This window comes from Priestia sp. JV24 (assembly GCF_025910025.1).
GTDB lineage: Bacteria > Bacillota > Bacilli > Bacillales > Bacillaceae_H > Priestia > Priestia megaterium.
Window position 1 is genome coordinate 57,672 of sequence record NZ_JAPCIN010000023.1, and the last position, 115,343, is coordinate 173,014.

General features: G+C 39.4%; 115 protein-coding genes and 1 pseudogene (2 of these 116 cut by a window edge). 1 reads left to right on the forward strand and 115 read right to left on the reverse strand.

Annotated features, from left to right (window positions below):
- From OK414_RS21550 to OK414_RS22100, 111 genes and pseudogenes are all read right to left on the reverse strand, one after another.
- A protein-coding gene (locus OK414_RS21550; RefSeq protein ID WP_034649269.1) for a competence/damage-inducible protein A crosses the window boundary here: on the reverse strand, positions 1–416 show its 5' portion. Its footprint begins 826 nt before the window's first position; 416 of the gene's 1,242 nt are visible here — the first part of the coding sequence; its start codon is at positions 414–416; its stop codon lies off the left edge, out of view.
- A 16-nt stretch (positions 417–432) separates the two neighbouring features.
- A complete protein-coding gene (gene pgsA, locus OK414_RS21555) occupies positions 433–1,017 on the reverse strand; it encodes a CDP-diacylglycerol--glycerol-3-phosphate 3-phosphatidyltransferase (RefSeq protein ID WP_034649266.1) in 585 nt (194 codons plus the stop codon).
- A gap of 144 nt (positions 1,018–1,161) precedes the next feature.
- Entirely contained in the window at positions 1,162–2,145 is a 984-nt protein-coding gene (locus tag OK414_RS21560) for a helix-turn-helix domain-containing protein (RefSeq protein ID WP_228459493.1), read from the reverse strand.
- A 12-nt stretch (positions 2,146–2,157) separates the two neighbouring features.
- Positions 2,158–2,949 (reverse strand): DUF3388 domain-containing protein, encoded by a 792-nt coding sequence (locus tag OK414_RS21565; protein ID WP_034649265.1) that lies wholly within the window; start codon positions 2,947–2,949, stop codon positions 2,158–2,160.
- Between the two features lie 213 nt (positions 2,950–3,162).
- Positions 3,163–3,423: a DUF3243 domain-containing protein gene (locus OK414_RS21570; RefSeq protein ID WP_013058809.1), complete on the reverse strand. Its 261-nt coding sequence runs from the start codon at positions 3,421–3,423 to the stop codon at positions 3,163–3,165.
- A gap of 65 nt (positions 3,424–3,488) precedes the next feature.
- On the reverse strand, positions 3,489–4,214 hold the full coding sequence (ymfI, locus tag OK414_RS21575) for an elongation factor P 5-aminopentanone reductase (RefSeq protein ID WP_013084748.1): 726 nt from the start codon (positions 4,212–4,214) through the stop codon (positions 3,489–3,491).
- 63 nt (positions 4,215–4,277) lie between these two features.
- On the reverse strand, positions 4,278–5,561 hold the full coding sequence (gene yfmH, locus OK414_RS21580; protein WP_025750276.1) for an EF-P 5-aminopentanol modification-associated protein YfmH: 1,284 nt from the start codon (positions 5,559–5,561) through the stop codon (positions 4,278–4,280).
- Positions 5,548–6,843, reverse strand: a complete 1,296-nt coding sequence (yfmF, locus tag OK414_RS21585) for an EF-P 5-aminopentanol modification-associated protein YfmF (RefSeq protein WP_013058812.1) — start codon at positions 6,841–6,843, stop codon at positions 5,548–5,550. Before yfmF ends, yfmH begins: the two co-directional genes overlap by 14 nt.
- A gap of 258 nt (positions 6,844–7,101) precedes the next feature.
- Entirely contained in the window at positions 7,102–8,061 is a 960-nt protein-coding gene (locus tag OK414_RS21590) for an ABC transporter permease (RefSeq protein ID WP_013084750.1), read from the reverse strand.
- Positions 8,058–9,119: an ABC transporter permease gene (locus OK414_RS21595; RefSeq protein WP_016765365.1), complete on the reverse strand. Its 1,062-nt coding sequence runs from the start codon at positions 9,117–9,119 to the stop codon at positions 8,058–8,060. The genes OK414_RS21590 and OK414_RS21595 overlap by 4 nt, the downstream gene beginning before the upstream one ends.
- Positions 9,116–10,645 carry an ABC transporter ATP-binding protein gene (locus tag OK414_RS21600; protein WP_034649261.1) on the reverse strand — a complete coding sequence of 510 codons (1,530 nt, stop codon included), beginning with the start codon at positions 10,643–10,645 and terminating at the stop codon, positions 9,116–9,118. Before OK414_RS21600 ends, OK414_RS21595 begins: the two co-directional genes overlap by 4 nt.
- A gap of 119 nt (positions 10,646–10,764) precedes the next feature.
- A complete protein-coding gene (locus OK414_RS21605) occupies positions 10,765–11,853 on the reverse strand; it encodes a BMP family lipoprotein (RefSeq protein ID WP_013058816.1) in 1,089 nt (362 codons plus the stop codon).
- 133 nt (positions 11,854–11,986) lie between these two features.
- Positions 11,987–12,712 carry a GntR family transcriptional regulator gene (locus OK414_RS21610; RefSeq protein WP_013084753.1) on the reverse strand — a complete coding sequence of 242 codons (726 nt, stop codon included), beginning with the start codon at positions 12,710–12,712 and terminating at the stop codon, positions 11,987–11,989.
- Positions 12,713–13,069: 357 nt separating this feature from the next.
- Complete coding sequence (locus tag OK414_RS21615) at positions 13,070–15,427, reverse strand: FtsK/SpoIIIE family DNA translocase (protein ID WP_034649255.1); 2,358 nt, start codon at positions 15,425–15,427, stop codon at positions 13,070–13,072.
- 138 nt (positions 15,428–15,565) lie between these two features.
- Positions 15,566–15,775: a YlzJ-like family protein gene (locus tag OK414_RS21620; protein WP_013058819.1), complete on the reverse strand. Its 210-nt coding sequence runs from the start codon at positions 15,773–15,775 to the stop codon at positions 15,566–15,568.
- Positions 15,772–16,524: a ClpP family protease gene (locus OK414_RS21625; protein WP_013058820.1), complete on the reverse strand. Its 753-nt coding sequence runs from the start codon at positions 16,522–16,524 to the stop codon at positions 15,772–15,774. The genes OK414_RS21620 and OK414_RS21625 overlap by 4 nt, the downstream gene beginning before the upstream one ends.
- Before the next feature lie 105 nt (positions 16,525–16,629).
- Entirely contained in the window at positions 16,630–18,297 is a 1,668-nt protein-coding gene (locus OK414_RS21630) for a ribonuclease J (protein ID WP_016765368.1), read from the reverse strand.
- Between the two features lie 193 nt (positions 18,298–18,490).
- Positions 18,491–19,363: a 4-hydroxy-tetrahydrodipicolinate synthase gene (dapA, locus tag OK414_RS21635; RefSeq protein ID WP_013084756.1), complete on the reverse strand. Its 873-nt coding sequence runs from the start codon at positions 19,361–19,363 to the stop codon at positions 18,491–18,493.
- Positions 19,364–19,438: 75 nt separating this feature from the next.
- Complete coding sequence (dapG, locus tag OK414_RS21640; protein ID WP_034649249.1) at positions 19,439–20,671, reverse strand: aspartate kinase; 1,233 nt, start codon at positions 20,669–20,671, stop codon at positions 19,439–19,441.
- Between the two features lie 39 nt (positions 20,672–20,710).
- Positions 20,711–21,754: an aspartate-semialdehyde dehydrogenase gene (gene asd, locus OK414_RS21645; RefSeq protein ID WP_016765370.1), complete on the reverse strand. Its 1,044-nt coding sequence runs from the start codon at positions 21,752–21,754 to the stop codon at positions 20,711–20,713.
- A 191-nt stretch (positions 21,755–21,945) separates the two neighbouring features.
- Positions 21,946–22,551 carry a dipicolinate synthase subunit B gene (locus OK414_RS21650; RefSeq protein ID WP_034649246.1) on the reverse strand — a complete coding sequence of 202 codons (606 nt, stop codon included), beginning with the start codon at positions 22,549–22,551 and terminating at the stop codon, positions 21,946–21,948.
- Complete coding sequence (gene dpaA, locus OK414_RS21655; RefSeq protein WP_013058826.1) at positions 22,551–23,450, reverse strand: dipicolinic acid synthetase subunit A; 900 nt, start codon at positions 23,448–23,450, stop codon at positions 22,551–22,553. The genes OK414_RS21650 and dpaA overlap by 1 nt, the downstream gene beginning before the upstream one ends.
- 188 nt (positions 23,451–23,638) lie before the next feature.
- Positions 23,639–23,905 carry a YlmC/YmxH family sporulation protein gene (locus tag OK414_RS21660; protein ID WP_016765372.1) on the reverse strand — a complete coding sequence of 89 codons (267 nt, stop codon included), beginning with the start codon at positions 23,903–23,905 and terminating at the stop codon, positions 23,639–23,641.
- A 98-nt stretch (positions 23,906–24,003) separates the two neighbouring features.
- On the reverse strand, positions 24,004–25,248 hold the full coding sequence (locus tag OK414_RS21665) for a M16 family metallopeptidase (RefSeq protein ID WP_028411394.1): 1,245 nt from the start codon (positions 25,246–25,248) through the stop codon (positions 24,004–24,006).
- Between the two features lie 28 nt (positions 25,249–25,276).
- A complete protein-coding gene (locus OK414_RS21670; RefSeq protein ID WP_016765374.1) occupies positions 25,277–26,257 on the reverse strand; it encodes a polysaccharide deacetylase family protein in 981 nt (326 codons plus the stop codon).
- Positions 26,258–26,399: 142 nt separating this feature from the next.
- Positions 26,400–28,526 carry a polyribonucleotide nucleotidyltransferase gene (gene pnp, locus OK414_RS21675; protein WP_263045043.1) on the reverse strand — a complete coding sequence of 709 codons (2,127 nt, stop codon included), beginning with the start codon at positions 28,524–28,526 and terminating at the stop codon, positions 26,400–26,402.
- 168 nt (positions 28,527–28,694) lie between these two features.
- Positions 28,695–28,964, reverse strand: coding sequence for a 30S ribosomal protein S15 (rpsO, locus tag OK414_RS21680; protein WP_013058831.1), 270 nt, complete (start codon positions 28,962–28,964; stop codon positions 28,695–28,697).
- Positions 28,965–29,113: 149 nt separating this feature from the next.
- The gene (gene ribF, locus OK414_RS21685) at positions 29,114–30,070 is read right to left on the reverse strand and encodes a bifunctional riboflavin kinase/FAD synthetase (RefSeq protein ID WP_263045044.1); all 957 of its coding nucleotides are present in this window, start codon (positions 30,068–30,070) and stop codon (positions 29,114–29,116) included.
- 28 nt (positions 30,071–30,098) lie between these two features.
- Positions 30,099–31,016 (reverse strand): tRNA pseudouridine(55) synthase TruB, encoded by a 918-nt coding sequence (gene truB / locus OK414_RS21690; RefSeq protein ID WP_013084763.1) that lies wholly within the window; start codon positions 31,014–31,016, stop codon positions 30,099–30,101.
- Between the two features lie 92 nt (positions 31,017–31,108).
- Positions 31,109–31,474, reverse strand: coding sequence for a 30S ribosome-binding factor RbfA (rbfA, locus tag OK414_RS21695; protein ID WP_013058834.1), 366 nt, complete (start codon positions 31,472–31,474; stop codon positions 31,109–31,111).
- Between the two features lie 14 nt (positions 31,475–31,488).
- Positions 31,489–31,767, reverse strand: coding sequence for a DUF503 domain-containing protein (locus OK414_RS21700; protein ID WP_016765375.1), 279 nt, complete (start codon positions 31,765–31,767; stop codon positions 31,489–31,491).
- A pseudogene (infB, locus tag OK414_RS21705) lies at positions 31,764–33,632 on the reverse strand (translation initiation factor IF-2); the annotation flags it as partial. The gene OK414_RS21700 and the pseudogene infB, both read right to left, overlap by 4 nt.
- 22 nt (positions 33,633–33,654) lie before the next feature.
- Positions 33,655–33,954 (reverse strand): YlxQ family RNA-binding protein, encoded by a 300-nt coding sequence (locus tag OK414_RS21710; RefSeq protein WP_013058837.1) that lies wholly within the window; start codon positions 33,952–33,954, stop codon positions 33,655–33,657.
- Positions 33,954–34,235 carry an RNase P modulator RnpM gene (gene rnpM / locus OK414_RS21715; protein ID WP_013058838.1) on the reverse strand — a complete coding sequence of 94 codons (282 nt, stop codon included), beginning with the start codon at positions 34,233–34,235 and terminating at the stop codon, positions 33,954–33,956. Before rnpM ends, OK414_RS21710 begins: the two co-directional genes overlap by 1 nt.
- Positions 34,236–34,248: 13 nt before the next feature.
- Positions 34,249–35,361: a transcription termination factor NusA gene (gene nusA, locus OK414_RS21720; protein WP_013058839.1), complete on the reverse strand. Its 1,113-nt coding sequence runs from the start codon at positions 35,359–35,361 to the stop codon at positions 34,249–34,251.
- A gap of 37 nt (positions 35,362–35,398) precedes the next feature.
- Positions 35,399–35,869, reverse strand: a complete 471-nt coding sequence (gene rimP, locus OK414_RS21725) for a ribosome maturation factor RimP (protein ID WP_013084764.1) — start codon at positions 35,867–35,869, stop codon at positions 35,399–35,401.
- Between the two features lie 364 nt (positions 35,870–36,233).
- Positions 36,234–40,544 (reverse strand): PolC-type DNA polymerase III, encoded by a 4,311-nt coding sequence (locus tag OK414_RS21730; RefSeq protein ID WP_263045045.1) that lies wholly within the window; start codon positions 40,542–40,544, stop codon positions 36,234–36,236.
- Between the two features lie 118 nt (positions 40,545–40,662).
- The gene (locus tag OK414_RS21735; RefSeq protein WP_034649235.1) at positions 40,663–42,360 is read right to left on the reverse strand and encodes a proline--tRNA ligase; all 1,698 of its coding nucleotides are present in this window, start codon (positions 42,358–42,360) and stop codon (positions 40,663–40,665) included.
- Between the two features lie 105 nt (positions 42,361–42,465).
- Positions 42,466–43,725 carry an RIP metalloprotease RseP gene (rseP, locus tag OK414_RS21740; protein WP_034649233.1) on the reverse strand — a complete coding sequence of 420 codons (1,260 nt, stop codon included), beginning with the start codon at positions 43,723–43,725 and terminating at the stop codon, positions 42,466–42,468.
- Positions 43,726–43,803: 78 nt separating this feature from the next.
- Positions 43,804–44,952 (reverse strand): 1-deoxy-D-xylulose-5-phosphate reductoisomerase, encoded by a 1,149-nt coding sequence (dxr, locus tag OK414_RS21745; protein ID WP_013058844.1) that lies wholly within the window; start codon positions 44,950–44,952, stop codon positions 43,804–43,806.
- Between the two features lie 35 nt (positions 44,953–44,987).
- On the reverse strand, positions 44,988–45,779 hold the full coding sequence (locus tag OK414_RS21750) for a phosphatidate cytidylyltransferase (RefSeq protein ID WP_034649227.1): 792 nt from the start codon (positions 45,777–45,779) through the stop codon (positions 44,988–44,990).
- Between the two features lie 18 nt (positions 45,780–45,797).
- The gene (locus OK414_RS21755; protein ID WP_013084770.1) at positions 45,798–46,580 is read right to left on the reverse strand and encodes an isoprenyl transferase; all 783 of its coding nucleotides are present in this window, start codon (positions 46,578–46,580) and stop codon (positions 45,798–45,800) included.
- 134 nt (positions 46,581–46,714) lie between these two features.
- Complete coding sequence (frr, locus tag OK414_RS21760; RefSeq protein ID WP_013058847.1) at positions 46,715–47,272, reverse strand: ribosome recycling factor; 558 nt, start codon at positions 47,270–47,272, stop codon at positions 46,715–46,717.
- Positions 47,273–47,274: 2 nt separating this feature from the next.
- On the reverse strand, positions 47,275–47,997 hold the full coding sequence (gene pyrH, locus OK414_RS21765) for a UMP kinase (protein WP_013058848.1): 723 nt from the start codon (positions 47,995–47,997) through the stop codon (positions 47,275–47,277).
- 76 nt (positions 47,998–48,073) lie between these two features.
- The gene (gene tsf / locus OK414_RS21770; RefSeq protein WP_013058849.1) at positions 48,074–48,955 is read right to left on the reverse strand and encodes a translation elongation factor Ts; all 882 of its coding nucleotides are present in this window, start codon (positions 48,953–48,955) and stop codon (positions 48,074–48,076) included.
- Positions 48,956–49,062: 107 nt separating this feature from the next.
- Positions 49,063–49,782, reverse strand: a complete 720-nt coding sequence (rpsB, locus tag OK414_RS21775) for a 30S ribosomal protein S2 (protein ID WP_013058850.1) — start codon at positions 49,780–49,782, stop codon at positions 49,063–49,065.
- Positions 49,783–49,940: 158 nt separating this feature from the next.
- Positions 49,941–50,468, reverse strand: a complete 528-nt coding sequence (locus OK414_RS21780) for a hypothetical protein (RefSeq protein ID WP_263045046.1) — start codon at positions 50,466–50,468, stop codon at positions 49,941–49,943.
- A 15-nt stretch (positions 50,469–50,483) separates the two neighbouring features.
- The gene (locus OK414_RS21785; protein WP_013084772.1) at positions 50,484–51,245 is read right to left on the reverse strand and encodes a FliA/WhiG family RNA polymerase sigma factor; all 762 of its coding nucleotides are present in this window, start codon (positions 51,243–51,245) and stop codon (positions 50,484–50,486) included.
- Positions 51,246–51,294: 49 nt separating this feature from the next.
- Positions 51,295–51,789, reverse strand: coding sequence for a chemotaxis protein CheD (locus OK414_RS21790; protein ID WP_095378722.1), 495 nt, complete (start codon positions 51,787–51,789; stop codon positions 51,295–51,297).
- A 50-nt stretch (positions 51,790–51,839) separates the two neighbouring features.
- Complete coding sequence (locus OK414_RS21795; protein WP_014458457.1) at positions 51,840–52,268, reverse strand: chemotaxis protein CheW; 429 nt, start codon at positions 52,266–52,268, stop codon at positions 51,840–51,842.
- A 30-nt stretch (positions 52,269–52,298) separates the two neighbouring features.
- Positions 52,299–54,278: a chemotaxis protein CheA gene (locus tag OK414_RS21800; RefSeq protein ID WP_263045047.1), complete on the reverse strand. Its 1,980-nt coding sequence runs from the start codon at positions 54,276–54,278 to the stop codon at positions 52,299–52,301.
- A gap of 14 nt (positions 54,279–54,292) precedes the next feature.
- A complete protein-coding gene (locus OK414_RS21805; protein ID WP_263045048.1) occupies positions 54,293–55,336 on the reverse strand; it encodes a protein-glutamate methylesterase/protein-glutamine glutaminase in 1,044 nt (347 codons plus the stop codon).
- A gap of 9 nt (positions 55,337–55,345) precedes the next feature.
- Complete coding sequence (locus tag OK414_RS21810) at positions 55,346–56,215, reverse strand: MinD/ParA family protein (RefSeq protein WP_263045049.1); 870 nt, start codon at positions 56,213–56,215, stop codon at positions 55,346–55,348.
- Positions 56,208–57,305: a GTP-binding protein gene (locus OK414_RS21815; protein WP_237892903.1), complete on the reverse strand. Its 1,098-nt coding sequence runs from the start codon at positions 57,303–57,305 to the stop codon at positions 56,208–56,210. The genes OK414_RS21810 and OK414_RS21815 overlap by 8 nt, the downstream gene beginning before the upstream one ends.
- Positions 57,305–59,341 carry a flagellar biosynthesis protein FlhA gene (gene flhA, locus OK414_RS21820; RefSeq protein ID WP_034649213.1) on the reverse strand — a complete coding sequence of 679 codons (2,037 nt, stop codon included), beginning with the start codon at positions 59,339–59,341 and terminating at the stop codon, positions 57,305–57,307. The genes OK414_RS21815 and flhA overlap by 1 nt, the downstream gene beginning before the upstream one ends.
- A 30-nt stretch (positions 59,342–59,371) precedes the next feature.
- The gene (flhB, locus tag OK414_RS21825; RefSeq protein WP_095378729.1) at positions 59,372–60,454 is read right to left on the reverse strand and encodes a flagellar biosynthesis protein FlhB; all 1,083 of its coding nucleotides are present in this window, start codon (positions 60,452–60,454) and stop codon (positions 59,372–59,374) included.
- Between the two features lie 2 nt (positions 60,455–60,456).
- On the reverse strand, positions 60,457–61,233 hold the full coding sequence (gene fliR / locus OK414_RS21830; RefSeq protein WP_016765389.1) for a flagellar biosynthetic protein FliR: 777 nt from the start codon (positions 61,231–61,233) through the stop codon (positions 60,457–60,459).
- Between the two features lie 2 nt (positions 61,234–61,235).
- The gene (gene fliQ, locus OK414_RS21835) at positions 61,236–61,505 is read right to left on the reverse strand and encodes a flagellar biosynthesis protein FliQ (protein ID WP_016765390.1); all 270 of its coding nucleotides are present in this window, start codon (positions 61,503–61,505) and stop codon (positions 61,236–61,238) included.
- Positions 61,506–61,515: 10 nt separating this feature from the next.
- Complete coding sequence (fliP, locus tag OK414_RS21840; RefSeq protein WP_013084783.1) at positions 61,516–62,184, reverse strand: flagellar type III secretion system pore protein FliP; 669 nt, start codon at positions 62,182–62,184, stop codon at positions 61,516–61,518.
- The gene (locus tag OK414_RS21845; protein WP_263045050.1) at positions 62,177–62,818 is read right to left on the reverse strand and encodes a flagellar biosynthetic protein FliO; all 642 of its coding nucleotides are present in this window, start codon (positions 62,816–62,818) and stop codon (positions 62,177–62,179) included. The genes fliP and OK414_RS21845 overlap by 8 nt, the downstream gene beginning before the upstream one ends.
- A gap of 63 nt (positions 62,819–62,881) precedes the next feature.
- Positions 62,882–63,244, reverse strand: a complete 363-nt coding sequence (locus OK414_RS21850; RefSeq protein ID WP_016765392.1) for a response regulator — start codon at positions 63,242–63,244, stop codon at positions 62,882–62,884.
- Between the two features lie 21 nt (positions 63,245–63,265).
- A complete protein-coding gene (gene fliY / locus OK414_RS21855) occupies positions 63,266–64,396 on the reverse strand; it encodes a flagellar motor switch phosphatase FliY (protein WP_253948207.1) in 1,131 nt (376 codons plus the stop codon).
- Entirely contained in the window at positions 64,386–65,387 is a 1,002-nt protein-coding gene (gene fliM, locus OK414_RS21860; protein WP_034649206.1) for a flagellar motor switch protein FliM, read from the reverse strand. The genes fliY and fliM overlap by 11 nt, the downstream gene beginning before the upstream one ends.
- A 20-nt stretch (positions 65,388–65,407) precedes the next feature.
- Positions 65,408–65,839, reverse strand: a complete 432-nt coding sequence (gene fliL, locus OK414_RS21865) for a flagellar basal body-associated protein FliL (protein ID WP_025750316.1) — start codon at positions 65,837–65,839, stop codon at positions 65,408–65,410.
- Between the two features lie 3 nt (positions 65,840–65,842).
- Complete coding sequence (locus OK414_RS21870; protein ID WP_013084788.1) at positions 65,843–66,052, reverse strand: flagellar FlbD family protein; 210 nt, start codon at positions 66,050–66,052, stop codon at positions 65,843–65,845.
- Positions 66,053–66,087: 35 nt separating this feature from the next.
- Entirely contained in the window at positions 66,088–66,912 is an 825-nt protein-coding gene (gene flgG / locus OK414_RS21875) for a flagellar basal body rod protein FlgG (protein ID WP_095378732.1), read from the reverse strand.
- 25 nt (positions 66,913–66,937) lie between these two features.
- The gene (flgD, locus tag OK414_RS21880) at positions 66,938–67,366 is read right to left on the reverse strand and encodes a flagellar hook assembly protein FlgD (RefSeq protein WP_013084790.1); all 429 of its coding nucleotides are present in this window, start codon (positions 67,364–67,366) and stop codon (positions 66,938–66,940) included.
- A gap of 9 nt (positions 67,367–67,375) precedes the next feature.
- A complete protein-coding gene (locus OK414_RS21885) occupies positions 67,376–69,991 on the reverse strand; it encodes a flagellar hook-length control protein FliK (RefSeq protein ID WP_263045051.1) in 2,616 nt (871 codons plus the stop codon).
- A 17-nt stretch (positions 69,992–70,008) separates the two neighbouring features.
- Positions 70,009–70,626 (reverse strand): MotE family protein, encoded by a 618-nt coding sequence (locus tag OK414_RS21890; protein ID WP_016765400.1) that lies wholly within the window; start codon positions 70,624–70,626, stop codon positions 70,009–70,011.
- 9 nt (positions 70,627–70,635) lie between these two features.
- Positions 70,636–71,079 carry a flagellar export protein FliJ gene (gene fliJ / locus OK414_RS21895; protein ID WP_263045052.1) on the reverse strand — a complete coding sequence of 148 codons (444 nt, stop codon included), beginning with the start codon at positions 71,077–71,079 and terminating at the stop codon, positions 70,636–70,638.
- A gap of 2 nt (positions 71,080–71,081) precedes the next feature.
- Positions 71,082–72,395 (reverse strand): flagellar protein export ATPase FliI, encoded by a 1,314-nt coding sequence (fliI, locus tag OK414_RS21900; protein WP_095378737.1) that lies wholly within the window; start codon positions 72,393–72,395, stop codon positions 71,082–71,084.
- Complete coding sequence (gene fliH, locus OK414_RS21905) at positions 72,370–73,158, reverse strand: flagellar assembly protein FliH (protein ID WP_047930784.1); 789 nt, start codon at positions 73,156–73,158, stop codon at positions 72,370–72,372. Before fliH ends, fliI begins: the two co-directional genes overlap by 26 nt.
- Entirely contained in the window at positions 73,151–74,170 is a 1,020-nt protein-coding gene (fliG, locus tag OK414_RS21910; RefSeq protein WP_025750326.1) for a flagellar motor switch protein FliG, read from the reverse strand. The genes fliH and fliG overlap by 8 nt, the downstream gene beginning before the upstream one ends.
- Positions 74,171–74,181: 11 nt before the next feature.
- Positions 74,182–75,774 (reverse strand): flagellar basal-body MS-ring/collar protein FliF, encoded by a 1,593-nt coding sequence (gene fliF / locus OK414_RS21915; RefSeq protein WP_263045053.1) that lies wholly within the window; start codon positions 75,772–75,774, stop codon positions 74,182–74,184.
- Positions 75,775–75,823: 49 nt separating this feature from the next.
- Complete coding sequence (fliE, locus tag OK414_RS21920) at positions 75,824–76,114, reverse strand: flagellar hook-basal body complex protein FliE (protein WP_016765405.1); 291 nt, start codon at positions 76,112–76,114, stop codon at positions 75,824–75,826.
- A gap of 12 nt (positions 76,115–76,126) precedes the next feature.
- Positions 76,127–76,576, reverse strand: a complete 450-nt coding sequence (gene flgC, locus OK414_RS21925) for a flagellar basal body rod protein FlgC (RefSeq protein WP_014458431.1) — start codon at positions 76,574–76,576, stop codon at positions 76,127–76,129.
- Between the two features lie 2 nt (positions 76,577–76,578).
- Positions 76,579–76,968 carry a flagellar basal body rod protein FlgB gene (flgB, locus tag OK414_RS21930; protein ID WP_016765406.1) on the reverse strand — a complete coding sequence of 130 codons (390 nt, stop codon included), beginning with the start codon at positions 76,966–76,968 and terminating at the stop codon, positions 76,579–76,581.
- A gap of 441 nt (positions 76,969–77,409) precedes the next feature.
- The gene (gene codY / locus OK414_RS21935) at positions 77,410–78,189 is read right to left on the reverse strand and encodes a GTP-sensing pleiotropic transcriptional regulator CodY (protein ID WP_013058882.1); all 780 of its coding nucleotides are present in this window, start codon (positions 78,187–78,189) and stop codon (positions 77,410–77,412) included.
- 28 nt (positions 78,190–78,217) lie between these two features.
- A complete protein-coding gene (hslU, locus tag OK414_RS21940) occupies positions 78,218–79,618 on the reverse strand; it encodes an HslU--HslV peptidase ATPase subunit (protein ID WP_013084801.1) in 1,401 nt (466 codons plus the stop codon).
- A gap of 16 nt (positions 79,619–79,634) precedes the next feature.
- Positions 79,635–80,177: an ATP-dependent protease subunit HslV gene (hslV, locus tag OK414_RS21945; RefSeq protein ID WP_013058884.1), complete on the reverse strand. Its 543-nt coding sequence runs from the start codon at positions 80,175–80,177 to the stop codon at positions 79,635–79,637.
- Positions 80,178–80,191: 14 nt separating this feature from the next.
- On the reverse strand, positions 80,192–81,094 hold the full coding sequence (xerC, locus tag OK414_RS21950; protein WP_014458427.1) for a tyrosine recombinase XerC: 903 nt from the start codon (positions 81,092–81,094) through the stop codon (positions 80,192–80,194).
- 65 nt (positions 81,095–81,159) lie between these two features.
- Positions 81,160–82,464, reverse strand: coding sequence for an FADH(2)-oxidizing methylenetetrahydrofolate--tRNA-(uracil(54)-C(5))-methyltransferase TrmFO (trmFO, locus tag OK414_RS21955; RefSeq protein WP_034649198.1), 1,305 nt, complete (start codon positions 82,462–82,464; stop codon positions 81,160–81,162).
- A gap of 205 nt (positions 82,465–82,669) precedes the next feature.
- A complete protein-coding gene (topA, locus tag OK414_RS21960; RefSeq protein WP_016765407.1) occupies positions 82,670–84,745 on the reverse strand; it encodes a type I DNA topoisomerase in 2,076 nt (691 codons plus the stop codon).
- Positions 84,746–84,899: 154 nt separating this feature from the next.
- Positions 84,900–85,781, reverse strand: a complete 882-nt coding sequence (dprA, locus tag OK414_RS21965) for a DNA-processing protein DprA (protein ID WP_263045054.1) — start codon at positions 85,779–85,781, stop codon at positions 84,900–84,902.
- Between the two features lie 63 nt (positions 85,782–85,844).
- The gene (gene sucD / locus OK414_RS21970; protein WP_016765409.1) at positions 85,845–86,747 is read right to left on the reverse strand and encodes a succinate--CoA ligase subunit alpha; all 903 of its coding nucleotides are present in this window, start codon (positions 86,745–86,747) and stop codon (positions 85,845–85,847) included.
- Between the two features lie 18 nt (positions 86,748–86,765).
- A complete protein-coding gene (gene sucC, locus OK414_RS21975; protein WP_205661909.1) occupies positions 86,766–87,926 on the reverse strand; it encodes an ADP-forming succinate--CoA ligase subunit beta in 1,161 nt (386 codons plus the stop codon).
- Between the two features lie 369 nt (positions 87,927–88,295).
- Entirely contained in the window at positions 88,296–89,063 is a 768-nt protein-coding gene (locus OK414_RS21980) for a ribonuclease HII (protein WP_263045055.1), read from the reverse strand.
- A 107-nt stretch (positions 89,064–89,170) separates the two neighbouring features.
- Entirely contained in the window at positions 89,171–90,037 is an 867-nt protein-coding gene (gene ylqF / locus OK414_RS21985; RefSeq protein ID WP_263045056.1) for a ribosome biogenesis GTPase YlqF, read from the reverse strand.
- A gap of 21 nt (positions 90,038–90,058) precedes the next feature.
- Positions 90,059–90,610: a signal peptidase I gene (gene lepB, locus OK414_RS21990; protein WP_013058893.1), complete on the reverse strand. Its 552-nt coding sequence runs from the start codon at positions 90,608–90,610 to the stop codon at positions 90,059–90,061.
- A gap of 180 nt (positions 90,611–90,790) precedes the next feature.
- On the reverse strand, positions 90,791–91,135 hold the full coding sequence (gene rplS / locus OK414_RS21995) for a 50S ribosomal protein L19 (protein ID WP_013084808.1): 345 nt from the start codon (positions 91,133–91,135) through the stop codon (positions 90,791–90,793).
- Positions 91,136–91,296: 161 nt separating this feature from the next.
- Positions 91,297–92,037 carry a tRNA (guanosine(37)-N1)-methyltransferase TrmD gene (gene trmD, locus OK414_RS22000; protein ID WP_034649194.1) on the reverse strand — a complete coding sequence of 247 codons (741 nt, stop codon included), beginning with the start codon at positions 92,035–92,037 and terminating at the stop codon, positions 91,297–91,299.
- Positions 92,037–92,549, reverse strand: coding sequence for a ribosome maturation factor RimM (rimM, locus tag OK414_RS22005; RefSeq protein WP_263045057.1), 513 nt, complete (start codon positions 92,547–92,549; stop codon positions 92,037–92,039). Before rimM ends, trmD begins: the two co-directional genes overlap by 1 nt.
- A 12-nt stretch (positions 92,550–92,561) precedes the next feature.
- A complete protein-coding gene (locus OK414_RS22010; protein WP_013058897.1) occupies positions 92,562–92,945 on the reverse strand; it encodes a YlqD family protein in 384 nt (127 codons plus the stop codon).
- Between the two features lie 151 nt (positions 92,946–93,096).
- Positions 93,097–93,327: a KH domain-containing protein gene (locus tag OK414_RS22015; RefSeq protein WP_013058898.1), complete on the reverse strand. Its 231-nt coding sequence runs from the start codon at positions 93,325–93,327 to the stop codon at positions 93,097–93,099.
- Positions 93,328–93,338: 11 nt separating this feature from the next.
- Entirely contained in the window at positions 93,339–93,611 is a 273-nt protein-coding gene (rpsP, locus tag OK414_RS22020) for a 30S ribosomal protein S16 (RefSeq protein ID WP_013058899.1), read from the reverse strand.
- A 136-nt stretch (positions 93,612–93,747) separates the two neighbouring features.
- On the reverse strand, positions 93,748–95,091 hold the full coding sequence (gene ffh / locus OK414_RS22025; RefSeq protein WP_034649192.1) for a signal recognition particle protein: 1,344 nt from the start codon (positions 95,089–95,091) through the stop codon (positions 93,748–93,750).
- 12 nt (positions 95,092–95,103) lie between these two features.
- Positions 95,104–95,436, reverse strand: a complete 333-nt coding sequence (locus tag OK414_RS22030) for a putative DNA-binding protein (RefSeq protein WP_025750337.1) — start codon at positions 95,434–95,436, stop codon at positions 95,104–95,106.
- Between the two features lie 273 nt (positions 95,437–95,709).
- On the reverse strand, positions 95,710–96,708 hold the full coding sequence (ftsY, locus tag OK414_RS22035) for a signal recognition particle-docking protein FtsY (RefSeq protein WP_013058902.1): 999 nt from the start codon (positions 96,706–96,708) through the stop codon (positions 95,710–95,712).
- 25 nt (positions 96,709–96,733) lie between these two features.
- Positions 96,734–100,294: a chromosome segregation protein SMC gene (gene smc, locus OK414_RS22040; protein ID WP_034649190.1), complete on the reverse strand. Its 3,561-nt coding sequence runs from the start codon at positions 100,292–100,294 to the stop codon at positions 96,734–96,736.
- Between the two features lie 77 nt (positions 100,295–100,371).
- A complete protein-coding gene (rnc, locus tag OK414_RS22045; RefSeq protein ID WP_013058904.1) occupies positions 100,372–101,118 on the reverse strand; it encodes a ribonuclease III in 747 nt (248 codons plus the stop codon).
- 180 nt (positions 101,119–101,298) lie between these two features.
- Complete coding sequence (gene acpP, locus OK414_RS22050) at positions 101,299–101,532, reverse strand: acyl carrier protein (RefSeq protein WP_013058905.1); 234 nt, start codon at positions 101,530–101,532, stop codon at positions 101,299–101,301.
- Between the two features lie 138 nt (positions 101,533–101,670).
- On the reverse strand, positions 101,671–102,411 hold the full coding sequence (gene fabG, locus OK414_RS22055) for a 3-oxoacyl-[acyl-carrier-protein] reductase (protein WP_013058906.1): 741 nt from the start codon (positions 102,409–102,411) through the stop codon (positions 101,671–101,673).
- A 1-nt stretch (position 102,412) separates the two neighbouring features.
- A complete protein-coding gene (gene fabD / locus OK414_RS22060) occupies positions 102,413–103,357 on the reverse strand; it encodes an ACP S-malonyltransferase (protein ID WP_034649189.1) in 945 nt (314 codons plus the stop codon).
- Between the two features lie 3 nt (positions 103,358–103,360).
- Entirely contained in the window at positions 103,361–104,365 is a 1,005-nt protein-coding gene (gene plsX / locus OK414_RS22065; protein WP_016765417.1) for a phosphate acyltransferase PlsX, read from the reverse strand.
- A gap of 20 nt (positions 104,366–104,385) precedes the next feature.
- Positions 104,386–104,949 (reverse strand): transcription factor FapR, encoded by a 564-nt coding sequence (gene fapR, locus OK414_RS22070; RefSeq protein ID WP_013084815.1) that lies wholly within the window; start codon positions 104,947–104,949, stop codon positions 104,386–104,388.
- Positions 104,950–105,450: 501 nt separating this feature from the next.
- On the reverse strand, positions 105,451–107,499 hold the full coding sequence (recG, locus tag OK414_RS22075) for an ATP-dependent DNA helicase RecG (RefSeq protein ID WP_263045058.1): 2,049 nt from the start codon (positions 107,497–107,499) through the stop codon (positions 105,451–105,453).
- Positions 107,492–108,379: an L-serine ammonia-lyase, iron-sulfur-dependent, subunit alpha gene (sdaAA, locus tag OK414_RS22080; protein WP_075419498.1), complete on the reverse strand. Its 888-nt coding sequence runs from the start codon at positions 108,377–108,379 to the stop codon at positions 107,492–107,494. Before sdaAA ends, recG begins: the two co-directional genes overlap by 8 nt.
- Before the next feature lie 100 nt (positions 108,380–108,479).
- Positions 108,480–109,142 (reverse strand): L-serine ammonia-lyase, iron-sulfur-dependent subunit beta, encoded by a 663-nt coding sequence (sdaAB, locus tag OK414_RS22085; RefSeq protein WP_013058911.1) that lies wholly within the window; start codon positions 109,140–109,142, stop codon positions 108,480–108,482.
- Between the two features lie 212 nt (positions 109,143–109,354).
- Positions 109,355–110,383, reverse strand: coding sequence for a PTS sugar transporter subunit IIC (locus tag OK414_RS22090; protein WP_016765419.1), 1,029 nt, complete (start codon positions 110,381–110,383; stop codon positions 109,355–109,357).
- 196 nt (positions 110,384–110,579) lie between these two features.
- Positions 110,580–112,247, reverse strand: coding sequence for a DAK2 domain-containing protein (locus OK414_RS22095; RefSeq protein WP_263045059.1), 1,668 nt, complete (start codon positions 112,245–112,247; stop codon positions 110,580–110,582).
- A gap of 16 nt (positions 112,248–112,263) precedes the next feature.
- Positions 112,264–112,626: an Asp23/Gls24 family envelope stress response protein gene (locus tag OK414_RS22100; RefSeq protein ID WP_013058913.1), complete on the reverse strand. Its 363-nt coding sequence runs from the start codon at positions 112,624–112,626 to the stop codon at positions 112,264–112,266.
- 314 nt (positions 112,627–112,940) lie between these two features.
- On the opposite strand from OK414_RS22100, the gene rpmB reads away from it, so the two are divergent.
- The gene (gene rpmB, locus OK414_RS22105) at positions 112,941–113,129 is read left to right on the forward strand and encodes a 50S ribosomal protein L28 (RefSeq protein ID WP_013058914.1); all 189 of its coding nucleotides are present in this window, start codon (positions 112,941–112,943) and stop codon (positions 113,127–113,129) included.
- A 57-nt stretch (positions 113,130–113,186) separates the two neighbouring features.
- On the opposite strand, the gene spoVM is transcribed toward rpmB, so the two are convergent.
- The 4 genes from spoVM to rsgA form a co-directional block, all read right to left on the reverse strand.
- Positions 113,187–113,267 carry a stage V sporulation protein SpoVM gene (spoVM, locus tag OK414_RS22110; protein ID WP_016765421.1) on the reverse strand — a complete coding sequence of 27 codons (81 nt, stop codon included), beginning with the start codon at positions 113,265–113,267 and terminating at the stop codon, positions 113,187–113,189.
- Between the two features lie 79 nt (positions 113,268–113,346).
- Positions 113,347–113,994, reverse strand: coding sequence for a thiamine diphosphokinase (locus OK414_RS22115; RefSeq protein WP_016765422.1), 648 nt, complete (start codon positions 113,992–113,994; stop codon positions 113,347–113,349).
- A gap of 116 nt (positions 113,995–114,110) precedes the next feature.
- The gene (gene rpe, locus OK414_RS22120) at positions 114,111–114,767 is read right to left on the reverse strand and encodes a ribulose-phosphate 3-epimerase (RefSeq protein WP_013084822.1); all 657 of its coding nucleotides are present in this window, start codon (positions 114,765–114,767) and stop codon (positions 114,111–114,113) included.
- Positions 114,768–114,769: 2 nt separating this feature from the next.
- Positions 114,770–115,343: the 3' portion of a ribosome small subunit-dependent GTPase A gene (gene rsgA, locus OK414_RS22125; RefSeq protein WP_013084823.1), read on the reverse strand. 308 nt of this gene lie beyond the right edge of the window; only the last 574 of its 882 coding nucleotides appear in the window; the start codon falls outside the window, past its right edge; it ends in the stop codon at positions 114,770–114,772.

Sequence of the window (115,343 nt, forward strand, 5' to 3'; positions counted from 1 at the left end):
CCCATACCTGGAGCCATTCCGTAATCGTTAGGGAGCACTGCCGAACCTTCTAGCACAATTGCCTGTTTTTTATTGTTAGGTGTCATGATACGATTTGACTGTTTGAAATAGGCTTCAATGCTTTCAAGTGCTTCTGCATTTGTTGTCAGCTCTACTCCTAGCACACTCGCAATTGTTTCTTTTGTTAAGTCATCTTTTGTAGGACCAAGCCCGCCTGTGAAAATAATTAACTCTGCACGCGTTTGAGCTGTAGCAATCACTTCTTTTAAGCGCTGTGCATTATCTCCTACTACCGTATGATAGTAAACATTAATTCCAAGTTCGGCTAATTTTTTCGATAAATACTGAGCGTTTGTATTGGCAATTTGTCCAAGCAGCAGCTCAGAGCCGACTCCAATAATTTCAGCGTTCATCATATCATCTCCATCTTACTTATTTTGAATTAACAAAAGCCTGTTTGTTTTTAGCAAAGTAGTCCCAGCCTGAAATAACCGTAAAAATCACTGAGATCCAAAGCATTACGCTAGCAAATGGAATGGAAACCCATTCAAAAGGCAAGTTATACAACAGAATAGCTGAAATAGCTAAAATTTGAGTCCATGTTTTAATTTTACCTAACATATTTGCTGCTACAACTTCCCCTTCCCCTGCTAGTACAAGTCTTAAACCTGTGATAGCAAATTCACGGCTAATAATGATGATAGCAGCCCATCCTGCACCTGCAATTAAATCTAAGTCAACAATAGCTACAAGCGCAGCTGAAACCAATAGCTTGTCTGCTAGTGGATCTAAAAATTTGCCCAAGTTCGTGACTAAATCGTACTTTCGAGCATAGTATCCGTCTATCCAGTCTGTTGTAGATGCAATAATAAATAATGCTGCCCCTAATAGATGAGCGATCGGAATCTCTTTTCCTGCCGCCTCTACTGTGCCAAATGGTAGCGGCACCAACATAAAAATGAGGAATACGGGAATTAGAAAAATCCGCGAAATGGTAATCTTGTTTGGTAAATTCACTTCTTCTGCCTCCAATTACTGTTACAAACTGAAAGCGTGCAAACGAAGTTGTTTGCACGGCTTTAGTTTTATTATAGCGTGAATGAGTGATTAATTCACATATTATCTTTATTTACACCCTGATCACTTTTTAAAACAGGGTGTTTACTGTGCTTCTGCCGGCTGATATTGAATCGTTACAACTTGTCGAACTTGCTTGGATGAATCAAACGGCAAGTCAACCGCTTTTCCATTTACTTTTAACTCTACCCCAGGTGAATAACCGATGTTGACACGAGCTTCAGTTTCTTTCGTCAAATCAAATTCTTTTGTTTCACCTTTTTTTAGAATGGAGCTAAAGAAAGCATTTCCTTTTCCATTTTTTACATCTAACCAAGTATCTGCTTGAGTGGATGTTACTTCTAGATTAAATGCATCTGTACCGGAAAGAGCATACGTAGCACTTCTGCCTGTTTTTTGAACTTCCTTGTATTCTTGTTTACCGCTGTCTTTCTTTTCTTTTTCAGCTTTTTCTTTCTCAGCTTTTTCTTTTGCGGCTTTTTCTTTTTCAGCTTTTTCTTTTTCTTGTTCTTTCTTATCAGCAGCACTTTGTTCATCTTCTGAGTTGCTATTGTCATTTTTTGCAGTAGTTTCATTCGTTTCTTCCTGCGTATTAGACTGCTGAACTTCGCTGTTTGGAGCTTCTTGATTAGCCTGCTCCTTGTTTTTATCCGAGACGATATTTTGAGCGATTACCCAAATAATAATCCCAACAACTACAACTCCCGCCACCACTAGAACAGTTGGAAGGTAGTCATATGCTTTTGAAACTCCTTTTGTATGCTGAGGAATTTCTTTGCGGCTGCGAACGCGCGAAAGCTGCTGCGGCATGTCTTCTGTTTGAGTTGAAGGAATGTCCGATTTGTATTCTTCAAAAATAGCATCTGTGTCCAACCCAATTGCTTCGCAGTATTGCTTAATAAACGCTCGTACGTAAAATTTCCCGGGCATAACCTCATAATTGCCTTCTTCAATGCCAAGTAAATAGCGTTTTTGAATTTTCGTTAGTTTTTGTAAATCCTCTAACGACAATCCTTTGCTTTCTCGTTCTTGTCTTAACCTTTGTCCTAACTCTGTCAATGCTAACACCTACCAATTATGCTAAAAATCAAACATCGATAATCCACCGTCTTGAAACATTTGAGGACCTTCCATTATTTCATATGTAATTTTCTCATTGGGGTCGTTTCTTATTTCAATAATGTAGGCAAAATCATCTAACGAATACTCGGTATTTTGTACAAATACATCCGGATGCTCCACAATTTTTGTCGCGGGTACATTCATTATTTCTCGTACAAGCTGCCAGTGCTTTTCATTCGCTCGTTTTGTCGATACAATCCCGTCAATAATAAAAATATTATCGGCGTTGTATTCGTCAGCAATAAGCTGACTGCGAATCGTTTGTTTTAAGAGTGTAGAAGACACAAAAAGCCACCTTTTGTTCGCACATACGCTAGCTGCTACAATGGATTCGGTTTTGCCTACTCGCGGCATACCTCGAATGCCGATAAGCTTATGACCGTCTTGTTTAAACAGTTCCGCCATAAAATCTACGAGCAAACCTAATTCATCTCTTACGAAACGGAACGTCTTTTTATCATCTGCGTCCCGCTGAATATAGCGACCGTGACGCACTGCTAACTTATCACGCAATTTAGGCGGTCTCATTTTTGTCACAATGATATTATCCATTGTTTTCAAAATAGATTCAAGCCTGTCTATTTGCTCATGTGAATCACAGCGCAGCAATAATCCACGGCGAATATCATCCACTCCATTAATTGTGACAATATTAATTGACAACATTCCAAGAAGCGATGAAATATCACCTAAAAGACCCGGACGATTTTTTTGTATTTGATATTCTAAATACCACTCAATTTTCTCCATCAAACCCCTCCCATTTCTTGGCTGGCCTTCGAGAGGTGCCCCCTTTTTTTCACCTAGTTTAACTATAAATGATTTCCATTATATTATAAACCCTAAAGACAAGTAGTTCTACATTTGTTATGTATGTAAGCGCTTATTTATTTGTACTATTTATTTCTAAGAAAAAAGGAGCTCTCACACACGGTGAATTAGCTCCTTTTTAGAAACGATAACTTATTTTACTGATCCGTTATTTTGAACTAATTTCACCATGCTGCTCGCAATCGCATGCTGCTCTTCTTTAGAAGCAACGCTCCAAAGGTCTGCTAAAATTCGCTCTTGATCATTTTTTGCATCAACTTGGTTTGCTAAATATCCACCAATTTGATAAGCAAGATCATGAATAACTTCTTCTTGCATTCCTTCGTTTTGCGCATGATGTAAACGGTCGCCTAAAAAATCTTTCCAGCTATCCCAGTTTTCTAATACTGACATGAGTAGCCCTCCTTAAGGTTTATTCATATCATAGTTTGTACCTTGTTTTTGATTTTATGCACACTTTATATGTACCAGCCGCCATTAACCGATAATATTTGTCCCGTTATGTAGGAAGCTCGTGAAGATATTAAATATGAAACCGCCTCTGCCACTTCTTTTGGATATCCTATTCTTCCTAAAGGGATCTCTTCAGCCAGCTCTTTGACCTCTTCTTTTGAATAGCTGGCCATCATATCCGTTTCAATCGCTCCGGGCGCAACTCCATTTACTCGAACCCCACTTAGTGCAACCTCTTTTGCCAAAGCTTTTACAAATGTATTTTGTGCACCTTTCACCATTGAATAAAGGACTTCAAATGAAGCTCCTGTAAGTCCCCAAATGGAAGAAATCATGATGATTTGTCCGCTTTTAGCACTAATCATTTTAGGTAATAAAGCTTTGGTAATAACAAAGGGAGCCGTGATGTGAAGATAGATCATTTCTTCAGTTTCTTTTGCCGGAGTATCTGTCATTAACCCGCTAACGCTTCGTCCGCTGTTATGAATAATAACTTCTACCGGAACAATAATTTCCTCTAAAAACTTCTCCACTCCCTCTTTACATGATAAATCCGCTTGTACCGTAAACACCGTTTTTACCTTTTCAGCAAGCTCATGTGCAAGCGCCTCTATTCTGTCTCTTCGTTGATGGTAATGCAAAATAAGCGAATATCCATCCTCAGCCAATTGCTTAGCAATCGCTGTGCCAATTCCTCCGCTTGCACCTGTCACAAGGGCAAATTTCTCCATAACCTTCTCTCCTTTACATGCAAAAAAGCTGATGAACATCAGCTTTTTTGGCAACAATCATCTTTATTTAGGTACTACTTCACAAACCGTAAAGTTCTTTTCATCAATAATCTCGTTTAGCACATCTTTTATTTCGTTCACCTTCAGTTTTTCCAGCGTTTCAACAATATCAAATAAATTCATATCATTAAATGCATAGCGTGTAAACTGATTAGCGATAAACTCAGGTGAGTTTAATGAACGTAAAAATCCGCCGATTTTCTTTTTACGGATACGCTCAAGCTCCTCTTCTGTTAGTGATTTTGTTTTCATTTCAAGTAAAATTTGTTTAACTCGATCATACAGCTGCTCCGGTTGGTCCGTATCTCCTCCGATAAGAGCAAAACCAAATCCTCTTTCCTCCGTATAATCATAAGCAAATGTTTCATCAATGAGCCCGTCTGCATATAACTCCTCATAGTACGAAGAGCTTTTTCCAAATGCGTAATCTAAAATAATATTCATTGCTAACTCATATTTAAGCATTTCTCCACCTGAACGCTGCGGATTTTTCGCTTTTAGACCCACCATACATTTAGAAGACTGCACCGGCATTTTTAGTACTTGTTTTTCTTGATCCACCGTTTCAGGCTCTTCGTCAAAATGACGCTGTATGTCAGAGATTTCTTTATAATCTTTTTTCTGCTGATTATCTCGAACTTGCTTCATTACTTTTTCCGCATCAACAGGACCTACAATGAACAACAGCATGTTGCTTGGATGGTAGAACGTTTCATAGCATGTATACAGCAAATCTTTATTAATATGTGAAATCGATTCGATCGTGCCGGCAATATCAATTTTAACAGGGTGGTTTTTGTACATATTTTGAATGGTGCCAAAATACAAGCGCCAGTCCGGATTGTCGTCATACATTGTAATTTCTTGACCGATAATGCCTTTTTCTTTTTCGACCGTTTTTTCTGAGAAGTACGGCTCTTGTACAAAGTCCACTAATGTTTCAAGGTTTTCTTCAAAATTTGACGTACAGCTGAATAAGTAAGCTGTGCGGGTAAAAGAAGTAAATGCATTGGCCGAAGCGCCTTGTTTACTAAACTGCTGAAAGACATCCCCGTCTTCTTTTTCAAATAATTTATGCTCTAAAAAGTGTGCGATTCCGTCCGGAACTTTTGTCATTTCATTTTCATTTAGTGGTACGAATTGATTGTCAATCGATCCGTAGTTCGTTGTAAAGGTAGCAAACGTTTTGTTAAACTCCGGCTTTGGCAAAATATATACCTGCAGCCCGTTATCCATTTTTTCATGATACAGCTGTTCCTGAAGCTGCGAAAATTCAATTTTCTCCATTTTCTTCACCGCCCGTTCCTGTTAAGAAATAAATTGTATCCATTTCAATTTTCTCAGCCACTTTAATAATTTCCTGCTTAGATACCGCATCAATATGCTTTAAGTATTCGTCAATTGAAATGTCTTTGCCTGTTAATTCATTATGATACATAACCTCTACTAGTCCTCGTGGAGTATCCACCGTTTCAAGCAGCTGATTGTGAATGACGGCTTTTGTTTGAGCGATTTCGCCGTCTGTGAACGACCCTTGCTTCATCTCCTGCATTTGTTCTTTAATAATGGTCACGGCTTGGTCGTAATTTTTAGCATCAATACCCGACATGACCATCAGTAATCCCTTATGACTTTCTACCCTTGAAGCGGCATAATAGGCTAAGCTTGCTTTTTCACGCACATTGATAAATAGCTTAGAATGTGAGAAACCTCCGAATATACCGTTAAATACTTGCAGAGCAAAATACTGTCTATCTCCGTATACAACATTTGTGCGGTAGCCAATATTTAATTTCCCTTGTTTTACTTCTTGTTTTTCCACTACTTCATTTACTTTTGAGATATCTTTAGACGTAATAGAATCTTCAATGTCTTTTTGCTCGCGCTTTGGTAACGTAAATGTTTCTTTTACTGTTTGTAAAACCTCTTCGACTTGCAAATCTCCAATAGCATAAAGGTGAATGGCATCTTCTTTTAACACCTGCTGATAATAGGCGTACAAACTTTCACCTGTAATTTCTTCCACGTCGTCAATTTGACCGTTTACATGTAAAGAGTAAGGTTCTTCTTTACACATTTCTTCGACTAGTCTTAAATTAGCATAGCGCATTTTATCATCAAATACGGCTTGAATTCTCTGACGAAGCGAACGCTTTTCTTTTGTCATAATATCCTTTAAAAAAGAGTCCCCTTCAACTGCTGGCTTTAATAAAATATCGCCAAGAAGCGCTAACGCTTTTTGCAAAAGCGGAGTTGAATCTTTCAAATATTTTTCATTCGCTATATCAATGCGAATCGTAATATCGTGGTTATCACCTTTTTTTGTTAAGTCTACTTGTAAAGTAGCACCATAAAGCTCATCTAAATATGTACGAAGCTTTGTCGTAGACGGCAGCGACTCGGTAGCGCTTTGAAGCACATAAGGTAAAAGGGCACGCATTGTCACCGTTTTCTTATCTAAAGGGGCATTTAGTTTTAAAATGAACGTGTTTGTTTTGTACTTAGCTGTTTGAATGGTATGAACAGTCAATCCTTCTAGTTCATGTTTTTGTTCAGTCAATAATTTCATATATAAACCTCCTTTTAAATTTTGATGTATTAACTAGACAATACTTCTATTTTGAATCTTTAACGCTAATTTTAGTCTTATAACCACTATATCGAATTCAAGGAAACATTTTCAAGTAACTTGCCGCGCGCTTCCTCATTTCTTTTCATATTCTTTCTCTCAATGAAAAAAAGGCGGAGAAAAGAATATGATTCCTTTGTCTCCACCTTCTATATTTATCCAACTTTAGTCATTGTTAGACCTCGTATAGAGGATTTATTAGCGGCGGCCTTTTTCATAAGGAACGCCCAGCGCTTTAGGAGCCTCAGCACGTCCTACAAAACCAGTGAGTGCTAAGATTGTTAATACGTACGGTGCAATGGTTAAAAGGACGGATGGGATATCTTGAATAACCGGAATCTGAGCTCCCGTGATACTCAAAGACTGTGCTAATCCGAAAAACATGGCTGCACCTAAAGCACCAATAGGATGCCATTTTCCAAAAATCATAGCTGCAATAGCAAGGAACCCTTGTCCAGCAATCGTTCCCGCTGCAAAGTTTGTAGCGATAGACGTAGCATACACCGCTCCGCCGATTCCAGCGAACATGCCGGAAATCATAACGCCAACGTAACGCATTCTTACAACTTTGATCCCCATCGTGTCTGCTGCCATTGGGTGTTCACCAACTGAACGAAGACGAAGACCAAACGGCGTTTTATAAATGATGTACCATACAGCAAAAGCTAGCGCAATTGCAATGTAAGACGTAATAGGAACATTCGAAAACAGAATTTTGCCGATTACTGGAATGTCTGATAGACCTGGAATACTTACTTTATCGATACGGAATTGGATAAAATCTGTTTGTCCTTTCCCAAAAATCTTTTTGATTAAAAAGATTGAAAGACCCGCAGCTAGAAAATTCAGCGCTACACCACTTACAGTTTGATCTGCTTTTAATGTAATACTTGCAACAGCATGAATCAGCGAAAACACAGCGCAAACAACAGCCGCAATTACTATCGCTACCCACGGGGCCCAAGCACCTAATGAATCCTGAAGTAAAAGGGTTGAAACAATACCTGTGAACGCGCCAAACATCATCAGCCCTTCTAATCCGATGTTCACGACCCCGGAACGTTCACTAAATATCCCTCCAAGCGCGGTAAAGATAAGCGGTGCAGCTGAATAAAGCGCCGCTGGAATAATAATGGCTAACACCTCTAAGAAGTTCATTTTGCTCCCCCCTTGCCTGCACGGCCAAGCACCCAGCGAATTAAATAACTAGATGCAACAAAAAAGATAATAAGCGCAATGACAATTTGAATTAATTCAGACGGTACCCCTGTCATAAAGTTCATTTGAGGAGCCGCCGTTTGCAATCCTCCGAAAAAGAATGAAGCTAATAAAATTCCAATTGCGCTGTTAGCTCCTAAAAGGGCTACGGCGATACCGTCAAACCCCGTACCCGTAAACGCAGTGAATGTGCCCATATACTGAAATGTTCCAAGCCCTTCCATTGCCCCGGCAAGCCCGGCAAAAGCGCCTGAAATCGCCATGGATAATACAATGTTTCGGCCTACATTCATTCCTGCATACTGTGAAGCATGTTGATTAAAACCAACAGCTCTTAGCTCGAAGCCCTTAGCTGTTTTATTCAAAATAAACCACATTACGACGGCTGCAGCGATGGTAACAAGAATGCCGTAATGAAGGCGGGAGTTATTGGTTAACTGTGCTAAAAAGCTTGATGCTAAAGATGCCGATTCTTTAATATCATACGATTTTTCATTACCCGCATATAAATACGTACGGATTAAGCTGCTCGTTGTATAAAGGGCAATATAGTTCATCATTATGGAAACAATTACTTCATGAACATGAAATTTTGCTTTTAAAAATCCTGGAATAAACGCCCAAACTGCTCCAGCTGCAGCTGCTGCTAATACAGCTAAAGGAATATGAATGACCGCTGGTAAATCAAACGCATACCCAACCCATACTGAAGCCAACCAGCCAACTAAAAGCTGTCCTTCTACTCCAATGTTAAAGAGACCAGTTTTATAAGCAAACGCAACCGCGATACCAGCCAGAGCAAGAGGAGTCATGGCACGAATCGTTTCTCCAATGGCTTTTGGCGTTCCAAACATCCCGTCAAAAAGAGATTGATAGCCAAGCATTGGATCATAGCCGCCTAGTAACATAATAACCGCTCCGGCAATGAGTCCTAATATGGCCGATACAACAGGGATCAAAATCATCATTACACGTTCATTTTTCACAAGTTTATTCATGCTGTTCCACCCGCTTTCTCACGCGTACCGCCTGCCATTAATAAGCCTAACTCTTGTTCATTCGTTTCTTTTGGATCTACAATGTCGACTATTTTCCCTTCATAAATAACCGCAATGCGATCGCTTAAATTTATTACTTCATCGAGTTCTAGTGAAACGAGCAGCACTGCTCGTCCTTTATCTCGTTCTTCAATCAGCTTTTTATGAATAAATTCAATGGCTCCTACGTCCAGCCCCCTCGTTGGCTGAGCCGCAATTAATAGTTCCGGACTGCGGTCTACTTCACGGGCAATAATGGCTTTTTGCTGATTTCCGCCCGATAGCGATCGCGCTTGTGTAAATTCACTAGGCGTTCGCACATCATATTCTGCAATTAGTTCTTTTGCCTTTTTATACATCTCTTTATAATTTAAAATACCTGATTTAGACATCGGCTTTTGATAATACGTTTGAAGACCAATATTTTCACCTATTGTATAATCTAATACCAGTCCGTGCTTATGACGATCCTGCGGAATATGTCCTATTCCTGACTCCGTAATTTTACGAGTGGATAACGTAGACAATTCTTGATTTTTTAATGTGATCGAGCCCGACTTTATTTTTCTCAGACCCGTAATTGCCTCAATCAGCTCTGTTTGACCATTACCATCTACACCCGCGATGCCTACAATTTCGCCTGCCCGAACGCTTAGATCAAGTGAACTTACAGCCTCTACTCCTCGGCTGTCTTCTACTACTAATTCTTTTATTGTTAACACAGCTTCTTTTGGAGTCGCTGTTTTCTTTTCAGTTTTAAAATGCACTTCTCTTCCTACCATTAAAGCAGCAAGTTCATCAGGGTTGGTCTCTTGCACATTTACCGTGCCAACCCCGACGCCTTTTCGGATAATTGTACAGCGGTCACACACTGACATAATTTCTTTTAATTTATGCGTAATTAAAATAATCGACTTTCCTTCTTGAATTAACTTTTTCATAATTTGAATTAATTCCGTAATTTCCTGAGGTGTTAAGGCGGCAGTAGGTTCATCAAAAATAAGAATGTCAGCTCCTCTGTAAAGCGTCTTTAAAATTTCCACTCGCTGCTGCATGCCAACTGAGATATCTTGAATCTTCGCATATGGATCTACCGATAATCCATATTGATTTGAAAGCTCTTGAATATCTTGAGCTGCTTTTTTAATATTAATTTTTCCCGTTCGCGTCGGTTCGTTTCCAAGAATAATATTTTCTGTTACTGTAAAGTTTTGAACGAGCATAAAATGCTGATGAACCATCCCAATTCCTAAGTCATTCGCTACGTTAGGGTCTGTGATGTTGACTTCTTGGCCGTTTACACGAATCTGCCCTTTTTCAGGCTGATAAAGCCCAAATAAAACGTTCATCAGCGTTGACTTACCCGCACCATTTTCTCCTAACAAAGCATGAATTTCTCCCTTTTTCACTTGGAGTGTAATATTGTCATTAGCGACAATACCGGGAAACTCTTTGCGAATATCTAGCATTTCAATAACATATTCCACTGCTTTCACTCCCTATTCCTGCCTTCTACAGGATTCTGTCTTCCGTTTTTTGGCTATGAAAAAGGCTAGTTTTCACTAGCCTTTTATACTCATATAATCATTGCTTAACAGACGTCAGCTTATTTTTTAAGCGTTTTTTCAAACTCTTTAAATTCTTTATCCGTTTGAGGCACTGTAATGTCACCGTCTAGAATTTTTTGCTTATACTCATCAACTGCTTTTAGCGCATCTTTGCTTACATTATCTTGTGATGGAGCAATTCCTACTCCGTCTTCTTTTAAGCCAAACACAACTTCTTTACCACCTGGGAATTTGTCGTCCATTGCTTTTTTAGCAACATCTTCTACAGCCAAGTCAACGCGTTTAACCATCGAAGTTAAAGTTACGTTTTCAGGCATACCTTCTTCATGCTGATCGCGGTCAACTCCAATTACCCAAACTTTTTTGTCTTTCCCGCCTTTTGAACGGTTTTTAGCTTCTGTAAATACGCCGTTTCCAGTACCGCCAGCCGCTTGATAAATAATATCAGCGCCTTTACTGTAAATCGTAGAAGCAATAGCCGAACCTTTTTCTGGAGAGTTAAAACTTTCTGCGTATTGAGAGATAACTTCAGCATCTGGGTTTACAGATTTAACACCTGCTTTAAATCCGTTTTCAAACTTCTTGATTAATGGAGATTCAACGCCTCCGATAAAGCCGATTTTGTTCGTTTTTGTTTGTTTAGCTGCCACTACCCCTACTAAGAAGGAGCCTTGCTCTTCTTTAAATAGAATGCTTGCCACGTTATCTAAGTTCTCTGACTTTAGCGTATCGTCTACTAATGCAAAGTTAGCATCAGGGTACTGCTTTGCTGCTTTTTTAATATCTTCTTTTAATAAAAAGCCAATTCCATACGTCAAGTTATAGCCACTCTCAGCAAATTTAGAAAGATTGCTCTCGTATTCAGATGCTTTCGTAGACTGCAAATATTTATATCCAGTCCCTTCATCAAGGCCGTTATCTTTCCCGAACTTTGTCAGACCTTCCCAAGCAGATTGGTTAAACGATTTATCATCTACCCCGCCCGTATCTGTTACCATTCCCACTTTAAAATCTGCCGCTTTTTTATCTCCGCCGCTCTTGCCTGCGTCGTCTGAGCCACACGCGCTTAAAAGTGTTCCTGCCGCTAATACTAGTGATAATGCAAGTCCCGTTTTACGTTTTAACATGTTTTAACCCCCTGAATAGTTTTAAAAGTATAAAGCCAATTTTCTATTTCGTCCTTGTGACCTACATTTGACACCTCCTTAAAAGGACAATGTTAAACAGTTGTAAATTTTCTGACATTTAAACACAAAAAAACTAGACGCGTTTACGCAGTACTTGGAAACTGAATTGATCTGCTTTAAAATAATTGATGGAATATAAAATGGGTTCATCATGCTGGTCATAATGCATTTGTTTCAGTACAAGCAAAGCGGTTTCTGGTTCGCATTGTAAAATAGGAGAAACTTTTTCATGATAGCCTAGAGGCTCAATGTTTGCCACGGCGTATGAAATGTGTTTTCCTGCTTGTTTTTCAAGAATTTCTAGCAATGACTCTTGTCTATATTCAAAATTTTCAGGCAATATTTTTTGAGGAACCTTGTCCATGCAATATACCACCGGCTCTCCGTTTGCCGTTCTCACCCGTTCAACAAATAAAATCTGTTCATCTTCCCCGCAAGCAAAACGTGTTAAATCATTTTCAGACAACTCTTGTATTTGAGAAGATAAGAAGATTGTTCCAGCCTTCATACCGGCTTGTTCAATCATATGTGTTATACTATTTAATTGCTCAATCCCTGACAAAAAAGTAGGCTTCGTGTTGACAAATGTTCCCACGCCGTGTCTGCGAACAATAATATTCTCTTCTTCTAATATGCGAAGTGCCTCACGTAGCGTTGCGCGGCTAACCCCTAGCTGCTTTGATAAATCAAACTCTGAAGGGAGTCTTTCCTTTTCTTTAAAAATTCCTTTTTCTATATTTTGTTTAATTTTATCAATCACTTGTAGATACAAGTGCCGATTATCCGCACGTATAGACATCACTCTTCCTCCATATTAAAAAGTCATCAGACCTCTGATGTTCGACTACTTAATCGAAAATAATATATCATTTTTCGACAGATAAATAAATAGGTTATATTAATTTTTTATTAAAATTTTTATTATTTTTTTAAAAAAATGAATTTTTGTTATTCTTTAATGTCAGCATAACTAACAACCTGCTTTTCTTCTAATATTAGATAAAAACCAAACATTTTAGTCATTAAATTTTTTAACATTCGTTTTTATTTCATTTATTTAGCATGACATATTTTTGTATGATACTATTCTTCCTCTCTTTCGTTTCATAAAAAAGATGACTTGCACATATGCAAGTCATCTTTTTTATGAAACTTATTAAGATCCAACATCCTCATTTTGCTGAGAAATCAGGACGGAACGCGGCTTACTTCCTTCATAAGGTCCCACCACTCCACGCTCTTCCATTGCATCGATCAAGCGTGCAGCCCGGTTATAGCCAATTCGAAAGCGTCGCTGCAGCATAGAAACAGAAGCTGTTTGCATTTCTGCTACAAGCTGTACCGCTTCGTCATATAGCTCATCTGCAAAATCATCAACTTGTTCAGGAGCATCGGTTGGAATCATTTCTTCTTGATACTGCGCTTTTTGCTGTGCAATTACAAAATCAACAATCTCTTCTACTTCTTCATCTGATAAAAAGGCACCTTGCACACGCACAGGTTTTGAAGCTCCAACAGGCATGAACAGCATATCTCCTCTTCCTAGAAGCTTCTCAGCTCCTCCCATATCTAAGATTGTACGAGAGTCAGTTTGTGAAGATACACTAAAAGCAATTCGGGAAGGAATATTTGCTTTAATAACCCCAGTAATAACATCTACTGATGGTCGCTGCGTAGCAATAATCAAATGAATGCCGGCAGCACGAGCCATTTGAGCAAGACGTGTGATCGAATCTTCGACGTCAGACGAAGCAACCATCATCAAGTCAGCCAACTCATCGACAATCACCACAATATAAGGAAGAGTCGGCTGTTTTGCATCGGCGTCTCCATCATCATTCATACGTTTTACTAAATCGTTATATCCTTCAATGTTTCTCGTTCCGCTGTGTGAAAACAGCTCATAACGTCGCTCCATTTCATTTACAACTTTCTTTAAGGCTTGAGAAGCTTTTTTCGGATCCGTTACAACAGGAGCCAATAAATGCGGAATACCATTGTACATATTGAGCTCAACCATTTTAGGGTCAATCATCATTAATTTTACTTCATGAGGCTTTGTCCTCATTAAAATACTAATAATAATACCGTTGATACACACACTTTTTCCGCTTCCTGTTGCCCCTGCTACAAGCATATGAGGCATTTTATTAAGCTCTGCTAGCACAGCTTCGCCTGAAATATCTCTTCCTAAACCAACTAATAGCTTTTTATCAGGTCGGTTATTTTCAGTTGCTTCAAGTACTTCTCTAAGTGAAACCATCGCTACTTCTTCGTTCGGTACTTCAATTCCTACCGCTGATTTCCCGGGAATTGGAGCTTCAATCCGAATATCTTTGGCAGCTAATGCAAGTGCTAGATCATCACTTAAATTGACAATCTTACTTACTTTTACTCCTACATCAGGATATACTTCATATTTTGTAACAGCTGGTCCAAGGTGAACTTTTGCCACTTTTGCTTTTACGCCGAAACTTTGAAACGTTTTTTCAAGTTTTTCGGCATTTTTATAAATGTTTTTATGCTCTTTTGCCTGGTTGCTTTTCTTTGGCATCGTCAATAGCTTGATAGGAGGAAGCTCATACTCTTTATTTTCCGTTTCAGTAAATGTAATCATAGGAGCTTTTTCTTCTTCCTGTTCCTTTTGCGGCCTTGGCTGTTGCGGTGCAGTAGCTACAGGCTTCGATTCCATAACCGGCGGCACCGGAGCTATAGGAGCAGCAGGAGGTTGACTAGACTCTTCCTCTCCGTAGTCAAAGTGTTCAATAATTGGAGGCGAAGGTGCTTCTACTTCTATTTCCATGCTTTCTTCAGGTTCTTGAACAGCTTTTTCTTGGCGTCTCTTTTTTGTTGTTTTAGGGGCTTTTTTCTTTTTATGTTTCCACGTCTGAATATCTTGCCAGCCTTCTTTTAACTCCGTTGTTAAAAAATTCACTAGAGGTGACAGAAGTTTTAATACCGTTTCGTGAAGCGAACGTCCGGTAATAAGCAGTACCCCAATCACAATAAGCAAGGCAGCGATAAGTTCTGTTCCTAAGCTATCAAATAGATAGTAGAACATGGCAAACATAATAGCTCCTATCATCCCTCCGCCTAAATCGCTGTGATTTGATTGACCCGTTGCTTCGAGCATATACAAATCCCATGTGTTCATAATGACAGACGGATCTGTAAACGTTCCGTTTTTTGATAAATTTTCAAATAACGTAACATGACTAAACAGTAAAATAGATAAAATAATGAGATATGTACCGATAAGCTGCCGCGTCACTAAAGGAGGCATTTCCCTTTTCCAAATAATATAAACAGATAGAATAGCCATTCCGATTAAACACAGCATATACCATTCGCCAATAAATAAGCGGACCACTAGTACAAGGGCCTGTCCTACAGCACCAAGTCCTGCCATGGCAATTAACGTTAATGCTAATAAAAATAAGCCAATAAGCTCAAAGCGCAATATACGTTTCCATTCATCCTTTTTTATTTGACCTCTTCGTTTTTTCTTTGCCATTTTTCCACTCCAATCAACGTCCAACACTCTATGTTGATTTTGTTTCTTTTATCAGTTGAATAAAAAAGCAGCCAATACAGCGGCTGCCTTCTTCGTCATATTCATTATACCATATTCACCATAATTATACTGAAATCCTTACGACAAAATTTGACCAGGATAATAATTTTCATTCAAATAATCTTGAGGATTCGTGCTTAAAATCCTCACAATTTGCTGTTGCTTTTGTTCATTTTCTTCAACAATAACCGGAATTCCATTATGGTTAATAAGCTTTGGCTGAGATTGTTCTTGATGATAAGACTGCTGAAAGATCAGTTCTTGCGGCATCATTGTATACAAAATCATTGCAGCAGCTGCTCCTCATTCTGACGTCCTTGCTCAATCAGTTCATTCAATTTTTTGATCGCTTGAGCAACTCCGCCTACTTCGTTAATTAACCCGTATGAAACAGCATCTCCGCCAACTACATTTGTCCCGATATCGCGCGTTAGGTTCCCTTTTGAAAACATAAGTTCTTTAAACTTTTCTTCTGAAATATGAGAATGTTCTCTCACAAAGTTAATCACGCGCTCTTGCATTTTATCTAAGTATTCAAATGTTTGCGGTACACCAATAACAAGACCCGTTAAGCGAATAGGATGAATGGTCATGGTCGCTGTACCGGCAATATACGAATAATCAGTTGAAACCGCAATTGGAACACCGATTGAATGTCCGCCTCCTAACACAATCGACACAGAAGGCTTGGATAACGAAGCGATCATTTCAGCAATTGCAAGCCCCGCTTCTACATCTCCACCTACAGTATTCAAGATAATAAGCAATCCTTCAATTTTTGGATTTTGTTCGATCGCCACAATTTGCGGGATGACATGCTCATATTTTGTCGTTTTGTTTTGAGGAGGCAGCTGCATGTGCCCTTCGATTTGTCCTACAATCGTTAAACAGTGAATATTAGAATCTTGGGGAAGCTGAGCCACGTTGGTCTGTCCTAGTTGTTGAATTTTATCTAATATTCCGCCCTTGCTTTCTTCATTTTTATTAGGCTGCTGAGGCGCTTCATCAGAATGTAATCTTTCGTTATTTTCAAACATATTCTAGCTCCTTTCACTTATTGATAGTAGTAGTATGAACTTCTCATAGTTATTACATCCGCATCAGCTGCAAATAAAAAGCCTTCCCACCGGGAAGGCTTCACATTAGATTTCCATGATAATCGGTAAAATCATCGGTTTACGACGGGTTTTTTCATATAAAAATTGATTTAAACTTTCTCTCATTTTTAATTTTAATGAAGACCACTCGATCACTTTGTCTTCCATACACTTTTCTAAAATTTGCTGAACAATCTTCGTTGCTTCTTCTAAAAGCTTTTCTGATTCTCTTACATAGACGAATCCGCGCGAGATGATTTCAGGCCCCGCTACTACCGTTTTTTGGCGTTTATTAATCGTAACTACTACCGTTAAGATTCCATCCTGTGACAGCAGCCTGCGGTCTCTCAGAACGATATTTCCAATATCACCGACGCCTAGTCCATCAATGAGCGTATTTCCTGCTTGAATAGAACCGCTAGGGTACATACGAGCATCTTTAAACTCAACTCGCTCACCTTTTTCAAGCAAACAAATATGATCTTCTGATATTCCTAATTGACCGGCCAGCTTTGCATAAGCTTTTTGTTTTCGATACTCTCCATTCACAGGCATGACATATTTCGGCTTTGTTAAGTTAATCATAAATTTTAATTCTTCTTGACTGCCGTGTCCGGAAGCCTGCACTTTCTTCTGAGCAAACACTACGCTTGCTCCTAAACGAAAGATGACGTCAATTGTTTTTGAAAAGGTCGTTTCGTGCCCCGCCACAGGTGTAGCAGCCAGCAGGACCGTATCATCTTGTTTGATTTGAATAAATTTATGGGACTGTTTAGCCATTCGAGTAAGACCTAAAATCGGCTCTCCGTGATGACCTGTTGTTAAAATAACCGTTTCATGTTCTGGAAGATCTTTTAGCTTTTGCACAGGAACAATTAAATCCTCAGGCAGCTGCAAATGTCCAAGTTTTGCTGCAATATCAATGATTTTCAGCATATTTTTTTCCATAACGATCAGGTTACGGCCGTGCTGATATGCGGCATGAATGATTTGCTGAATACGGTGCAGATTGGAACTGTATGCAGCAACAATGATTCGACCTTTGCTTTTATAAAAAGCGTCGGTAATATTTTGTCCAATGACGGCTTCGGAAACTGTATAGCCTGGCTTATCCGCATTTGTGCTGTCTGAAAGCAAACACAGGACGCCTTGTTCCCCAATGGCAGCCATTTTTCCAATATCAGCGCTTTGAATGCTGACTGAATTTTGATCAAATTTAAAATCACCTGTATATACAATCGCACCTTGATTTGTTTGTAAACAAATACCGACTGAATCTTGGATGCTGTGCTGCGTTCTGAAAAATGAAATATCTACTCCTTCAAACGATAAAACCGTTGACGAAGTGATAGGATGTAAAGCTTCATATTTTTTAATTCCATATTCTTTTAACTTTTCTTTGATAAGTGCTAGCGTTAATTCTGTACCATATACAGGCACATCCAATTTTTGAAGTATAAAGGGAATAGCGCCAATTTGTTCTTCGTGTCCATGAGTAACAAATATGCCTTTTACGTTCTGCTGATTTTCTACTAAATATGTAATGTCCGGAATGACAATATCAATTCCTAACATTTCCCCTCCCGGAAACTTCGATCCTGCATCTAACACATATATGTTTTCATTGATTTCCATCACATACATGTTTTTTCCAAGTTCTCCGACTCCACCCAAGGCTGAAATTTTAATATTTTCTGTCTTTTCTAGTACCATAAGCTCCTCCTACTTACTTTCACCCGTACAATTTCATTTGCTTACATTATAACTGAAGTAAGAATTGGAATACAAGAAATTTCATTCGTCTATTTCCGTCATCTGCTCTTCTATTATCTTATAAAAAAAAACGTCTCTTCATCGACTCGTATATACGGTCAATGAAGAGACGTTTAAAAAACATACTTATAGCTTATAGCGTATTTAATGTGCTGACTAACGTTTGGCGTTCTTCTTCCGTTAACGGAACTAAAGGTAATCGTACCGATCCTACGTCTAATCCTTTTAACTGTAAAGCCGTTTTAACAGGCGTTGGACTTGGAGCTGCAAAAAGAGATTTCATAACAGGCACAATACGCTGATGAATTTTTGCTGCTTCCTTCGGATTTCCTGACTCATACAGCTTAACCATCTCTTGCATTTCATTCCCAATAATGTGAGAGGCAACAGAAATAATACCAGTTCCTCCAATCGCTAGTACCGGTAGTGTTAAACCATCATCACCGCTGTATAAAGCAAAATCATCGCTTGTTTGTGCGATAATAGCTGTCATTGCGTCAAGATCTCCGCTTGCATCTTTTAACGCTACAACATTTGGCAGTTCAGCTAGGCGTACAATTGTATCAACAGACATATTGATCACGGATCGCCCTGGAATATTGTATAACATGACAGGCAGCTCTGTACTTTCAGCAATTGTTTTAAAATGCTGATATAAGCCTTCCTGATTCGGCTTGTTGTAATAAGGTGCTACAATCATAATCGCGTCTACGCCGATTTCTTCTGCCTTTTTCGTTAATTCAATTGATGCATACGTATTGTTGCTTCCTGTACCAGCCACAACAGGTACACGGCCGTCTACTACCTTTACTGAGTGGCGGAACAGCGCCAGCTTTTCTTCTGTTGAAAGCGTAGGAGATTCACCCGTTGTTCCTGCAATAACCAACGCATCCGAACCGTTGCTGATTAAATAATTAATAAGCTGCGTTGTTTTTTCAAAATCAATATTTCCTTTATGATCAAAAGGTGTTACCATCGCTGTTGCGACTTTCCCAAAATCAATCATGTTTTCACTCCTTGAAATTGCATTATCCCTATTCATGTAATGAACCGTTAGCTTATAGCTAACGGAACATGTAGTTTATCTCTTTTGCGGTGCTTTTGACAAGTCAAAGGCACCATGAAGAGCATTAACGGCTTTCTTTAAATCCTCTTCTTTTACAAGCACCCAAATCGTCGTATGGCTGTCAGCAGATTGTAAAATCTGAATACCTTCGCCAGAAAGAGCTGTAACAATTTTAGATGTAACACCAGGCACCCCTGCAATTCCTGCTCCAACCGTTGACACTTTGGCACAGTTGCGAATAACAGCCGGCTCATACCCTAGCGCATGAAGCACATCAATCGCTTTGTCAGTTGCTTCATCTGTTACCGTATATACAACACCCTTCGGTGAAATATTAATAAAATCTACGCTGATTTTTTCTTGTGCCATTGCTTTGAATACTTCTGCTTGCGTATCATAATGGCCTTCTTTACTAAAAACTTTAATTTGAGTGACGTTGGATACGTGCGCGATGCCTGTTACAAGGCGTTCTTGCACATCACTTCCACGCTGCTGTGCTTCACCTTGAGATGTAACGAGCGTACCTGTTGAATCAGCATACGTGGAACGGACGCGCATCGGCACTTTGGCTTGCATGGCAATCTCTACGGCACGTGGGTGAACTACTTTTGCACCTTGATAAGCCATGTTGCATATTTCGTTATATGTGACAACGGATAGCGGTCTTGCATCTTCTACAATACGCGGGTCCGCTGTCATCACACCTTCTACATCTGTGAAAATGTCAATATAATCAGCCATAAGGGCTGCACCTAAAGCTGAAGCAGATGTATCGCTGCCTCCGCGTCCAAGCGTTGTTGTATCACCTTCAGTAGTTGCCCCTTGAAAGCCTGTTACAACCACTACATCGTATTCTTCTAATTCTTTTAACAAACGGTCGCATTTCATTTCTAGTATCTTGGCATTGGTAAAATCATCATTCGTCACAAACCCGGCCTGTGCACCGTTTAACGCTGTAGCTTTAATACCATTTTCGTTTAACAAATTCGTAAACACTACCGATGAAATTAATTCTCCGCATGCCATAAGCATATCAAGCTCACGTTTATTAAGAGACGCTTTATTTCCATCAACAAGTGAAAGCAATGTATCCGTTGCATACGGCTCACCTTTTCGTCCCATTGCCGATACAACAACGACTACTTTGTAACCCTCACTTAATGCATTATTTAAATGATAGATTGCTCTCTCTCTTCCTTCTTCGTTACGAACGGAAGTTCCTCCAAATTTTTGGACGATTATTTTCATACTTACACCTCATCATGTTCCGAGACACTCTGGTTGCGCTTATTTTACTAAGCTAAGCTTAATAAGTGATTCTGCAATTTGTACAGAATTCCAAGCTGCACCTTTTAACAAGTTATCAGAAACGATCCACATATGGAAACCGTTATCGCGATCTAAATCTTTACGAATACGGCCGACAAACACATCTCGTTTACCTACACAATCTGCTGGCATTGGATATACTTGATTTTCTGGATCATCTTGCAATACGATACCAGGTGCATCAGCCAATAAATTTTTCACATCAGCTACCGTTACACCGTCTTTTTCAATTTCAATGTACACTGACTCTGAATGACCTGTTACAACCGGTAGACGAACACAAGTAGCAGCTACTGGCAATTCAGGCATGTTCATAATTTTCTTCGTTTCATTAATCATTTTCATTTCTTCAAATGTAAAACCGTTATCTTGAAATTTATCAATTTGCGGAATGGCATTAAAAGCAATTTGATAATGTTTTTTATCTCCACCAACCGGTAAAATTTCCGGTGTAAACTCTTTTTCTTCTAAAATAGCTTTGGCTTGTTCTTTTAATTCATTAATTGCAGCAGCGCCTGCTCCAGAAACGGCTTGATACGTTGATACTAGCACTTTAGATAAGCCGTATGTTTCGCGTAATGGCTGTAATGCTGCAACCATTTGAATTGTAGAGCAGTTTGGATTAGCAATGATTCCGTTATGTGCGTGTAATGCGTCTTCATTCACTTCCGGCACAACTAACGGGACATTTTCATCCATTCGATAAGCGCTTGTGTTGTCTACAACAATTGCTCCGCGTTTTACTGCCTCTGGTGCAAGTGCTTTTGAAATGCTCCCGCCTGCACTGAATAAAGCAATATCTACGCCTTCAAAGCTATCAGGAGTTGCTTCTTGCACAACAACTTCTTCTCCGTTAAACAACACTTTTTTACCAGCTGAACGAGCTGAAGATAATAACGTTAATTTACCAACTGGAAAATTACGCTCCTGTAGGGTTTTAATCATTTGTTGTCCTACTGCACCTGTTGCTCCTACTACTGCTACATGTAATTCTCTTGTCATTTTAATACCGCCTCCAACAATTTTCAACTACTCAACATTTATCTGCATATACTGACTATTTTAACATATTATTATGCTTCATTGCGTCAAAGAAGAGAAGATTTTTAAAATCTTCTCTTCTTTGAGATTGAGAGTTCTCTTACAGCCGCAGTATTGAATAGATTCATGCACCAGCAAGAGGCATATATGTCCTATGACTCTTGACCGTCGCGGAACCTTTCGACAATAACAGGCTGAATCTGTTTATTTTCAAGCGCTGCGTAGACCGTGTCTGATAACATCGTCATACGCGCTACCATTGAATTCGGCTTAAGCACCGGGTCATCTTGACCAAATGGAATAAAATAAATATTTTTAGTCGCCATTAGCCTCATTAAGTTTACACCATTTAGCCCTAGTGCGTCATTAGTCGAAATTCCCAGTACCACCGGCTTATTATTACGAAGCGTTGCTTTAGCTGCCATGAGTACCGGAGATTCAGTCATTGCATTCGCAAACTTACTCATCGTATTCCCAGTGATTGGGGCAACCACCATACAATCAAGCGGAATTTTTGGTCCTAAAGGCTCCGCTTTTACAATTGTATTGATGACGGCGTGACCTGTTAATTCCTCAATTTTCTTCACCCAGTCTTCTCCATCTCCAAAACGAGTATTCGTGGATTGTACCGTGTAAGAAACAACCGGTAACACTTCTGCTCCCAAGTTAACAAGCTTTTCAATTTCCGGCATAACCGCATCATACGTACAGTGAGATCCGGTCAAGCCGAATCCTATTCTTTTACCTTTTAATGACATTATTTTTTCTCCTCTCTCGCATCCGCAGCGTCTTTTAATAAATTCACTAATACATTAGCGACAATCTGACCTGCTGTTTTTGGAGCCACAATTCCTGGAAGACCAGGTGCTAAAATAGCTTTAATTCCTCGTTTTTCTGCATAGCGGAAATCGGTTCCTCCAGGCTTTGAAGCTAAATCAATAATGAGCGCATGGGTCGGGACATTAGATAATGTCTTAGCCGTTAAGATGGGGTATGGAATGGTGTTAATACATATATCACTATCAGCAATTTCTTTATCGAGTTCAGAAAGATAGAAAGGCTGCAAACCCATTTCAGCAATACGTGCTAAATGTTCAGATTTTCTAGCTCCTACTTTTACATTGGCACCAAGTGCAGCAAAGGACCTCGCCACGCTCATTCCTACTCTTCCTAAACCTAGGACAGAAATATTTGAACCGTGAATGGTAAAATCCGTATGTTGAATAACAAGCATGATGGTACCTTCAACAGTAGGAATAGAGTTATAAATTGCTACATCATCACGCTCAAATAGCTGAACGAGTTTACGGTTTGTCGTTTTGACTAATTCGTTTAAATACCCATTGCTAATACCAGAATAAATAATGCAGTGCTCAGGCGTTTTTTTAAGTATTTCTTCAGTCAGCACTACTTTTTCATTTGAAAAAATAGTATCTACTTGCCCTTCGTGATTTGTTCCAGGCACTGGAAGGATGATGGCGTCAACATCTGAAAAATCCAGCTCCTCTATCTGATATTTCGTCGCACCTGTAAAACCATGATCTAGCTGATCAAAACCAATAAGAGATGTTTTTGCATCTAATTGAATTAATTTTCGAATGACTTCAAGCTGCCTAGCATCACCGCCAATTACAGCTATGTGCAAATCCGTTAACATGTTTCATTTTCACCTTCTTTAACATTAAATAGATGTATCCTTCGCTTAAACCATCGAGATGTAAAGTGCTATCATTACGCCCTAGAATGCCTATTGCTTTTCTTCAACATACTATGTAAACACACAGGAATCGGTGAATCTTTATCCCTGAAAATAAAAGAAACGAGATGCAGGAAGCATCTCGTTTCTTATTTTGTTGACTGATTGTTTATGTCTTCTAGCTGCTGGACATTTACAATCACCATATCTGTACCAATTTTTTCGATATTCCCCCACGGCACTCGCACTTCATCTCCTTGTTTTCGAAACCCAAACCACTTCACAGATGGAATAATAAGCGCATTAATTTGTCCCGTATGTTCATTAATTTCAAGATCTGTTTGCCCTAAAATACCCAAACGCTCTGCTCGCTTAACATCTACAATTTCTTTTCCACTCAGTTCGCTTAATCTCATAGAATCCCTCCTTTCATCTAATTTATTGAACAACCATGCAAAAAATGACAAAAAAATAAGGCTGGCTCAATTATTTTAGCCAACCTTACTTTTACTGTTTAATTTCCTTTAAAACCTTTAGGTAAATCTCCACTCGGGCTTATTAGCGAAAGAGCAAATTCATCTTTGAAAATATCTCGCGCAAGACCATTTACACTATCTTTAGTCACGGCATTAACAAGATCTAAAATCTCATCTAATGAACGGTGATAGCCTAGCATTAACTCATTTTTTCCGTTTCTGCTCATACGGCTATTTGTACTTTCAAGGCTCAGCATTAAGTTTCCTTTCAGCTGCTCTTTGCTGTTAGCAAGTTCTTTATCCGTAATCCCTTTATCTTTCAAATCATAAAGCGTTTCTTGAACCGTATCATATAATACGTCGAGCTGATGGCTTCCCGTTCCCCCATAAATCGTCACAAGACCGCTGTCTCGATAAGAAGAATGATAAGAGAAAACAGAGTAAGCCAAGCCGCGCTGTTCGCGAACTTCTTGGAACAAACGACTGCTCATACTTCCACCAAGCACGTTATTTAATACAATTAAGCTATATACATCTTCTCCGCCGATTGGCAAACCTTTAAAGCCAAGGCAAAGGTGAGCTTGTTCAGTCTCCTTTTTGCGCGCAATATGATTTGTATGGAACTCTGGCTGAACATATTGATGAGCGGAGTGACTTGACGTATATGTACCAAAATAGTTTTCCACCTGCTGAATAAAACTTTCATCAATGTTTCCAGCTACTGAAATAACGATGTTTTCGGGAATATACATTTGCTCCATATACTGACGAAGCGAATCACCGTTAAATGTTTTTAACGTATCTTCCGTTCCTAAAATTGGATAGCCTAATGGATGATTGCCATATACAGCTTTTCCTAATAGATCGTGTACAATATCATCAGGTGTATCTTCATACATTTTAATTTCTTCATATACAACATTTTTTTCACGAGCTAATTCCTCTTCATCAAATGAAGAATTAAAGAACATATCTGCCAGCACATCGAGCGCTTGATCTGCATGTTCATCTAATACTTTTGCATAGTAGCACGTGTATTCTTTAGAAGTGAATGCATTTACTTGTCCGCCAATGCGGTCGAAGCTTTCTGCAATTTCACGAGCAGATCTTGTTTTTGTTCCTTTAAAAAACATATGTTCAAGAAAATGTGATACACCATTAATTTCAGGGTGTTCACTTCGAGAACCCGTTCCGATCCACACCCCAATGGCCACAGATCGAACAGTTGGGATATTTTCCAATACAATTCTTACACCATTTTTGCACGTATATCGTTTTATCAAGCTAGTGCCTCCCTTTTGCTTATCTCACTTACTTCTTAGTAGAAGAAGGTATTTTCATCATTCGTTCTTCATCTAGCATTGTTGACACATCGCTAACTTTGAGGCCTTTGCGTTCAATATCGGTTAACAATTGGTCAAGCGATTCAGCCGTTGATTCAGTCGGGTGCATCAGTACAATAGCTCCTGGGTGAATCTTTTTCATTACTCGATTAATTAACACTTCTGAACTTGGCTTTTGCCAATCGATTGTATCAACCGTCCACATGATGGTACTCATTTTTAACTGAGAAGCAAGCGTTACTACTTCGGGGCGAAAACTGCCGCTCGGCGGAGCAAACCATTTTACTTTTTGTCCCGTAGTAGACGTAATAATATCATTCGTTTTTTTAAGCTGCTGATTGATTTGACTAGCCGATAAAGTGGCCATATCAGGATGAGAATAAGAGTGGTTTCCTACTTCATGCCCTGCGTCTACAATCATTTTTGCCATATCTGGATTATTTTTAACCCATTTCCCTTCTAAAAAGAAGGTTGCTTTAGCATGGTGCTTTTTAAGCACTTCTAACATTTTAGGCAAATACTCGTTCCCCCATGCTACGTTCACTGTAAACGATACCATAGGCTTTTCATCGTGTCCACGGTAGATAGGTTCCTGTGGTAAATCCTTCAAGTGAACCTTTGGTCTAACCTGTTTGTACACTAGTTTTTTTTCATCAAATTTACCCGCAGGTTTCATATTTTTATAAGAAGCAGCAAGATCAACTTTTATGCCGTTATAGCCAGGAACCCGTTTCCAAACGGGATCGATTCGTGCATTCGCTGCCGGCTTTTCATAATCTTTTGCTTTTTCTTCAATCTTTTGATATAACGCATCATGCTGAGCTGATACAAGTTGTACATCGGATTTAAGTGCTTCTATATATGCTTCAGCAAAAGGATTATAAATAGATTTATATGTAATTGCCAGTAAAAATAGAAATGCTGTAAATTGCACAATGGTTCTCTTCACTTATCCTTCCCCCTTTACCATTTAAAATATGTATAAAGAGGACAAGGTAGAACAAACATCTACAAACGATAAAATCGCCCTAAACATGGATTTTCTTCATGTATGGACGATTTCACAATATCTATATAGTAGTAAAAGAAGATTATTTTATTTCTTTTGCTTTTTCTTCTTTTTCTTTTTGTTCTTTTAAAATTGCTTTACGAGATAAGTTAACGCGGCCTTGTTTATCAATTTCCATAACCTTAACTAGAATCTCGTCGCCAATTGATACAACGTCTTCCACTTTTCCAATACGCTCTTCTGCAAGCTCTGAAATGTGAACAAGCCCATCTTTTCCGCTGAAGATTTCTACAAATGCACCGAATTTTTCAATTCGTTTTACTTTTCCTAAGTACATTTGGCCGACTTCAACTTCGCGTACAAGATCTTCAATAATTTTCTTCGCTTTTTCATTCATTGGCTGATCAATAGAAGAAATGAAGATTGTACCATCTTGTTCGATATCAATTTTAACGCCTGTTTCTTCGATGATTTTATTGATTTGCTTACCGCTTGGTCCAATAACATCACGAATTTTATCAGGGTTAATAGCCATGGTAAGGATCTTAGGCGCATATTGAGAAAGCTCTTGACGAGGCGTAGCAATCGTTGACATCATATGATTTAAGATCTGCATACGGCCCTTTTTTGCTTGTTGAAGGGCTTCGTCTAAAATTTCACGAGATAACCCGTCAATTTTAATATCCATTTGAAGCGCAGTTACGCCATTTTCCGTACCTGCTACTTTAAAGTCCATATCTCCTAGATGATCTTCCATTCCTTGAATGTCCGTTAGAATTGAGTAGTATTCACCTGATTTGATCAGACCCATGGCAATCCCTGCTACAGGTGCTTTAATTGGAACCCCAGCATCCATCATTGCAAGCGTACTTGCACAAATACTCGCTTGTGAAGTAGAACCGTTTGACTCTAATACTTCAGATACAAGACGAATTGTATAAGGGAAATCTTTTTCATTTGGAATAACAGGCTCAAGTGCACGTTCACCTAGCGCACCATGTCCAATTTCACGACGACCCGGTCCGCGCATTGGTCTAGTTTCACCAACACTAAATGAAGGGAAGTTATAGTGATGCATGAAGCGTTTAGATTCTTCTACACTTAAACCATCTAAAATTTGCACATCGCCAAGTGCACCTAATGTACAGATGCTAAGCGCTTGAGTTTGTCCACGCGTAAATAATCCAGATCCGTGTGTACGAGGAAGCAAGTTTGTTTCAGAAGAAAGTGGACGAATTTCGTCAATACTACGGCCATCAGGACGCACTTTTTCTTCTGTGATCAAGCGACGCACTTCACTTTTAACAAGCTTCGATAAAATTTCATTCACTTGATTTAGTACTTCTTCTTCTACATCTTGCTCTTCAAATTTTGCAGCTACTGCGCTTTTCACTTCTTTAATCGCATTTTCGCGCGCATGCTTTTCTTGAACTTGAACGGCACGGTTCATGTCACCTTCTGCAATTTCGCGAACTTGACGCTCAAGGTCAGCATCCACAGTATAAAGCGCAACTTCTACTTTTTCTTTGCCTACTGCTGCTACAATTTCTTCTTGGAACGCAATTAATTTTTTAATTTGCTCGTGTCCAAACATAATTGCTTCCAGCATTACTTCTTCCGGTACTTCATCAGCGCCTGCTTCAACCATGTTGATCGCATCTTTTGTACCAGCAACCGTCAGATGAATATCGCTTTTTTCAAGCTCATCTACCGTTGGGTTTACAACAAATTCATTGTCTACACGGCCTACGATTACGCCTGCAATAGGACCTTCAAATGGAATATCAGATACTGATAATGCTAATGAAGAACCGAACATTGCCGCGATTTCTGAAGAACAGTTTTGATCTACGCTCATTACAACGCTGACAACTTGAACTTCGTTTCGGAAACCATCTGCGAATAAAGGACGAATCGGACGGTCGATTAAACGGCTAGCCAAGATTGCTTTTTCACTTGGTCTGCCTTCACGCTTAATGAATCCACCTGGGATTTTACCGACTGCATATAAACGCTCTTCATAGTTTACTGTTAACGGGAAGAAATCTACATTTTTAGGCTCTTTTGAAGCCGTTGCTGTACTTAATACAACTGTGTCTCCATAGCGGATTAATGCTGCGCCATTTGCTTGTTTTGCCAACTGGCCAACTTCAACTTCTAGCTTTCGTCCAGCTAGATCTACGGAGAACACTCGTTTTTCTTGTTCCATATCGACGAGTACCCCTCTCTACATATAAAATATGTATGTAATCAAATGTGATAGTTTTATTATAAACGAAATATCCAAAAACAATAGCTTTTTTCACATTATGTAGCATCTTTAATGTTTCTTAAATGTACATACTAAAAAAGCGGGAATGCTCCCGCTTTCTTCTTATTATCGACGTAAACCAAGTTTGTTGATTAACTCACGATAACGAGTAACGTCTTTGTTACGTAGGTAGTTAAGTAAGTTACGACGTCGACCTACCATTTTTAAAAGACCACGACGTGAATGGTGATCCTTTTTATGAGTACGTAAGTGACCGTTTAGATTGTTAATTTGCTCTGTTAGGACAGCGATTTGAACTTCTGGAGAACCAGTGTCGTTCGCATGAGTTTTGTACTCACTAATGATTTCATTTTTACGCTCTTGTGTGATAGCCATCCTATTCACCTCCTTATTATTAAACCCCAGTTACCGAGCAAAACGTTGGTGAATCGTAATGCCAAGCAATGGTTGTTTTACATACAAGTGTTATGTTACTACTTATTAGAACAAAAAGCAAGTCGTAGCAACTATTTATATATATTTTTTTATTTCTTATGCTTTTGAATTCCTTCAAAATAAGCAAGGGCTTGTTCCTTGTCCTTTGAGATCTGACCGACAAGCTCTTCGATGCCGCTGAACTTTTTTTCTGAACGAATCATTCGGTGCCATTTCACTGTTACGTGCTGATCGTAGATTTGCTCGTCAAATGATAATAAGTGGACTTCGATTGTTGGCTTTTCTAAATTATCATGAAAAGTCGGCTTATAGCCCACGTTGCATACTCCTGCATACCACTTGCCATGGAGCTGAAGCTCAACAGCGTACACGCCGATGCGCGGAAGTAAATACTCATCGTCTAAAGCGATGTTAGCAGTCGGAAAACCTATTTGCCTGCCTCGCTTTTCTCCATGAGTCACTGTACCTGACACTTCATAATAGCGCCCAAGCAGCTCTTTTACTCGATGCATGTCTCCATTTGCTAAATTTTCGCGAATGAGCGTTGAACTAATTTTTTCTTCCCCATTTGTTAACTTATCAATTGTTGTTTGAGTGAATTTTGATCGAGAATGAAATGGTAGTATTTCCATTGTTCCTTTACCTAACTTTCCATACGTATAGTCAAATCCAGCTACCACATGCTGCACATTCAGGCCAATAATATACTGATCAACAAACTCTTGAGGCAATAGTGCTGCAAACTGTTTATCAAAATGAACGATATATAAAAAGTCAATTCCCATTTCCTCAATGAGTTTCTTTTTTTCTTGAAGTGGTGTGATCATATCAATGTGCTGCATGTTGCGCCCAAGCACCACAGAAGGGTGAGGAGTAAACGTCATCACAGCACTAGCTATGCCTTTTTCATCGGCTAACTGTTTTGCTGAATTTATCACTTGCTGATGCCCTAAATGCACACCATCAAAATAACCAAGTGCTAACACTGATTGTTGAACAGCTTCTCGTTGAAAGTGGTGTGGATGTCGAATTTCAATCGTTTCCAAAACACAGTTCACCTTTTCCCTAACCGGTCTAGTCGATTGCCAACACTTTAACCGGCTTCATTAAATGTTTTTTCGTTGGGTGCTGAGCATAAATTGCTAAGCACTTGCCTGCAGAATTTATCATTAAAAAGAATGGTTCCTTTTTTAACTCTTCATCTTCTGTGCACGGCAATACCGCGCCATTTTTCACTTTCTCTGCTAATGTATCACTAATTTGAAGTTTCGGCAAATGATTAAGAGCTTCTTCGATCGAATGCAGTTTCTCATTGATCGTTTCTTCTTCTACCGCCCGTTCAATATCTTCAAATGTCACACAATCTTCCAGTGAAAACTGCCCTGAACCCGTTCGCTGCAAATAAGACATATGAGACGGATAGCCAAGTGCTTCTCCAATCATCACAGCAAGCGTTCGCACATATGTACCTTTGCTGCACGTTACGCGGAATTTGAAGGAAATTTGTTCTCCCTCAAATGCAGCGCGATCGTCTAGCAGTTCAAAGTTATAGATATGAATGGTTCTAACAGGGCGCTCTACTTCGATTCCTTGCCTTGCATATTCATATAGCTTTTTACCTTTGACTTTTACCGCGGAGTACATTGGAGGCACTTGCTGAAGTTCTCCTGTCATCGAAGACAGCACTTCTTCGATTTGAGCACGTGAAAAAGAATCCACTACTTTCTTTTCTTCTACAACCTCTCCGGAAGAATCTTCTGTTGTTGTAGAAAATCCGAGTGTAACTTCTCCTTCATAGGTTTTAGTAGCTCCTGTTAGATACTCTACAATTTTGGTAGCTCTACCGATACAAATAGGCAATACCCCTGTAACGTCTGGGTCTAATGTGCCTGTATGCCCTACTTTTTTAGTGCGAAGCAGCTTTCGGACTTTAAACACACAGTCGTGCGAAGTCAGGCCAGCTGGTTTATGTAAAATTAAAACACCGTCCACTCATTCTTCATCTCCTTTTCATTTAAAAAAGGGTGTCTCAGAAGCAAAAACCACTTTTGAGACACCCTTTTTTGTTTCTACATTCACTGATCTTATTCGTTCTCTTGATGGTCATCGCTTTCTTTTTTAATTTCATGAAGCAATGATTCAATTCGATTACCATAATCAATTGATTCATCAAACTCAAACGTAATTTCAGGTGTTTTACGTAAGCGAATGCGCTGACCGATTTCTGAGCGGATAAATCCTTTTGCTTTCGCAAGGCCTTTTAACGTATTCTCACGCTGTTCAGCATCTCCTAAAACAGAGATATACACTTTCGCTTGCTGTAAATCGCCTGATACTTGAACATCTGTTACAGTCACAAAACCGATGCGCGGATCCTTGATTTTACGATTTAAAATCTCGCCCATCTCTTTTTTCATTTGTTCTCCGACTCTAGTTGCTCTTATGTTCATCTGTGTCACCCCTTTTATAACCAATCAAAAGTTGTAATGGTACGTTCAATCTCTGGAAAAGAATCAATCAAGCTTAGCGCTTTTTGCAGTTCTTGTTCCGTTGTGACACGGCTAGATGAGACTGCGACAATGCTAATTTTTGTTCGTTGCCACACATCTTGAAAATCAGTTTCTGAAACTGATACGTTAAACCGCTGCTTCAAGCGCATCAAGATGCGCTGAAGCACGGCACGTTTTTCTTTAAGAGAAGCAGCATTGTAAATTAAGCATTCACACTCCACTAGTCCAATCATTTAGGATCAATTTGCTCCATTACATATGCTTCAATAATATCTCCTTCTTTAATATCATTGAAGTTTTTAATTGTAATACCACACTCATATCCTTGAGCGACTTCTTTTGCATCGTCTTTAAAGCGTTTTAGCACATCTACTTCACCTTCAAAGATAACAATTCCGTCACGGATTAAACGAATTCCACTGTTACGTGTAATTTTACCGTCCGTTACGTAACTTCCTGCGATTGTACCAACTTTTGATACTTTGAATGTTTGACGTACTTCCACTTGACCGATGATTTTTTCAGCAAACTCAGGATCAAGCATTCCTTTCATCGCAGATTCAATTTCTTCAATTACTTTATAAATAATGCGGTGAAGACGAATATCTACGTTTTCTACGTCAGCTGTACGTTTTGCTCCAGCATCCGGACGCACGTTAAAGCCGATAACGATTGCGTTAGAAGCAGTTGCAAGAATGATATCAGATTCTGTAATCGCACCTACACCCGTATGGATAATACGAACATTTACACCCTCTACATCAATCTTTTGAAGAGCAGCAGCCAATGCTTCTACAGAACCTTGTACGTCTGCTTTTACGATAAGGTTTAAGTCTTTCATTTCACCTTGTTTAATTTTTTCAAATAAATCATCTAAGCTTACGCGAGATTTTTCACCGCGCTGTTGTTCAAGCTGCTTTTGAGCACGAGCTTCTCCGATTTGACGAGCTGTTTTCTCATCTTCAAACACTAAGAAACGATCTCCAGCTAACGGAACTTCGTTTAAGCCAGTAATCTCAACCGGAGTAGATGGTCCTACTTCCTTCACACGGCGGCCAATATCATTTACCATTGCGCGAACGCGGCCAAACGTATTTCCGACTACGATTGGATCACCTACGCGTAGTGTACCAGTTTGAACAAGAAGCGTTGCTACAGACCCACGGCCTTTATCTAGCTGTGCTTCTACAACTGTACCTGCTGCACGACGGTTAGGATTTGCTTTTAACTCTTCTACTTCACTTACAAGTAAAATCATTTCAAGCAATTGATCGATCCCTTCACCTGAAATGGCTGAAAGCTTACAGAAGATTGTTTCTCCGCCCCACTCTTCAGCTACAAGGCCGTGCTCCATTAGTTCTTGCATCACGCGATCTGGATTTGCTGCTTCTTTATCCATTTTGTTAACCGCAACAATAATTGGCACTTCTGCCGCTTTTGCATGGTTAATCGCTTCAATTGTTTGAGGCATTACACCATCGTCTGCTGCAACAACAAGGATTGTAATATCCGTTACTTGCGCACCGCGAGCACGCATCGTTGTAAATGCAGCATGCCCTGGTGTATCAAGGAATGTAATTTTCTTTTCATCAACCACAACTTGATAAGCACCGATATGCTGCGTGATACCGCCTGCTTCTGCAGCCGTTACTTTTGTGTTACGGATAGAGTCAAGAAGCGTCGTTTTACCGTGGTCAACGTGACCCATGATTGTAACAACTGGAGGACGCACTTGAAGATCTTTTTCGTCATCAATGATTTCTAATGATTCAAAAGCAGTGTCATCTACTACTACTTCTTCTTCAACTTCTACACCGTATTCTCCGGCAATTAGTTCGATAGAATCTTTATCTAACTCTTGGTTAATTGTTGCCATTACACCAAGCATAAATAATTTTTTAATAATTTCAGAAGGCTCTTTGCCTAATTCTTTTGCTAACTCAGAAACCGTTAAGCTTCCGACAAACGTTACTTTTTCCGGTAACTCTTTTGCAGCTGCTGGAGCTGGTCTACCTTTTGGTGCCTGTGACTTTTGTGCCTGTGGCTTTTTGTTACCTTTATTGTTTCCTTTGTTAGCTGTTGATTTTGTATTTTTATTCAATACTTTCACCCCCATAAAATTAACCGAGCATCGTTGCTAGCTTTTTAGCAAATCCCTCGTCCATAACGGCTACCACAACTCGAGCATCTTTACCAATCGCTTGACCTAGCGTGTAGCGATCGGGAACGATTTTAACCGAAACGTTATAGTAAGAACATTTATCCGTTACTTTTTTCTTTGTGTTTTCAGACGCATCGCTTGCTAAAAGTACTAACTTTGCTTTTTGTTTCCGAACTTCTCTAACCACAAGTTCTTCTCCAGAAATCAATTTGCGTGCACGGTTTGCAAGCCCTAAAAAGGAGATCCATTGTTCATTCATTAGCGTGACTGTTTCTCCTTTTCTACAAGCGCTAGCAACTCTTCATAAACCGCTTCATCTATTGACGCGCCTAAATGTGTCGAAAGCACATTTTTCTTTTTTGCCAATAAAATTGCTTCTTTATCCTTGCTTACATAAGCTCCGCGCCCGGACTTTTTACCCGTTACATCAACTGAAACGTCGCCTTCTTTTGAGCGTACAACGCGTACTAGCTCTTTTTTAGGCTTCATTTCTCCAGTGGCCACACATTTTCGCATCGGGACTTTTTTACGATTGTTCACCTTGGCTCACCTCTTATTCCATATCTTCATCTGAATCAAATGCATGTTGACTTACTAGCATATCATCGCTATTTTTTACAACCATACCTTCTTGTTCAGCTTCTGATTGACTTTTAATATCAATTTTCCAGCCTGTCAGCTTAGCAGCTAGACGTGCATTTTGTCCACGTTTACCAATTGCAAGTGACAGCTGATAGTCAGGAACGATAACAGTTGTTGCTTTTTCATTTTCATCTACAATCACATCTACTACCTTAGATGGACTTAAAGCGTTGGCAACAAATTCAACTGGATCATTTGACCAGCGAACAATGTCAATTTTTTCACCTTTTAGTTCATTTACAACAGCCTGTACGCGCTGACCTTTTGGCCCAACACAAGAACCGACCGGATCTACTTCAGCATACTCAGAATGAACAGAGATTTTTGAACGGTCTCCAGCTTCGCGAGCTACTGATTTTAATTCAACTGTACCGTCATAGATTTCCGGTACTTCTTTTTCAAAAAGACGTTTTAAAAGACCTGGGTGCGTACGTGAAACATAGATTTGCGGGCCTTTTGTTGTTTTTTCTACTTTCGTAATATACACTTTAATACGATCATGAGGTTTATACTGCTCATTTGGCATTTGCTCGCTTTGAGGAAGCAATGCTTCAATTTTGCCAAGGCTCACATAGATGAAGCGAGAATCTTGACGCTGAACAATACCTGTCATAATATCTTCTTCGCGATCGCTGAACTCTGAATAGATAACGCCTCGTTCCGCCTCACGAACACGCTGTGTAACAACTTGTTTTGCTGTTTGAGCCGCGATGCGTCCAAAGTCTTTTGGCGTTACTTCGATTTCAACCACATCGTCTAGTTGGAAGTTAGGGTTGATTGTTTGTGCTTCTTCAACCGAAATTTCCAGGCGTGGATCATATACTTCATCAACCACATCTTTGCGAGCAAACACGCGCATTGAACCTCTTTCTAAATTTAAATCAACGCGTACGTTTTGCGCTTGGTTAAAGTTGCGTTTGTAAGCAGAAATTAGCGCTGCTTCAATTGCTTCAATAATTACATCTTTGCTAATGCCTTTCTCTTTTTCAAGAATGACTAAGGCATCAAATAACTCACTGCTCATCGTTGGATAATCCCCCTTTAATATTGGCCCCTACACATTAAAATACAATCGCTAATCGAGCAAAAGCGACTTTGTCATATGGTAAAACCACCGTTTTTGTGCGTGTTTTGATACGAATAGATAATGTGACAGTTTCTCCGTCAAATGATTGTAATTCGCCTTCAAATTCTTTTGCACCTTCAATTGGTTCATATGTTTTTATGTATACATGCTTACCAATTGCACGTTCAAAATCTTTATCTTTTTTTAATGGGCGTTCCGCACCAGGCGATGATACTTCTAAAAAATAATTATGAGGGATTGGGTCTACTGCATCCATTTTCTCACTCAATTTTTCACTTACTGCTCCGCAGTCTTCGATATCCACGCCGGTATCAGAATCGATAAACACACGTAAAAACCAATCTTTTCCTTCTTTTACGTATTCAATTTCAACAAGCTCTAAATTCATTTCCTCTAAGATAGGGGAAACCATTTCTTCCACTGTTTGTTTTACATTTTTACTCATTCTAATCCTCCCTTCGAGACATTGCATGGTATGTTTAGGTTACGCGTTTTTTATGTCTCTTATATCAAAAAAGAGTGGTTTATTTGCTATTTTTATTTTGCACTCTATAAGAGGTCTAACCTACTAGAGTGGAAATGTTGTCATTTGTGTTGCAGGATTTTAAACGTCACATAATAAATCAATCATGGTGATTGAAAATCTACAGAAAAAACGAATCATGCTAGAAGCCGATTCGTTCTCCATACTACTTACTATGTCAGTAAGTTCATATCAATAAGAAAGAGCGGGTTTCCCCACTCTTTCTCGTCCGTATCCTTAGCATTTCCACAATTACTATATCATAACCGCTTATTTTATGCAAATGTTAGAAAAGAGAAAGCTGGTTCTGATCAGGTAATGATTCAAGGCATCCATGGTTGTCTAGATACTCTAAAATCGTCTTCGATACTTTGCCTCGCTGCTGCAAGTCTTCTTTCGATAAAAACTCTCCCGTTTCACGAGCTTTTACAATGTTCAGCGCTGCATTTGTGCCAAGACCGGGAATGGCATTAAACGGTGGAACTAAAGACGTGCCGTCAATTAAAAATTCGTCTGCGCTAGATTCATATAAATCTACTTTTTTAAATGAATAGCCTCGTTCGCACATTTCTAAAGAAAGCTCAAGCACCGTTAATAAGTTTTTCTCTTTAGGAGATGCATCTAAACCTTTGGCATTGATTTCTTCCATCTTCGCTCGAATGGCAGTTGACCCTTTGATCATCGTATCAATATCAAAGTCATCTGCACGAACCGTAAAGTATGCTGCGTAATAAAGAAGCGCGTGGTGCACTTTGAAATAAGCAATACGCACGGCCATCAATACATAAGCAGCCGCATGGGCTTTAGGGAACATATACTTAATCTTTTTACAAGAATCAATATACCAGTCCGGAACACCATTTTTGATCATTTCCTCTTCAAATTCAGGTGTTAGCCCTTTCCCTTTACGTACAGACTCCATAATTTTAAAGGCAAGTGAAGGTTCAAGACCTTGATAAATCAGATAAACCATGATGTCATCACGACAGCCGATTACTTCACTTAAGTTGCAAATATCATTGCGAATTAGCTCCTGTGCATTACCAAGCCATACGTCCGTCCCGTGCGACAGTCCCGAGATTTGAACAAGCTCTGAAAACGTCGTTGGCTTCGTATCTTCTAACATTTGACGCACAAAGCGCGTTCCAAATTCAGGTATGCCAAGCGTTCCTGTTTTACACATAATTTGCTCTTCTGTTACGCCAAGTGATTCCGTTCCACTAAAAATTTTCATCACTTCAGGATCATCCGTCGGAATCGTTTTTGGATCAATTCCACTTAAATCTTGAAGCATGCGAATCACGGTCGGATCATCGTGTCCGAGTATATCAAGTTTTAATAAATTATCATGAATCGAATGGAAGTCAAAATGAGTTGTTCTCCACTCGGAATTACGGTCATCAGCTGGAAACTGGATCGGTGAAAAATCGAAGATATCCATATAGTCCGGCACAACGATAATCCCCCCTGGATGCTGACCCGTTGTACGTTTTACGCCCGTACATCCTGCTACTAAACGATCCACTTCTGCGTTTCGTAAATGTAAATCACGGTCACCGGCATAGCCTTTTACATAGCCATAAGCTGTTTTTTCGGCTACTGTACCGATTGTTCCCGCGCGATATACATTATCTTCTCCAAACAGTACTTTTGTATAGTTGTGAGCTCGCGGCTGATACTCTCCGGAGAAGTTCAAATCGATATCGGGAACTTTGTCTCCTTTGAATCCTAAGAACGTTTCAAACGGAATATCGTGTCCATCTTTAATAAATGGTACGCCACAATCGTCGCAGCTTTTGTCCGGCAAGTCGAATCCGGAACCAACGGAACCGTCATTAAAAAACTCGGATTTCTTACATTTTGGACAAACATAATGCGGCGGCAGTGGATTTACTTCTGTAATTTCCGTCATCGTCGCAACGAATGAAGACCCTACGGAACCACGTGAACCAACTAAGTAACCATCATTCAACGATTTTTTAACGAGTTTATGCGAGATCAAGTAAATAACGGCAAACCCGTGGCCGATAATACTTTTCAACTCTTTCTCTAGACGGGCTTCTACTACTTCAGGCAGCTCTTCACCGTAGATGCTGCGTGCCATCGCATAGCTCATTTCACGCATTTCTTCGTCTGCACCTTCAATTTTTGGCGTATATAAATCATCTTTAATTGGTTTAATATCGTCAATCATATCCGCTATTTTTTGCGTATTATGAACAACAATTTCTTTCGCTTTGTTCCCGTCTAAAAATGAAAAACAATTCAGCATCTCATCCGTTGATCTAAAATGAACATCCGGCAGCTGATGACGGTTTAACGGGTTAGCCCCGCCTTGTGAACCAATTAAAATTTTTCGGTAAATTTTGTCTTCCGGATTGAGATAGTGAACATTTCCTGTTGCTACAACCGGCTTTCCAAGCTTTTCACCAAGCTTCACAATATTGCTGATAATATCTTTTAAGGCTTTCTCATCCCGCACTAAATCCAGTTCAATTAAGTGCTTGTAGTTGTCAGGGGGCTGCACTTCGATGTAATCATAAAATTCAGCTGCTCCTTCTACTTCATCAATTCCTTTTTGCATCATGCCTTCGAATACTTCGCCTCGGTCACATGCGGTTCCAATCAAGATGCCTTCTCGATATTTATCGAGCTGAGATCTTGGAATTCGCGGAACTCGATAAAAGTAATTTAAATGAGAAATCGAAACGAGTTTAAATAGATTTTTTAAACCTACGTCGTTTTGTGCTAAAAGCGTGGCATGATAAGGACGGGCCCGCTGATATGCATTCCCTTCTCCCATATAATCATTTAAGCGATCGTGCATCGTAATTTCGCGTTCAAATGCATCTTTCAGCATTTTATTTAACAAATAGCCAGTTGTTTCCGCATCGTAAATCGCGCGGTGATGCTGCACAAGTTCAATATCAAACTTTTTAGCAAGAGTATTTAAACGATGGTTTTTCATATGCGGATACAAAAATCTTCCGAGTTCAAGCGTATCAATAACGCCGTTAGCTGCTTTTTCTAATCCGATTTTTTGCAGTCCCATATTTAAAAATCCCATATCAAAGCTTGCATTATGAGCAACTAAAATACTGTCGCCCATCCACTCATGAAAATCACGAAGTACTTCTGAGATTTCAGGCGCATTTTGGACCATATCATCTGTAATACCCGTCAGTTCAATTGTTGTTGCAGACAGAGGATGATGAGGATTTGCAAACCGTTCAAATCGATCGATGATTTCGCCTTCTTTCATCTTCACAGCAGCAAGTTCAATAATGGTATCGTATACGGCTGACAAACCGGTTGTTTCGACGTCAAATACGACGTAAGTTGCTTCTGTCAAATCCACATGCTGCGGATTATAGGCAATCGGCACGCCGTCGTCTACTAAATTGACTTCCACTCCGTACAGTATTTTAATGCCGTTCTTTTTCCCGGCTCCATACGCTTCAGGAAACGACTGTGCAACCGCGTGATCAGTTATCGCTACAGCCGGATGTCCCCATTTTTTGGCTTGTCCGACTAAAGCTCCAACAGATGAAACGGCATCCATTTGACTCATTGGCGTATGCAAGTGAAGTTCCACACGCTTTTCATCTTCAGGCGCTGTATCCTGTCTAGCGGGACCGGTAATCTCGTTAACATCATTTCCAATCATAACTAGATCACGAACAAATGTATCGTTTTGTACACTTCCGCGAACCTTCACCCACATTCCTTTTTTAATCGCTTGAAGTAAAGGAATATCTTCTTTATCACGTGAAAACATTTTAACCATAATAGAGTTTGTATAATCTGTCACTTTAAAAATAAGAAGCGTACGTCCGCTTCGTAATTCTCTCGTTTCTGCATCAAATACGTAGCCTTCAACGGCAATTCGCTTTTCTTCATCCACAATGGAATCCAGGCGAACCGTCTCGTCTTTAATCGTATATCCAATTGTAAGCGGACCTTTTGGTAGGTCTGGTCCATCACTTTTTTCATTTTCTTTATTTTGCATTTCTGTGATGGCTTGTAATACTTTTTCTGTATCTTCTTGTTTTCGTTGCTCTACAAACTGCTGAAATGCTTCTTCTGAATGTACAACTTCCGTCATTAGCTGAAGGTTCGGAAACCCATAGGACGCATACTGATCAGCAATTAACTGACTATACTTTTTACGTAAAGCCGTTCCTTCTGCATCATGTCGTGCGTTCACAATCAATTTGGCACCGTTCAATCTCGGCATTTGATCTTGTAAAAGCGACTGTAAAAGGGGAGATATGCCCTGCATTTCTCCAATACAATGCTTCCAATATGACTGTACATGCTCTTCCGTACATTCTTTATTAACGGTTTGAATAGAAAAAGAAACACTCGCAATATGAGAAAAAGCTGAAGACATGCGAGCATGGAATAACTCATAAATCTCAAAAGGTAATAACCCTTCTAAAGAAAAATGGAAATGCCATTTTTTTTGTTCTTTCTGAATGACGAGCTTTTCAATCGCTGCGTTTTCAAAGTAAGGAACAATTTGATCACTCGTCAGCTCTAACTGCTGCAGCAGCAACTTAAAACGCTCTTTTTTTCCTAGCGTTTGTGCTTCCAAGTTTTCTGCCTCCTTTTATAAATGAGTGCAATCTATTTTAACATAAATGACTTCTATTCTGTCATATGTTCTGTTTATAAACATAAAAACAGCAGGGATACAAATCCCCGCTGCTTCATTACTTCGCTAGCAGTTCTTTCACTGTTGAAACAAGATTGTCAACTGACACTTCTAATGACTCCCCAGTTTTGCGTACTTTTACTTCTACAATTCCTTCAGATGCACGTTTACCAACTGTTACTCGAACAGGAAGACCAATTAGATCTGAATCTGCAAATTTTACTCCTGCACGCTCTTGGCGGTCGTCTAACAGCACTTCAAAGCGATTATCTAATAACTCATTATATAATTTCTCACCTAGTTCACGCTGTTCATCATTTTTCACGTTAACTGGAATAACGTGCACTTGATAAGGCGTAACAGCTTCTGGCCATAGAAGACCGTTTTCATCATTAAATTGTTCTGCAATCGCAGCTACTGTACGAGAAACACCGATACCATAGCAGCCCATAATCATTGGCTGGCTGCGTCCGTTCTCATCTAGATACGTTGCTCCCATCGCTTCACTGTAGCGCGTTCCTAGCTTAAAGACGTGTCCGACTTCAATACCTTTAGCAAACTTAATAACGCCTTGTCCATCCGGTGACTGATCCCCTTCTTGGATGAAGCGGAAATCTTCGTAAGTTGCATTAAAGTTACGCTCATTCACATTTGTGTAGTGATAACCTTCTTCATTTGCTCCGCATACACCGTTAGCAATTGCTTTTACCGCATGATCAGCTACCACTTCTACTGAATCACTTACTCCAATCGGTCCTACTGAACCAACTGCGCATTTTAATACTTCTTTTGTTTCTTCTGGAGTTGCCAGTTCAACAACGGAAGCTTCAAAATAGTTTTTCACTTTAATATCGTTTACTTCGTGATCCCCGCGAACAAGTACAAGCACAAAACGATCATCTACTTTAAATAAAAGGGACTTGATACAAGAAGTCGCTTCAACATTTAAGAAAGCAGCTACGTCTTCAATGCTATGCTGATTTGGTGTTTCCACTTTTGTTAATTCTTTTTCAGCTTCACCTGATTTTCCATACGTATTTACAACCGGTGCCATTTCAACATTTGCTGCATAAGAAGATGTATCTGAATAAGCGATTGTATCTTCCCCGATTTCAGAAAGAACCATAAATTCATGCGTATCTTTTCCGCCCATTGCACCTGAATCAGCGATAACAGCACGGAAATTTAATCCGCAGCGCTCAAAGATGCGGCTGTAGGCAGCAAACATTTTATCATATACTTCATCTAAACTTTCTTGAGAAGCATGAAACGAATATGCATCTTTCATAATAAATTCACGACCGCGTAATAAGCCAAAGCGTGGACGTTTTTCATCGCGGAACTTCGTTTGAATTTGATATAAATTTAGCGGTAAACGTTTGTATGACTTCACTTCGTCACGAAGCAAGCTTGTGATAACTTCTTCGTGTGTTGCTCCCAAAGCAAATTCACGGCCGTGACGATCTTTCATACGCATTAACTCAGGTCCGTATGAATACCAGCGGCCAGACTCTTGCCACAATTCAGCTTGTTGTAAAGCAGGCATTAATAATTCGACAGAACCTGCACGGTCCATCTCTTCACGAACAATTTGTTCAACTTTTTGCAATACGCGCTTACCAAGCGGTAAAAAGCTGTACACGCCGCTTGCATTTTGGCGCATATAACCTGCGCGCAATAGAAGCTGATGGCTTTTTATATCCGCATCAGCTGGCACTTCTCTTAATGTAGGAATCAATGTAGAACTTTGTCTCATAACCTCGCACCTCTTTGCTTACTTCTCTATCTTATTTTTTTAAGGCGGACCATGCCGCAATTTTCATATAATCAGCGAGGGAATATCCCTCGCTGAGCGTATGTCTTATAAAAAGAACTTTTGAATATCGTTCCACGTTACAACGAGCATCAGCAGCATTAATAAAGCAAAACCGATAAAATGAACAACGCCTTCTTTTTGACGATCAATTGGCTTACCGCGAATTCCTTCTACAGCGAAGAACAACAGTCGTCCTCCATCTAAAGCAGGAAGTGGAAGCAAATTGACAATCCCTAAGTTAATACTTAAAACGGCTGCCCATTTCATTAGATAATAAATGCCTGACTGTGCTACTTGATCGGTTGCTGCGTAAATACCTACAGGACCAGAAAGCATATCCAGTTTGAACTGTCCTGTCACAAGCTTCCCTAGACCCGTTAAGATTTCTTTCATCCACGTATATGTCTCAGTAGCTCCGTGCGTGATCGAACCAATGAATGACTTTTCAACCGGTGCATATACGCCAATTAATCCAATTGTCTGTTCCCCAACTTTGCGACTTTCAGGTGTAATCGGAATATCTAGCGTTTTGCCGCCGCGCTGAACCGTGAATGTAATTTGCTGTTCAGGATGTTTTTGAATTACTTTTACGACATCATCCCACGTTGAAACACTTTGTCCATCAATTGCTTGAACTTTATCTCCTTGTTTGAGTCCCGCATCAACGGCTACTCCATCTGATGTTAATTTGCCCATCACGGGTTTGTCAACAACATATCCTTGAGAAATCCCAAGAACGATAAAAATAACAAAGGCTAATATAAAGTTCATTAGCGGACCAGCGAAAATGGCTAGCGCACGCTGACCAAGAGTTTTAGAAGCAAACTGACGGCTGTAAGGTGCAATTTGAATTTCTTCTCCGTCCATAACGAAGTAAGATTCTTCTGCTACCTCGAATTTTTGCAGACGTTCATCTTCACCTTCTTCATAACCTGAAATAAATAGATTATGCTCTAAGTCTGCTTGCTCTACCTCAATAACTTTTGCATTTGGATGCTGTTCCTTGTTATTAATAATGACTTTATTTACTTTGCCTTCCTTATCAAACATGAGGCCCACCATTTGACCAGGCTTTACTTCGATCATTTCTGGGTCTTCTCCAGCCATTCGAACAAATCCACCTAGAGGCAGCAAGCGAATGGTATAAACTGTTTCATCTCGTTTAAACGAAAAGATTTTGGGACCAAACCCAATGGCAAACTCACGACATAAGATGCCTGCACGCTTTGCAAAAACTAAATGACCAAGCTCATGAAAGAATACAAGAGCTCCAAAAATGACGACAAACGCAATGACTGTGTTCAATGGGTATTACCCCCTTCATGTAATAGAGTCAAATCTCCACCCCCCAGAAATAAGTGAGTGGCTTCTCTCGCACGCACATTATCGAGAGATGGCGGATCTAACAAACTCTCTTGCTTCTAAATCTACTTCTTTAATAGTAGATAAACAAGGTTTCTGTATTACAGTATGTTCATTCATTGCTTTTTCAATCACATCTTCAATTTGTAAAAATGTAATGTGACCATCTAAAAAGGCTTGAACAGCTTCTTCATTAGCTGCGTTTAAAACAGTCGGAAGTGTTCCACCCGCTTTGCCAGCCTCAAATGCAAAAGCTAAACAGCGAAAACGCTCTTCATCCATTTTAGCGAAGTGAAGCTGACCAATATCCGCCAAACTTAAACGCTTGGTGTTAGGCAAAGACATGCGTTTTGGATACGTTAACGCGTATTGAATTGGCACGCGCATATCAGGCGTTCCAAGCTGAGCAATAACGCTTGTATCCGAATACTCTACCATAGAATGAATGATGCTTTCCTTATGTAACAATACATCAATTTTCTCATAGGGAAGATCAAAAAGCCAATGTGCTTCAATCACTTCTAACCCCTTATTCATCATCGTTGCCGAATCAATTGTAATTTTAGCTCCCATCGACCAGTTTGGATGATTTAATGCATCTTCAACCGTTACTCCCTGTAGTTCTGCTCTCGTTTTATCTCGAAAACTTCCTCCAGAAGCCGTTAAAATTAAACGGTCTATTGCTTTTTGATCTTGCCCTTGCAAACTTTGAAAAATAGCTGAGTGCTCACTGTCTACCGGTAAAATATCAGCGCCATATTCCTTGGCTGCTTCCATGACAAGGTGACCAGCGGTAACAAGTGTCTCCTTATTTGCAATAGCAATCGTTTTTCTCATTTTGATTGCTTCTAGCGTAGGAGTCAACCCTACACTTCCAAGAACAGCATTTACTAAAACTTCTGTGGATGGATGAGTCGCCACTTCCACAAGCCCTTCTTCTCCATAAACAAATCGAATAGAAGGGAATTCTGCTTGCAGTGACAGACAATCTTCTTTCTTCATCACAGAAACAAGGGCTGGCTTACACTGCTGAATAATCTTTCTTGCTTCATTAATATTTCGACCTACAGAGATTGCTGAGAGCTCAAAATGCTCCGGATGCGCTCGAACAATATCAACGGTTTGAGTACCGATTGAACCTGTAGCTCCTAACAAGGAAATTTTCTTCAAGTATATTCACTCCTATTAAAACAAAGACATCTTTTTTATAGAGATAATAAAAAAGCTAAAATTGGCATGATGAACATTAAACTGTCAAAACGGTCTAAAATCCCACCATGACCTGGTAAAATCTTTCCTGAATCTTTTACGCCATAGTGACGTTTGAACGCTGATTGTACAAGATCACCCATCTGTCCAAATAACGATACGATAATACCAATTACAAGTAGTTCGATCATAGTTTGATCAATATTTGCTAACAGCTTAAATACAATGGCTACTATAATAGCGCATACGATGCCACCGACAAAACCTTCAATTGTTTTATTGGGACTGATTTCCGGCCATAGCTTTCGTTTTCCCATTGCTCGTCCAATAAAATAAGCTCCAGAATCCGTCGCCCAAATAATAAGAAAAGCAAAGAACAAATAAGCTAAGCCGAACTCTTGACGAACCTCGATAAAATAATGAAAGCCAAAGCCAACATATACTGTCGTTAATAAAATAAACCCAACGTCATCGAAGGTAAATTTATTTTTAACTACAACCGTGTACATTAATAAAAGAAGGACAGCAGCAAGCGCTACTTCTATCTTATGTTCACTTAAGAATTGAAATGCAACATCTCTTCCATTTGGTAGTAAAAACACCCAGGTTAGCAATAAACTAATGATACTTGGAAAAGACATTGCTTTCAAATGTTTCATTTTTAAAAGCTCAATTACACCAACTGTTCCGATTACATACATGATAAGGGTAAAAGGTAACCCTCCAATTAAAACAATCGGCACAAATACCGCAAGTGCTACAATCGCGGTGATAATGCGCTGTTTCATCTTGTTTTCCACACCTTCTTATACACCACCAAAGCGGCGACCGCGCTTTTGAAACGCCTCGACTGCTTCGATTAAATGATTTTCTTTAAAATCTGGCCATAATACTTCTGTAAACCAAAACTCTGTGTAAGCTAGCTGCCAAAGCATAAAATTACTTAAGCGAAGCTCACCGCTTGTACGAATAAGCAAATCCGGATCTGGAAGGCTTTTGCTCATTAAATAGGAAGAAAATAAATTTTCTGAAATAGAAGAGGAAGCTACTTTTCCCTGTTCTACATCTTCTACCAATGACTGAATAGCGCCCATGATTTCGTGACGGCTACCGTAATTGAGCGCGAAGTTTAAAATCAGCCCTGTGTTATGCTTTGTTTTTTCAATTGCATTATCCACGGCTCGAATCGTATGGGCAGGGAGCTCACTTTTATCCCCCATAATACGAACTTGCACATTTTTTTCAATTAGCTCAGGCAGAAAGGTTGTTAAAAATTCCTCTGGCAGTTTCATTAAAAACTCGACTTCAATTTTGGGGCGCTTCCAATTTTCAGTGGAAAATGCATATAAAGTTAATACTTTAACACCTAATTCATTGGCCGATCTGGTCACATGACGTACTACCTTCATTCCTTCATGATGGCCCATCATGCGAGGAAGAGCTCGTTTTTGCGCCCAACGACCGTTCCCATCCATAATAATTGCAATATGTTCAGGAACAGGGTGCTGTTTCACTTGATCTTTTCGTTCTGACAAAGACAGTGTATTTAAATCTTGACTTTTCTTCCATGCTTGAAATTTTCTTAACATGCAAAGGTCCCCCGTTGTACGCTCTCACATAAACGTGTGGCTTATGTGAGTTTTTTCTTACTACACATTATTAACAAAAAAACCCCCTGTAAACAATAGAGGGTCTTTTACAATATATTTTACCTTGAAATGACTTAAACTGCCATAATTTCTTCTTCTTTATCTTTCGCCACTTTATCCACTTTTACAATATGATCATCTGTTAGCTTTTGAATGTCATCACTGTAGCCGCGTAAATCGTCTTCAGTAATTTCACCTTTTTTCTCTAACTTTTTGAAATCATCGTTTGCATCACGGCGTACGTTACGAACCGCAACTTTTGCTTCTTCAGCATATTTTTTCACCATTTTCACTAACTCACGACGACGCTCTTCCGTTAAAGCAGGAATCGATAAACGGATAATAGTTCCATCGCTTGTAGGTGTTAACCCTAAGTCAGATTTTAAAATAGCTTTTTCAACCTCACCAATTTGTGATTTGTCATAAGGCTGAATAACAAGCATACGAGCTTCAGGCACGCTTACTTGCGCCAATTGGTTAATTGGTGTTGGTGCACCGTAGTATTCTACCGTTACGCGGTCAAGAAGTGACGCGCTTGCACGTCCAGCACGAATTGATGCTAGTTCGCGGCTAAATGATTGAATTGCTTTTTCCATTCTTTCTTTTGCGTTTTGCAACACTTGTTTTGGCATGTTTATTTCCCCTTTACAATTGTTCCAATGTTTTCGCCTGTAACGGCACGTTTAATATTGCCTTCTTCCGTAATTGAAAAAACAATTAGCGGAATATCATTGTCCATACATAATGAAGAAGCTGTAGAATCCATCACAGCTAGTCCATCTTTTAAAACATCAATATACGTTAATGTTTCGTATTTTACAGCATCAGGTACAAGCTTAGGATCCGCATTATAAACGCCATCTACGTTGTTTTTAGCCATTAAGATCACGTCAGCTTCAATTTCAGCTGCACGCAAAGCTGCTGTTGTATCTGTAGAGAAATAAGGGTTTCCTGTACCCGCGGCGAAGATAACAACGCGTTTTTTCTCGAGATGACGAACAGCTTTTCTTCTAATATAAGGCTCTGCTACTTGTCTCATCTCGATAGAAGTCTGAACTCGTGTTTGCACACCAATGTTCTCTAAGCTATCTTGAAGAGCCAAAGAGTTCATTACTGTTGCTAGCATTCCCATATAATCAGCAGCGGCACGATCCATACCCATTTCACTGCCAATTTTACCACGCCAAATGTTTCCACCACCAACGACTACAGCAATTTCCACACCTAATTCATAAACGGCTTTTACTTGTTCAGCAACAGATTTGATGATGGATGGGTTAATACCAAAACCCTCTTCACCAGCTAATGCTTCTCCACTTAACTTTAATACGATACGATTATATTTTGCTTGACTCATGCTTACCTCCATCGTTAACGGTGAGATCTCTTTTGTAAAAAAGGGAACACACAGTGTTCCCTATACGGTCAAACCCTTACTTTTTAACTTGGTTCATTACTTCTTCAGCGAAGTTGTCTTGACGTTTCTCAATACCTTCTCCTACTTCAAAACGAACGAAGCTTTCAACAGTAGCGCCTTTGCTCTCAACGAACTGACGTACTTTTTGATCAGGATTTTTAACAAATGTTTGATCTAGTAAGCAAATATCTTCGAAAAATTTGCCAAGGCGACCTTCAACCATTTTTGCAACGATTTTTTCTGGTTTGCCTTCGTTTAATGCTTGTTGAGTTAATACTTCGCGCTCACGCTCAGTTTCTTCAGCAGAAACTTGGTCACGAGAGATGTATTTAGGGTTGATTGCAGCAATGTGCATAGCAACGTCTTTTGCAACAGCTTCTTCAGTTGTACCAGATAATACTGTTAACACACCGATACGTCCGCCAGCATGTAGATAAGCACCGAATGCATCAGCATCAGTTTTTGTTGCTACAGCAAAACGACGTAGAGATAATTTTTCTCCGATTGTAGCGATTGCAGAGTTGATGTGTTCTTCAACAGTTGCACCGTTTTCCATTTTTTGAGTAGCAGCTTCAGCAGCGTCAGCTGGTTTGTTAGCTAAGATGTGAGCAGCTAATTCTTTTGTTAATTTTTGGAAACCTTCGTTTTTCGCAACGAAATCAGTTTCAGAGTTAACTTCTAAGATAACAGCTTCGTTACCTTGAGTTTCGATGTAAGTTAGACCTTCAGCAGCAATACGGTCTGATTTTTTAGCAGCTTTTGCAATACCTTTTTCACGTAAGAAATCGATTGCTTGCTCCATATCACCGTTAGTTTCAGTTAACGCTTTTTTACAATCCATCATACCAGCGCCAGTTTTTTCACGTAATTCTTTTACCATTTGAGCAGTAATTGCCATAATGTATAGCCTCCTTGTTTGGGTATGTAATTAATGTATATAAATGGGTTAAATCTTTTCAAAAAAAGGTGATAAAAGGCTATTCCCTCTTATCACCTTTCACGGAATTAAGCAGTAGTTGTTTCAGTTTCAACTGCTGTTTCTTCACCTTGTTTAGCTTCTAGAATAGCATCAGCAACTTTAGAAGTTAAAAGTTTAACAGCACGAATTGCATCATCGTTTGCAGGGATTACATAATCAATTTCGTCTGGATCACAGTTAGTGTCTACGATACCAACGATTGGAATGTGTAATTTTTTAGCTTCCGCTACTGCAATACGCTCTTTACGAGGGTCAATGATGAATAATGCATCTGGAAGTTGTTTCATATCTTTAATGCCGCCTAAGAATTTTTCAAGACGCTCTAACTCTTTTTTAAGTTGAACTACTTCTTTCTTAGGTAGTACTTCGAAAGTACCGTCTTCTTGCATTTTTTCGATATCTTTTAAACGTTTGATACGTTTTTGGATAGTTGAGAAGTTAGTTAATGTACCACCTAACCAACGTTGGTTAACAAAGTACATACCAGCGCGAGCTGCTTCTTCTTTAACAGAATCTTGAGCTTGTTTTTTCGTACCTACGAATAAAACAGTACCGCCGTCTGCAGCTAATTCTTTAACGAATTTGTACGCTTCTTCTACTTTCTTAACTGTTTTTTGAAGATCGATAATGTAGATGCCGTTACGCTCAGTGAAGATGTATTTCTTCATCTTTGGGTTCCAACGGCGAGTTTGGTGACCGAAATGTACACCAGCTTCTAGTAATTGTTTCATTGAAATTACTGACATGTGTTTTTCCTCCTAATGGTTTTAAGTCTCCTCCGCTCATTTCATCTTCAGCCGAAACTACAAAAAGTAGCACCATCAACCGAATCAACAAGCGTGTGTAATAACACCAAAAACAAATATAGCACACTCCTTTTTCACAAGCAAGCGTTTCATTAAGTTTATTGATGAAATTTCAATAATAATTCAATTTCAGTTTTCCCTCTGTGTAAATGTTTTGCAATTTCTTCAATTGTTAAACCTTTTCTCTTTAAATAAACAGAAAATTCTTTTATCTCTTCACCTGACAAATCTTGAATTTGGTCTGTAGTTAATTCATCAAAAGGTGTGCATATATGCTTCTGATTTTCTTCTATAGAAAGAAGTTCATGCAGCGACTGGGACGGCTCACTTTTTAGATCCACCCTTTGAACAGGCACGTCTTCTTCATCTACCAAAGGTGATTTTACGCTGCTTTTTTCCACTTCCGAAGAAAGCGAAGTGGAACTCTCTCGAAGCTGCCTTAAAAACTGTTCGTTTTGTTCTTGAAATTCAGCGAGATATGAACCCATCGCAGCTTCCATTTTATTTATATTTTGCTGGTCCAAGCGTTCAATCCTTTTCACTTTGGTCACTTGCATATATAAAAGAATAATGCAAAACAGTGATAGACCATGAATTAAAAAACTAACTGTGAGTAAAAACCCCATCCTTTTACCTCTTTGCTAAATTATTTTACTTAAACTCGTACGCATTTTAAACAGCGCTTTCGAATGAATTTGAGAAATACGTGAAGTAGATAGCCCTAACAGCTGTGCGATTTCTGTAAAAGTCAACTCTTCTTTATAGAATAATGAAACAACGAGCTGCTCTTTTTCATTTAGCTGCTCGATAACTTCAGCAAGCTCTTGATATCGTTCGTCGTTAATTAGCTCCTCTTCAGGAGAGAGCGTTTTTTCATCTTTAATCGTATATTTTTGTTCTCCATCTTCATACTCTTTCGGCTGTTCTTCCATTGACAACACGTTAGCTAAAAAGCCTTCATTCATCGTATGAACGACATCTGCTTCTGTCATGCCCACTTCTTTTGCAACCTCACTTGGTGCAACTCTGCGCAAGTATCTTTGTTCAAGTGCTTCTGTTGCTTGCTCAATCCTTTTCGTCTTTTCCCTTGCGCTTCTTGATAACCAGTCTTCTTTACGAAGCCCGTCTATTATCGCCCCTCGAATTCGAAAAGACGCATATGTATCAAACTTTAAGTCTCTACCGTAATCAAACTTTTCCAAAGCATCGTAAAGACCGATTAACCCTAAACTACGAAGCTCTTCTTTATGAATATTTTTCGGCAGCCCCACGCTAATCCGCTGAACGTGATAGTTAACGAGCGGCATATACTTTTTAACAAGCATGTTTCCCGCATGTGAGTCTCTCGTCTCTCTCCATTCCTGCCAAATTTTATGTTCTTCAACTTCTTGTATACTTTTCAAGGGTCTTTCAACTCCTTTTTATAGCGCTATTAAACGATCAGAGCGCGCTTTATATCGTTTTTATCCCTTCGTTAATCGTACGAACCTTTAAAATAGCCGTTTGAGGATCAAATTCAATTGTGCGTCCGTTGTGTCCTCCTGTAGCTTTTGCTGCAATTTCTACACTGTTTCTATGCAGCTCTCTCTCTACTGCTTGAACATTTCGAAGGCCAATTCGCATGACATCATTTCTTGGTTCAAATTGAAACATCTGCGCGCCTCCTGCTATTTTTGCTTTTAACAATTTTCTATGTGCGCCTTGTTTAATCAACATATTTATCAAATCAAAAATGGCTGTATCTGCATATTTAGCTCTATTAAAAGGACATTTAGCTCCGCTTGAATCCGGAAGCATCACATGAGCGAGCCCAGCTACTGAGTGAACAGAGTCATAAACGACAACTCCTACACATGATCCTAATCCCGCTGTTCGAAGCACTGCGGGTGCATGTGTAACATTCATCTCGGCAATCCCTACCTTAATCACTTGTTTATCATCTCTCACGATTCTTCAACTCCTAGAACCTTCAGCGTGATATCCATTATTCGTTTGACTCACTGGAGGTGGTCTTCTAAAGAGAGCACTTTAGGTAAATTTAGAAGAACAATTAAACGGCTATCTACTTTAACGACTCCGTTTAAGTATTCAACAGCTGTTCCTTCAACTGTTTCAGGCACTGAAGCAATCGTTTTTTCATCAATATCCACTACATCATTTGCCGCATCGACAATCAAACCTGCTTCTACATCATTAAGACGAACCATAATAATACGTGTCAGCTCATGGTTAAGCTGTTCTTGCAAGTTAAAACGAGTGCGCAAATCAATAATCGGTGTAATAACACCGCGAAGGTTAATAACACCTTTTACATATTCTTTTACTCCAGGAACGCGTGTTATGTGCTGAATCTTTTCAATCGACTGCACTTCTTCTACTGAGATTCCGTACTCCTCGTCTCCCAATTGAAACACAATAATTTTCATGCCTTTCTCCCTTTCTTTTCACAGCATTTGTTATTTAATCAAAGCGTTGCAATCAATGATAAGTGCTACTTGTCCATCCCCTAAAATCGTGGCTCCTGAAATAGCAAACACACCCGGCAGATAATGACCTAAAGATTTTAAAACAATTTCCTGCTGACCGATAAAAGAATCAACAATTAGCCCAGCGGTCTTTTCTCCTTTTTTCACGATGACTACTGAATAATGATCACCTTGTACCGAGTTAGGCACAGTGAATAGTTCTTTTAAATCAAGAAGAGGAATAATGGCTCCTCGAAAGTCAATAACCTTTTGACCGTGTACATGCATGACCTCTTTGGGCTGAACAATAGCTGTTTCAATAATCGAAGAAAGCGGCAAGGCATAGCGCTCTTCACTCATTTGCACGAGTAAAGCAGAAATGATAGAAAGAGTGAGCGGCAGTTGAATAGAAAAACGCGAACCGTATCCTTCGTTAGAATCGATCGTTACAGAACCCCCTAGCGATTCAATCGTGTTTTTCACGACATCTAAACCTACTCCTCGTCCGGAAACATCTGAAATCTGCTCAGCCGTCGAAAAGCCCGAAGCAAAAATGAGCTCGTACACTTGTTTATCCGTCAGCGTTTCAGCTGTTTTCCCATCAATAATTCCTCGATCCAACGCTTTTTGCAGTACCTTTTCACGATTGATGCCCGCCCCGTCATCTTCTAAATCAATAAAGACATGATTTCCACTATGATAAGCTTTAAGGCGAATCGTTCCCTTTTCATTCTTTCCGTTCTCTAAGCGTGCTTGAGGCATTTCAATTCCGTGGTCAACGGCATTTCTTAATAAGTGAACAAGCGGATCTCCAATTTCATCAATGACGGTTCGGTCCAGCTCTGTATCAGCTCCGACAATTTGAAGTTCAATTTGTTTCCCTAAATCTTTTGAAAGCTGTCTCACCATACGGGGAAAACGATTAAAAACGGTTTCTACAGGCACCATACGCATGTTTAAAATAATTGTTTGCAAGTCTCCCGAAATACGAGACATCCGCTCTACCGTTTCGTCTAATTCGCTATTATTCAATTCTTTTGATATTTGTTCTAACCTGCCTCTATCAATAACCAGTTCTTCAAACAAATTCATAAGACTGTCCAAACGGTCAATATTAACTCGAATCGTCTTGTTATTTGAGGGCGGTCTTTTCTCTTCAACAGGAAATTTGGAAGGTTCTGACATAGTAACTTCCTGTATGGCTGTTGCTACTTTTGGTGAAACAAGCCCCTCCATTTCTGTCTCCTTTTTTACGGGGACCGCAGCAATTTTCACACTTTCTACTTCAGAGACTTCCATAATGCTCGCCTGCAGCTTTTCTTGTGATTCGTTTGTTACTAGTAAAACGATAAAAGATAATTCAAATTTTTCCTGTTCGATATCTTGAACAGTTGGCGCTGACTTAATGACGTCTCCTGCTTGCTCTAACACATCAAATACCATATAAGCGCGTGCAGCTTTTAATAAGCAGGTGCGTTCAAGCTGTACGGTTATTTCAAACGCGTTAAATCCTTGGTCTGCTGTTTGGCTGAGCAGCGTTTGTACTAATTCATCGTACTCAATGGAAGAAGCTGCATGCTGTGCTACAGGTTCCTCTGCTACAATACGCTGCAGCTTTTGAACAAGCAATTTGACATCAAGCTGACCATCGCCGCCTTCAGAAATAGATTGAACCATTATTTCTAGCGCATCGACTGATTCAAACAAAGCATCAAGAACTTCCGTATGAACGTCGAGTTGGTGATTTCGAACAGCATCTAACACGTTTTCCATTTTGTGAGTTAATTGTGCTAAATCATCAAATCCCATTGTTGCAGACATACCTTTTAACGTATGAGCAGACCGAAAAATTTCGTTTACATAGCCAAGATCATCGGTATTTTTTTCAAAACGCATTAGCTGGTCATTAACGTTTTGAAGATGTTCCCTGCTTTCTTCAATAAACACTTCTAGATATTGATTCATATCCATCGTAACTTTCCCTCCTATTTCTGTGCGTAGCGAGAAATAAAGCTTCCAACGTTTCGCAGCGGTTCAATATAATCAACAAGTTTTGTAGAAACGGCTGATTTGGGCATCCCATAAATGACAGCCGTTTCTTCCGATTCAGCCAATATAAGCGCATCTTTATTTTTCTTTAAATCAATAACCCCTTCTGTTCCATCGGCACCCATTCCTGTCAACACAATAGCAAGTTTTTGATAACCTGAAATTTTACTAATCGACTGAAACAAACGATCCACTGAGGGGCGATGTCCCTTTACAGGTGAAGAAGTATCTAAACAAATGCTGAGCTGTCCTTTTTTCTCTACAACCGTCATATGAAAACCTCCAGGCGCAATATAAGCACATCCTGAGCGAACGATTTCATTGTCTTTTGCTTCTTTTACTTCAATATCAGCTAGCTGATTTAGTCTAAGCGCTAATGATTTTGTGAAATTTGGAGGCATATGCTGCACAATAAAAATAGGTGCGCTTATGTCTTTTGAAACAGTTGATAATACTTCTTGCAGCGCACGCGGTCCTCCAGTAGAAGTGCCAATACAAATCATTTTGTTCACTTTCGTCCCCATCGGGAGGTTGTATACACTGCTGTTTCGTACGTGCTGATGACTGCTTGAAGATATGTTGGCTTTACTAGCAAGCAATAGTTTAGAGATAAGCTCATCTTTCACTTTATGTAAGTCCAGCGAAATAGCTCCCGAAGGTTTAGCAACAAAATCAACTGCGCCGTACTGCATAGCGGTCAGCGTATTTTCAGCACCTTCTATTGTTGTACTCGATAACATGACAACAGGAAGGGGCTTCACAAGCATGAGCTGTTTTAACATATCTAAGCCATTCATTTTGGGCATTTCAATATCAAGTGTCACAATGTCTGGCGACAGCTCGAGCGCTTTTTTTAACCCTTCTTCACCGTTACGTGCGGTACCCACAACGTGAAAACGACTGTCACATGCTAAAAAATCGCCGATTAGCTTTCGCATAAATGCAGAATCATCTACAATAAGCACCTTTATTTCATTCACTCTAATTTCCTACCTTTCAAGAAAAAATCGTTTGAGGCGCCGAATAAACATTCCCTCGTTTTTAGCCGTTATCCTATTGTCTTGAGGAATAAGAATACTCACCATTTCTATTAGTGATATACTCGCTTTAGATGCTGGATTTTGAAGCAAAAAAGGCATTTGGCGATTGACCGCTTTCTGGACAGCTTGATCGTTTGGTACAATACCTAATAGAGAAATAGATATGTTCAAAAACTGCTGAACAGCTCGGCTAAATCGTTCATACGTCTCATTTCCTTCTTTGTCAGAAAGCGTTTTGTTAATAATAAGACGAACCGGTGCTGATACAGAATAGGAAGCTGCTAGCTTAATAGCAGCGTAGGCATCTGTTATAGATGTAGGTTCTGGTGTTGTGACCACGATCATTTCATCTACAGCTTTTAAAAACTTAAGTACACTCTCTGACATGCCCGCTCCCATATCAAAAATCATATAATCATATTGATTTATTAACGAATTCAATTCTTGTATTAAATGAGCAAGATCTGATGGAGACCATTCAAATACAGAGGGAATTCCTGTTCCACCAGCCACATAAGCTAAATTTTGAGGACCTTTTTTAATAATTTGCTGGATGGAAAGCTTTTTTTCTAGCAAATCGACCATCGTATATGAAGTAGTTTGCCCAATCAAAATATCAATATTTCCCATCCCTATATCCATATCAAAAAGAAGAACTCTTTGCTTTTGCTTCGTTAGCGCAAGAGATAAGTTTAATGATAGATTCGACTTTCCAACTCCTCCTTTTCCGCTTAACACGGCTAGTGTTTTACAATTCCTTAAAGAGTTTTGATGCTTCTTTAACACTTTTTCTCTTAAAACTGCTGCTTGATCATTCATCTTTCCAATCTCCAAATACATCGTCAATAAACTCTTTTATTTTAAATGCCGAAACATCTTCTGGTACATCCTGCCCGTTTGTTGTAAAAGCAGCTCGCTGGCCGTAATGATATAACATATTTAAAAGCGAGCCTTTACGGGTGGTTTCATCTTGCTTCGTAAAAATCAAGTGATCAACAGGCAGACTAGCAAAACGTTCATATACAGCTTTCATATCTGATACTTTTGACGTTAGGGCTAAAACAAGAAACGTTTGCAAATCTTCTTGAAACGTAATAATTTTCTTTAAATCATTTACATATTGCTGTTCTAAAAAGTTACGACCTGCTGTGTCAATAAAAATCACATCGTATGCTTCCGCTTCTAGCAAAGCTTTTTTAAAATCTGCTCCGTTATAACAAATCGTTAAAGGCGCATTCAAGATCGAAGCGTACGTCTTGAGCTGCTCAATCGCTGAAATTCTATACGTGTCAGTTGTAATAAATGCTATTTTTTGATTGTGTTCCAGGACACATTTTGCGGCCAATTTAGCAAGAGTTGTTGTTTTACCGACACCTGTTGGTCCTACTACACTTACATATTTTTTGAAAGGACCGCTCCATTCACTTGCTTTAAACTGATTGCCAAACCAGCTCTTCGTCCACTCCATAAGTTGATTTGAGTTAGGGCGATGTAAGTAGTAGTACTCTAGCATAGGAGCCTCTATACTTTTTAAAATAGCTTCGTCTATTTCTTGCAAACGCAAATAGGCAAACACATCCTCCACTGCTTTTGGATATGAACCTGAAGAAACCTTTGGCACTTGATTCATTTGTGAGACAAGAGTATTTAACTCACTGAGCTGCTGCTTCATAAAAGATTGATTATCTTCCATACTGGGTTCTGGCGACGATGAATTCTTCTTTACGCTCAGCTTTTCTACCGAATCGACAGCTGCCAATACTTCTATTTTTGCCTTAGTAAATAGACCAAGAAACCCTCCTGTTCGAATTTGTTTTGAATGTAAAATAACCGCTTCCTCACCTAAATCTGAACGAATGGCTTTCATAGCTTGCGGCATGGATGCTACTACGTATTTTTTTACTTTCATCAGATATCCACCACTCCAACACTTTGAACTTCAACATTTGCTTCTAGCTCGTTATATGATAAAACCGCCATATGGGGAAAATACCGCTCAGTGATTTGACGCACGTACATCCTCACCGCAGGAGAACATAACACAATTGGAGACTGTTCTTGAAAAGAAAGTGTTTCTGTTTGCTTGGCTATACTTTCCAGGATAGCTTGTGAAACGTTAGGGTCTAGTGACAAATAATTCCCATGCTCCGTTTGTTGAACAGCTTCCGCCATCATTTTTTCAACTTTTCCTGAAAGGGTAAGAACTCGAAGCAGACCTTCTTGGACCGTATATTGACTGGTAATTTGTCTTGCGAGTCCTTGCCGGACATATTCAGTTAACAAATCGGTGTCTGACGTCATTTTGCCGTAGTCCGCCAGCACCTCAAAAATAATGGGTAAATTTCGAATTGAGACGCTTTCTTTTAAAAGCTTTGCCAGTACCCTTTGAATGTCTCCAACAGAAAGCGGATTAGGCGTTACTTCCTCAATTAAAATAGGATACGTTTCTTTTGTGTGATCGATTAGTTGCTTTGTCTCCTGCCTTCCAATCAGCTCATGCGCATACGATTTTATAACTTCTGTTATGTGCGTAGACACAACCGACGGCGGGTCAACAACGGTATACCCGAACATCTCAGCCTGCTCCTTCGCGGACTCACTAATCCATTTTGCAGGCATTTTAAAAGCTGGCTCTAACGTATCAATTCCTTCAATCAAATCATCATCCACTCCCGGACTGATTGCTAAATAGTGATCGAGCAGCAGCTCCCCTTTTGCCACTTCATTGCCCTTTATTTTAAGACAGTATTCGTTGGGCTGAAGCTGAATGTTGTCTCTGATGCGAACAACCGGAATGACCAATCCTAGCTCAAGTGCCAGCTGTCGCCTAATCATCACAATTCGATCAAGCAGATCGCCTCCTTGATTCGTATCAGCAAGCGGAATTAATGCATACCCAAATTCAAATTCAATTGGATCAACGCTTAATAGATTGACAACACTCTCCGGACTTTTCATTTCATTGTCTTCAAGCTCTTCTTCAGTAGGCGCCATTTCTTCACGAACCGCCTGATGCTTAGCCCGAGACAAATAATAGCCTCCCACTCCTAACAAAATAGCAATAGGCATTGTAATAACATCATTAATTGGCGTAATTAAACCAAGAGCCGCAATCGTTCCTCCAGTGACATAAAGCATAACGGGAAAAGCAAACAGCTGCTGTGTAATATCTTCGCTCAAATTACCTGTTGAAGCAGCTCTAGTGACGATAATACCTGTCGCTGTTGAAATCATAAGGGCTGGAATTTGACTCACTAACCCATCGCCTACTGTTAACAAAGTAAAGGTTTGGGATGCTTCAGTGATGGACATTCCCATTTGCAGCATGCCGATAATAATCCCAAATAAGATATTAATCAGGGTGATGACAATCCCTGCAATGGCGTCACCTTTGACGAATTTACTGGCTCCATCCATTGCTCCATAAAAATCTGCTTCGCGCTGAATTTTTTCACGGCGGTCAATTGCTTGCTTTTCTGAAATCATACCTGCATTTAAATCTGCATCAATACTCATTTGTTTACCCGGCATCGCATCTAAGGTAAAGCGGGCGGCTACTTCAGAAACACGCTCCGCTCCTTTTGTAATAACGAGAAACTGAATGATAATTAAAATAATGAAGACAACAAAGCCCACCAAAGGATTGCCTCCAATAACGAAGTGGCCGAATGTTTCCACCACTCCGCCTGCTTCTCCTGTTCCTAAGATTGAACGTGTTGTCGATACATTCAAACCTAATCGAAACAGCGTAAGAACCAGCAGCAAAGACGGAAATACCGATAGCTCTAAAGGTTCTTTCATATTCATGGAAACGAGCAGTACAAGCAGTGCAAGAGAAATGTTAATCATGATTAAAATACTTAATAACCATGAAGGCAACGGAATAACAAGCATAACGATAATAAGTACAACACCTATAACAACTGGCAGTTCTCTTGCAGACATTAATTTTTCTCTCCTTACAATAGCGTAACGTTACATTTTATTTTGAATGCGGTATACGTAAGCTAATATTTCAGCCACCGCTTTAAAAAATTCTTCGGGTACTGCATCTCCTACTTTAGTTTGGTCAAAAAGTGCTCTTGCCAGCGGGCGGTTCTCTACCATGATGATTTCATGGCTTTTGGCGATTCCTTTAATCTTTTGAGCAATAAAATCTACGCCGCTGGCTACAACATAGGGAGCATCCATTTTTTCTTCATCATATTTTAAAGCAATGGCATAATGAGTGGGGTTTGTAATGATGACATCTGCTTTTGGAACTTCTTGCATCATGCGAGACATTGCCATTTCCCGCTGCTTTTGCTTTATTTTTGATTTGATTAGAGGATCGCCTTCAATGTTTTTATGCTCATCTTTGATATCTTGCTTTGACATTCGAATATTTTTCTCGAAATCAAACTTTTGGTAAAAATAATCAAGCAGCGATAAAAATAAAAGCATAAGCGAGGCTGCAAGTCCCATTTGAAAAACAAGCTTAGACAGAACAACCAGCGAGTCCCCTATACTTTTTTGAGATAAATTTAATACATCTTCTATGTGAATCCATAAGATAAAAAACGTGACGGCTCCGATACACATAATTTTCAGCGTTGACTTGATTAGTTCTACCAGCGCTCTCATGGCAAAAATCCGTTTGGCTCCGCTAATAGGGTTAATCTTTTCTAACTTAGGCTGAAGAGCCTCCGTGGAAAAAAGAATACCAACCTGCATATAATTCGCTCCGAGCGCAGCAATAAAAGCTGCGAGCATAACAGGACCTGCTGCAAGGGCTATTGCAGGAAGAAGGTGCTTAAACATCGCAAATACGCGCTCTGCCGTCACTTCCTCAAGCATATACGTTTGAAAAGCTTCTCTTAACAACTTCATCATTTGCTGTAAAAACTGTTTGGCTCCAAACAAAAAATAAAGAAAAACCATTAAAAGGATGAGCGCAGTTGTAACGTCTTGACTTTTAGCTACCTGTCCTTTTTTTCTAGAGTCTTGCTTTTTTTTAGGTGTAGCTTTTTCCGTTTTTTCTCCCGCGAAAAATTGCAAATCAACTTTTACTAAAAACAAAGCTACACCCCTCCTAATATGCGGATCGTCGCGCGCATCGCTTCTATCATTTGTTCAAATATGATTTGCATCATATAAAACATGCTCCCCATCACGACAATCAGCAAAATAAAGGCAACAATAATTTTTACCGGAAACCCCACTACGAAAATATTTAACTGCGGGACGGTTCTTGCGACAATTCCAAGCGCGATATCGACTAAAAATAATGAACCTACCAAAGGCAAAGACATTTGAACAGCTACTAAAAACATCGATGAAAAAACAGTTATGATGTGTGTAGCAAATGCTTGGCTTCCCACAGGGAAAGCTACTTTGTCTAACGGAATAATTAAATAACTATTATAGATGCCGTCTATTAATAAATGATGTCCATTGGTCGATAATAAAAATAGGAGAGCAAATACATATAAATATTGACCTAGTATCGGACTTTGCGCCCCTGTCTGCGGATCTATTACGTTGGCAATCGCAAACCCAACTTGAAAATCGATGAGACCTCCGGCAATTTGAATAGCCATAATAAATACATACGCAGTCAAACCAATAAACAACCCAACAGCACATTCCTTTACTACTAAAAGTACAAACTGTGCATCTAATGAAACGACGGGTAAATCAATTGTTGTCGCAATAATGACGGATAGTGAGGCAGACAAACCTACTTTATGAACTGCGGGAATCGTTTTGTATGAAAATAGCGGAACCGTAATAAAAAAAGACGTTACGCGCACTAGCACTAGTAAAAACGCGGGATAGGATAAGATCAACTGACTCATAGCTATCCTACGTACCGATACAGATTTGAAAAAATTTCATATGTAAATGAAATCATTTTTGATAACATCCACGGACCAAAAAATACAATCCCTACTAAGACCGCTACAATCTTAGGAACAAAAGCAAGTGTTTGCTCTTGAATTTGGGTAGTTGCTTGAAAAATACTAATAATGAGCCCAACTACAAGGGCCAGCAGCAATAAAGGGCCAGATACAATTAAGATCGTATATACGCCTTTTTCTGCTAACGAAATGACAAATTCTCCATTCATTGTCTATCACCTATTGAAAACTTATTAATAATGATTTAACAACTAAATTCCAGCCGTCAACCAGTACAAATAGTAAAATTTTAAACGGGAGCGAAATCATAACGGGAGGAAGCATCATCATTCCCATAGACATCAGCACGCTTGCTATAATCATATCGATAATAAGAAAAGGAATAAAAATCATAAATCCAATTTGAAAGGCTGTCTTTAGCTCACTGATTGCATAAGCCGGAACGAGCGCGGTTAAGGGAATATCTTGAACAGAGGATGGTTTATCTATATCCGCATATTCTAAAAAAAGAGCTAAATCTTTTTGTCTTGTATGGGCACTCATAAATTCTTTCATCGGTTCAGCTGCTTTTTCATAGGCTTGATTCAGCGTGATTTTTTCTTTTAAAAGCGGCTGAAGCGCCTGTTCATTTACCTGAGAAAAAGTTGGCGCCATAATAAAAAACGTTAAAAACAGCGATAAACCAACTAATATTTGATTAGGAGGCATTTGCTGTGTCCCGAGCGATGTACGTACAAATGACAGCACAATGACAATTCGTGTAAAGCAGGTCATCATAATTAAAATTCCAGGAGCTACCGAAAACACCGTCAGCAGCAACAAAAGCTGGACAGACGTTGAAATATTTGTAGGACTGCTCGAGTTAAAGAGATTCATCACTTCATTCATCGTTCTTTTTGTTCCTTTCTAACTCTTTCAGTACGTTTTGCCTTTTTATTTTCATTTCATTCATTTCTCGCTGAAAAAGCTGCTGAAAAGAATGACTAGATTTCTCTTCTTTTTTAGAAGTCAATTTTTCTAAAAAAGACGGTAGTACGACTTTATATTCGCTCTCGTTTTTCTGTTGTTCCTCATACTGCGTGAGCAGCTGCTGTTTCTCTTGCCCTGTAATTTCTGAAAGAAGCTGCACATTTTCACCGACTCCGATAATAAAAAGCTGATTTCCAACTTTAACTACTTGTACAGATTTGCTGCTTCCAACATTTGTACCACCCAAGTTTTGTACTACTTTATTTTTTTGCAGCAGCCTTCCTTTTTTATTTACAAATTTTAAGAGCGCAAAAAGCAGCCCAATTACAAGTAAAAACGCGAATATCATCTTCACGATATCTCCAGCTGAAAGCGTAGGCATCCCCTGGAGTTCAGTTTTTTCTTTTGAATCAGTACTCTCACTCTCTGAACACTTCTCCGTTTTTTCCAAACATTCTTTTACGGATGCAGATCTACTTTCTGCATAGACGATTTGATTTGATCCTGCTAATACGCTTATTAACAGCGCAGCAATTACGAACTTTCGCAGCAATGTCTGCCACCTCTTACTTCAATATAGTGTAAGATTAGCGGGAAAGCCCCGCCAATCTGTTGTTTATCCAATTGCTTTTGAAATTGCCTCTAATACACGATCTGCTTGAAAAGGCTTAACGATAAAATCTTTTGCCCCTGCTTGAATAGCATCAATCACCATTGCCTGCTGGCCCATGGCTGAACACATAATCACCTTAGCATCACCTTTTATGGTTTTAATTTCTTTTAAGGCCGTAATTCCATCCATTTCAGGCATTGTAATATCCATTGTGACAAGATCTGGTGCATGCTCTTTAAATAACTCCACAGCCTGCTGGCCATCTGCCGCTTCCGCTACTACTTCATATCCATTTTTCGTTAAAATATCTTTGATCATCATGCGCATGAATGCAGCATCATCTACAATTAAAATTCGATTTCCCATCTCTACTCCTCCTAAAAATCATTACTTTAGTTTGTTAATACGGTCTCTTTGACTAATAATATCGGTTACGCGAACGCCAAAATTCTCGTCAATGACGACCACTTCGCCTTTTGCTATTAATTTGCTATTAATTAAGATATCTACTGGTTCGCCTGCTAGTTTATCAAGTTCAATGATTGCACCAGAAGATAATGCTAAAATCTCTTGAACCGTTCGCTTAGTTCTTCCAAGCTCCACGGTAACTTGAAGCGGGATATCAAGCAGCATGTCTAAATTTCGTGAATCCCCTTGAGGAGAAGACATGTGCTCGAACTCTGAAAACGATGCGGGCTGAACATCAACTGGTACATGAACAGATTCTGCCTGCTGTGTTTCTTCATGCTGTATGTCTTCAGCTGCCGGCGGTTCTGTTTGCTTTCCGTTAAGATCTGATTCTTTTTCAATAGAAGCTGCCGTATCTTCTGAATTTGGAACTAAGAGCTCTTCGACCAAACTTTTTGCGAACGGTATAGATAAAAGCTGCATAATATTCGAATCGATTAATGTGCCTACCTTCAAATTAAAAGAGACCTTTACAAAGACGTCATCTTGGGGAATCAGCTCTGTACCTTCCCCTTTTTGAATATTTAAAATATCTAAACTCGGCGGAGAGATATCAATTTTCTTTTGAAATACCGTGGACATAGACGTCGCTGCAGAACCCATCATTTGATTCATCGCTTCCTGCACTGCACTCAGCTTAATTTCATCCATGATTTCCGTCGGATTCTCACCCGTTCCACCAAGCATCAAATCTGAAATAACAGCTGCATCTTCATGTTTAATAACTAACAAATTCGTACCAGAAAAGCCTTCTGTATACTGAACTTGCACAGCGACATGAGGATTTGGAAATTCATTCGTCAGCTCTTCTTTATATACGAGCGATACAAACGGTGTGGTAATATCGACTTTTTGATTCAATAAAGCCGATAGCGCTGTTGCTGAACTGCCAAACGAAATATTTCCAATTTCGCCAAGCGCGTCTTTTTCCATTTCCGTAAAGTAATCGTCTACTTGACTTGACTTATTCGGCTCTGAAAACTCGTCAAGTGAAGAAGTTCCTTTTAACAACGCATCAATTTCATCTTGCGAAAGCATGTCATCGTTCATTCCTTTCGTTCCTCCTCTTAACATCATCTAGAATTTGCACAGCAACTTTCCGCCTGACTTTTCCAGGCTGTGCAATAAATTTAGGTTGTTCTCCGACGTAAATAGTTAACGGATTATGAACGCTTGTTTGCAGTCGAATAACATCTCCTGCATCTAATGCTAGGAAATCTTCAATTGAAATATCCGCTTTTCCTAGCTCGGCTACAACCTGCAATTCCGCACCATTGATTTGTTCCTTTAGCTGCTCAACCTCTTGTACATTAGGTTCTTTTTTCGAAGATTGCATCCAGTAATGAACGGACAGTTTGGACACGATCGGCTCAAGCGTCACGTGCGGAATACATAGATTGATCATGCCCGTTTCATCTCCAATTTGTACGTTTAATGAAATGACGATGACAATTTCATTTGGTGAAATTACCTGCAAAAACTGAGGGTTCACTTCAAACTCTGATGTTTCAGGTTCAATTTCCGCAATAGAACTCCAAGCTTCTCTCATACTATCTAACGTTTTCTCTAACAAGTTTCGAACCAAGCTCGTTTCAATTTCCGTTAAGTTACTAATTTTCCCACCGCTCTCGCCTTGTCCCCCGAGCAAGCGGTCAAGCATCGCATAGGCAATGTTCGGATTGACTTCCATAATGATATGCCCTTCTAAAGGAGGGACGGCTATCACATTTAAGATGGTTACTTTCGGAACAGAGCGAATGAACTCCTCATACGGAATTTGATCTACTGATACAACGGACACTTGTACAACGTTACGAAGCTGCGCCGAAAAGACATTGATGAGCATGCGCGCATAATTTTCATGAATTCGCGTCAAACTGCGAATCTGATCTTTTGAAAAACGCAGGGCGCGTTTAAAATCATATGTACGAATACGCTGTTTTTTATTTTCTTTTTTTAGCTCATCCGCATCCATCTCTCCGGTTGATAACGCGGATAATAGGGCATCAATTTCATTTTGTGATAATACATCCCCAGCCACTAGCTTCCCTCCCTTTTTCTTTACTGCAACACTTTAGACGTTGTATAAATTTTAACAACATGTCCGTTTTCCATTAATTGATCAATTTGCTTTGCAATATCTGTTTCTAACGTGCTGAGCCCTTGCGTTCCTTCAAAATCTTGAGCACTCATATCTGAGAGCCTTTTGATAATAATGTCTCTTACTTGAAAATCTCTTTTTTGAAGCTCTGCCGCTGCTTTTTTACTATCCATTTGAATTTTAAAAGAGATGCTGATGTAGTTATTGCTTTTTAGATTTGTTTTAATATCCGTTACATCTACAGAAGCTTTAATCACATCGTCGATAGATGGACCTTTTTCAGTACTTGCCTGCTCTGTATACTTTAGCGTCACGATAACAGCAATGCTTCCTATTAAAGTAAGAGAAAGCATGATAATAATCATCTTACTAATTAGCTTATTTTTAAACACACTTTATTCCTCCGTCGTTTGCTGCAGCCCTAATACGTTAATTCGCTGATAATAGCCCGTCACTTTCTCATTCACTTCTTCAACTGAATCCTTTACCACTAGCTTTTTGTTATTCGTTAGCGTAATGGTCGTATCAGGAAATGCTTCAACCTGCTCGATGTAGAGTGCGTTTAACGTAAATGTTTTGCCGTTTAGCCTTGTTAAAGTGATCATAATTAACCGGAGTAATACCTACTCCTTCCTCCCGCCTATCGTTTTAGATTCACTAACTCTTGCAGTATTTCATCGGATGTTGTAATAATTCTTGTGTTCGCTTGAAATCCGCGCTGTGCAACAATCATGTCCGTGAATTCCTCGGATAAATCAACGTTGGACATTTCAAGGGCGTTGGAGACAAGCGTTCCTGTGCCGTTGTTTCCAGGGGTAATGTTTGCAGGAGTTGTAACCAGCCCTGCATTTGGAGTATCCGCAAACAAGTTTCCTCCTACTTTTTGAAGTCCTTCGTTGTTGGCAAACTTTGCAAGCTTAATAGTACCTGCAACCCTCGATACACCAGTATTGTCTATATAATTAACTGATCCATCCGACCCAATGCTATAGCTTTGACTATTTGTAGGGATAACAATCTTCTGATTGGTCGAACTTTGCAAATAAAGGCCACTTCCTGTTACCAAGGCTCCATTTCTATCTAAATAAAAGTTTCCAGCTCTTGTATACATGGGATTTGTCACCGCTCCAGTATTTTGTGTACCACTATTACCGACAACAAAATAACCGTCTCCAGAAATAGCTAAATCAAGCGGACGCCCCGTTGACTGAATGCTTCCTGCCGTTTGAACTGTATCAATTGTGCCAATTTGCGAACCTAATCCGACTTGTTTAGCATTAACACCTCCACGGTTAGCTCCCGGTGCTGTTGCTCCTGCTACCTGCTGACTTACTAAATCTTGAAACGTTGTACGTCCTTTTTTATAGCCGTATGTATTAACGTTGGCAATGTTATTTCCTAGGACATCTAATTTAGTTTGAAAATTTTTCATGCCGCTGATTCCTGAATACATCGAACGTAACATAAAATCACTCCTTAAATTTGGTTGGTTAACTGCTTACTTCTAAGATATCGTTTAGCGAAAGTACCGTATGATTTTCATCATTGATCCCAAACGATACCTCATTGTTTTTGACGGATGCTGTTAAAATAACTCCTTGCTTTTTATTTCCTTCTTCATCTAACCATGCAGCGGTTTTACCAATTAATTCGCTTCCTTTTAAAATAGGAGAAGCCTGAGACTGCGTTAAAAACGTATTGAGCGATGTGCTCATATTTGTCATTTGTTCAAGGGATGAAAACTGAGCCATTTGAGCAATAAAGTCTTTGTCTTGCATTGGATTCATTGGATCTTGATTTTGAAGCTGCGCAATCAAAAGCTTCAAAAAGTCATCTTTGCCAAGCGAGCTGTTTCCCGTTTGCTTCACTGGTGTGTCCCTATTGCTTAAATACAAGTCAGACGTAATTTCATTTGTCATTGTTATCACCTATACGTTGTAGTTAATGAGCGCTGCTTCAAAAGAAGATAGAAAGGAATCCGATTCTTCCAATTGTTGTGAATCTTGATCTTCTTCTTTTTTAAACGCTTCTTTTTCCTGTCTTTCTTTTTGCTGGTCGTTTTCATTGTTATACGACATCGCTTGTTCTGACAGTAGCACATCGATTTTATCAATTGATACATGCTGAGACGCGAGACCGTGCCGCAAAGTTGAAAGGTTGGCGTCCAATAACTCTTTTGTTTTTGCTGACGATACGACAATTCGCGCAACCGTTTCACTGTCTTTCTGAAGCATTTCAATTGAAATCGCACCTAGCTGTTTTGGCAATAACTTAATGAAAAGCTTGGATGTTCCCTCTTCAGTACTGATCGAAGCTTTACTCCATATTTTTTCAAGCTCGTTTACCAAATTGCTAGACTGTTGATAGTCAGATTTTGCTTGCCCTAGATAAATAGAGAACTGCTGAAGCTTAGGCATTTCTCCACTTCCAAAGGATGATGGCTGATTCTCTACTGTCGCTTCGGTTGTGTTTGTAACTGCAGAACTTTCGCTATTTTTTAAAGAGCTATTTGTATCTATACTTTCGCTGTGTAATACCACATCTTTTTTCCATGGAAGCTGATTGAAAAACGGTATTTTTTCTTCTTTACGAAAAGCGTTCATATTTCTCACAGAACTTTCTGAAGCTGTATGAACAGCGTCCACACCAACTTGCTCAACCGATACATGCTGAGACGTGAGAGCTTGTCGTAATTTGAAAAGATTGGCGTCTAACAGCTCCTTTGTTTTCGCTGACGTTACCACAACCTGCGCAACCCTTTCATTGTCTTGTTGAAGCACTTCAATTGAAATCGTACCTAGCTGCTTTGGCAATAACGTAACGAAAAGCTTGGATCTTCTCTCTTCAGCACTGAGCGAAGCTTTACTCCATATTTTTTGCAGCTCGTTTACTAGATCACTAGACTGTTGATGGTCTAATTTCACTTTCCCTAAATCAATAGAAACCTGCGGCCTTTTTTCTTCTTTACCAAAAGCAGTCATATCTGTTACAGAGCTTTCTGGAGCTGCTTGAACAGCAACCACATCGACTTGTTCAACTGATACATGCTGAGACGCGAGAGCTTGCCGTAACCTAAAAAGGTTGGCATTTAACAGCTCTTTTGTTTTCGCTGACGATACAGCTACTTGTGCAACCGTTTCATTGTCTTGTTGAAGCACTTCAATTGAAATCGTACCTAGCTGCTTTGGCAATAACTTAATAGAAAGCTTAGATGCTCTCTCTTCAATACTGATCGATGCTTTACTCCATATTTTTTGCAGCTCGTTTACCAAATCGCTAGACTGCTGATGGTCTGATTTTGCTTGCCTTAACTCAATAGAAAACTGCGACCCTTTTTCTTCTTTACCAAAAGCGTTCATATCTGTCATAGAACTTTCTGAAGCCGCTCCAACAGCGGCCACATCCACTTGATCAACCGATACATGCTGAGACGCAAGAGCTTGTCGTAAACTGAAAAGGCTGGCGTCTAATAGCTCTTTTGTTTTCGTTGACGTTACCACAACCTGCGCAATTTTTTCATTGTCTTGTTGAAGCACCTCAATTGAAATCGTACCTAGCTGCTTTGGAAACAACTTAATGGAAAGCTTAGATGCTCCTTCTTCAGTACTGATCGAAGCTTTACTCCATATTTTTTGCAGCTCGTTTACCAGATCTTCAGACTGTTGATGATCAGAGTTTGCTTGCCCTAGATCAATAGAAAATTCTTGGACCTTAGGTACTTCATTAGATTTAAAAGATGATGGGTTATTTTCTAAGGTCGCCTCGGCCGTTTTAGCAGTGAAAGAACTTTTACTATCTATACTTGGGTTACCTAAAACCACATCTTTTTTCCATGGAAGCTGATTCAAAAGCGGCACTTTTTCCTCTTTATGAAAAGCGGTCATATCTCTTACAGAACTTTTTGGGGCTGCTTGAACAACGGCGAAGAAATCAGCTGAGCGCTTTTCATGTAAGGTATCGGTTAATACACGTGGTTGTTTATGAATTTTCTCTATTTTTTCAGCAGCAGTTTTCTGCAAACCCTCAAGCTGCAGATCCGAAAGCTTCACTGACTGCAGCTGCGGTTTTTGTAGTTCTTCCATCAGCTGAGCAAACTCTGTTTGAAAAACAGCTGACGTATTTTTACATAGTTCCAGCAAAGTAGAAATAGAAGTTAAATACTGTTCTTGACTGTCTGTTTCAGGTGAAACAGGTGCATGCTGCATGTCTGTTAACACGTGCTGCAGCTTTAGAAGCGGCTGTTCCAAATCTAGACTACCTGGAATACTACTGATCATCTCGGCTAGATGTTCGTACAAGACAGATGGTTCATCCTCTTCATCTTCTGCTTCGCTTAACTGAATTGCCATTAACCCGACCGCCTTGAAGACGTCTTGATCTACCGTTTGTTTATCGGATGATTTCTCCCCGCGCGTTAAAGGCTGCGCATCTAGCTGCTTAAGCTGCTGAACAACTTCTTCAAAAAAACCCTGAGTCTGAATAACAGCTGCTTTTTCATCGCAGTTTACCTTTGATGCAGCTGCTGGACGTAGTGAAATTTCCACTGTTTTCACCTCTGCTTTTATTCCTCAATCTGATCTGTTAACAATGTCGTATAGCGTGCAGCTACTTTTGGATCCATTTTTTCTAAGATTGCTGTTCTTGTACTCGCTTTGAACTGCTTAAGCATCGCGACCGCTTTGTCTTCTTTTAATTCGGCAAAGATAAGTGCTGCATTTTTAGGAGACATGTTTTCATAGGTAGCAATGACATCTTTTTTTGCCAGCTGATTGTTCTTTTGTTTTTTCGCTTCATCATCGGCTTTTTCTTCCATATCGCGCATTTCAATTTTTAGTTCATCCATTTGACGATCTTTTGTAGTGATCGTTTTCTCATAAGCTGCGATTTGCTTTTCTTTCGTGCTCAACTTCTTTTGAAGGCTATCAACCTGCTTTTGTATTTCTTCATTGCTTTCTTGAATATTTTCATTTTTTTGCGACTGTTCACTTGATACAAACGGAATGGCATGTGTAATACCTGAAACTTTATCATTTACATTAACGCCTAAAAGCGTCAGAACAATATAAGCCGCCAAGATGAGGAACACTGCTGGAATAAAGATTAAAAATAAAAACACTTGGCTTTTACTGTAAGACTTTTCTTCTTCGTACTCTTCTCTTAACTCTTTTTGATTAGCCATGTTTTCCACCTAATTCCTATGCAGCATATACTGCTGTAGCGACAGCTCATCCATTTGCTTCGCTTCTAACTGTTTTTCCGCGGTTATATAAGAATCGTAGTCTCTCTTTTTTAACTTTTCATACTTCTTTACTTCTATGTTCTTTTCTTCTAGCTTCAGTTTCTTTAAGTTCATTTGCTGTCTTGCAAACATGACCTCTTGTTGCAGCCTCTCAATCACTCGTTCGGCACTTGTTAAAAACTGCTGAAATGACGTAATTTCTAAAATAGAAAGCCCTTGCTTCATTTTGCCCGTATGCTGTTCAATTAGCGTTTCTTTTTCTTTTAACTTTTTATAAAGCTTTTCACCCGCTGTTTCAAACTGCTGCAATGATTGATTATATTGATATAGCAGTTCATCTTTTTCATTTGACTTGATTGCCATTATTTTAGATAACCTAAATTCATATGCCATATTTACTCACCTTTCACAAACAGTTCACAGAGCTTTGTTACACTTGTTTCAAATGATGGATGTTCGTTCATTTTTTGTTTTAAAAATGCATCAATGACAGGATGATAGTAGATGGCCTCATCAATGTAAGCAGAAGATCCTCTTTTGTAGGCACCTATGTTAATTAAGTCTTCAGAATTAGCATAGGTAGCCATTAATGAACGCAGTTTTTCAGCTGCTTCTCTATGCCGTTCACTTACGATATGGTTCATCACCCGACTAACGCTTTTTAAGACATTGATGGCCGGATATTGACCTTTATTGGCCAGCTCCCGGTCTAGTACAATATGTCCGTCTATAATGCCTCGCACCGTATCCGAAATGGGTTCGTTCATATCATCACCGTCTACTAATACAGTGTAAAAAGCAGTAATAGATCCATGTTGATTAGTTCCTGTACGTTCAAGCAGCCTTGGCAAGCTAGCAAAAACAGATGGTGTATAACCTTTGGTAGTCGGAGGTTCACCTACGGCTAATCCAATTTCTCTCTGAGCCATTGCTACACGGGTAACAGAATCCATCATCATCATGACGCTCAGTCCCTCATCTCGAAAGTATTCAGCAATAGAAGTAGCTGTATATGCTGCTTTCATTCGAAGGAGAGCAGGCTGATCCGAGGTAGCAACTACTACAACGGAACGCTTTAATCCTTCCTCTCCAAGATCTCGCTCAATAAACTCTCTAACTTCTCTTCCTCGCTCACCTACAAGGGCAATGACATTGATATCTGCTTTTGTATTGCGTGCAATCATCCCGAGCAGCGTACTTTTCCCAACACCGCTTCCTGCAAAAATACCTATGCGCTGCCCTTGACCTACTGTTAGCAAACTATCAATCGTTCGTACCCCTACTTCAATCGGCTGTTCAATAGGCGGACGCTCTAAGGGATTAGGGGGGTCTTGGTCGGTTAAAACAAACGGCAAATAATGAGAAAGTTCAGACCCGTCTAAAGGGTTCCCTAGTGAATCAAGCACTTGACCTATTAACTCTTTCCCCACGCTTACCTGCAGAGGTTTTTCTGTCGTTTCCACTAGGCAGCCAGGTCCGATATATCGAACAGACGTATAAGGCATTAAAACAACGTGCTCACCGTTAAAACCAACAACTTCTGCACGAATTTTATCTCCTCGTTCACTAAGATGAATAAAGCAAACATCTCCTATTGACGTTCTAGGTCCTTTAGATTCAATCATCATTCCTACTACTCGGCTGACTTTCCCGTACCGTTTAAAAGAAGATGTGCGCGGGATTTCATGAATGAGTTGTGCGACTTTCATGTTTACTCTCCTCTAACAAACGTGCTTTTAATTTTTTCTTCATTTCCGTTAACTGACTATCAAAAGACGCAACAAGACGCCCATAAGAGGAATCGATGACACAATCCATTTCCTGAAGATTTTCATCTGCATAAATAAATAGCCCCGTTTCTCCGTTTAATAAATCGAACAGTTCTCGTTTATGTTCACATACATATGCATATTTTTTCGGAGAAACAAAAAGCTGGATTTCTTTATGTTCTCTAACTTCTTTTAAAGACCTTTCAACAAGTGATAAAAATGATTCATCTCTTTGAAGCCGCTCATTTAAAATCGCTTCAGCTAGGGTGAAACCTAATTCAAAGATGACTTCTTCAGATTGATTTATGTATTCGTAGTACTGATTCTTTGTTTCGTCAACAATGTTTCGCGACATGGCTAATACATGCTCATACTCTTGTTTTCCTTGAAGCAGCCCTTCTTCGTATCCTTCTTCATAGCCTCGCTGTTGTTCTTGTTGAAACAGCAGCACCTTCTCTTCTTCCCACTGCTTTTTCAAACGTTCAACTTCGTTTTGAGCTTGTTTGCGGTAAGCATCTGCCTCGGCCTTTATTATTTCAGCTTCACTGTGCGCTTGTTCAATAACGTGCTTTGCATTTTCTTGCTGAAGATGTTCTTCTGTGGGCTCATCTTGTACCGGAAAGCCAAATGGAATGACTTGAATGTGCTTTGCATTTTCGTCTGAAAGTTTATTCGTATAAGTTGATTTAATGATATTAGACAATAATATCGTCTCCTCCACCTCGAGCTAGTACAATTTCACCAGCATCTTCTAAACGTCTAATTGCAGCAACGATACGTGACTGAGCTTCCTCTACATCTTTCAAACGCACAGGACCCATAAATTCCATTTCTTCTTTAAACGTTTCCACCATACGGCTAGACATATTTTTAAAAATAATAGATTTTACTTCTTCACTTGCTACTTTTAAGCTCAACAATAAATCATCATTTTCTACATCTCGTATCACACGCTGAATAGAGCGGTTATCGAGCGTTACGATATCCTCAAATACAAACATTCGCTGCTTGATTTCTTCTGCTAATGCCGGATCTTGAATTTCAAGCGTATCAATAATAATTTTTTCAGTCGCTCGGTCTACTCCATTTAATACTTCAACTACTGCTTCTAAACCACCTGTTTGGGTATAGTCTTGGGTAACAGTAGCAGAAAGCTTTCTCTCTAAAATTTGCTCCACTTCATTAATGACTTCCGGAGACGTACTTCCCATCGTTGCAATCCGTCTTGCAATATCCGCTTGCCTTTCCTGAGGCAGTGATGATAAGATTTGTCCTGCCTGCGGCGGCTCTAAGTAAGATAAAATAAGGGCAATCGTCTGAGGGTGCTCATGCTGAATAAAATTTAACAACTGCATAGGATCAGCTTTTCTGGCAAAGTCAAACGGACGAACTTGCAAAGAAGAAGTTAATCGATTGATAATCATCATAGCCTGCTCTGGTCCAAGTGCTTTTTCTAACACCTGTTTCGCATAGCTTACTCCTCCTTTTTCAAGGTAGTTTTGAGCAAGCGTTATTTGTTCAAACTCATGAAGCACAGCTTCTTTTAGAGACGGCTCTACTTTTCTCACTGAAGAAATTTCAAGCGTTAGTTGCTCAATTTCATCTTCACTGAGATGTTTATAGATAGAAGCTGATACATCCGGACCGAGAGAAATCAACAAAATTGCTGCTTTTTGCTTTCCAGTTAACTCATTTTTTTGCATAGCCTTTACCATTAGCTTTCCTCCTAATCCTCACTAATCCATGTTCGCAGCAGTTTTGCAAACTCTTTCGGGTCTTGCTTCGCTAACGTTTCAAGATTGCTTTTTGTTTGCTGTTCAGCACTTAAAACAGGAGCTTTTTGTGCCGCTTCATATGCTTCAAAAGTTTCATCGTACTCTTCATCATATTCCTCTTCATCTAAGTCTTGACGCCTTTTCCTAACCAACAGCACAATAAGAACAACAATAATAAGCAGCAGTGCTCCTCCGGTTATATACATCCACAATGGAATCGAACTTGCTGTGTTGTCAGCTGTTTCTTGTCCATTAAACGGCTGAACGGAAACGGTAATCTTATCGCTGACCGCGTTATCCGAGAGGGCTTTCGTATTTGCATCTTTTGAAATAGAAGTACGGACAATTGTACCTAACATTTTTTGAACGTCTGACTCAAGCGTATCGGAAACTTGTGATTTCCCTTTTGCATTGGACGGATCTATCATTACTTGAATGCCAAGGTCTTGAATTTTGTATGGACTTTCGACGATTTCTTTATGAATTCGATTCACTTCATAATTAATTCGTTCTTCGTTTTTTTCGTAGTCTCCGTCTCCACTTGTTGTACTAGATGAGTAATTTGTTGTATCTTCTTCTCCTGTTCCAGCAACGCCTCCATCTTGAGCGTTTTTACCAGAAAATGTTTCATTAATTTTTTCAGCGCTAACGGCAATTCCTTGCATATTATCTTTATCAACGGGCTCTACTAGCTTTTCCTCGCGATTTTCCTGTGTAAAATCAAGATCTGCTGTAACAGAAACCATTACTTTGTCTTGACCGACCAGTCTTCCTAGCATTTGCTGTACTTGACGCTGAATATCTCGCTCAACTTCTTTTTTCGCTTCGTTCTGCCAAGCAAATGAGCTAGAAGCTGAATTCGTTTCGTTACCTTTTAAATCAAAGTACTCAAAATATTGGTTCATGATGACGATATTATCGGTAGGAAGGTTTGGCACACTTTTGGATACTAAATGATAAAGAGATTTAATTTGCTGATCATCAAATTTATAACCAGCCTTTGTATTAAGCACAATCGATGCTGATGCTTCTCCCTGCTTTTCATTCGCCCAGACGCTTTCATTGGGAAGGGTAATCATCACTTTTGCATCGTTGACTCCTTGAATGTTTTTCATTAAGTTAGCCAATTCAGTTTGCATCGCATCGAGTTTTAACACATCAAATTCATTATCTGTCATACCAAAGCTCGCATTTTTCCCAAAAAACGAATAGTCGATACTTCCGCTATCAGGAATTCCTTGTGCAGCTAAATCAACTTTTAGCGAGTCAACGCTTTGTTCAGGCACCGAAATGGTTGTTCCATTATCAGAGATTTCTGAAGGAACGCTTCTAGCATCAAGCTCTGCTTTGATTTGTCCTGTTTCTTGAGCCGATAGATTGCTATAAAGAGGGACAAATTTATCCTTGTTTAAAAAAACAGATGCTAAACTAATGACTAGAATAGCCGCAAGAGGAGCAGCGATAAGGGCTATTTTTTGTCCTTTTTTGCGGTTATTCCAAAAGACTTTCATCTTATCTCGATAAAGAGCTATTCTTTCATTCATGGTATTCCTCCGGTTATTACTATTTTCATTTTCTTTAATAACCGCTCAATTACATTTGCATTCTCATCATTTCCTGATAGGCTTCAACAGCTTTATTGCGTATTTCAAGAGCCGTTTGCATCGTAATACTTGCTTTTTGAGCAGTAATCATTACATCTTGGAGTTCGACGTTTTCTCCTTTAGCAAGCTTTTCAGTCACTATATCCGAAGCGCGTTGAGTATTGTTTAACTCATTGATTGAGTCTTTTAAAAACGTTGAAAACTGTTGAGTTGTTTGTCCAGTGCTAGTAGAAGCTGCTGTTTTTGCTATTGCTATTTGATTGCTGATACCATTAATCATTTTATCGCTCCTTTATTTCCCAATTTCTAACGCCTTTGTTAATATACTTTTGTTTGTATTAAAGACCGTGACGTTTGCTTCATAAGATCGAGTAGCACTAATTAAATCCGTCATTTCTTTTAAAGGATCTACGTTCGGCATCTGCACGTACCCTTGGTCATTCGCATCTGGATGCGTCGGGTTATATACTAAATTAAAAGGAGTATTATCTTCTACGATATCTGTGACTTTTACACCATTGTTTTGACTTTTATTGATTTCGGAGTGTAAGAGGGACGAAAAAGAAGGCGAACGATCAGACTGCATGACAACCATTTTTCTTTTATAAGGCTGCCACTCACCATTAACGTACGTCCCTCTTGTCGTTTCAGCATTCGCCATATTAGATGAAACAACGTCCATCCTTAAACGATTGGCAGTTAAAGCTGAAGATGTAATATTCATATTTTGAAAAATAGTCAAACTTATTTACCTCCTCTAATGACTGTTTGAAGAGAATTAAATTTTCCATTTAAACGATCTACTAGCGCCTCATAGTAAATTTGATTTTCAGCCATATCCGCCATCTCTTTATCCATATCCACATTATTTCCGTTTGCTTGATAAGAAGTGTTTCCTTGCTGGGTAATCATCCTCTGGGATGAATTGGAAAATGGGATATGTTTTGAATCAGTCTGATATGCTTCTAACTCGTTATGTAATAAATCTCGAAATTCACTCGTACGCGTTACTGTTTTCGATTTATAATTTGGAGTATCAACGTTTGCGATATTTTGTGCAATCGTCTGCTGCTTTTGTGACGCGTAGCTAATTCCATTTTCAATTGTTTGAAAAGTAGTTGAAAACAAACTCAATTCTTACACCTGCTTATCTATTCTATTTTTCTCAAAATGAGACAAATTTCGACTTTAGTACCATAGAACTTATTGTAAGAAAAACTTCATGCAATGTCTATCCTTTTTTAAGAACTTTTGGACTATAAACCAAAATTTTCATTCGTTTTCCAAGCATATTTTAACATCAATGCTATACTTTAGCTCTATTTTTTTAATTTAAAATCAAAATATATACCATAAGTCCTGAACAATATGTAATAAAAGTAACGATTTGTAATCAACTAGTATCTTTTTACTATTTGAAGATTCTATAATATAATTTTTAGATTTTTATATGAAGTTTGTTAAAGTTTTATAAAAATAGTGAACGAATCGTCTTAACCCACAGCGAATCTTTTTGTACTGAGAGCATACAAAAAAGCACACGGGCTTTGCCCGTGTGCTTTTTTGTTCATAAACTTAGTTAGATTTTAATTTTTCAAGCTCTACTAAGAATTTGTTGTTAAGAACTTTAATGTAAGTTCCTTTCATTCCTAAAGAACGTGATTCGATAACGCCAGCACTTTCTAATTTACGTAGCGCATTTACGATTACTGAACGTGTAATTCCAACGCGGTCAGCAATTTTACTTGCTACTAATAGTCCTTCATTTCCATTTAACTCTTCAAAGATGTGCTCAATAGCTTCTAACTCACTGTATGATAATGAGCTAATTGCCATTTGTACAACAGCTTTGCTACGTGCTTCTTCTTCAATTTCTTCTGCTTTTTCACGAAGAATTTCCATACCTACTACCGTTGCCCCGTATTCAGCAAGGATTAAATCATCGTCTTCGAACTGACGGTCTAAACGAGATAGTACAAGCGTACCTAGACGCTCTCCGCCTCCGATAATTGGAACGATTGTTGTTAGTCCTGCATCAAATAAGTCTTTATTTTCAACTGGGAAAGCTGTATATTGACTTTCAATGTTTAAGTTAGAAGATGTTTCTTGAATGTTAAATAAGCTTTGAGTATATTCTTCTGGGAACTGGCGTGCTTCTAACATATCTTTCATGCGCGCATTCTCAATTTGCTGTTTAACAGCGATTCCTAATAATTTACCGCGACGGCTTACTACGAATACGTTTGATTCGATCACTTCGCAAAGTGTTTCAGCCATTTCTTTAAAGTTTACTGGTTTACCAGCTGCTTTTTGTAGCATTGCATTAATCTTTCTAGTTTTCCCTAATAAATCCATTAGTACTCTTCCTCCTGCGATTTCAGTTCTATAAAATAAATTGACTCAAATCTTTGTTTTTAGCGATTTTTTCTAATTTTTCTTCCACGTACTGCGGAGTAATCACAATTTTCTCTAATGTTACTTCTGGTGCTTCAAACGATAAATCCTCTAGCAAACGTTCTAAAATCGTATGAAGTCTTCTTGCACCAATATTATCTGTATCTTGATTTACCTGATATGCAATTTCTGCAATCTTACGTATAGCATCGTCAGAAAATTCAATTTGTATACCTTCAGTTTCCAATAATGCCGCATATTGCTTTAATAACGCATTATCTGGCTCTACTAAAATGTTTATAAAATCTTCAACGGTTAGCTTCGTTAATTCAACGCGAATTGGGAATCGACCTTGCAATTCTGGAATTAGATCTGACGGTTTTGATACATGGAAAGCACCGGCTGCTACAAATAAAACATGATCAGTTTTGACTGCGCCATATTTTGTAACAATCGTTGACCCTTCTACAATTGGTAAAATATCTCGCTGTACGCCTTCACGTGAAACATCAGCGGAAGATGAATTACCACTTTTCTGAGCAATTTTATCAATTTCGTCAATGAAAATAATTCCGTATTGTTCTGCACGATTCACAGCTTCTTGCGTCACTTCATCCATATCAATCAATTTTTGCGCTTCTTCATTTGTTAATACTTTTCGTGCATCTTTAACAGTAAGTTTGCGCTTTTTTTGTTTTTTAGGCATAAAATTGCTTAAGGCATCCTGCATGTTCATGCCCATTTGTTCCATACCCGAACCTTGTAACATATCAAACATAGAAGGCTGTTGCTCTTCTACTTCAATTGTGACATAATGATTTTCAAGCTCTCCTAAAGCAAGCTGATGAGCAATCTGCTTGCGCTTCGTTGCAATATTCGTTTCCTCATCTTGATCAGGATCCGCATCGCTTGACTGTGTACCGTTTGAAAAAATCATTTCAAACGGATTTTTAAACGATTGCTGCTTCTTTTTGCTCGGAACAAGAAGCTCTACTATCCGCTTGTTTGCATTTTCTTCTGCGCGATCACGCACGCCGTTCATTTTTTCTTCTTTCACAAGTCGAACTGACGTTTCCACTAAATCACGAACCATTGATTCTACATCGCGCCCTACATACCCAACTTCCGTAAATTTTGTTGCCTCAACCTTAATAAAAGGTGCACCGACAAGCTTAGCTAAGCGGCGTGCAATCTCGGTTTTACCCACACCTGTAGGACCAATCATTAAAATGTTTTTCGGCACAACTTCATCACGTAAAGATTCGTCTAGCAGACCGCGTCGATAGCGATTTCGCAGCGCAACAGCGACCGCTTTCTTTGCCTTCGTTTGACCAATAATATACTGATCGAGCTTTTCTACAATTTGTCGAGGTGTTAAATGAGAATTCATAAAAAAATCCCCTTTCCTACAGTTCTTCTACAATAATATGATCATTTGTATAAACACATATCTCACTTGCTACATCTAAAGCTGCTTTTGCAATTTCTTTAGCTGTTAAATGTTCGCCTGCATGTTGTTTTAATGCACGTCCCGCTGATAAAGCATAATTTCCGCCTGATCCAATTGCTAAAATGCCGTCGTCCGGTTCAATAACTTCACCCGTTCCTGATACTAACAGTAAGTTATCTTTGTTCATAACAATAAGCATTGCTTCTAACTTTCGCAATACTTTGTCACTTCTCCATTGTTTAGCAAGCTCAACGGCTGCACGCTGAAGATTTCCGTTATACTCTTCAAGCTTCGTTTCAAATAATTCAAAAAGAGTGAATGCATCAGCTACTGAACCTGCAAAGCCGGCAAGAACTTGCCCTTGAAATAGACGTCTTACTTTTCGAGCAGTATGTTTCATCACAACAGCATTTCCGAACGTTACTTGTCCGTCTCCAGACATAGCACATTGACCGTTATGCTGGACCGCAAAAATCGTAGTAGCATGGAAAGTAGACAAATTAACTCCTCCTTTTATGCGCGAGGATGGTGATTCATATAAACTGCCTTTAAACGATCCTTCGTCACATGTGTGTATATTTGAGTGGTTGATAAATGTTCATGACCTAGCATTTCTTGAACTGTACGTAAATCTGCCCCTTCATTTAACATATGAGTCGCAAAAGTATGCCGCAAAACGTGTGGACTAATATGTATATTCTCAGCGGTCTTCTTTACTAACTGATCAATGACTAAGCGTATGCCTCGGTCTGTCAACGGTGTCCCCTTATAATTTAAAAAGAGCGAATGAGTATCAGAAGGAGCCTTTTTTAAAAGAAGCTTTCTTCCATTATCTATATATACTCTAAGAGCGTCCTTGGCATAACAGCCAAATGGCACGTACCGTTGTTTTTTCCCTTTGCCATATACGAGCAAAGTTTGAAGTGAAAAATCTATATCGCTAAGCTTAATAGATGCACATTCACTCACTCGTATTCCGGTGGCATACAGCAATTCTAATAGAGACTGATTACGCTGCCCTAACGGAGTTGTTAAATCATTCATTTGAAATAATTTCACAATCTCCTCTTCATACAGGAAGCGAGGATTTCGCTCTTCCTTTTTAGGAAGGGTAACGAGCGCAAATGGATTATCTTCTACTAATTCTTCTCTATTTAAGTAACGATAAAACGTTCTCAAGCAAGAAATTTTGCGTGACATCGATCTTTTTGAATACTGCTTTTCATATAGGCGTGTTAAAAACAGCCTTGCATCAGCATATGTAACACTTTGTAGGTTTTGTATTTGCTCTTCCTGCATAAAAGACATGAAGATACCTATGTCTTTTTCATAGCAGTCAACTGTATATTTTGAATAGTTTTTCTCAATTTGTAAATATTCTAGAAAGGAATTTAATACATCTTTAACAAATTCCAATGTTATCACCTCACAAGGGCTACTAAATATTATCACAATTAAGTAGCCCTTGCAAACAATTTTGATTATTTTGTTGTAAAATTCTGAATAGTTTCCAATGCTCTTTTAGCAAGCGTTTCATTTCGTTCTTGTTTGTTTTTGATTCGCACTTCCAATTCTTTGAATAAGCCAAAGTTGGCATTCATCGGCTGGAAGTTTTTAGCGCTTGTATGTGTGATATAGTGAGCCATACTGCCAATCGCCGTTTCCTGCGGCATTACAACCAATTCTTCACCAAGCACAAGTCGAGCTGCGTTCATTCCTGCCATTAATCCGCTCGCAGCTGATTCTACATATCCTTCTACTCCCGTCATTTGTCCAGCAAAGAATAAGTCATCACGCTCACGATATTGATACGTAGGCTTTAACAATTTAGGAGAATTAATAAACGTATTTCTATGCATAACTCCGTAGCGTACTACTTCTGCATTTTCTAAACCTGGGATTAAGCTTAATACTTCTTTTTGTGCTCCCCATTTTAAATGTGTTTGGAAACCTACGATATTATATAGTGTACCTGCTGCATCATCTTGACGAAGCTGAACAACTGCATAAGGTCGCTTTCCTGTTTTCGGATCTTCTAACCCAACTGGTTTCATTGGTCCAAAAAGCATTGTTTTTTCTCCGCGTGAAGCCATTACTTCAATGGGCATACATCCTTCAAAATAAATTTCTTTCTCAAATTCTTTTAAAGGAACCGTCTCTGCATTGATTAATGCTTCATGAAAACGGTGGAATTCTTCTTTTGTCATCGGACAGTTTAAATAGGCAGCTTCCCCTTTGTCATAGCGAGATTTAAGATATACTTTATCCATATCAATGCTGTCTTTTTCAATAATAGGTGCAGCCGCATCGTAAAAATATAAATAATCTTCACTTGTTAACGCGCGCAGCTGTTCTGATAAATCTTTTGACGTTAACGGACCTGTTGCAATAACAGTTGGTCCTTGTGGAATTTCCGTAATCTCTTCATTAACAACCGTTACGTTCGGATGGTTTTTAACACTTTCCGTTACACGAGCGGCAAATTCGTGACGATCAACAGCCAGTGCTCCACCTGCTGGAACCGCACACTCGTCTGCTGAACGAATAATTACAGAGTCTAATAATCGCATTTCTTCTTTTAAAACACCCACTGCATTTGTTAATGTATTCGCGCGCAGTGAATTACTACATACTAATTCAGCAAATTTGTCCGTATGATGAGCAGGTGTTTGCTTCACTGGTCTCATCTCATAAAGACGTACTTTCAAACCGCGCTTTGCGATCTGCCAAGCTGCTTCACTTCCAGCAAGACCTGCTCCGATAACATTAATTACTTGTTCATTCATTGTAAATCCTCCAACTTCATTTCTATCTTTTCTATCATTTTCCTTATTCATTCACTTGTCTTTTCTTTTTTAACGAGACAAAGAAAATGCGACATTACTCAATGTCGCTAATAACGTTTCCATTTTAGCACATGAAGCAATGTCGCCGCATCTTATATAACTGCTATTTGTAAATTTAAAGTGTGGGAATTCATCCCATTCTCTTTTACTGCTGAGCTTCCTCTTTATAATCACAACTTGTACAGACGACTTGAGTTCCTTTTTTCTGTTTCTTCTCCACAAGCAGATTTTCACATTTCGGACATTTTCTTGCAATCGGCTTATCCCAAGATACGAAATCACAGCCCGGGAATCGATCACAGCCATAAAATGTACGCTTTTTCTTCGATTTTCGCTCAACGATATTTCCTTCTTCACATTTCGGACACTTTACACCAATCTCTTTTACAATTGGCTTTGTGTTGCGGCAGTCAGGGAAATTAGAGCATGCCATAAATTTTCCGTAGCGTCCCATTTTGTATACCATAGGTGAACCGCATTCTTCACAATCTTCTCCGGCAGGTTCATCTTTAATCTCCACTTCGCGCATTTCTTTTTCAGCATGTTCTAAGCGTTTTTCAAAATCACTGTAAAATTCGTCAATAACATGCACCCATTGAACATTACCATCTTCCACTTCATCCAAATCGTTTTCCATTTTAGCTGTAAACTCTACATCTAAAATTTCCGGGAAAAACTCCAATACAAGCTCCAGTACAATTTCTCCAAGTTCTGTTGGAACAAAACGCTTGTTATCGAGCGCTACGTACCCGCGCTTTTGAATCGTGTCAAGTGTTGGAGCATATGTAGACGGTCGTCCAATGCCTAGCTCTTCTAATGTCTTGACTAAACGAGCTTCAGTATATCTTGGCGGCGGCTGTGTGAAGTGCTGCTTTTCATCGATGTCCTTAGAATAAGCTACTTCTCCTTCTTCTAAATCTGGAAGAAGATTTTCTTTTTCCTCCACTTGATCATCATTGCCTTCAACATACACTTTCATAAAGCCTGGAAATTTAACTTTCGAGCCGTTTGCTCTAAATGTTACGTCCCCATTTTTCAAATCTACAGCCATTGTATCCATAATTGCAGGTGCCATTTGACTAGCAACGAAGCGCTCCCATACTAACTTATACAGTCGATACTGATCACGCGATAAGAACTCTTTTACCTCTCCTGGTTTACGAAGAGCTGAAGTTGGACGAATCGCTTCGTGGGCATCTTGCGCGTTCGAATTTTTCTTTTCTTTGCGCTTTTCCGTTGCCACAAACTGATTTCCGTATGCGTTCGTAATGTAATCTCTAGCTTCTGTTTGAGCTGTTTCTGAAATACGAGTAGAATCGGTACGCATATACGTGATAAGACCTACTGTACCTTCTTTTCCTAAATCAATTCCTTCATATAATTGCTGCGCAATCATCATTGTTTTCTTCGCTCGGAAGTTCAGTTTCCGCGCTGCCTCTTGCTGTAATGAAGACGTGGTAAAAGAAGGAGCCGCATTACGCTTTCGCTCACGTTTTGTTACTTTAGAAATTGAAAATTCATTTCCATCTAATTGTTTAACAATGTTGGTTACATCATTTTCATTCGATAGCTCTACTTTTTTCCCTTGATATTCGATCAACTGGCCTTCAAATTGGTCGTTTCCTTTTTGAAAAGTTGCTTTTACCGTCCAGTATTCTTCTGGGATAAACTTTGCAATTTCTTTTTCACGATCAATAATTAACCGCACTGCAATTGATTGAACCCTTCCGGCACTTAATCCTTTTTTCACTTTTTTCCACAGCAATGGACTGATGTTGTAGCCAACCAGTCTGTCAAGAATACGGCGTGCTTGCTGAGCATCTACTAAATCCATATTAATTGCTCGTGGATGTTTAAAAGATTCTTTAATCGCTTCTTTTGTAATCTCGTTAAATACTACGCGGCAGTCCGATGCAATGTCTACATCCAAACTGTGCGCCAAGTGCCATGCAATCGCTTCTCCTTCACGGTCTGGATCGGCTGCTAGGTAAATCTTTTTTGCTTTTTTAGCCGCTGTTTTTAGTTCCTTTAAAACCGGGCCTTTCCCGCGAATTGTAATATATTTCGGATTGTAATCCTGTTCAATATCAATTCCCATTTGACTTTTAGGTAAATCGCGAACATGTCCCATCGATGCTTTTACTTTATATTTCTTTCCTAAATAACGTTCAATTGTTTTAGCCTTTGCAGGCGATTCTACAATTACTAGGTAGTCAGACATCTATTTGTTCCTCCTCAAGAGGTAGAATAAAATCTTCATTATTATTAAATATTTGGTTCTTGTTTGTCAAATGTTCAAAAGATAAGTCATACGATTTCACTACGTATCTCACTAGTATTTCATACCATGCAAGAATATGACTGCTTTGAAACATTCATCTTATATCCATCATTTCATTTGTAATATCAGCAGCGCTTTGCACAAGTTTTGCCCCTAATTGGATTAACTTATTCGTTCCACATGATGTTTCTTCAAAAATAGAACCCGGTATGGCAAATACTTCTCTTCCTTGCTGAAGCGCCTGGTCGGCGGTAATAAAAGATCCACTTCTTTCTTTTGCTTGCACCACCAACGTGCCTCCTGTTAATCCGCTAATGATTCTGTTTCTGCGAGGGAAATACCATTTCGTCGGCTTCATAAACGGGGCATATTCAGAAAGCAGCAAATGATGCTGCGCAATTTCTCTTGCTAAATTTTGGTTTACTCTTGGGTAAATATTATAAAACCCTCCGCCTAAAACTGCAATCGTTTTAGCTTTTTCAGCGATAGCCAGTTCATGAGCAGCCTGGTCAATCCCTAAAGCTAGTCCACTTACAACGACAAATTCTTCATGCAGCATCGGCTTAACAATATGAGTCAGAGCTGCAGTTCCATATGAAGTGGGGTTCCTTGTTCCTACAATGCTTAAGCTTTCTGGAGCGTGTAGAAGAGAAACCTTTCCTTTTGCAAATAATACCCAAGGCGGATCATAAATATGGCGCAAAAGTTCAGGATATTCATCATCTAGGATGGTGACACATTGAATATTCTCAGCGTCATATTTATCTAGAATATCTCGTATTGGAATAGTTTGCAAATCTTTTTTTATTTGATTAGCACGTTCAATCGAGAGAGTCAATAGTTTTTGAAGCTGTGATGGAGAGTACTCGTAGAGATTTTGTAATGAAGAATTCTGTTGAAGTAGCGTAAAAATTTGTTTCCAATTAACAGATGGACAATGTGCTAAATGAATTAATTTTTCCCGTAAATCAGACATTCTACAATCTCCTTTTTAAATGGACAAAATAGCCCCCGGTCAAAGGAGGCTATATGTCTTCTATTAATGAGTCTTACACTGCTCGTAAATGCCTTGTTCTTTTAACACTTTAATAAGTGTTTCTCCCATAACAGATGGTGTTTCAGCTACTTGAATACCGCACTCATTCATTGTTTTAATCTTTTCAGACGCTGTCCCTTTACCACCTGAAATAATAGCACCAGCATGGCCCATACGTTTTCCTGGAGGTGCTGTTTGACCACCAATGAAGCCGACCACAGGTTTTGTCATATTTGCTTTTACCCATTCTGCCGCTTCTTCTTCTGCTGTACCGCCGATTTCACCAATCATAATTACTGCATACGTATCTTCATCTTCATTAAACGCTTGTAATACATCGATAAAGTTCGTGCCGTTCACTGGGTCACCACCGATACCAACAGCTGTTGATTGGCCAATGCCAGCTTCAGAAAGTTGATGAACAGCTTCATATGTTAATGTACCAGAACGTGAAACTACACCTACATGACCTTTTTTGTGAATGTACCCTGGCATAATTCCAATTTTACATTCTTCCGGTGTAATAACACCTGGGCAGTTAGGTCCCACAAGGCGCGTACGTTTTCCTTCCATATAACGCTTTACTTTTACCATATCTAATACTGGAATACCTTCCGTAATACAAATAACTAAATCTAAATCTGCGTCAACTGCTTCAATAATGGAGTCAGCTGCGAATGCTGGCGGAACATATACAACAGAAGCCGTTGCACCTGTTTTTTCTTTTGCCTCGGCAACCGTATTAAATACCGGAACACCTTCTACTTCTAAGCCGCCTTTACCTGGCGTTACGCCACCAACAATTTTCGTTCCATATTCTAACATTTGCTGTGTATGAAAAAGGCCAACTCCGCCTGTAATTCCTTGTACAATTACTTTTGTATCTTGATTAATAAATACGCTCATTCCTATCCCCCAGCCTTTCTATTTCACTAGTGAAACGATTTTTTGTGCGCCGTCTGCCATAGATTCAGCAGCTGTGATATTTAAGCCTGATTTTTGTAAAATTTCTTTTCCAAGTTCAACGTTTGTTCCTTCTAAACGAACAACTAATGGAAGGCTTAATCCCACTTGTTTCGTTGCTTCAACAACACCTGTTGCAATAACATCACATTTCATAATCCCGCCGAAAATATTAACAAAAATACCTTTTACATTTTGGTCAGATAAAATAATTTTGAATGCTTCTGTTACTTTTTCAGCAGTTGCGCCGCCCCCAACATCCAGGAAGTTAGCAGGGTCGCCTCCGTAATGTTTAATAATATCCATCGTTGCCATTGCTAAACCTGCACCGTTTACCATACAACCGATATTACCGTCTAGTGAAATGTAGCTTAAGTCGTATTTAGATGCTTCAATTTCTTTAGCATCTTCCTCTTCAAGGTCACGATATTCAAGAATATCTTTTTGACGATACAGCGCATTTGAATCAAAGTTTAACTTCGCATCCAATGCCATAACGTCTCCGTCACCTGTTACAACTAGAGGATTAATCTCTGCGATTGAGCAGTCTTTTTCAATAAATACTGTATATAAACCTGTCATGAACTTAACTGCTTTTCCAACTAATTCTTTTGGAATATTAATATTAAATGCAAGTCTGCGAGCTTGGAATGCTTGTAAACCAATCGCAGGATCTACATATTCTTTAAAGATTTTTTCAGGCGTTTTTTCCGCCACTTCTTCAATTTCAGTTCCACCTTCTTCAGAACCCATCAATACAACTTGAGACGTTGCACGATCAAGAACTAAACCGATGTAGTATTCTTTCTTAATATCGCATCCCTCTTCAACTAACAAGCGCTTAACTTCTTTTCCTTCAGGGCCTGTTTGGTGTGTTACGAGGGTCTTTCCTAAAATATCTTGTGCATATGTACGAACTTCATCTAAGTTTTTTGCTACTTTGACACCGCCCGCTTTACCGCGTCCACCAGCATGGATTTGTGCTTTCACCACTGATACTTGTGAACCTAATTCCTTTGCTGCTTCAACTGCTTCTTCAACAGTAAAAGCTACTCGACCGTTTGGTACTGCAACCCCATATTTTCTGAGTAGTTCTTTTCCTTGATACTCATGGATATTCATTTCCCATCCTCCTAACATAATCAACCACAAAACTATACTGCACAAAATAGACTGCGCTTTCATTGTATAAAAATAATTGTCTAATTGTCTACTATTCTAGTGAAAAATATTGAAATAATAAGAAAATTGATATTTTTATGGAGATAGTACTTAACCATACCTTATGAAGTCGATGAGGCTCTGCGGACGTTAAACGTATGGTTGATCATGTAAATCAACCTTCACAACTGAAGCGAACTGAAAGGAAAATAATTTACGAACTTCACCCGTAGCAATACCTCCACTTAAATAGGCTATATTCTTTTTGAACCTAAAATCCCGCATGTGAAACATGCGCTAAAAAGCAGAGATATGCTCGGGTATCATGTTCTAGTTTACTTGGTTTTTTATCGGTGCAAAAGATCGGCGGTGTTCTGGCAAACTTCCATATTGTTGGATTGCTTCTAAATGTTGTTTTGTTCCATATCCCATATGTTTTTCGAATCCGTATGCAGGATAGCGTTCACCAAGTTCTTTCATCATTCGATCTCGCGTCACTTTTGCAATAACAGAACTTGCAGCAATCGAAATGCTTGTAGCATCGCCTTTGATGATTGACTGCTGCGAAATAGGCACCGGCAGCTTCATCGCATCAATAAGCAGTTCATCAGGCTGAACAGCTAGAAGTTCAATTGCTTCAGTCATTGCCTTTTTTGTTGCTTCATAAATATTAATAGAATCAATGACCTCTGCGTCTATAATACCTATACCGATAGCGACAGCGCTTTTACAAATTTCTTCATAAAATTCTTCTCGCTTTGCCTCTGATAACTTCTTTGAATCCGTCAAACCAGGGAGAAAAAAATCCGGCGGCAAAATAACAGCAGCAGCTACTACCGGTCCTGCTAACGGTCCTCTTCCTACTTCATCTACTCCGGCAATATAGGTTGCTCCCTGATTGTATAATTCGTTTTCATATGCCATCATTTCATCAAACTGTTTCTTTAAGCGCTCAGCGGCTTCAAATTGCCTTTGTTTTTGAATAATAACCTGTTGCACACCTTTACGCTCATCTTGCGCATATACCTTAAATAAAGCATCTTCCGGGCTTCTCACTTGCTTTAGTTCTTCTTTTATTTCTTTAATACTCTTTTTCATTAGCTCCACCTTCTTTATATCAACATTTTCACGCGGCACTTTTACATAAAAAACGCCTCATGCTAAAAAGGCAGAGGCGTTTTTTGTTTCAGTTCGCAATGTATTGCTTACAGCTGCTGTTCAGCTTCACTTGGATCATCAAATGTAAAGGTGCCAATTTTATCCGTTCGAATTTCTCGAAGAACAAGCTCAGCCGTTTTATCGTAATCCACCATGCCGCCACCCATTAAACAGCCGCGGCGCGACCCAATTGCATCAAAAAGCTCTACAATGTCTTCAGGGATTTCATTTAAATCATAACGCTGCTTTAATTGTTCTGGGTAATGGCTAGTTAAGAAGCGCAGCGCATAAACAGCGACATCTTGCATATTTAAAATGGTATCTTTGATAGCACCCGTTGTCGCAAGCTTATATCCAACTGTTTCATCTTCAAACTTAGGCCACAAAATACCTGGCGTATCAAGTAGCTCCAGCTCATTTCCTACCTTAATCCACTGCTGTGCTTGCGTCACACCTGGACGATCTCCGGTCTTGGCGATTTTTTTGCTGGCAAGGCGATTAATCAGCGTTGATTTACCGACGTTAGGAATCCCTACAATCATCGCACGGATAGCGCGGGGTTTTTTAACTCCTTTTGCGCGCATGCGGTCAAACTTCTCTTGAAGAAGTTCTTTGGAAGACGAAGCAATTTGTTTCATTCCTTTACCTGCTTGTGCGTCAATAGCTAAGGCATAAATACCTTGTTCTTTGTAATAATCTAGCCACTGCTGAGTAACGCGCGGATCAGCTTTATCCACTTTATTCAGCAATACGATTCTCGGCTTGTTCACGATAATCTCATCAATCATTGGATTTCGCGATGATTGCGGAATGCGTGCATCAACCAGTTCGTATACAATATCAATCAATTTTAGCTTTTCAGTTACTTGTCTTCTGGCCTTGGCCATATGGCCAGGAAACCATTGAATTGTCATATTTTACTCACCTTTTATATTTTACTTTGCAAAACGCGCTTCTTTAATCGGCCAGTATACGGCACTCGTTTTACCAAGCACCTTGTCCATGCTCACAAAGCCAATCTGACGGCTGTCTTTACTGTAGCGTCGATTGTCTCCCATCACGAACAAATATCCTTCTGGCACGGTCTTTTTACCCGTTACGTCTTCTAGCTTAAAGTCTTCGGTTAAATTACCGTCAATCACTTCTTTTTTATACTGATCTAAATAGGGCTCTTTATAAGCTTTTCCATTTACATATAGCGTATCATTTCGATACTCAATATGATCACCCGGCAGTCCAATAATACGTTTTATGTAATCTTTTTCCGCTGTAGCATGAAAAACAATAATATCAAAGCGATCAGGATCACCAATCTTATAGGAGAACTTATTTACAATCATTCGATTTTGGTCATGCAGCGTAGGCATCATAGAAAGTCCATCTACTACAATCGGTGCAAACAAGAAATAGCGAATTACAACAGCTAACAGTACGGCAATGGCGATTGCTTTTATCCATTCCCACAGTTCATTTTTCTTTCGAGCCATCTTCAGTCCTCCAACTCTTATGTCATACCTTTATTTTAAACGATAATGTTTGAAACGCCTAATAAATAAATAGAATAAAAAAATGATGACTTGTACGTCTATTTTTTACTGTCAGAGAACGAATCGTTCTAAAAAAACATTTGAAAAAAGGAGCTTGTATAAACAAGCTCCCCTTTACTATTATCGAATTTCTTTAATACGCGCAGCTTTACCACGTAATTCACGTAGGTAATAAAGTTTCGCACGGCGTACTTTACCGCGGCGCATTACTTCGATTTTTGCAATTTTTGGCGTATGAAGTGGGAATGTACGCTCTACACCTACACCGTAAGAAATCTTACGTACTGTAAATGTTTCGCTGATACCACCGCCACGACGCTTAATAACAACACCTTCAAATACCTGAACACGTTCACGAGTACCCTCAACGATATTTACGTGTACACGTACAGTATCACCAGGACGGAACGTAGGAAGATCTGTTTTTAATTGTTCTTTTGTAATCTCTTCGATTAATTTTTGCATCGCGTGTTTCAACTCCTTCCAACAGACGCTCATACCAATGCTTTTCAATCATTGCAGCGGAACATCGTTATAGGTGACCAGACATCTGCCCAAGCCACAAAATCTATCTTAGCACACTCTTATATCGTATGCAACAGAGTTTATGCATAAATTTTATGGATTTATGAAAGCTGATTTTCTTCTTTTAATTGAGCTACTAGTTTCTTTTGCTCTTCTGTTAGCTCCATCTTTTCAAGCATATCCGGTCTTCGAAGCAGCGTGCGCTTTAAAGATTCTTTTTGGCGCCACTGTTCAATTTTTTTATGATTTCCTGACATAAGTACTTCAGGAACCGTTAAGCCTCTAAAATCAGCAGGACGCGTATAGTGGGGGTGCTCTAGTAAACCGGTACTGTGTGAGTCCTGTACAGCTGAATGATTATTGCCAAGGACATCAGGAAGCAGGCGAACAACGCTATCGATCACAACCATTGCACCAAGCTCTCCTCCAGTTAATACATAGTCACCAATTGAAATTTCATCAGTTACCAACTGCTCACGAATTCGTTCATCATATCCTTCGTAATGACCGCAAATAAAAATTAAATGCTCTTCTGCTGCTAGCTCTTCTGCTTTTGCCTGTGTATAGCGTTCGCCCTGCGGACAAAGCAAAACTACCCGGGGCTTCTCAGCTGTTCTAGTCAGCTTTTCTACAGCGTCAAAAATAGGCTGAGGCGTCAATACCATTCCAGCACCTCCGCCGTAAGGATAATCGTCCACATTTTGATGTTTGTTCGTAGAATATTCTCGGAAATTAACTACATTCAGTTCAACCGCATTTTTTTCCTGTGCTTTTTTCAAAATTGATTCACCAAAAACACCGTCAAACATAGAAGGAAATAGCGACAGTACATCAATTTTCATTAGTCCAATAACCCTTCCATTACTGTAATAACAATCTCTTTTTCATCTATATCAATAGATTGTACAACGTCGTCGATGTAAGGAATAAGAACTTCTTTTCCGTCCTTTTTAACAACCCACACATCATTAGCTCCCGGCGTTAAAATTTCTTTGACCGTTCCTACCTCTACTCCGTCTTCTGTTTTTACTGTACAGCCAATAATTTCGTGGAAATAGAATTCACCGTCTTCTAAATCGGTTAGCTGCTCCTCAGGAATTTTCACTTCGCAGTTTTTATACTGCTCAACATCATTTACGTTTTGATAGCCTTCGAATGTAAGCAAATCAAAATTTTTATGCCTGCGGTGGCTTGCTACCGTTACTTCTACCGGCTCGCTTTGCTTTTCTTTGAAGATATAAAGTTTATTTCCTTTTTCATAGCGCTCGTCAGCAAAATCCGTAGTTGATACAATACGAACTTCTCCTTTTACGCCATGGGTATTCACAATTTTTCCAACCTTAAACCATTTCATACTTCTTCACCTCTATCTAATCTCAACAACTTTGCTATCTTTTATAATAATTGTTTTACTTTCTTTTATCTTTTCCCAATCATCGCCGATTTTTACCTCTACTAAGGCATCAAGTTCCGTTTCAACGAGTTCGCTCCCTAAAGGAAGCTTTTCTAATTGCGTCAGCTGAAAGTTCAACACTTCAATTTTTTCAAGGCGAGCGGATTTTTCTTTTTCAAACTGACTATGTAATAAAGAAGAACCTTTATTGGCTTTTTCCATATGCTTTAACTGAAATTTCAGCTGTTCCATTTCTTTTTCAAGCGCCTGCTTGCGGTTTATAAAACGATTTTCAAGATCTTGTTTGCTTGCTTCAGTTAACACTTGTTTCACAACCACTTTTTGAATAATGTTCAAAACGTTCCCTCCGCTCTCAATATAGTGACCTTGTGCTTTTTACATGCATATTGAAATAGCTGCTTCTTGCTCGCAAAAGACTTACTGTGATCAAAACGTTCATCTTATCATAACATAAAAAAAGGGCGAGGTTATCCCTCTCCCTTTTTGATTACTCTTGAATTTTCACATACACTTTTTTACCTTGCTGTGATGCTGCTGCATTCACAACAGTTCGAATCGCTTTTGCAACGCGGCCTTGTTTGCCGATTACTTTGCCGACATCTTCTTGGTGAACAGTAAGGATGTACGTCACTTGACGTTCATCTTCTTGTTCCTCCACTTTAACATCAGCTGGGTAATCAACAAGCGGCTTTACAATTGTTTCGATTAGTGATGTCATCTCGAGTGAAATTATTTTCCTAATTTAGCATTATGGAATTTTTCCATGATGCCTTCGTTAGAGAAAAGGTTACGAACTGTATCAGATGGTTTAGCACCATTTTGTAACCATTTAAGAGCTAGCTCTTCATCGATTTTAACTTCAGCTGGTTGAACTACAGGATTGTAAGTTCCAACTACTTCGATGTAACGTCCATCACGTGGTGAACGAGAGTCTGCTGCTACGATACGATAGAAAGGAGATTTTTTAGCTCCCATACGTTTTAAACGAATTTTTACTGCCATTTTATAAAGCACCTCCGAATATGTTTCAACAAGATAATATAATATCAAATAGGTAAAATGTTTGTAAAGGTTTTTTTCTTAACACTAGAAAAATATTTTATTTTCTTTGGTTTTTCAGTCCGAATCAAGCGTTTTATCATGAAAAGAATGGAAGTTTCATACCCTTTTTCTTGCCTTTTGACATATTTGTCATTTGTTTCATCATTTTTTTCATGTCTTCAAATTGTTTAAGCAAACGGTTGACTTCTTGTACAGAACGTCCGCTTCCTTTTGCAATACGCTTTCTTCGACTTGCATTAATGATTTCAGGGTTTGTTTTTTCCGCTTTCGTCATAGAACGAATGATTGCTTCTACATGATTAATTTGCTTTTCATCCACCTGCAGGTTTTTGAGCCCCTTTACTTTATTGGCGCCCGGAAGCATACCAATTAGCTCATCAAGCGGTCCCATTTGACGCACCTGAGCAAGTTGATCTAAAAAGTCATCAAATGTAAATGACTGCGTGCGCAGCTTAGCTTCAAGCTCTTTTGCTTTTTCAGCATCTACATTTGCCTGAGCCTTTTCGATAAGCGTCAGCACATCACCCATACCTAAGATACGGGAAGCCATACGCTCTGGATGGAATGCTTCAATAGCATCCATTTTTTCTCCAAGACCGACAAACTTAATTGGTGTATCGGTTACTGCACGAATAGAAAGCGCTGCACCACCGCGCGTATCGCCGTCTAGTTTCGTTAATACAACTCCAGTTAATCCTAATTGCTTATTAAAGCTATCCGCAACGTTTACTGCATCTTGACCCGTCATCGCATCGACAACAAGGAAAATTTCGTCTGGGTTAGAAAGCTCTTTGATCTGTTCTAACTCCTCCATTAAATTTTCATCAACATGCAAACGTCCCGCTGTATCAATTAATACATAATCGTGATGCTCTTCTTTCGCATGAGCAATAGCTTGTTTCGCAATCTCCACAGGACTTACTTGATCACCTAATGAAAAAACAGACATGCTAAGCTGTTTCCCTAGTGTTTCAAGCTGTTTAATAGCTGCCGGACGATAAATATCTGCTGCTACAAGCAATGGATTACGGTTATATTTTTTACGTAATAAATTGGCAAGTTTACCGGTTGTTGTTGTTTTACCTGCACCTTGAAGTCCAACCATCATAATTACAGTTGGAGCTTTTGGAGCTACTGCAATCTTGCTTTGCTCTCCGCCCATAAGTACAGTTAATTCTTCTTGTACAACCTTAATAACTTGTTGTCCAGGCGTTAAGCTCTTAAGAACGTCTTGACCTACAGCACGTTCGCTTACGCGCTTAACAAAGTCTTTTACTACTTTAAAGTTTACATCGGCTTCTAAAAGGGCAAGTCTAACTTCACGCATCATTTCTTTAACATCAGCTTCGTTAACTTTTCCTTTTCCTTTTAACTTTTGCAGTGTGCTTTGCAAACGGTCGGCTAATCCTTCAAATGCCATATACGCCGCCCCCTAATCTAATTTCTCGAGCGAATCAAGAAGAGAAGAAAGCTTACTATTCTTGTGTAAGTCGGCTGCAAGTTCGTCTTTCAGTTGTTGAACAATTGATTGACGCTCTTGAAACCGTTGAAATAACAATAGCTTTTCCTCATATTGTTCAAGCATTTGCTCTGTACGTTTTATATTATCATAAACTGCTTGACGACTCACATCAAATTCTTCCGCTATTTCACCGAGGGAATAATCATCCAAGTAATAAAGTGACATATAACTTCTTTGTTTGGGCGTCAACAGCGCCTGATAGAAGTCAAATAAGTAATTCATTCTTGTTGTTTTTTCGAGCATATGCACGCTCTTTTCAACCATCTGACCGCCCCCTTGTTAAGTGAAAAGCCTTTACATGTTATTAGTTTAACTAGGCGAGGTTTGAATGTCAAGTTTTTTCCTTAACACCTCACATTTTTCCACTTAAAAGAGATGGAAACATAACTAAATTACTTCAATTTAAAGACGAATAAATATGAAACCTGCGTCCCCCCTACTAATAAAAAAATCCGAACGATTAATCGTTCGGATCTCCCTTCAACTAAGATACTTATATCCCAGCCTCTTTTTAGATTACGCCTCTTTTTCTGTTTCTTCTTCTACAGCATTGGCAAATAACCCATAGATATATTGCTCCGTGTCAAACGGCTGAAGGTCGTCCACTTTTTCTCCAAGGCCAACGAATTTAACAGGAAGCTTCAGTTCGTTTCGAATGGCAAGAACAATTCCGCCTTTAGCCGTACCATCTAGTTTTGTTAACACAATTCCCGTCACGTTCGTTGCTTCTGAGAATGTTTTAGCCTGACTTAAAGCGTTTTGACCCGTCGTCGCATCAAGTACAAGAAGTACCTCATGAGGAGCACCAGGAATTTCTCGCTCAATAACACGCTTTACTTTCTCTAATTCTTTCATTAAATTTACTTTATTTTGAAGGCGCCCTGCTGTATCACATAATAAAACATCTGCTTTTCGAGCCTTAGCTGACTGAACAGCGTCATACATGACAGCGGCAGGGTCAGAGCCTGCAGATTGCTTAATAACATCCACACCAACGCGTTCTCCCCATACTTCTAACTGCTCAATCGCACCGGCACGGAACGTATCTCCTGCTGCCATTACGACTTTTTTGCCTTCTTGTTTGAATTTATGCGCAATCTTCCCAATGGTTGTTGTTTTTCCAACACCGTTTACTCCTACAAACAAAATCACCGTTAAATCATTTTGCTGCATATTCAGTTCACCAATCTGCTCTTCACCAGATTCATAAATATCAATTAATTTCTCAGAGATGACTGCCTGTACATCTTGAGGATCCTTAATATTACGGCGTTTCACTTCCGATTTTAAGTCATCAATTAAATCCAACACGGTAGCCACACCAACATCAGCACTGATTAAAATTTCTTCTAATTCCTCAAAAAACTCTTCGTCTACTTGACGATAGCGAGACACTAGATCATTCACGCGTTCTGAAAAAGAATTGCGCGTTTTTGATAAGCCATCTTTAAATTTTTGGGTAACAGAATCGGTTTGCATTGTAATTTTTTCTTTTAGTTTCTTAAAAAAGCTCATTCGTACCACCCTTTCATTCTATGAGTTAAACATATTGCTTTGATTCTTCTAAACGAACAGAGACTAATTTCGATACGCCAGATTCTTGCATCGTCACACCGTACAGTACATCAGCTTCTTCCATTGTACCTTTTCGGTGAGTAATAACAATGAACTGTGTTTGAGTACTAAATTTGCGTAAATACGTAGCAAAGCGATGAACGTTTGCTTCATCAAGCGCCGCTTCCACTTCATCTAGCACACAAAACGGCACCGGACGTACTTTCAAAATAGAAAACAGGAGGGCAATGGCTGTTAACGAACGCTCGCCGCCTGACAGCAACCCTAGATTCTGCAGTTTTTTCCCAGGAGGCTGGGCAACAATTTCCACACCTGTATTTAATAAATCTTTCGGATCTGTTAATTTCAAATCCGCTTTTCCTCCTCCGAATAGGGAAGAGAACACTGTACCAAATTCATTGCGGATACGAGTGAACGTATCAGAAAAACGTTTTTTCATTTCCTCGTCCATTTCTTCAATCACTTGATACAGGGTATTTTTCGCTTCGTCAAGGTCCGCTCGCTGCGTATTTAAAAATTCATAGCGCTCTGAAACGCGTTCGTATTGTTCAATAGAACCTAAGTTTACGGTTCCTAATTCATCAATTGCCAGCTTAATGAGCTTGATTTTTTTCCTCGCTTCTTGAATATCTAATGTTAAAGGATAATTTTCTTTTGCTGCTTCAAAGCTAATTTCGTACTCTTCTGTCAGCTGCTGCAGACGGCTGTCTAGCTCTACATCAATTCGATTGATTTTGACTTCTTCATCTTTTAAAGCATCCGCAATTTGTTTGTACTGACGCTGCAGCTCTTTTACAATCCTCTCTTCGTCTTCAAGTTTATTCTGGGCTTTCAACCGCTCTGATCTGGAGTCATCCATTAATTTTAACGTTTCTGTCTTTTCTTTTATTCGCTCATGCGCTGCTTCTTCGAGCTGAAGTTCACCCGAGTCGTTGCTCGTGATTTCACTCGTTAAAAGAGAAAGATCATCTGTAGTTTCAGATAAACGCTGAATGGTTTGATCAAGCTCAAAACACACTCTTTCATATTTTTCTTGCTGATTTGTGAGGAACTGTTCTTTTTTCGCCAGAAGCACTTTTACTTCTGTAAGCTCATGTTGAACCGTTTCTTTAGACGTTTGCTGTGTATGCTTGCGTGCAGCTAACTCTTCAATGTTTTTCTCTAATACATTTGCCTGCTGCTGATTTCCTTGCAAACTTGTATGCAGCTCATCAATTCGAGCGGACAAGCTCGTTTGATCTTGTCTAAAGCTAGCAATATCATGATCGTACATGGTTAAGCGGTCATTCACTGCTTTCTCTTCGATGTCAATTTGCTTTACTTCTCGGTCAGATTCCTGCTCTTTATCTTTCAAGCGTTCCACAAATGCCTGCTGTTTATTAATTTCCTGCTGAAGCTCCTCAATCTGTGACTTTTTATCTTTCACATCTTGCTCGAGCACAAGTGTCTTTTGTTCCATCTCTTCTATTTTTGCCGTAATGGCTTCCACTTCACGCTGACGGCCTAACAAAGAGTTAGACTTTTGCTTCATTGAACCGCCTGTCATCGAACCACCGGGGTTGACGACATCTCCTTTAACGGTCACAAAACGATAGCGGTGCTGCACAAGACGGGCAAGTTCATTTGCACCTTTTAAATCATTGACTACAATAACGGTTCCAAGCAAATTTTTAATAACTCGGTCGTAGGTAGCTTCGTACTTAACAAGAGATGAAGCGATTCCTACATACGCTTCATGGCTTTCTAGCATAGAAATAGTTTGAGCGGGAACATAACGGTCTTTTACAGACGTCAGCGGTAAAAATGTAGCTCTCCCGTAACCATTTTGTTTCAAAAAGCCAATTGCCTGACGTGCACTTTGTTCGTCTTGAACGACAATATGCTGAGCTGCTCCTCCAAGGGCAATTTCAAGCGCTGTTTCATACTCTTTTGGGACATTAATTAGCTCAGCAATCGCGCCTTTGATACCTGCAAGCTTCTCATCACGCGCTTTTAATACTTCTTTTACACCGTGAAAATAACCTTCATAGTCTTCTTGCATCTCTTCAAGCATTTCTTTTCGTGATTTTGTCTGCTGCACGTACTGATAAGCTTGATAAAGCGTAGACTCTTGTTTGCGATAGGCTTGCCTTAATGACTCAAGCTGCTCTCCTTGCTGCTTATACACTTGTACAGCTTGCTGAAGCTCTTGACGAAACTGAGCAAGCCTTTTGATCGCCGCTTCTTTTCGCTGCGTTAATTCACGGCGCTGTTCTACGTATTGCTCGTTGGATTTTGTTAAACGCTGCTCTTTTTCAAACGTTTGCATTTTTTGCTGCTCTAAAAATGAAATTTCATTTCGGGCGGATGTTTGAGCGTTCGCTAATTCAAAATACTCGCTTTTCATCTGTTCAAGTTTTTCTTCTAGATTCTCGCTGTACTGCCTGAACAGCTGTTCCTGCTCAGTAAGCTTCAGGCGTATCTCTTGTACTTCTTTTTGAGATTGCTCAAGATCTTTTCCTTCGCTGTCTTTTGCTTTACTTAGCTCTTGATGCTTATGAGTATACTCTTTTACTAAACGTTCCAGCTGCTCTTTATTTTGAAAGGCATTTTTCTTACGCTCTTTTAATACTTCTTTTTTGCCTTCTAGCTTTTCTACTTCTTCACTTACATATAGTAGTTTTTTATGTAAAGAGTCTAGTTGTTCATCTATTTGCTGAATGTGCAAACGAAGGGTCTGGATTTCTCCTTCACGCGTGCGAATATTCGTCGCGAGAGATTCTTCAAGCTGCTCGTGCTGAGCCATTTCAGCTTTTAGTTTTTCCCATTTCTGATGAAGATCTTCAACTTCAAATACCGTAACAGCCACATCAATGTGCTCTAATTCTTCTTTTTTCTGCAAATAATCTTTTGCAATAGACGATTGAATCTGTAAAGGCTCTAACTGGCCTTCAATTTCATGAAGAATATCTACCACTCGATTTAAATTTTCTTGCGTTTCGAGAAGTCGAAGCTCCGCTTTTCGTTTACGCGTTTTGTATTTTAATACACCTGCAGCTTCTTCAAAGATTTTACGGCGCTCGTCAGATTTACTGCTTAGTACTTCTTCTACTTTTCCTTGACTGATAATCGAAAAAGCTTCTCTCCCAAGTCCTGAATCCATAAATAAATCGACAATATCTTTCAAGCGGCACGGCTGGTTGTTAATAAAAAATTCACTGTCTCCTGAGCGGTACACGCGCCTTGTAATACTAACTTCATGGTAGTCAAGCGGGAGAAACTGGTCATCATTTTCCAACGTCAGCGTTACGTCAGCCACGTTTACCGCACGGCGTGATTCGCTTCCCGCAAAAATAATGTCCTCCATTTTCCCTCCACGAAGCGATTTGGCTGACTGTTCTCCAAGCACCCAGCGTATGGCATCCGTAATGTTGCTTTTTCCGCTTCCATTCGGTCCTACTACCGCCGTTACACCTGGAACAAAATCTATCGATACTTTTTCTGCAAACGATTTGAACCCTGCAATATCTAATCGTTTGAGGAACATAGAAATCCCCCCTCACACTTGTAATCTTTTCATAGCAAATCCCCCTTTATAACGAATACGTTAAGAGGGGGATCATTTTATTTCGTTTGACTCGCTCTAATTTTCGTAATAGCTACTTGAGCTGCTTTTTGCTCTGCTTCTTTTTTCGAACGGCCTACACCAACGCCGAGCTCTTCACCATTTAACGATACGCGAGATAAGAATTCGCGATTATGGGCTGGACCTTTTTCTTGCAAAACTTTGTATTCTAACTGTCCAACTCCATCACGCTGAATCACTTCTTGAAGCTGGCTTTTGAAATCCATCACATGAGAAAAAGCACCTTCATTAATTTTTGGAAAGACAACTTTTTTTAGAATCGTTACTACCGTATCAAGCCCTTGGTCTAAATAAAGAGCTCCGATAAATGCTTCAAACACATCGGCCAGTAAAGCCGGTCTAGATCGGCCGCCTGTCATCTCTTCACCTTTTCCAAGTAACACTAGTTTACCAAAATCCATTTCATTTGCAAAAGTAACAAGCGACGGTTCGCACACAACTGCTGCACGAAGCTTTGTTAACTCACCTTCACTCATCGTTGGATATTTTTTAAATAAAAATTGTGATACGGTTAGCTCTAATACGGCATCTCCTAAAAACTCAAGACGCTCGTTGTCTTCATACGGTCTTCTGCGATGCTCATTCACATAGGATGAATGTGTAAATGCTTGAAAAAGAAGCGCTTCATTTGTAAACTGAATACCAATTTCCTTTTGAAACTCTGCAAAATTTTGCTTGAATTTCACGTTCATCTTTCGATCTCGATTTGAATATTGTTTAGGCATAAAATACCTCCGCTTACCTGCTTCAATTGTTTCGTAGTTTTTTCCTAACATCTCTCATTATAAAACGAGGTATCCTAAAAGATACACTACCTTTTCAAAAAAAGAGGTCTTTTTTTGAAATTCTTAAAAAGAAGAGAAAGCCCCGCTGTTTAACGGGGCTTTTCATACATATACTACAGATTAAATTTGGCTCTGTATGTAATTAACTGCATCTCCTACAGTTGAAATTTTTTCAGCTTCTTCGTCAGAAATTTCGATATCAAATTCCTCTTCAAGCTCCATTACAAATTCAACTACGTCTAGAGAGTCAGCACCTAAGTCTTCTTTGAAACTAGATTCTAGTTTCACTTCACTTTTGTCTACACCAAGACGATCAACAATGATTGTTGTTACGCGTTCTAGTACCTCTGCCATTGTTCTTCACCTCCCCTCAAGTCATTATAGATGATTTCCATCTAAAATACTATGGTTGAATAATAAAGTTTATCGGTCGCCTAGTAAACGTCCCTTTGTACTTTATCACCAAATTACACTTTTCGTAAAGTGCATTTTTTACATCACCATTCCACCGTCAACGTGAATCGTTTGACCCGTAATATAACGGCTTGCATCTGATGCTAAAAACGCAACTGCGTTCGCAACATCCTCAGGCTGGCCGAAGCTTGCAAGAGGGATTTGCTTTAACATTTCCGCCTGCACTTCTTCATTCAATTTATCCGTCATGTCTGTTGCAATGAAACCAGGAGCAACTGCATTCACTGTAATATTGCGGCTTGCTAATTCTTTGGCAGTTGTTTTTGTTAAACCAATTACGCCTGATTTTGCTGCTACATAATTTGCTTGTCCAGCATTACCGCTGACGCCGACAATTGATGAAATATTAATGATACGTCCTGCGCGCTGCTTCATCATTTGACGAGTAACCGCTTTTGTACACAAAAATACGCCTTTTAAGTTTGTATTAATAACATCATCCCATTCGTCTTCTTTCATACGCATAAGAAGATTATCACGTGTGATTCCCGCGTTGTTCACTAAAATATCTACTGAACCAAATGTAGAAATCGCTTCTTTTATCATTGCTTGTACAGAATCACTTTCTGCCACATTTGCTTGTACAGCAATTGCATCCGTTCCTAATCCTTTAATTTCATCCACAACTTCAAGAGCTTTCGCTTCGCTGCCAGAATAGTTTACAACTACTTTAGCACCAAGCTTTCCCAGCTCAATTGCAACGGCACGACCAATTCCGCGAGAAGCGCCTGTTACAACCGCAACTTTCCCTTGTAACATGTTATTCTCCCCCTTTTAGTGCGTCAATCGTTGATTTTAATGATGTAAGATCATTAACAGCATACACAGCCGCACGGCGATTTACTTTTTTCACAAGACCTGATAATACTTTTCCTGGTCCAATTTCAACAAATGTATCTACACCTTCTGCAAGAAGTGTTTCAACTGTTTCTTCCCATCTCACTGGAGAATACAGTTGTTCCACTAGCTTGTTTTGAATATCTTGACTGTCAGTAACCGGCTTTGCTGTTACGTTTGCTATAACTGGAACCTTCGCATCGCTAAAACCCACTGTTTCTAGCGTATCACGTAGTTTTTCAGCAGCTGGCTTCATTAAACTAGAGTGGAACGGACCGCTTACCACTAGAGGAATCACGCGTTTTGCCCCTTTTTCTTTGGCAAGAGCTCCAGCTTTTTCTACGCCATTTACCGTACCTGAAATAACAATTTGACCCGGACAGTTAATATTTGCAAGCTGAACAGCGTCGCCTTCGCTTGTAATTTGAGCGGTAACGGCTTCTAAATCTTCCGCTGACATGCCAAGCACTGCTGCCATTGTACCTTGACCTGCTGGTACAGCTTCGTCCATATAGCGACCTCTTTTGTGAACAGCAACCACGGCATCTTTAAACGATAAAACCTCAGCAGCCACAAGCGCACTGTATTCTCCTAGACTGTGACCCGCAACAAAATCGGGTGTAATTCCGCTCGTTTTAAATGCTTCAAGCAGCATTGTACTCGTTGCTAAAAGAGCAGGTTGAGCGTGATAAGTTAAAGTCAATTCTTCTTGAGGCCCTTCAAAAATAATGTTTGAAAGATTGAATCCTAAAGCTTCGTCAGCCATATGAATCAGCTTTTTCGCTTCTTCTGTTCCATCATATAAATCTTTTCCCATACCAACAGTTTGTGACCCTTGGCCTGGAAAGATAAAAGCAATTTTCCCCATTTCTTATCTCTCCTTTTCTTCATTAGCAGTTTGTTCGATTGCTTTTTGAATAGTGGAAGACACATTGTTTTCCACCATATTCACAGCTTGCTTAATCGCGCTAAATACTGCATTCGCATCCGACGAACCGTGCGCTTTGATAACAGGCGCATGCAATCCAAACAGCCCTGCGCCTCCATATTCACTGTAATCCATTTTCGCTTTTAACCCCTGCAGCTGAGGCTTTAGCACTGCTGCAGCTAACTTGCTTTTTAACGTGCTCATTAATTCTTGTTTAATCATAGAAAACAAGGAAAGCGCCGTTCCTTCAATGCTCTTAAGAGTCATATTCCCTGTAAAACCATCTGTTACAACCACATCCGCTACGCCGTTTAGCAAATCACGGGATTCCACGTTGCCCACAAAATTAAGATCAGCATTTTTTAGTAGCTGAAAGGCTTGCTTTGTTAAATCGTTTCCTTTTTTATCCTCAGTTCCAATGTTCAGCAGTCCCACTCTAGGAGCTTGAATGCCGCGTACTTTTTCGGCATACACAGACCCCATCACAGCGTACTGGAGCAAATGTTCAGGCTTGGCATCAACGTTTGCACCAACGTCTAGCATTAAAAACCCTTTTCCATCTAGTGTCGGAAGCGTCGGAGCAAGTGCTGGACGTTCAATACCTTTGATGCGACCTACAATAAAAAGTCCCGCTGTCATTAACGCCCCTGTATTTCCTGCTGAAATACAAGCGTCAGCACGACCTTCGGCTACTTCATTTGCCATTAATACCATAGATGCTTGTTTTTTGCGGCGCACAGCTCGCACTGGCTCATCAGTTGCATCAATGGTTTCTTCTGTATGAATAATCGAAATACGATCTGAATTTGTTAAATATTTTTTTATTTCTGTTTCGTTTCCAATTAACGTAATATGTAATTCTTTAAATTGAGCAGTAGCTTTTTCTACACCTTCAATAATGGCTTTCGGTGCATGATCTCCGCCCATTGCATCAATAGCTAGTTTCATGTTGCGTCTCATCCTTTTTATTATTTATCCTTTGTAGAACGATACATTTTAAAAGTGCCAGAGAACACTTGCTCTTGCCCTACATAGCTGTTTACCTCAACGGTGGTTCGCACTTCACTAGTTGACAGAACTTTCGCTTTTGCTATCACTCGTTCATGAAGCTTAACAGGGCGATGATAACGGATCGACGCATCTGCTGTGAGCGCTAGTTCATTGTTAATAACAGCGACAGCTAACGAATTAGCTTGCGCAAAAAGGTGGTGACCACGAGCGATTTGATTACGCTGAAACACATGCTCTGTTTTCACATCAAAAATAGATATCGCTGATTGATCTAGTTCAATGTCGATAACTTCTCCAATTACTTCTTCAATCGGAAGCGAACGCACTTCCTCGTCTAGTTGTTTTGAAGCTACATGCTTAATACGTTCTCGCAGTTCAGGAATCGACAACTCTAGGCGGTCTAATCGAATTGTTTGAACGCTCACTGAAAAACGGTCTGCTAGTTCTTCATCCGTAATAAATGGGTTTTCTTCAATTGTCGTTTTTAATAGATGCTGTCTTTCTTTTTTACTGCGCTTCATTGTCCACCATCCGAACTTTTAATACTAGGTACTAATAGCAGTATATAATCATTGCCTTCTAATTGCAACATTTTTCACATGCTGTATTCTGTTCATTGACGTCGTATTAATGGCCACCAGCCGCTAACTCTTTCACACTAAGCCGCTTTTTATCTTTATAGACGAAAAGAGATTGAGACATAACTAGATCACTTCAATCTAAAGATGAACAAATGGGATAAAGGCGCTCGTATAGATTGCTTGTTACACCGCTGCTGATTTCCGTGCAAGACTTCGCTTTCCGCGGCCGGCCCGTGATCCTCCTTGTTCCTTACGCTTCTGCGGGGTCTCATCTATTCCGCTTTCCCCGCAGGAGTGCCTTGCCCTTCACTTAACAGTTAGAAGCACCTACATACCCATCACATACATGAAATCTACGTTCATCATCACAATGAAAAAAATCCGAACGATTGATCGTTCGGATTTTCCTTCAACTAAACTACTTTGTTTCAGTCTCTTTTACTAATCAAATTTTTCTCCAGTCAATACGCCCGTTGCTTCTAATTGTATTCTCAGCAGTGCAAACTGATCTTCTGTCCAAAAGCTGTCGGAATTTACAAGCTTAGCAGCATCTTCTCGAGCTACTTCAAGCGCACGGTAATCGTGCACCATATCGGCTACTTTAAACTCAGGCATCCCGCTTTGTTTTCTACCAAAGAAATCACCAGGCCCACGAAGCTCTAAGTCTCTTTCTGATAATACAAATCCATCGTTTGTTTCCGTCATAATGGTCATTCGTTCTTTTCCAACTTCTGATTTCGGATCTGCGAGCAGAATACAATACGACTGTGCATCTCCTCGCCCTACGCGTCCTCTTAGCTGATGAAGCTGAGATAACCCAAAGCGCTCTGCATCATAAATGACCATCACGGTTGCATTCGGAACGTTCACTCCTACTTCTACAACCGTTGTTGATACTAAAATCTGCACGTCATTTACGCTAAACTGTTTCATCACTTCTTCTTTTTCATCAGCTGACAACCTTCCGTGCATGAGACCAACGCTTGCTTTTCCATTAAAATAGTGAGCGAGTGTTGCATGCACATCAATTGCATTTTGAACATCCAGCTTGTCCGATTCTTCAATCAACGGACAAATAACGTAAGCTTGTCTGCCGTCATGTATTTCTTTTTCAACGAAATGTAAAATACGTTCAAGCATATCATGTTTTACCCAGTATGTTTCAATTGCCTTACGTCCTGCTGGCATTTCATCGATAATGGACACATCCATTTCTCCAAATACCGTAATAGCAAGGGTTCTTGGAATAGGAGTCGCCGTCATAAACAGTACATCCGGACTCTCACCTTTTTCACGTAAAACCCGGCGCTGCCCAACTCCAAAGCGGTGCTGTTCATCCGTAATGACGAGCCCTAAACTACTATATATAACTTCGTCTTGAATTAAGGCATGTGTACCTACTAATACATGAACATCTCCGTTTTTCACTCGCTGAAGCAGCTCTCTTCTTGCTTTTCCTTTAACAGACCCTGTTAGCAAGCCTACGCTGATGCCTACCTTTTCAAGCATCGCAGTCAATGACTCAGCATGCTGTTCAGCTAAAATTTCAGTCGGTACCATTAAAGCACCTTGATGCCCTGCTAAAACAGTGGCGTATAAAGCAACCGCTGCTACGACTGTTTTACCTGACCCTACATCACCTTGCAGCAAGCGATTCATGCGATAAGGCGATTTCATATCGTGCGTAATTTCGTTTACTACACGTTTTTGAGCGTTTGTTAACGGAAACGGCAGCAGGTTCGTGAAGTTTACCAGCTCAGTTGAATCAAATGCTTGCTTCATTCCAGGCGTTTCTTCTCTTTCGCGCTTTCTAAGCGCCTGCATTTTTAATTGAAAAAGTAGAAATTCTTCATAGACAAATCGACGTCTTGCTTGTTTTAAATCTTCATGATCACGAGGTAAGTGAATACTTCTAACCGCTTCTTCACGCGTTACTAGTTTGTATCTAGAACGAATAGAGGCCGGGAGCATATCCTGAATGCTACTGCCATAATTCTTCAACGCAAGAGAGACGAACTTCCGCATTCCTTTGACCGTTAAGTTGCCTTTAACCGAGTAAACAGGCTCAATCGTTTGATTTTTAACAAACGGAGAAAATTGAAGCTCCTGCAAGTTAAGCGTTTGCCGGTGCTGATCCCATTTCCCCGTAACCGTAACAGTTTGATCGATTTCTAACTTTGATTTATAGTATGGGCGATTAAAACAAGTAACCGTAATCAAATAGCGGTTTACTAGCAGCCGAAACGTAAGGCGCGAACGCTTTTTTCCGTAATACGTAAGCGAGGGGACGCTGTGAACCTTTCCTTCTACGGTGACCTTTTCGTCGTGCTTTGCTTCAGCCAAATCTTTTAACTCATAATCTTCATAGCGGTATGGGAAATGTTCTAACAAGTCATGCACACTATGAATATGCATATCCTCTAATGCTTGTGCTGTTTCCTCTCCAATACCTTTAATGGTTTTAATTGAAATAGTTGTTAGTTCATTCACTTTTATTTAATGCAATACCAAAGATCTTCGCTTCAAGCTCGCGACCTGTTGGTGTTGCCGCTAAGCCTCCTTGTGCAGTTTCTCGTAATGCAACCGGCATTGTTTGACCAATTTTATACATAGCATCAATGACTTCATCACATGGAATACGACTTGTAATGCCTGCTAAGGCCATATCTGCTGCAATCATTGCATTCGCCGCTCCCATTGCGTTTCGTTTCACACATGGAACTTCTACTAGCCCCGCTACTGGGTCACATACTAATCCTAGCATATTTTTGAGAGTAATTGCCATTGCTTCAGCTGCCTGACTCGGTGTACCTCCTGCCATTTCAACAATCGCTGCCGCTGCCATACCTGAAGCTGAACCAACTTCTGCTTGACATCCACCTGCTGCTCCTGAAATAGACGCATTATTGGCTACAACAAACCCAAAAGCACCTGATGTAAATAGAAATTCAATCATTTCTTTACGAGTTGGGTTTAGCTTATGTTGCACTGCAAACAGCGTTCCTGGCACTACTCCAGCAGATCCAGCAGTAGGTGTTGCACAGATTGTCCCCATTGCCGCATTTACTTCGTTTGTCGCTACAGCTTTGCTGACTGCATCTAAAATTAAATTTCCAGATAAAGATTTTCCACTTTGAATATAGTTTTGAAGCAGCACTGCATCTCCGCCTGTTAAACCTGTAACAGACTGTACCCCTTTTAAACCGCGTTCAACCGCTTCTTCCATAACCGTTAAGTTCCGGTCCATTTTTCCCATGATTTCTTCACGAGTAACTCCCGTGATATCTATTTCCTGTTGAATCATAATCTCTGCAATTTTTACATTTTGACTTTCTGCTAATTCTACTAGTTCTGCTACGTTTCGAAACATATAGTAACCTCCGCTATCATTCTGTCTTATTTTCACTTTAGAATCATCTATAATCACTCGGCTCCAGTTATTCTCTCAAGCCGGTCCTATTCGCTCTATCCTACTCAACCATTCTTGTTACTTGAATAATGTGAGGCAATGTTTTTAACTCTTCAATTACATCATCTTCAATATTCGTATCCATTTCAATTGCCATGAGCGCTACTTCTCCGCGCTCTTTGCGAGATACTTCCATATGTCCGATATTAATTGAGTGTTTCATCAAAATATTCGTAACGGTCGCAATGGCACCAAATCGGTCATTATGCACAACGAGAATAGCTGGATTCATGCCTGATAAATTTAATTCAAATCCGTTCAGCTCCGTAATTTGAATTTTTCCTCCACCAATTGAAATTCCAACAACTTCAATTTCCTTTAATCCGTCGCTCATTTTGATGCGAGCAGTATTCGGGTGATCTGTGATTGCCGCTTCCTCAACAAATGTGACGTCCATTCCTTCTTTTTTAGCTAAGTCCAAAGATTGCGGAATACGCTGGTCGAACGTATCAAAATCTAAAATACCGCCAATCAGCGCTACGTCTGTTCCGTGCCCTTTATACGTTTGAGCAAAAGAACCGTACAGTGAAACCACAACTTTTGTGGGCTGCTTGCCAAAAAGCGTTCGTGCAACGCGTCCAATACGCGCTGCACCAGCTGTATGTGAGCTAGATGGTCCAATCATTACCGGACCAATAATATCAAAGACAGATTTATATTTCATAAGGATTTTCCCCCTGCTATTTAGACATTGTTATTACTTATATGTTACTTGAGCTTTTGACTTTTTGGAAGCTTTGTTTCACGCTCTTAAAAAATTTAAAAATTCTCATTTTTATTAGGGACTCACGTACAAAAAAAGCGGTGTATTTATCCATAAAAATAAGATAAGCACACCGCTTTTTTTACTATATTATGCAGGAAAAGATGAATTACTTAAGCTGCTTCTTGCTCGGAAGCTACATCGTCTACTGTTTTAATTTTAAAGTTTTTAAAAACAACTGAACCTATAAACCCAGCTAATGCTCCCGCTAGTGCGCAAAGTACTGCACAAATTGTGACCTTCATAGGGTCATTAAACCCAAACATCACTGCAAGTCCTGCGATTGGCGTTGCCGTGCCTGCAGCATCATTTACCAATCCGAACAGAGCCACAACCACACCGGCTAGTGCACCTCCAACAAAGTTTGTAATGTAGATAGGAATCGGATTTGCTGAAATAATATTCGCTTGTGTTAAAGGTTCAACTGCAACTGAAATGGTTGTACGACGATCCCCAATTTTTAATCGATCAAACAGCACATAGTTCATGAAAGAAGAACCAAACACAGCAAGAGCTCCAATCGCCATAGGCAATCCCGTTAACCCTAGCATAGCCGTTAAAGCCATTGAGCTAAGCGGAGCCGTTGCTACTACTGTGATAACTCCGCCTAAAATAATTCCCATTAAAATAGGGCTAGCACTTGTTGTGTCTTTGATAATTCCTCCAATATTTAAAAGCGTCGCATCTACAATAGGTGAGAATGCATTACCAATTAATCTTGTTAAAGGTGCTGCAATTAAGATGTTCCCTAATAAGTCTAGACCAGCAGGTGCCTTTTTCTCAATAAATTTCACTACAAATGCCATGAGGTATCCCGCAAAAAATCCAGGGAGCAAGCCTAGCCCTGAACACACCACCCCCATCATAAGAGCATATACAGGAGATACGCCTAACGCCAAAGCAACTAATGCTGCCGCCGCAACTCCTCCCATTCCTCCTGCAGCCTTTCCAACTTCACCCAGGAATGAAATACCTAGTAAATCTCCTCCTACATATGACTGAAAGGCCTCTACGAGAAACGCAGCTACCGCTCCGCTTGCCAGCGCCCCCATTGCTTTCATGCCATAAGGTGCCTTGTTGCTAAACAACCAAAATAAAAATAAAACTAATAATAATAAACCTGTTCCTTTTAAAATATCCACTGTTGTCTCTCCTCTCATGCTGTTTTCTTTCACATTTGACTTAATCAGTTTTCAAAACTACCATATAAACGGGTTCTTTTCAACTAATATACCTAATATACCGAACAATTACAACAATTAATAATAAAATAGTTCGTATTCAACTTAAAAAACATCAAAAAAGAAGCGCCCCTCGGGAGGGATGCTTCTTTTTTGGCTATTCAATTGCAAAAATGTAAGAATATAAAGGTTGATCTCCTTTATGAAGCTCTACCTCAACTTCTTCAAACGTTTCTTCTACAAAAGATGTTAGCGCTTCAGCTTCATCGTCTGAGACATCCTCTCCTTGAAGAATTGTAAGGATTTCCGCTTCGTCATCAATCATATAAGTCAATAGCTTTTTTGCTGCTTCTAATTTCTCTGAATCTTTTACAACGATTTTCTTTTCGGCAATACCCATAAAATCGCCTTTAGCTAATTCAAGACCATCAATATTTGTATCGCGAACTGCATACGTTACTTGTCCTGTTTTCACGTGCTGTAGAGCTTCAGTCATTACTTCCTCGTTTTCTTTTAAGCTTTGCTGAGGATTAAATGATAGCAGCGCTGTCATTCCTTGAGGAACCGTTTTAGACGGGACAACCGAAACGTGACTGCCGGCAACAGCAGCCGCTTGGTTAGCAGCCATCACAATATTTCCGTTATTAGGTAAAATCAGTACCTGTTCAGCATTTGTTTCTTCAATCGCTTTGACAATATCCTCCGTACTTGGATTCATTGTTTGTCCGCCTTCAATAACAACCGTTGCCCCAAGGCTCTTGAACAATTCAGCAATTCCTTTTCCCATTGACACAGTAACAATGCCAAAGGGCTGTTTTTCAGCATTTTTTACTGCAGGCTTTTCTTCACCTGAAACAATGCTGCTATGCTGTTCTCTCATGTTTTCAATCTTCATTTTAATTAAACTTCCATACTGTTGCCCGTAGTTTAACACTTCTCCAGGATGCTCAGCGTGAATATGAACTTTCACGATTTCATCATCAGATACTACAAGCAATGAGTCGCCCCATTTGCTTAAGTCTTGACGAAACGTTTCTTCAGAAAATGTTTTAGCTGCAGGCTTATCCTCTTCCAGCCTTACCATAAATTCTGTACAATAGCCAAATTCAATATCTTCTGTATTCATATAGCTTTGTGCATGCTTATGATGCTCAGCATTTACGAGTTCATTCATCGAAGGAGCTGACATGGGTACACCCGGAAGTTTTTCACCTTTTAATTCAGCTAAAAACCCTTCATAAATTAAAACAAGCCCTTGACCTCCGCTATCCACTACGCCTACTTCTTTTAACACGGGTAAAAGATCTGGCGTGCGATTTAACGAAGCATTAGCTTCCTTAAGTACTTCTTCCATGAACAGAATCATATCAGGTTGCTTTTTAGCAATAGCCGTTGCTTTTTTAGCAGTATCCTTAGCTACTGTTAAAATGGTTCCTTCGATTGGTTTCATAACAGCTTTATAAGCAGTTTCTACCCCAAGCTCAAGAGCTTCAGCAAACTCAACTGTTGTAATCGCTGACTTTTGCTCAACCGATTTCGCAAAACCGCGGAATAATTGAGATAAAATAACTCCTGAATTACCGCGCGCCCCCATCAATAAGCCCTTAGACAAAGCTTGACTCACTTGGCCGATGTGATCAGATAGTTTATTTTTTACTTCTTTAGCACCAGACGTAATCGATAAGTTCATATTTGTTCCAGTATCACCATCTGGTACAGGAAAAACGTTCAGCGCATCTACATAATCTGCATTGTTAGATAGATGCTGGGCTCCTTGAAGCACCATTTCTCTAAACCGCTTTCCGTCCAACGTTGTCATTGACACGAATCTTCCTCCTTAATTAAACGTTCGTTACACGAACACCCTGCACATAAATATTTACTGAATCAACCGTTAAACCAACCGTTTGTTCCAGTGTGTATTTTACTTTTGTTTGCACATTATGAGCAATTTCAGAAATTTTTGTTCCATAGCTTACGATAATGTACATGTCGATATGTACGTCATCCTCTTCTTGTCTTACCACAATACCTCGTGTAAAGTTTTCTTTGCGAAGAATTTCTGTAAGACCATCTTTAAGCTGATTTTTTGAAGCCATTCCCACAATCCCGTAACAATCAACAGCTGCTCCTCCAGCAATTGTTGCAATTACATCTGTAGAGATATCAATTTGACCATACTTCGTTTTCATTTCGATGGACATACTCGTTCCCCTTTCTACTTTCATAGGTTATAAATATTCTACTATAATCAATCTCGTTTTAAAAGAGGCGTCCAGCTTGTCCCTTTTAAAGATGACAGTATTAGGTATCAACTTATCTTAAAATGAGTAATAGCCCAAGTTATACCTATTTCTACTCTCTATATTATTGAACATAGATTCATTTTATATGTCAAGGAAAATTTCTTGAAAGCTTTTCTCCAGAACTATTGCATTCTCTGTAAGGCTGTGATAAATTAATATAGTATTTCTCAAAACAGAATTGAGTAGTTTTTTTGGTGTTAGGAGGGAAAATCATGGCACGCAAATGTGTAGTAACTGGTAGAAAAGCTCGTTCAGGTAACGCACGTTCTCACGCAATGAACGCTACTAAGCGTAAATGGGGTGCTAACGTTCAAAAAGTACGTATCTTAGTGAACGGTAAACCAAAACGTGTGTACGTTTCAGCTAGAGCCCTTAAGTCTGGTAAAGTTCAACGCGTTTAATCTTTATAATGAAAAAGCACCATATTTTATGGTGCTTCTTTTATTATTCCAGCGTTGTTAATCTTTTTTGAACGAATTAAGCATGACCTTTACGATGCCACCTAAAAACTTTGGAAGTTTGATTGTATAGAATTTCATACTGTCCCTCCTAACCGTCTCCACACTTTATCTCCTTTTAAAGAAAGCCCTATGTCCTGCTCTCATTTTCCATACTTCATCACAAGCAACGTTTATCATTGCTTCTTACCATCATTAATATGCCTTTTGTAAATGAAAAAGTACCTCTTTGTTGAATAAGTTCATTGCTAATACATAAAGTTGAGCCGAGTTCTACTTCATGCTTATTGAGCGGATATTTGAAACCTTCTAGCGTAAGCTCTTTTACACCGCCTGCAAAAGGAACGAATGAAATATAGTGAAACTCCTTTAAACGATCAACATGATAAGTGCCTGGTTCAAACAATTGAATGATATTTTGATTGTCAATCATTTGTACATTCGCTTTCTCTTTTAACCCTTTGTACAGGAGCTGAATGCTTCCAAACATGTGGTCAAGCCTTCCACCTGTTGCTCCAAAGATACAAATACTTTCCGGTTTTTGCCCTATTGCCCACTCAAAAGCAAGTTCCAAATCCGTTGCATCTTTTTCTGCAGGATACAATTCAACATCTTGTAATGCTTCTCTCACTAGCTTAAGCTGTGCATTTGTAATGGAATCAAAATCTCCAAATGCTTTTACGGGCAAAATGTCTTGCTGAAGAAGAAGGAATACGCCGCGGTCTACTCCTACCCACTTTACATCGTTTGACTGGTGCAGGGGCGGCATATGTTCATCCGGTCCCCCTGCTAGAATATGAATTTTCATTATGTATATGCTCCTTTTCTATTAAAAAATGAACGAAATAAATATGTTTTCTTTATCCTAAAAGAAAAAGCTGCTGTGTACAAGTTCTACTCGTTGTACACAGCAGCTTTTATTACTTACGCTTGAACAGTTGTGCGAATTTGACTAATTGCGCCAGCTCGGTCTTCTTGGTTATAAATAGCTGAGCCAGCCACTAAGACATTTGCTCCTGCTTCCACACATTTTCTTGCTGTTTCTTCATTAATTCCTCCATCAACCTCTACTTCAATAGAAAGGTGACGAATTTCAATAAGCTGAGAGATTTGCTCAATTTTCGGCAGTACATTTGGAATGAAGTTTTGCCCTCCAAAGCCTGGGTTCACCGTCATTAATAAAATAAGATCGATATCTTCTAAGATATGCTTTACCACGTCAATTGGCGTTGCAGGATTTAAAGCAACGCCTGCTTTCATGCCGTGTTCTTTGATTAATTGAATGGTGCGGTGCAAATGAGTACACGCTTCAGCATGTACCGTTAAAATATCAGCACCTGCCTTTGCAAACATTGGAACGTATTGATCTGGGTTTTCAATCATTAAATGCACATCTAATGGCAGTGTTGTGACAGGGCGTACAGCCTCAACGATAAGCGGTCCAATTGTAATATTAGGAACAAAATGGCCATCCATAACGTCGATATGGATGTAGTCTGCTCCACCTGCTTCAACTTCACGAATTTCTTCAGCAAGCTTTGAAAAATTGGCAGATAAAATGGAAGGTGCGATTTTTGTCATTTTTAATACCTCGGCTTTCTTTGCTTAATTTCCTCAATAAATTGCAAGTAATGTTCGTAGCGATAACTCGGAATTTCTTTTTGTTCGTATGCTTCTTTCACCGCACATTTCGGTTCTTTCACATGCAAACAACCTCGAAATTTACACTGTTCACTCAAACGCGACATTTCAGGAAAACAATGGGTTAACTCTTCTACTTCTAACGTTAAAAATTCCAGTGAGCTAAAGCCTGGCGTATCGGCTACTAAACCTTCACCAAACGAAATCAGTTCTACATGACGTGTTGTATGCTTTCCTCTTCCAAGTGACATTGAAATATCATTTGTCTTTAACTCAAGCTCTGGTTTAAGTGTATTTAACAATGAAGATTTACCTACACCTGACTGTCCGGCAATAACCGTTACGCGATCTTCAAATAACGGCTGAATTTGTTCCATGCCTTTTTCTGTGACTGTCGACGTTAAAATGACCTCATATCCTATTTTACGATATTCTTCGGCATATTGCTCGATTTCTTGCTTTTGCTGCTGTGATAAAAGATCTACTTTTGAAATACAAATAATAGGTTCAATATGA

What these genes read in the sequence shown, in the direction of transcription:
- OK414_RS21565 (WP_034649265.1), bottom strand. Translation starts at nt 2,949, where the DNA reads ATGGAGAAAATTGAGTGGTATTTAGAATATCAAATACAAAAAAATCGT.
- OK414_RS21570 (WP_013058809.1), bottom strand. Translation starts at nt 3,423, where the DNA reads ATGTCAGTATTAGAAAACTGGGATAGCTGGAAAGATTTTTTAGGCGAC.
- ymfI (WP_013084748.1), bottom strand. Translation starts at nt 4,214, where the DNA reads ATGGAGAAATTTGCCCTTGTGACAGGTGCAAGCGGAGGAATTGGCACA.
- yfmH (WP_025750276.1), bottom strand. Translation starts at nt 5,561, where the DNA reads ATGGAGAAAATTGAATTTTCGCAGCTTCAGGAACAGCTGTATCATGAA.
- yfmF (WP_013058812.1), bottom strand. Translation starts at nt 6,843, where the DNA reads ATGAAATTATTGACTGAACAAAAACATGAACTAGAAGGATTGACTGTT.
- OK414_RS21590 (WP_013084750.1), bottom strand. Translation starts at nt 8,061, where the DNA reads ATGAACTTCTTAGAGGTGTTAGCCATTATTATTCCAGCGGCGCTTTAT.
- OK414_RS21595 (WP_016765365.1), bottom strand. Translation starts at nt 9,119, where the DNA reads ATGAATAAACTTGTGAAAAATGAACGTGTAATGATGATTTTGATCCCT.
- OK414_RS21605 (WP_013058816.1), bottom strand. Translation starts at nt 11,853, where the DNA reads ATGTTAAAACGTAAAACGGGACTTGCATTATCACTAGTATTAGCGGCA.
- OK414_RS21610 (WP_013084753.1), bottom strand. Translation starts at nt 12,712, where the DNA reads ATGTCTATACGTGCGGATAATCGGCACTTGTATCTACAAGTGATTGAT.
- OK414_RS21615 (WP_034649255.1), bottom strand. Translation starts at nt 15,427, where the DNA reads ATGGCAAAGAAAAAACGAAGAGGTCAAATAAAAAAGGATGAATGGAAA.
- OK414_RS21620 (WP_013058819.1), bottom strand. Translation starts at nt 15,775, where the DNA reads ATGATTTTGTATACAATGATGCCGCAAGAACTGATCTTTCAGCAGTCT.
- OK414_RS21625 (WP_013058820.1), bottom strand. Translation starts at nt 16,524, where the DNA reads ATGTTTGAAAATAACGAAAGATTACATTCTGATGAAGCGCCTCAGCAG.
- OK414_RS21630 (WP_016765368.1), bottom strand. Translation starts at nt 18,297, where the DNA reads ATGGTACTAGAAAAGACAGAAAATATTAAAATTTCAGCCTTGGGTGGA.
- dapA (WP_013084756.1), bottom strand. Translation starts at nt 19,363, where the DNA reads ATGATTGATTTTGGGAAAGTCGCAACAGCGATGGTAACACCTTTTGAT.
- dapG (WP_034649249.1), bottom strand. Translation starts at nt 20,671, where the DNA reads ATGAAAATAATCGTCCAAAAATTTGGAGGAACTTCCGTTCGTAACGAA.
- asd (WP_016765370.1), bottom strand. Translation starts at nt 21,754, where the DNA reads ATGACAAGAGAATTACATGTAGCAGTAGTAGGAGCAACAGGTGCAGTA.
- OK414_RS21650 (WP_034649246.1), bottom strand. Translation starts at nt 22,551, where the DNA reads ATGTCATTAAAAGGTAAAAGAATAGGATTCGGCTTGACCGGATCTCAC.
- dpaA (WP_013058826.1), bottom strand. Translation starts at nt 23,450, where the DNA reads ATGTTAACGGATTTGCACATAGCTGTAATTGGCGGTGATGCTAGGCAG.
- OK414_RS21660 (WP_016765372.1), bottom strand. Translation starts at nt 23,905, where the DNA reads ATGAGATTAAGCGAACTGAGTGGAAAAGAAATTGTAGATGTTAAGCGA.
- pnp (WP_263045043.1), bottom strand. Translation starts at nt 28,526, where the DNA reads ATGGAACAAGAAAAACGAGTGTTCTCCGTAGATCTAGCTGGACGAAAG.
- rpsO (WP_013058831.1), bottom strand. Translation starts at nt 28,964, where the DNA reads ATGGCTATCACACAAGAGCGTAAAAATGAAATCATTAGTGAGTACAAA.
- rbfA (WP_013058834.1), bottom strand. Translation starts at nt 31,474, where the DNA reads ATGAACATAAGAGCAACTAGAGTCGGAGAACAAATGAAAAAAGAGATG.
- OK414_RS21700 (WP_016765375.1), bottom strand. Translation starts at nt 31,767, where the DNA reads ATGATTGGACTAGTGGAGTGTGAATGCTTAATTTACAATGCTGCTTCT.
- OK414_RS21710 (WP_013058837.1), bottom strand. Translation starts at nt 33,954, where the DNA reads ATGAATGAACAATGGATCTCCTTTTTAGGGCTTGCAAACCGTGCACGC.
- nusA (WP_013058839.1), bottom strand. Translation starts at nt 35,361, where the DNA reads ATGAGCAGTGAGTTATTTGATGCCTTAGTCATTCTTGAAAAAGAGAAA.
- rimP (WP_013084764.1), bottom strand. Translation starts at nt 35,869, where the DNA reads ATGAGTAAAAATGTAAAACAAACAGTGGAAGAAATGGTTTCCCCTATC.
- OK414_RS21735 (WP_034649235.1), bottom strand. Translation starts at nt 42,360, where the DNA reads ATGAGACAAAGTTCTACATTGATTCCTACATTAAGAGAAGTGCCAGCT.
- OK414_RS21750 (WP_034649227.1), bottom strand. Translation starts at nt 45,779, where the DNA reads ATGAAACAGCGCATTATCACCGCGATTGTAGCACTTGCGGTATTTGTG.
- OK414_RS21755 (WP_013084770.1), bottom strand. Translation starts at nt 46,580, where the DNA reads ATGTTAAGAAAATTTCAAGCATGGAAGAAAAGTCAAGATTTAAATACA.
- frr (WP_013058847.1), bottom strand. Translation starts at nt 47,272, where the DNA reads ATGCCAAAACAAGTGTTGCAAAACGCAAAAGAAAGAATGGAAAAAGCA.
- pyrH (WP_013058848.1), bottom strand. Translation starts at nt 47,997, where the DNA reads ATGAGTCAAGCAAAATATAATCGTATCGTATTAAAGTTAAGTGGAGAA.
- tsf (WP_013058849.1), bottom strand. Translation starts at nt 48,955, where the DNA reads ATGGCAATTACTGCTCAAATGGTAAAAGAATTACGTGAAAAAACTGGC.
- rpsB (WP_013058850.1), bottom strand. Translation starts at nt 49,782, where the DNA reads ATGTCAGTAATTTCAATGAAACAATTACTAGAAGCTGGTGTACATTTC.
- OK414_RS21780 (WP_263045046.1), bottom strand. Translation starts at nt 50,468, where the DNA reads ATGGGGTTTTTACTCACAGTTAGTTTTTTAATTCATGGTCTATCACTG.
- OK414_RS21795 (WP_014458457.1), bottom strand. Translation starts at nt 52,268, where the DNA reads ATGAAAATTATTGTGTTTCAATTGGGAGACGAGGAGTACGGAATCTCA.
- OK414_RS21800 (WP_263045047.1), bottom strand. Translation starts at nt 54,278, where the DNA reads ATGGATATGAATCAATATCTAGAAGTGTTTATTGAAGAAAGCAGGGAA.
- OK414_RS21810 (WP_263045049.1), bottom strand. Translation starts at nt 56,215, where the DNA reads ATGAATGATCAAGCAGCAGTTTTAAGAGAAAAAGTGTTAAAGAAGCAT.
- OK414_RS21815 (WP_237892903.1), bottom strand. Translation starts at nt 57,305, where the DNA reads ATGAAAGTAAAAAAATACGTAGTAGCATCCATGCCGCAAGCTATGAAA.
- flhA (WP_034649213.1), bottom strand. Translation starts at nt 59,341, where the DNA reads ATGTCTGCAAGAGAACTGCCAGTTGTTATAGGTGTTGTACTTATTATC.
- fliR (WP_016765389.1), bottom strand. Translation starts at nt 61,233, where the DNA reads ATGAGTCAGTTGATCTTATCCTATCCCGCGTTTTTACTAGTGCTAGTG.
- fliQ (WP_016765390.1), bottom strand. Translation starts at nt 61,505, where the DNA reads ATGAATGGAGAATTTGTCATTTCGTTAGCAGAAAAAGGCGTATATACG.
- fliP (WP_013084783.1), bottom strand. Translation starts at nt 62,184, where the DNA reads ATGAATGAAGTGATGAATCTCTTTAACTCGAGCAGTCCTACAAATATT.
- OK414_RS21850 (WP_016765392.1), bottom strand. Translation starts at nt 63,244, where the DNA reads ATGGGAAATCGAATTTTAATTGTAGATGATGCTGCATTCATGCGCATG.
- fliY (WP_253948207.1), bottom strand. Translation starts at nt 64,396, where the DNA reads ATGAACGATGACATGCTTTCGCAAGATGAAATTGATGCGTTGTTAAAA.
- OK414_RS21870 (WP_013084788.1), bottom strand. Translation starts at nt 66,052, where the DNA reads ATGATCACTTTAACAAGGCTAAACGGCAAAACATTTACGTTAAACGCA.
- flgG (WP_095378732.1), bottom strand. Translation starts at nt 66,912, where the DNA reads ATGTTACGTTCGATGTATTCAGGAATCAGCGGCATGAAAAATTTTCAA.
- flgD (WP_013084790.1), bottom strand. Translation starts at nt 67,366, where the DNA reads ATGACAAATGAAATTACGTCTGACTTGTATTTAAGCAATAGGGACACA.
- OK414_RS21890 (WP_016765400.1), bottom strand. Translation starts at nt 70,626, where the DNA reads ATGGCTAATCAAAAAGAGTTAAGAGAAGAGTACGAAGAAGAAAAGTCT.
- fliJ (WP_263045052.1), bottom strand. Translation starts at nt 71,079, where the DNA reads ATGGCATATGAATTTAGGTTATCTAAAATAATGGCAATCAAGTCAAAT.
- fliI (WP_095378737.1), bottom strand. Translation starts at nt 72,395, where the DNA reads ATGAAAGTCGCACAACTCATTCATGAAATCCCGCGCACATCTTCTTTT.
- fliG (WP_025750326.1), bottom strand. Translation starts at nt 74,170, where the DNA reads ATGGTAAAGGCTATGCAAAAAAATGAGTTAACTGGAAAGCAAAAAGCA.
- fliF (WP_263045053.1), bottom strand. Translation starts at nt 75,774, where the DNA reads ATGAATGAAAGAATAGCTCTTTATCGAGATAAGATGAAAGTCTTTTGG.
- fliE (WP_016765405.1), bottom strand. Translation starts at nt 76,114, where the DNA reads ATGATTAATGGTATCAGCAATCAAATAGCAATAGCAAAAACAGCAGCT.
- codY (WP_013058882.1), bottom strand. Translation starts at nt 78,189, where the DNA reads ATGGATTTATTAGGGAAAACTAGAAAGATTAATGCAATGCTACAAAAA.
- hslU (WP_013084801.1), bottom strand. Translation starts at nt 79,618, where the DNA reads ATGAATTCTCATTTAACACCTCGACAAATTGTAGAAAAGCTCGATCAG.
- trmFO (WP_034649198.1), bottom strand. Translation starts at nt 82,464, where the DNA reads ATGAATGAACAAGTAATTAATGTTATCGGAGCAGGTCTTGCTGGAAGT.
- topA (WP_016765407.1), bottom strand. Translation starts at nt 84,745, where the DNA reads ATGTCTGACTACCTAGTAATTGTAGAATCGCCTGCAAAGGCTAAAACA.
- dprA (WP_263045054.1), bottom strand. Translation starts at nt 85,781, where the DNA reads ATGTCTGATTTACGGGAAAAATTAATTCATTTAGCACATTGTCCATCT.
- sucD (WP_016765409.1), bottom strand. Translation starts at nt 86,747, where the DNA reads ATGAGCGTATTTATTAATCAAGATACAAAAGTAATTGTACAAGGAATT.
- sucC (WP_205661909.1), bottom strand. Translation starts at nt 87,926, where the DNA reads ATGAATATCCATGAGTATCAAGGAAAAGAACTACTCAGAAAATATGGG.
- OK414_RS21980 (WP_263045055.1), bottom strand. Translation starts at nt 89,063, where the DNA reads ATGAAAAAGAGTATTAAAGAAATAAAAGAAGAACTAAAGCAAGTGAGA.
- ylqF (WP_263045056.1), bottom strand. Translation starts at nt 90,037, where the DNA reads ATGACAATTCAATGGTTTCCTGGCCATATGGCCAAGGCCAGAAGACAA.
- lepB (WP_013058893.1), bottom strand. Translation starts at nt 90,610, where the DNA reads ATGGCTCGAAAGAAAAATGAACTGTGGGAATGGATAAAAGCAATCGCC.
- rplS (WP_013084808.1), bottom strand. Translation starts at nt 91,135, where the DNA reads ATGCAAAAATTAATCGAAGAGATTACAAAAGAACAATTAAAAACAGAT.
- trmD (WP_034649194.1), bottom strand. Translation starts at nt 92,037, where the DNA reads ATGAAAATTGATGTACTGTCGCTATTTCCTTCTATGTTTGACGGTGTT.
- rimM (WP_263045057.1), bottom strand. Translation starts at nt 92,549, where the DNA reads ATGAAATGGTTTAAGGTTGGAAAAATTGTGAATACCCATGGCGTAAAA.
- OK414_RS22015 (WP_013058898.1), bottom strand. Translation starts at nt 93,327, where the DNA reads ATGACATCACTAATCGAAACAATTGTAAAGCCGCTTGTTGATTACCCA.
- rpsP (WP_013058899.1), bottom strand. Translation starts at nt 93,611, where the DNA reads ATGGCAGTAAAAATTCGTTTAAAACGTATGGGAGCTAAAAAATCTCCT.
- ffh (WP_034649192.1), bottom strand. Translation starts at nt 95,091, where the DNA reads ATGGCATTTGAAGGATTAGCCGACCGTTTGCAAAGCACACTGCAAAAG.
- OK414_RS22030 (WP_025750337.1), bottom strand. Translation starts at nt 95,436, where the DNA reads ATGCTCGAAAAAACAACAAGAATGAATTACTTATTTGACTTCTATCAG.
- ftsY (WP_013058902.1), bottom strand. Translation starts at nt 96,708, where the DNA reads ATGAGCTTTTTTAAGAAACTAAAAGAAAAAATTACAATGCAAACCGAT.
- smc (WP_034649190.1), bottom strand. Translation starts at nt 100,294, where the DNA reads ATGTTCCTCAAACGATTAGATATTGCAGGGTTCAAATCGTTTGCAGAA.
- rnc (WP_013058904.1), bottom strand. Translation starts at nt 101,118, where the DNA reads ATGCCTAAACAATATTCAAATCGAGATCGAAAGATGAACGTGAAATTC.
- acpP (WP_013058905.1), bottom strand. Translation starts at nt 101,532, where the DNA reads ATGGCAGAGGTACTAGAACGCGTAACAACAATCATTGTTGATCGTCTT.
- fabG (WP_013058906.1), bottom strand. Translation starts at nt 102,411, where the DNA reads ATGTTACAAGGGAAAGTTGCGGTTGTAACAGGCGCTTCTCGCGGAATT.
- fabD (WP_034649189.1), bottom strand. Translation starts at nt 103,357, where the DNA reads ATGGGGAAAATTGCTTTTATCTTTCCAGGCCAAGGGTCACAAACTGTT.
- plsX (WP_016765417.1), bottom strand. Translation starts at nt 104,365, where the DNA reads ATGAAACTAGCTATTGATGCAATGGGCGGAGATCATGCACCGAAAGCC.
- fapR (WP_013084815.1), bottom strand. Translation starts at nt 104,949, where the DNA reads ATGAAGCGCAGTAAAAAAGAAAGACAGCATCTATTAAAAACGACAATT.
- sdaAA (WP_075419498.1), bottom strand. Translation starts at nt 108,379, where the DNA reads ATGTTTCGAAACGTAGCAGAACTAGTAGAATTAGCAGAAAGTCAAAAT.
- sdaAB (WP_013058911.1), bottom strand. Translation starts at nt 109,142, where the DNA reads ATGAAATATAAATCTGTCTTTGATATTATTGGTCCGGTAATGATTGGA.
- OK414_RS22100 (WP_013058913.1), bottom strand. Translation starts at nt 112,626, where the DNA reads ATGTCCATCGAAATGAAAACGAAGTATGGTCAAATTGATATCTCTACA.
- rpmB (WP_013058914.1), top strand. Translation starts at nt 112,941, where the DNA reads ATGGCACGCAAATGTGTAGTAACTGGTAGAAAAGCTCGTTCAGGTAAC.
- spoVM (WP_016765421.1), bottom strand. Translation starts at nt 113,267, where the DNA reads ATGAAATTCTATACAATCAAACTTCCAAAGTTTTTAGGTGGCATCGTA.
- OK414_RS22115 (WP_016765422.1), bottom strand. Translation starts at nt 113,994, where the DNA reads ATGAAAATTCATATTCTAGCAGGGGGACCGGATGAACATATGCCGCCC.
- rpe (WP_013084822.1), bottom strand. Translation starts at nt 114,767, where the DNA reads ATGACAAAAATCGCACCTTCCATTTTATCTGCCAATTTTTCAAAGCTT.